The sequence below is a fragment of the Micromonospora sp. NBC_00617 genome (assembly GCF_045161355.1).
Lineage (GTDB): Bacteria > Actinomycetota > Actinomycetes > Mycobacteriales > Micromonosporaceae > Micromonospora.
The window spans coordinates 2,685,986-2,800,498 of the sequence record NZ_CP107751.1 but is presented as its reverse complement, the minus strand read 5'-3'; the positions used below and the strand labels follow the sequence as shown (position 1 = coordinate 2,800,498).

Here is a 114,513-nt window from a genome sequence, read left to right as displayed (position 1 = left end):
GGCAGGTGCAGGGAGAGTTCGGTGACGGAGATGCCGGCGGCGGCGAATCGCGCGACGCTCTCGGTCAGGGCCGTGTCGTCGGTGACCGGCACCGCGAGCACGCCCTTGCGGATCTCGTCGGCCTGCCCGCCGGAGCCGACCTCGGTCAGGATCGCCGCGGTCCGCAAGAGCTGCGCCGGGTCCGCGGGCCGGACTTCGAGGGTCTGTCCGCCGACGACCCGCTTGAGCCCCTCGGGCGTGTCGTGCGCGATGACCCGGCCGTGGTCGATCACCGTGATCGCGTCGGCCAGCGCGTCGGCCTCCTCCAGGTACTGGGTGGTGAGCAGCACCGTCGAGCCGTTGGTCACCAGCGATCGGACCACGTCCCACATGTCCTCGCGCTTGGCCGGGTCCAGCCCGGTCGTCGGCTCGTCCAGGAAGATCACGTCCGGCGAGCCGACGAGGCTGGCGGCCAGGTCCAGCCGCCGCCGCATGCCTCCGGAGTAGGTCTTGGCGGGCCGGTTGGCGGCGTCGGTCAGGTCGAACCAGTCCAGCAGTTCGGTGGCCCGCCGCCGGGCGCCGGCGCGGCCCAGCTCCAGCAGCGTCCCGAACAGCTCCAGGTTCTGTCGCCCGGTCAGGTCCTCGTCGACCGAGGCGTACTGGCCGGTGAGGCCGATGCTCTGGCGGACCCGCTCGGCGTCCCGGACGACGTCGAAGCCGCCGATCCGGGCGCTGCCGGCGTCCGGGGTGAGCAGCGTGGAGAGGATGCGCACGGCGGTGGTCTTGCCAGCGCCGTTGGGGCCGAGGACGCCGAGCACGGTCCCCCGGGGCACGGCGAGGTCCACGCCCTGCAGCGCCCTCGTCTTCCCGAATGTCTTGACGAGGCCCTCGGCCTCGATCACCAGGTCGGTTGTCATGCTCCAGAGCGTGCGCCGGTCGCCTGACACCGCGCCGACACCGCGCCGACACCGCACCGACACCCCCGCCGACACGGGCTGACAGGTCGCGGCTGTCGGGACGGCGACCGGCGGCCGGGTCGCGATATGCTCGCGGTGGCAGAGCGCCTGCCCGCGCCCGATGTGGTGGCCCACGCACGACCACATGCTCGGGGCCAAGAGTCGCCGACTCCGCGCCGTCGTGTCGACCCTCGGTGTGTCAGTCACGCCGCCCGTTCGGTGAAGTGCGTGGGGCTGCACCGGAGGCGCCATGTCCGAACACCACCACTCCCGCCGCACCCCGACCCCGGGGCGTGCCCGCAAGCGCGCCATCCGGGAGCAGGCCGCCCGCGCCGGCGTCACCTACTCGGTGGCCGCCCGGCACCTTGAGTCGCTCGGTCTGCGGCCCGGCGAGACCCTCGCCACGTACGGTCGGACGATCTATCCGACCGGCGGCGACAGCCACCGACAGCTGCTCGTCGAACGCCGTGAGCGGCGCTCGTTCGAGGATCGGGTGGCGGATTCGCGACGGGCCGCGGCCCTGCCGAGCGGTCGGGCCCGTCACCTCGTCGACCGTTTCCCGCCCGGTCGGGGGCGCGCGGGCTCCGGGGTGGGCACGCTCTACCACGGCGAAGGTCGCGAGGAACTGCTCGCGATGCTCTACCTCGTGGTCGCGGCCGAGTCGCCGGGGCTGCTGCCCGACGTCGGCGACCTGGTCTGGATCGCGGAGCTGGGCGAGGACACCGCCCTCGACACGGCCTGCGCCGAGGTCGACCGCGAGGCCCGGCGCCTGCTCGACCGGGAGCCGGTGCTGCTCTGGTCGATCATCGAAAGGGCTGTGGTGACAGCCGAGCGCGGCCCGGACTGGCCGGTCCGCGAGGAGGCGACCCGGCTGGCGGCGTTCCTGCGCGCGACGATGACCCCACGGGTGGGGCCGGGGGGCGAGCCGTACGTGGCCGAGTTGCCGATCAGCGGCGTCCGGCAGATCCTCGACGCGCTGCTCATCGTGGCCGACGACGGACATGCTCCCGGCACCCGCGTACGCCTGCTCCACCCGTCGAACGACACGGGGACGGCCACGATAGTCGGCGCCCACTGGGGTCCGTCCGGTCCGCCGGTGGGCTATCTCGTCTGGGTCGACGGCGCGAAGGCGCCGCTGGCGGCAGGCGCCGACGAACTTGTCGTCCTGGCTGGCCAGGAGTCCGTCCCACGGTGAGCCCGGGCGCCGGCCGCCCACGCGGCGTCGGCGGCGGCCCGGACTCCGCCCCATAACGCGGGGATACGACCCAGCGGGGATGACCCAGAACATCCATGAATCTCAATATGATGATCGCTATCTCGAATCGAGGTGCGCTCACGAGGCGTGCCGTCTGGATGCGGAGGAATGCATGGTTCGCTGGCGTACCCTCACCGGCCTGGTGGCCGCCGCGCTGGCTGCGGCCAGCCTCACCCTCGCGGCGCCCGCTGCCGCGGCCGACACCCCCGTCACGCCGAACGTCGTCGGCGGCACCCCCGCCGCGCAGGGTGAGTTCCCGTTCATGGTGCGGCTCTCGATGGGGTGCGGCGGGGCCCTCTACAGCTCCCGACTGGTGCTCACCGCGGCGCACTGCGTGGGCTCGACCGGCACCAACACCAGCATCACCGCGACGCTCGGGACGGTCGACCTCCAGTCGTCCAGCCGGATCACCGTCCGGTCCAACTACGTCTACCGCGCTCCCGGCTACAACGGCGCCGGGAAGGACTGGGCGCTGATCCGCCTGGCCACCCCGGTGACCGGGTTGAGCACGTTGAAGATCGCCACCACGACCGCGTACGACAGCGGCACCTTCACCATCGCCGGCTGGGGCGCCGCGCGCGAGGGCGGCAGCCAGCAGCGGTACCTGCTCAAGGCCACCGTGCCGTTCGTCAGCGACTCCACCTGCAACTCCAACTACGGCGGCGACCTGATCCCCGCCGAGGAGATCTGCGCCGGCTACGCCAGCGGCGGTACGGACACCTGCCAGGGCGACTCGGGTGGCCCGATGTTCCGCCGTGACGCCACCAACGCGTGGATCCAGGTCGGCATCGTCAGCTGGGGCAACGGCTGCGCCCGACCCAACTACCCGGGCGTCTACACCCAGGTGAGCTACTTCGCCTCGTCGATCGCCTCGGCTGCGGCGAGCCTCGGCGGCTGACGGCCCACTGGCGAACGACCTCGGGCGGCGCGGACGACCACGGTCCGGGCCGCCCGAGGGCGTGGTCCACGGGCGGGGCCGCACGCCCGACGGCGCGGGGGCGGCGCCGGCTCGCGGGTCGGCCGCGGCGCGGTCCGTCCGGCGAGTGCCGGGTGGCCGGAGTGGGCCAGCCGACAGATCCGGCGGGCCGCGCGTTGCGCGTCGTCGGAGGCGGCCATGATGGGTCGGTGCAGATCCTGTCCATCCAGTCGTCGGTCGCCTACGGCCATGTCGGCAACTCGGCCGCCGTCTTTCCCCTCCAGCGACTCGGGCACGAGGTCTGGCCCGTCCTGACGGTCCACTTCTCCAACCACACCGGGTACGGCGCGTGGCGCGGGCCGCTGCTGGCCGCGGCCGACGTGGCCGAGGTGATCGCGGGCATCGCCGACCGGGGGGTCCTCGGTGGCGCCGACGCGGTGCTGTCCGGCTACCAGGGCGATCCGGCGATGGGCACCGTGATCCTGGACGCGGTGGCCCAGGTGAAGGCCGCCAACCCGGCCGCGGTGTACTGCTGTGACCCGGTGATGGGCGACATCGGTCGGGGCATGTTCGTCCGACCCGGTATTCCGGAGTACCTGCGCGACACCGTCGTGCCGCGCGCCGACATCATCACGCCGAACCACTTCGAGTTGGACTTCCTCGCCGGCCGCACGACGTCCACGCTGGCGGAGGTGCTGGAGGCCGTCGACGTCGTCCGTGCCACCGGGCCGAGGCACGTCCTGGTCACCAGCGTGCTGCACGGCGACGTGCCGGCGGGCGCGCTGGAGGTGGTGGCGGTCTCCGACGATGGCGCCTGGGCGGTGACCACGCCGCTGCTGCCGATCAATCCGAACGGCGGGGGCGACGTCACCGCGGCGCTGTACCTGGCTCACCTGTGGACCTCCGGCTCACCCGCGACCGCGTTGGAGCGCACCATCTCCTCCGTCTTCGCCGTCCTTGAGGCGACCCTCGCGGCGGGCACCCGGGAGATCCAGTTGGTCGCGGCACAGGACGCGATCGCCGAGCCGCCGGCGAGGTTCACCGCCCGCAGCCTGCGCTGACAGCATCCGCCGCCGCGAGGCGGCGCTGGCGGTCCGCCCCGCCGCCGAGGCGCGGCCGTCCGCCCCACCGCCGCGCGGGCGGTCCGTTGTGGCGGCTCAGCGCAGCGCGTCGTCGCGCAGCACCGCGTGCGCGCCGACGGTCTGGTTGACGATCTGAGTCACCCGCACGTCGACGACGACGCTGGCCAGCGCCACCGCGTCCGGTCGGCTGAGGCCGTGCAGCCGTTGCAGCAGGGCCAGCATCCCATCGAGGGCCATGAACGTCGCGTCGTCGAGGGAAGCGCCCACGCCCAGCGTGAGCCAGGCGTCGGCGGTACGGGCCACCGGGCCGGTGACCGGGAGGTCGTCGCGGACGTCAAAGGTCAGCGTCACCTCGTCCATCGGGCACTCGATCGCCGTACCGCCGACCTCGCCGTCGCCCTGCGCGGCGTGCCCGTCGCCCACCGAGAACAGCGCCCCGTCGACCGGGATCGGCAGCAGCAGGGTGCTGCCAGCGGTCAGGTCCTTGCAGTCCAGATTGCCGCCGCACGGGCGAGGCGGAATTGTCGAGTGCGTCCCCGGCTCGGCGGGCGGCATGCCGAGCACCCCCATGAACGGGCGCAGCGCCACCGTGTGGCCGTGCTGGTTGCGGCCGGTCAACGCCACCGGGTCCAGCTCCCAGGCGTGCACCACGCCGTCGGCCTCGACGCCGTAGCGCTTGTTGAACCCGCTCGGCCACCCGCCGGCCACAGTCGTTCCCCACGTCGCCGGGATGATCGCGTCGATGCGTACCGCGAGGGTCTGGCCGGCCCGCGAGCCGCGGACCGCGACCGGCCCGGTCAGCGCATGCCCGTGGTCGGGCCGGTGCTGCGGGGCCCGGGGCCGGTCCCGGTTCGGCCCGCCGGGGTACGGGCCGGCCGACCACCAGCAGTCCAGGGTGCGGTAGGTGACGGTGTCGCCGGGGTCGATGGTGAGGGCCGGGGGAAGGTCGGGGGAGAAGTGACCGTGCAGGGTCTCGTCGCCGGGTGCGAGGGTGTGTCGCATCCGCGCAGGCTACGTGCTGGCGCGGCGCGGCGCGACCGCTCCGGGTCGGCCGACCGCGCCCGGCGGCGGCTCGTGAGCCGGTGCGCGGCCGGTCCGAACCGGGCCGGCCGCGCACCTGAGCCGTTGGTCAGTCGACGATCGGCGCTGCCGTCCTGGCCGCCTCGGCCAGCGCCGCGGCGGCACCGGCGTACGGGTTGTAGCTGTAGCTGCGCGCCAGCGGAGCCGGGACCGTGAAGTATTCGGTGGACAGCTTCGCCGGGTCGCTGGCCAGCTCGCCGCGGGCGGGTACGTCGTTGCCGTCGTCCCAGCCCCAGGGGGCGTTCGCGGAGTTCGCCGAGCAGCTCCAGGTGCCCGAGCCGCAGTCGCCGGAGGTGTCGCCGGCGAACGTGCCCAGGCTGGCGAACAGGTTCGCGTTGGTCCGCTGCGCCCACAGACCCCCGGCGGCGAAGATGTCGACGAGCCGGTACCGCACGTCGCGGTCGTCGCCGCTGCTCGGCGTCTCGGCCACTGTGGACGGGTAGTAGACCAGGCCGTCGCCGTTGATGGCGTACTGCGGATATGCCTTCAGGCCGTGCCCCTGCGCCTCCTGCGCGGTCACCGGGTGCGTGAAGGAGTCGTGCGGTGAGGTCTGGAACCGCAGGGTCCCGTCGACGCTCTCCCGGCCGCTGGTCCAGGTGCTGCCGGCCGGCGTGTACGAGTAGAAGTCGCTGTGCGCCACCGTGACCGCGCCGCGCAGGACGCCGTACGGGGAGCCGTCGCGCTCGACCGCGAAGAGAACTCCCTCGCCGTCGTTCTCGTGTTCGGTCTCGAAGAACGGGTGATCGGTCCAGTCCCGAGGGTGAAAGAACAGGTACGTGATGTACCAGTGGGTGCTCGTCTCCACGACGGAGTAGTACACGTGCGCCGCGAGCGAGGTGCCGGACTGGCCGGCACGGTCCCAGTTGTTGCGCCCGTTCAGGTCGCCGTCGAAGTCCACGGCGGTGAGATAGTCGGCCCTGCCGCCCAGGGCGTGGGCGCCGGTGGCGTCGACGTCCTGGTAGTGCACGGGCGCCCAGCGTAGGGCCAGCTCGGCCCGGCTGACGGCGGCGGTGGCGGGTGCCGGCGCGGCGAGCGGGGCGACGGTCAGCGCCGCCGCGGCGGCCGTCGCGGTCAGTGCCCTCGCCACCCGGGTTCGCCGGTTCGTGCTGTTTCTGTCGCGCATGGTGTGCTCCCGCGTCGAATTGACAGGTCACGATGGATGGTCGTCGGCGCAGGGGTCCGGCACGTGTCCCTGCGGCGAGGAGCGGGCAGCCGCTTCTCGACGGGCTCGCGTCCGACGGGCCGCCGCCGCCCACCGGTTGGCGTGCTTGTAGTGACGCTTGTCGAATGCCATGCTGTGGTTCGGTCGCGCTCGGGAGCCAGCGCGCCCGTTCTTCTTTCGGACGCGGGGACGCGCGAGGTGGCCACCCCACCCGCGCCGGGCAGTCCTCGTCAGCGGCCGCATGCCGATCGCCGTCGGGCGGCCGCCGCACGTCCGGCCCCCTACGGTCGGTCGTCCATCCTCGACCGCGACGGCGACGGTCTCCCCGGAGGTACCGATGCTCCGCATCTTCCTGGCAGTCACGACGATGGCGCTGACCGGCTGGGCCGGCACGACCGGCTCCGCCGAGGCCGCGCCGGCGCCGGCCGTCACGCCCACACCCACCCTGTCGCCGTCACCGACCCCGACCTGCCCGCCGGCCCTACCGCTCGGCGTCTCGGTGACCGCGGTGACCACCACGAGCGTGACGTTGTCGTACTCGATCCTGTTCCGCCCGCCCTGCGGTTACGACCCGCCGATGACCGTCAGCCTCTTCGCCAGCCGGGAGGACGCCCAACAATGGCAGGCGCCGGTGGCCCAGGCCGTCACCGGGCCCGAGCGCAACGGGACCGTCACCATCGACCAGCTGACGCCCGACACCGAGTACTGGTACCGGTTCAGCGACGCCGAGGGTCGGCGGGACCCGTACCTGATCGGGCCGGCCCGGACCGCCCCGCTGGTGGCGTGCCGGGCGACGGCCACCATCGACTCGCGCTGGGGCACCGGCTTCGTCGCCACGGTGACGGTGCGCAGCACCGGGACGCAGGCGCTGGACGGGTGGCGCGTCTCCTGGCGGTGGACCGGCGACGAGCGCATCCAGACGGTCTGGCGCGGGGTCGCCGAGACGGCCGGTGCCGACGTCACGGTCCGCAACGCCCCCTACAACGGGACGCTCGCGCCGGGCGGCGCGACGACGTTCGGCCTGCTCGTGACCACCAGCGCGGTCCCCGACGGGCTGACGCTGGCCTGCGGTCGCTGACCGGTGCCCCGGCCGTGGCCCGCGCCCGTCAGGGTTTGCGGGTCACGGCGCGTCCACGACCTCCCGGCCCAGCGGCCAGAACGCGGCCGGGACGAGTTTGAAGTTGGCGATGCCGAAGGGGATTCCGATGATCGTGACGCAGAGCGCGATGCCCGCGAGGATGTGGGACAGAGCGAGCCACCAGCCCGCCAGCACCACCCACAGCACGTTCGCCAGCCCGGAGCCGACGCCCGCGCCCGGCTTGGGCACCAGGGTGCGACCGAAGGGCCACATCGAGTAGACGGCGAGGCGCAACGAGGCGACGCCGAACGGGATGGTGATGACCAGGACGAAGCAGACCAGCGCGGCGAAGCCGTAGCCGACCGCCAGCACGAGGCCACCACCGAAGACGAGCCACAGGACGTTCAGGACGAAGCGAATCACCCCTTCAGCATGAGCGACGCGCGCCACCGGCGGGCCGGCGGGCTGTCAGTCCGGCAGCCCGCCGCAGGCGATCCCGTCGATCGTGCACGCCGTGGGCGTCGCGCCGACCGCCGCGCCGTTGACCCGGAACGTCACACGGACCGAGGCGCTGCCCGGCACCTGCCCGGCGCTCCCGTCCGGCACGAACGTCCACACCGCACCGTCCTGTGTAGCCCGCGCGCCCTGGACCGCGCTGACGTGCAGCGACTCCCGGGGCAGCGTGATGGCCAGCGTCCACTGCGCCACCGGAGCCGGCCCGGGATTGCTGACCGTCACGGCGGCGCCGTAGCTGAGCAGGGCCCTCTCCTCGATGGCGAAGTCGGCGCCGAGAGCGGCCGGGGTGGGCGACGCCGACGAGGGGGTCGCGGCCGGCGCGCTGGTCGGCGGCTCGACGGGCGGCGGGGCCGCGCTGTCCGACGGCGACGCGGACGTGGGCGGGCTGCTGGCCGCCGGCTGCGCCTGCCCCCGGGGCGTACCGGGCTCGGGGCTGCCCAACTGGTCCACCGACGGGGGTGGATCGAGGGTCACCGGCGCCAACTGCTCCGGCGTGCGTACCACGCCGATGATGGAGACCACCGTCGCCACCACCACACCGAGCGCCGCGAGCACGGCGATCCAGGTGGCCCGTGACACATCGCCCCGGCCGGTGCCCACCCGCCGTACGGCTGCGGCGGCGGCCACGATCCGGTCCAGCAGAATGATCGCCACAGTACGCCGTGGCTGCGGCGGTGTTGCCGGCACTGCCTCTCCCCTTCACTTCATCCCCGGACGCCAACCCGCAACCCCTGGGTCGCGGTGGCACCCGACCCGTCACAGGGCGCGCAACCCGACAAGTATCGACTCGAGCAGCTCCTGCGACGGCAGCTCCGACAGCGTCGGTGGTTCGTGCGTCTCGACCAGACCCGCTCCGAGCAGGTCACCGAGGAGGACCCGGACGGTGCCCAGGGGCAGATCCAGCTCGGCGCTGACCTCGGCCACCGACACTGGATGGTGACACAGCTCGACGATTCGCGCCTGTTCGGGAAAGAGTGCCGTGGCCGGTGTGGCCGACCGCCGCGCGACGACCAGCGAGATCAGGTCGAAGCGGCCCCGCTCGGGCGCGGTGCGCCCACCGGTCATCGTGTACGGACGGGCCACCGGGCCGGCGTCGTCGTCGTACCACGCCTCGTCAGTGGAGCCGGCGCTGCGCACCAGAGTCCCCGCTTCTCGCCGCGGAGGCGGGGCCCAGGGTGATCGGCAGATGCCGTTCGGCCTGCCCCACGAAGAGCGCGACCTCGTACGCCATGTCACCCACCTCGGTCTCGTCGCCGGCGATCCGGACGGTGAGGATCGTCCCGTTTCCGATGGTGGCGACGAACAGGAACGCCCGCGACATCTGCACGACGATCTGGCGCAGCCCGCCCGCGTCGCAGGTCCGGGTGGCGGCCAGCCCCAACGCCAGCAGGCCGGCGACCACGCCGGAGATCTGTTCGGCCAGCTTCGCCTCCACCCGTCGGGAACCGCCCAGCGGGAGCCCGTCCGGGGAGAGCACCACGGCGAACTCCGCCCCGCGTACCCGGTCGACCAGGCGGTCCAGCGCGCCGGTCAGGCTGTCCGCGGTGACCACTGCATGCGTCATCGATCTCTCCTCGTTGCTCTCATGACCGGCAGCTCGACGGTGTCGGGGCCGGCGCTGCCGGGTTCGGGCCCGATCGGCCCGGATGCGGGCCCGGCGGCCCGGGACTGGCGGATCCGCATCGGCAACTGGCCGGCACCGCCCGCCCTGCCCGCGTCGTCCGCCCTGCCCGCGTCGTCCGCCCTGCCCGCGTCGGGCGCGTCCGGCCCGCTGCGACCCGGCCGGTGCGCGGGCCCGGGGACCGCCACGGCAGGTCCGCCGGTCACCGTGACCAGTTCCGCCGGCAGGAGCACGATCGCGGCCGTCCCGCCGCGCCGACTGGGCCGCAACGTGACGCGGGCACCGCAGCGGGCGGCCAGCAGGGCGACGGTGTGCAACCCCGTGGCGTCGGCGGGCGGGTGGGTCGGCGGGTTCGTGAGCAGGTGGTTGGCCTCGCTCAGCGCGGTCTCGTCGAGGCCGGGACCGTCGTCGACCACCACCACCGCGCAGCCGTGCGGTCGGTGCTCACCAGCGATCCGGACGGTGGTGTCCGTGCCCGAGTAGGTCAGGGCGTTCTCGATCAGCTCGGCCAGCAGGTGCACGACGTCCGTGACGGCGGGCCCGGCGAGCGACCACGGCCAGTGCGGCGCGACCAGGACGCGATGGTATTCCGGCACCTCGGCGACCGCGCCGCGCGTGACGTCGAGCAGGGGGACCGGGCGTCGCCAGCGGCGGGCCGGGGTCGCGCCGGCGAGGATGATCACCTTCTCGACGTTGCGGCGGATCCGGGTGGTGAGGTGGTCGAGCTGGAACAGCTCGTCGGCCTCCTCGACGCTGCGCTCCCGCCGCTGCATCGCGTCCAGCAGGTCGAGCTGATCGCGCAACAGGACCTGGTTGCGCTGGGTGACCCGCAACAACAGCTCCCCGGCGCGACGGTCCTCGACCGGCCCGCCGCCGGCCTGACCGCTGCCGGTCTGGCCGGCGGGCGGCTGGTCGTCGGCGGGTGGTGCCGGCACTGGCTCGGGCCAGCTCGGGCCAATGCCCCAGCGGGCCCGCTCGTCGGTCAGCCGGCGCACGGTGGCGGCCCAGCCGAGCAGCACCGCCAGCACGGCGATCAGCCCGAGCCCCACCACCGCGCCGGTCCGCCCGACGATCGCCGCGGCGCCCGGCGTGGCCCGTTCGACGCTCCCGCGGGCGGTGGTCGTCACCAGCTCGTGCAGAGCGCCGAGCGCGGCGTCCGCCGTGGCCCGCCAGTCCGCCGCGCTGATTCCGCGCAACGCGTCGGCCCGGTCCGTCCGCAGCAGCGCGTCCTCCACCGCGAGCAGGCCCGCGAACTCCGGGGCCGCCGCGAGACGTTGGTGCGCGCCCCGGCCGCCGGCCGGCAGGCCGGCCGCCGCCTCGGCGCGGGCGTACCGCTGGGTGGTCACCAGCTCGACCAGCCGGCGCCGCTCCTCGGCGCTGATCCGACCGCTCAGGACGGCGGCGCTGACCAGGGTGTCCTCCCGGGCGAGCAGCTCGCGGGCGCGGGCCAGCGCGATCACCGCGCGGGTCTCGACCGCCAATCTGCTCTCGTACGCGCCCCACTCCGGTCCGTACACGTCGAAGGCGGCGTCGACGAGCTGGTCGTACCCGTCGATCGCCCCGGTGCGGTCCAGGTACCCGACGTCCACCTGGGACCGGACGGCGCCCAGCCCGTTCAACCGCCGCACGAGCGCCTCGGCCCGGTCGCGCACCGCTGCGGCGCTGAGCAGGCGCAGATCACGGCCGGCCGGAAACGCCCGGACGTCCGCCGCCGCCCGGTCGGTCACCTCGCGGGCCCCGGCCAGCGCGGTCCGCGCCGGCGCCGACCCGGCCAGCGACTCGGCGGTCACCCGGCGTTCGGTCTGCAGGCTGAGGATCAGTCGGTCGATGGGCTGGCCCAGGGTGTCGGCCAAGGTCCGTACCCGCAGCAGGTCGACCGCGTCCTGACCGGTCAGGTAGGCCGCGTACGACCAGAGCGTGAGCAGCACCGCCGCCGCGGCGACGAACCGGACCCGCAGTCGCCGATAGTGGGTGTGCGTCACGTCGCGCTCCGCTCGGTTCGCGGTGACCCGTGGCGCGTCCGGCTCATCGCGCCGACCGCTGCGGCCAGGGCTGCCCGGCGGCGTCGCTGGCCCGGTCGGCGACGACGGTCCGCAGCAGGGCCAGCAGTTCGGCACGGTTCGCGCAGTTCAGCCGGTTGCGCATGCGGGCCACGTGGTGCTCCACGGTCTTCGCCGAGATGAAGAGCCGATCACCGATCTCCCGGTAGGTCAGCCCCGCCAGCACCAGCTCGGCCACCTCGTACTCCCGGTCGCTGAGCCCCTGCTGGGTGGGGGCGGCGATGGCGCCGGCCGCCGGGGTGGCACTCTCGCCGGCGGTCGGTCGCGGCCCGCCGGTGGCGGCGGTCGGCCGGCCCTGGAGCACGCGGGCGCATTCCAGCAGGCTGGTCATCGCCCGCCGGTCGGAGGTGCGGATCGCGGCCTGCCCGGCGAGGCGCGCGCCGTCCCAGCACAGTCCGCTGTCGTGCAGGCCACGGGCTGCGGCCTCCACCCGCACCGGGTCGACCACGCCCCGCAGCACCTCGACCCAGCTCTCGGCGGCCGCGGCGACCACGGCGGCGTAGCGGCTGTGGTCGGCGGCGGCCAGCAGGGCGGTGACGTGGTCGTCGGCGGCCGTCGGCTCGCCGCTCAGGATCGCCGCGTGCAACCCGCTCCAGTGCAGCGGGACGCTCCACAGTGCCGGGGCGCCGAGCCGGTCGAGCAGCGCGCGACCCTCCCGCAGGTACGGCGCCAACCGGGCCGCGTCGCCCAACCGTGCGCCCGCGATGGCCAGCTCACCCAGCGGCAGCAGCGTGAACAGGTCGACGGGATGGCGGACCACCGCCTCCAGGGACTGGCCCCACCCCCGCTTGAGCGCCCCGAGGTCGCTGGTGCGCCGGCCGATGCCCATCCGCAGCGCGGCGGCGAAGAGCAGGTCACGGGACTCCAACGGCCGTTCGTCGGCGGTCACCGTGGCGAGGCGTTCGGCGGCGGCGAGCGTCTGACCCCGGACCATCAGGATCCAGGCCTGCAACAGCCGGTGTCGGCGGGCCATCAGCGGACCGCCGACTCCGGCGGCCTGCGCCCGGTGCAGCACCTGCTCGGCGATGTCCAGCTCGCCGGAGTGCACGGCGGTCAGGGCGGCCAGCGCCGCGGGACTGTCCGGCAGGAGCGCCGCCCGGCCGTCCGGCTCCAGCAGCGCGGCGGCCTGTACGAGCGCGGAGAGCGCGGCGCTCGGCGTGCCGGTGACGCTCTCGCGTACGCCCTGGGCCATCAGCCGGGCGGCGCTGGCGTGCAGTGTGGGCGGTTCGCCGGCCGACTCGTTCACCGGCGGCCCGGCCGCGGTCAGGTCGCCGGTGGCGAGCCCGCCGACGGCAGCGTACGCCAGCGACGAAGCGGTGCCCGACCACCGGTACAGCTCGACGCTGCGGCCGGTGTGGCCGCGGTGCGCCAGAGCGGTGGCGGCCACCACGGCCGCCTCGGCGCGGTCCGTCGGATCGGTCGCGGCCAGCAGCCGGTCCGCCAGGCGCAGCGCGTCGTCGAGGTTGCCGGCGAGCGCGGCGGCGAGAGCCTGCCGGGCGCTCGTCGGGTGCCCGGCCGCGGTGGCGGCGGCGAACAGGTCGGCGGCGAAGGCCGGCTCGTCGGCCAGCGCCTCCTGCGCCGCAGCGGCCAGCGTCGGGGCCGGGCAGTCGCCGAGCACGCCCACCGCGAGCAGCGAGCGCACCAGCGGCAGCACCGGGCCGCCCCGGGCGAGCTGCAACTCGGTGAGGCGACGCCAGACCGCGCTGCGTTCGGTGGCCGGGCTGAGTGTGGTGACGGCCCGCCGGACGATCGGCGTGAGCCGGCCGTCGGCGCCGATCAGCCCGGCGGCCCGGGTCGTGGCGATCAGCTCGTCGACCGCCTCCGGCTCCTGGTCGAGCAGCGGGCCGAGCATGGTCACCGGCAGCGGTACGCCGGCAGCGACCGCGAGCAGCAACCGTCGTACGGCGGTGGGCTGGATCTCCAGCTCCGGGGCGAATTCGAGGACGACGGACCGAGGCGGTTCGGCCGGGGCGCTGATCAGGCCCGGGACCGCGCGCAGGCCACGGGTCAGCCGCTCGACGTCGCGGGGGACACCACCGGTCTGCGTGTGCACGTGGTCGACCAGGTCGCCGCGGTGGGCCAGCTCGGGTGCCGCGGCGGCGAGGTGGGCCGCGGTCTGCTCCCGTCCGTACGGGCCGAGCAGCACGGCCTGGCCTTCGCGGCGCAGCGCGTCGGTCAGCTCGGAGAGGGACGCCGACCGGGGCCAGGGCCGGTGGGCGACGACCAGTCGGTGCCGACGGGTGGCGACCAGGCCCAGCAGTACGCCGATCCGCTCGTCGTCGAGCAGGTGCGCGTCGTCGACCAGCAGCAGCAGCTCGGCCGGGTCGACGGGATCGCCCGGCTCCGGCACGCCCGTCCGTACGGTGACTTCGGCCCGTTGCCCGATGCGCGTCAGTTCGGCGAGCAGCGTGGTCTTGCCGTGGCCGGCGGGGCCGGTCAGGCCGACCAGGAACGGGCCGGTCGGATCGTCGGCGACCCGGTCCAGCAGAGCCTTGGGTGCTCTGCCGAGCACCAGTCGGGACTCGACGACGTCATTCATGATCATTGTGGTCATCCTTCGCGTCCCCGGCTGAGCGTCAGTGCCAGGCGGGACGCCTTCGGCAGGTCGAGGGGGAGGATCCGGACCGGAGGGCGGGGTGGCGGCTCGCCCGGATCGGTGGCGTGGTCCCGGGGCCGGCGCAGGGCCGGCATGGTGGCCCGGTCGGCGCTGGCGACCGGTGCCGGATCGCGGACCGGAGTGGGGTGCCGGGGGCGGGGTGACACCACCTGGCAGGCCGCGCTCGCCGCCCCGGTGGCGGCAGTGAGCTGCGCGTCCGGCTGCACCTCGACCGGAACCGGAAGCGCCGCCGTGATCAGCTCGGTGACCAGCGGGATGCGGGCCGAGCCGCCGGCCAGCAGGACGCCGTCGAGCTGCATCGGCGTCAGGCCGGCGCCCTGCACGGTGCGCAGCAGGAGGTCCACGGTGGCCTGCACGGTCGGGCGGATCATGGCCTCGAACTGCGCGCGGGTCACCGGTATCCGCGCCGGGCCGGTCGGCAGGCTCAACACCACGTCGGCGGCCAGCTCGACGGTCAGCGCTCGCTTGACCCGGTCGCACTCGGCCGGCAGCCCGCGCAGGGCGGCCTGGTGGTCCCGACGGCCGGTGGCGGCCAGCTCCCGCGACAGCACGGTGCGTACGTGGCTGGACAGCAGCTCGTCGAAGTCGGCGCCGCCGATCGGGTCGAGACCCTGCGGGGTGCCGAAGCTCTCGTAGGTGCCGCGCGGGGTGCGCCGCACCAGGGCCGCCTCGAAACTGGCGCCGCCCAACGCGTAGACGGCGGCCGTGCTGCCGTCGAACCCGGGGACCGCGTGGCTCTCGGCGACCGTGACCGTGCGGGGCAGCAGCGTGACGGCGCGCAGCCCGAGGTCGGTGAGCGCCCGGTGCAGCAGCTCCCGCCGGTACGGCCGCCAGGCCGCCGGGTGGCTGAGCACGACCGCCTCGGCCGGGCCGCCCTCCGCGGCGTGCACCTGCTCCACCACCCACGCCACCAGTTCCGCGGTGAGCGTCTGCGGCGCGCACGGCTCGCCGCCGAGCAGCAGGGGCACGTCGTCGCCGATGCGGCGGACGAAGTCCCTGGTGGTGCGGCTGCCGTCGTCGGTGGCGGGCCCGCCGATGTGCAGGGCGCCGTCCTCGGCCAGGTGCAGCACCGACGGTACGAGGGGGGAGCCGGCGTTGAGCGGAACAGCCTCCGGGCGCGTCCAGGTCCGGCCGTCGCGCCGTGCGACGGCGGCGGCGGTGTTGGTGCTTCCGATGTCGATCCCCAGGACGTACGGCATCCGTCTCTTCTCTTTCCGCGAGTTGGCCGGCTGGTGCGATGGCGCCGGCGCTGCCCGGCGACCCACCCCCGGCGAAACCCGCGGGCTCCTACGTTCGTACCAGAGATCGCTCCCTGGTCGGGACCCTAATCTGTCCGAGACGGTTTCCCCCAGTCCCCCTAACGGTGGAGCCGATCAAGGCCCTAACGCGGCGGGATCGGATGCGGGCCGAGCCCCGATGTCCGGGACCGGCCCCCGCAATAGCGTCACTGTCGACGAACGACGGTCGCCGACGCCAATCCGAGGAGAACCGGCACATGGACTCGCAACAGACCCTCCACGACTTCGTGCTCGACCTGCTGACCAACCCCGACGCGCGGTCGGCCTTCGACCTGGACCCGGAAGGCGCGCTGCACGCCGCGGGGCTCAGTGACATCACCGCCGCCGACGTGCAGGACGTGGTGCCGCTCGTGGTCGACTACGCGCCGGGGCAGGGCCTCGCGCCGCTGGTTCCGGCCGTCGGGCAGCTCGGGTTCGACCCGCTGGTGACCGACGCCACCGGTGTGGTCGGCCAGTTGCAGAGCGTGGCGCAGCAGATCAGCGTCACCAGCTCGCCCGCCGGCGTGGACGTCAAGGCCGGTGTGCTCGGTGCCATCGCCGTGGACCCGACGACCGTCGCCGCCGGGGTGACCGTGCTTCCGGGTATCGGCCTGGGCATCGGCCCGAGCGGCCTCGACACCGACCTGACCGGCGTGACCGACGTGGCGCACACCCTCGACGCGGACGTGGTGCAGCCGGTCGACGGCATCGCCGACCCGGTGCTCGGTGACGTGACCGGCGCGGTCGGCGACCCGACCGGCCTGCTCGGCGCCGCCGACCCGAATCTGCTCGGCGGCGGCCTGACCGGCGGTGTCCTCTCCGACGCGCACGGTCAGGTCGACGGCATCGTCGGCTCCCTCGGCGTCCACAACACCCTGAATGGCCTGGGCCTTGGGCACGGTGCCGTCGGCGGTGTGGTGCCGCCGGTGGACGTCCCGTCCGTGGTGGGCGGCGTCACGCACCACGTGGACAGTCTCCTCCCCGGTGTCACCGGCACGGTCGGTGACGTGACCGGCGGGGTCACCGACCGTGTGACCGGCGACCTGCACGGCGGGGGGCCCGCCTCGTCGGACCACGGGTTGCTGGGCATCACCGGCGGTCTGCTCTGACGGGAATTCCCGTCGGAAGCGGGAGGCCGGGTCGCCTCGGGCGGCCCGGCTCTCTCCGGTTTCCCTTCCGGTTCCTCTTGATAATTGAGCCGAAATCCGCACACTTGGTGCGGTGATGGCGGGGATCTGGTTGGACGTACTGGACGAGATCGCCCGGACGTGCAACACACACGGTCGCGGCGACCTGCTCCAGACGGTCCGAAACAAGCGTGCCCAACTGCTGGACCCGAAGCTGCGCGTCCTGGTCGTCGGCGAGCCGAACCAGGGCAAGAGTCAGCTCATCAACGCGATCATCAACGCGCCGGCGTGCCCGGTCGGTGACGGTCGTACCACCGTCCTGCCGACCGTGGTGCAGCACGCCGAGGCTGCCTCCGCGGCCGTCGTCCAGGCGCCGCCGGTGTCGGGTCGACCCGCCGGCGGCGCGAGCACCCCGGCCGCGACGCTCGTCGAGCGGACCCCCCTGGCGCTCGACCAGGTCGCGACCGGGGTGTCCGGCACGGTCGGGCGGCGGCCGGGCGGCGGTCCGGCGTACGTCGAGATCGGGTTGCCCCGCGCGTTGCTCGCCGCCGGACTGGTGCTGGTGGACACTCCGGGGACCGACCAGCCGGCGGCGCTCGGTGGGGCCGCGGAGGTCGCCGCCTCCACCCGCGCCGACGCCGTGCTGCTGGTCTCGGACTCGACCCGGGAACTCTCGGTCGCCGAGCTGGACATGCTGCTGCACGTGACGCGCTCGCAGCCGAACGTGGTGGTGGTGCAGAGCAAGACCGATCTCGTGGCGGACTGGCGTGCGGTGGCCGAGCGCAACCGGCAGCACCTCGCCGACGCCGGTGTCGCGGCGCCGCTGATTCCGGTGTCGGCGACCCTGCGGCTGTGCGCGGCGGCGACCGAGGACCGCGACCTCAACGCCGAGTCCGGCTTTCCGGCGCTGATCGCCCGCCTGCAGCGGGACCTGACCGGCAAGGCCGACCACCTGGCGCGGGCGTCGGTGCAGGCGGTGGCCCGGACGGTGGTGGAGCAACTGGCCGCGCCGCTGCGCGCCGAGCTGGCGACGCAGGAGGCCGAGGAGCAGTCCGGGCCGATCTCCCGGCTGCACGCCGCCCAGCGGGAGGTCGACGAGCTGCGCCGCTGCTCCACCCGTTGGCAGAACACTCTCGCCGACGAGATGGCCGACCTGCTCTCCGACATCGAGTACGACCTGCGCGACCGCACCCGCCAGATCCTGCGTGCCGTGGACGAGGCGTTCGACACGGCGGACCCCCTCGTCGCCTGGGACACCTTCGCCGAGTGGCTGGAGCGCAGCCTCGTCGAGGCCGCGGAAGCCAACCACGAGTGGCTGATCCAGCGCTGCGACTGGATCGCCCGTCGGGTGGCCGCCAACTTCAACCGGTACGGCTACGACGTGCTGCCGCCCTGGTCGATGACGATGCCGGCGGATCTCGGCGACCGGCTGCCGGACCTGGAGCGACCGAGGATCGACCGGTTCACCACCGGCCAGAAGTTGTTCACCGGCATGAAGGGCTCGTACGGCGGCATGCTGATGTTCGGCCTCGCGACGACCCTGGCCGGAATGCCGATGATCAACCCGGTCTCGGTCGGCATCGGCGCGCTCTTCGGCGGCAAGAGCATCCGGGACGAGGGCAAGCAGTTGCTGCGCCGCCGGCAGGCGACCGTCAAGACGGCCATCCAGCGGCATGTCGACGAGTTCTTCGTCCGGATGGTCCGGGACTGCCGGGACGCCACCCGCCAGGTGCAGCGGATGCTGCGCGATCACTTCACGGGGCTGACCGAGGAGTTGCAGGAGGCCATCGTGCAGTCGTTTCGCAGCGCCAAGCAGGAGGCCGACACCGATGTCGCCCTGCGCGAGCAGCGGCAGCGGGAGATCCGGCTGAAGATGACCCGCCTGGCCGCGCTCTACGAGCAGTCCCAGCAGCTGACCGGCGCCCGCTCCACCCCGGTGCTGCTGGAGCCCCGGGCATGACGGTCGGGGTGCGGTTGGACGAGGCGGCGTGGGGGCTGCTGCGCCAGGCCATGGACGTCTACCAGCACGACGCGCGGGCCGTCGGGCGGTTGCGGCACCAGGTGGCGCGGTTGGAACAGCCGCTGCGGATCGCGGTGGCCGGCCCCTGGCGTGCCGGCAAGTCGACGGTGCTGAACGCGTTGATGGGGGAGGAGGTCGCGCCGGTCGAGGGCGCGGACGGCGTCTTCACCTGGTACGAGGATGGTCCTTCGCCGCACGCCACCGCCTACCCGGTGGGCCAGCCTCCCCAGGAGTTGACGGTGGTCAAGTCGGCGACCGGGATGCGGGTGGATCTCGGCTGGCGGGTCGGGGAGGTGCGCGACATCGTGGTGCGGTGGCCGACGCGGGCGTTGCGGCAGGTGACGCTGATCGACACCCCGGCGCTCGCGGGGGTCGACGAGCAGGGCCACGCGACCGTGCTGGACCGCGTCCTGGGGGACTCGGACGGGGTGCTGTTCCTGACCCGCGACGGTCGCGACAGTGACCTGCGGGTGTTGGAGTCCGCTCGGGACAGTGTCGTCGGGCAGGCCGCCCCGGTGAACGTGATCATGGTGTTGTCCCGGGCGGACGAGGTGGGCGGCGGCCGGATCGACGGGCTGCTCACCGCCCGTCAGCTGGCCCGACGGCACCACCGGGATCCCCGGGTGGGCGCGCTGGCCGTGAACGTGGTGGCGTGCAGCGGCGCGGTCGGCCTCGCGGGCCGGATGCTGAGCGAGTCCGACTTCGCCGCGCTCGCGACGCTCGCCGGGGCGTCCCGCGCCGAGTTGGAGGCCCACCTGCTCTCCGCCGACCGCTTCGTTCGTGGCGAGCTTCCGGTGCACCTGGACTCCGAGGTGCGCGCCGGTCTGCTGGATCGGTTCGGGCTCTTCGGGATCCGGCTCGCGACGACCCTGGTGCGCGGCGGGTTCGACACCCGGGTGACGTTGTCGGCCGAGCTGATCCGGCGCAGTGGGCTCACCGAGCTGCGGGAGTCGATGACCCGCTGTTTCGTCGATCGTCGCGACACCCTCAAGGCGCGCTCGGCACTGGCCGCGGTGGAGGCCCTGGTGCGGGCCGAGCCGGTGCGTGGGGCCGACGAGCTGGTCGCCGCCATCGAGCAGATCCTGGCGGGCGCGCACGAGTTCCGGGAACTGCGCCTGCTGGTGGCGCTGCGCAACGCCCGCCTCGGTTTCGACGCGGAGCTGGCGGCCGAGGCGCAGCGCCTGGTGGGCGGGGACGGGGTCGGTCTGGCCGCGCGGCTCGGTGTCGAGCACGAGGCGACCGTGCAGCGGCTCTGGGAGGTCGCCGCCGACGCCCAGTGGCGGTGGCGGGACCGGGCCGAGGATCCTCTGCTCCCGCTGGCCCAGCGCCGGGGCGCGGAGGTCGTCGTTCGCAGCTGCGAGGGGATGCTGGCCGAGCTGGCCGCGGGCGGTCGCTGAGCGCCGCGCGGGGTGCTGTCCAGCCCGGACGCCCCGGTCGGCAGGTTGCGTGCGGTCAACCCATTGACAGCGCCGTGGTCGCCCGGAAGCATCTGCCCAACATCGCGGCCGGGGAGGACGTGTCGCCCGTGAGGCACATACCTCAGAGTCATGTTTATACCTCTGTGGTATGTCGCTTACCGGTCTATCCGCCTGCCGGCCGCCCCGACCCCACCGCCGCCCGGCACAGACGCCCCGTCGCTGTTCGCTGCACGTCACTGACCTCCCGTCGCTGTTCGCTGCACGCCAATGCCGCCGCCCGCCGCCGACTGCCCCGCCGCCCGCCGCCCCGCCGCGACCCCGCCGCCCGCCGCCGGCCGGCGAGGATGCGCGCCGCCGTCGCCCGCGATCCGCAGGCGAGGCCGGTGCTGACGGACAATGCCAGTGCCGGGCAGAGACCACCGATCCGATCCCGGCCGGGCACGGGTCCGTCCATGCCGCCCCATATCTGGGGCAGCTCCACAGGGGCCGTGGTCGACAGTCGTCACCGGCTCGCGGGCGCCGGGGGCGCGCTCAGCCGGAGCTGCCACCGTCGGCCGTGGTCGGTGAGCCGGACGATCGCCAACGGCTCGACATCCAACTGCCGGTACGTCACCAGCGGTAGTCCCAGGGCGTGCACGACCGCGACCCGGATCACGAGCGGGTGGGTGACGGCCGTGACCCGTCGGCCGAGGCCGCGCTGTCCGTCCAGCCACCGGCCGACGCGCTCGCGCAGGGCAGTGACGGATTCGCCCCCGTGCGGCGCGGCTTCCGGGGTGGACAGCCACTCGCGCAGCGCTTCGGGCTGCGCGCCGGCGACCTCCTGCAGCGACCGGCCGGTCCAGTCGCCGTAGTCGCAGTCGGCCAGCGTCGTCTCCACAGCGGGCACGAGGCCGAGAGCATACGCGGTCTGGACGGCCGCCGTCGCTGGGCTGGACAGGCAGGCGCCGGTGTCGCCCGCCGGTGCCCGCCGGCCCAGCAGGCTGGGGGACAGGGCGAGGGCGGCGCTGCGACCACCCTCGTCCAGTGCGTCGTCCCCGCCGAACCGGGCCCGCCGCAGGGCGGCGGTGTGACCGTGGGCGACCAGCCGCAGGCGGGTGGCGTTCACCTGGCCAGTCGTACGTCGGTGACCGCGCGCCGCCGATGCATCAGTGCGGCGAAGAGCAGGCCGATCCCGGTCCACAGCACCACCTGGGTGCCGAGGGAGGCGAGCCGGAAGCTCCACAGCAGCGTGGCGGGGAAGTCACCCGGGACCTCCTGGAACGACGGCAGCACCACGTAGGCCACGCCGGTGACCAGCAGGAAACCGCCGACCGCCGCGGCGGCGCGCAGCCACACCGGCGCCTGCTCGCCGACCGACCGGTAGCCCAGCGAACCGGACCAGACCGCCACCAGGCCGAGGACCACCAGCAGCAGGTAGGTGACCGTGCGCTGGTTGATGGTGGCCGGGTTGCCGACCGCCGGTGGGTTCGGCGGGTACTTGAGGAACGGCACGATCACCGCGCCGAGCAGCGCGCCGCCGGCCAGCAGCAGCCCGGACCACCCGTCGTCCACCGTGCGTCGCCGCCGGCTCAGCAGGACGTACGCGGTGGCCAGCAGGCCGCCCATCGCGGCGCCGAACAGGGCGGTGGCCAGGAACAGCCCCCCGCGCTGGCCGTTTCTGCTGACCAGAGCGTCCTCGTCGTGCTGGTGCCCACCGGTGGTGGGTTCAGCGTGTGCGGCCGCCTCCTCGATGGCGATGGCCGCCTCGACGTGAGGTTCGCCGACGACGTAGGCGAACGTTCCGGCGAGCAGGCCGGCCACCAGGCCGGCGAGCAGCCCGCGCAGGAGAACCGTGACGAACGTGGGTGCGGTGCCGGCGCCGGTCAGTGGCACGGGACACCGAGCAGGTGCCGGCCGTCGTGCATCAGCTCGTGCAGGTACATCCCGCTGCGCGAGACTGCGCCCTGGTCGAAGGCGACGAGATAGGCCAGCAGGGTGAGCACGGCGACGGTGGCCAGGACCGTCCACAGGAGACGGGTCGGGGCAGCGGGGTGCACCAGCGGCTGGCTGGACGTGGAACTGGACATGCGTGCACGAACCTCCTCGGGGATGACGCGTCCCCATCGCAAGGCTGCGGACGACCGAGCGTCCTGGCTCGCGGCCCCCGGGGTCGGGGACCGCTCACAGTGGCGCGACCGCGCCGGATTCTCACCGGCTTCCCTCGCGTCGCCGCAGATAGTGGGTCGACCGTATCGGTGCCGGTTCTCCTCGGTCAAGCCGGCGGCGAGGTCCGATCACGACGCCGCCGATGCTCCCTCGCCAGCGCGCGCTGGCGGATCGACGACGGCCATCACGGATGAGCGCGACACGCCCGGCCCCGACATGTGGGGTGTGACAAACGTGGTCGCCCCTATATATGGTGTCGACCGCAGCTGGTTCGGTCGCTCAACCCAGGGTGGCCGAGGCAAGAGGGAACCCGGTGGAAGTCCGGGACTGCCCCGCAGCGGTGAGTGGGAACGACAGCCGTCATCAGCACTGGGCCGCCATCTGGCCTGGGAAGCGACGGCCGGTAGGTGACCGGGAGACCCCGGTCGTGCCCGTGAGTCCGAAGACCTGCCAGCGCGCCGCGTACCCGCATCCGGGTGGGCGGTGGTCCGAGGCCGCGTGGGACGGCCGACGCCTTCCGGATCCGCGCCCCGTCGGCGTGGCGTCCGCCGGTGTCTGCCTCCTCGCGCCGAGGGCCTTCAGGTCCTCAAGCTCGCGAGGAGTGAGTGGTGACAGTTACCGAGGTGACCCCGGCCGGCGGCGACACGGCCCTCCGGCGTACGCCGCCGCAGGTCCAAACCCGCGACGGCGGCAGCGAACGGGCGGACGTGCGCATGCTCGTCGCCACTGTCGAGCGCTGGGCCGACGACCTGCCCGACGTCGACCCGCTGCGGGTGGCGACCCGCACGATCAGCGGGCTGTACGACGGCGCGACGACTGCCGAACTGGACCGGCTGACCATCCAGACCGCGGCCGAGATGATCGGTACGGAGCCGCAGTACTCGCGCCTCGCCGCCCGGCTGCTGGCCAGCCACATCGAGCGGGAGGTACGCCGGCAGGGCGCCATCTCGTTCAGCGCGGCGATCCGGGCCGGCCACGCCGAGGGCCTGATCGGTGACGACACCGCCGCGTTCGTCGCCGCGCACGCCGCGACCCTCGACCACGCCATCGACCCGGACGGCGACCGCCGATTCGAGTACTTCGGCCTGCGCACGGTCTACGACCGGTACCTGCTGCGCCACCCCACCAGCCGGTTGGTGCTGGAGACCCCGCAGTACTGGCTGCTGCGGGTGGCCTGCGGTCTGTCCCGTACGCCGGATGAGGCTGTGGACTTCTACCGGCTCATGTCCAGCCTGGCCTACCTGCCCAGCTCACCGACGCTGTTCAACTCCGGCACCCGGCACACCCAGATGTCCTCGTGCTACCTCGTCGACTCGCCGCGCGACGAGCTGGACTCGATCTACCAGCGCTACGCCCAGGTCGCCAACCTGTCCAAGTTCGCCGGCGGCATCGGCATCGCGTACTCCCGGGTCCGCTCCCGGGGCGCGCTGATCCGCGGCACGAACGGGCAGTCCAACGGGATCGTGCCGTGGCTGCGCACCCTGGACGCCAGCGTCGCCGCGGTCAACCAGGGCGGCCGGCGCAAGGGCGCCGCCTGCGTCTACCTGGAGCCGTGGCATCCGGACATCGAGGAGTTCCTGCAACTGCGGGACAACACCGGCGAGGACGCCCGGCGTACGCACAACCTGAACCTGGCCAACTGGATCCCGGACGAGTTCATGCGCCGGGTCGAGGCCGACGAGGTGTGGTCGCTGTTCGACCCGAACGAGGTGCCCGAGCTGCCCGACCTGTGGGGTGAGCGGTTCGACGCCGCGTACCGGGCGGCCGAGGCGCAGGGCCGCTACGTGCGGCAACTGCCGGCGCGGGAGCTGTACGGCAAGATGATGCGCACCCTGGCCCAGACCGGCAACGGCTGGATGACGTTCAAGGACGCGGCCAACCGGCTGTGCAACCAGACGGCCGAGCCGGGCAACGTGGTGCACCTGTCCAACCTGTGCACCGAGATCATCGAGGTGTCCAGCGACGCCGAGACCGCCGTGTGCAACCTCGGCTCGGTGAACGTCGCCGCCCACGTCACCGACGGCGGCATCGACTGGGAGCGCCTACGCGCCACCGTCCGGACGGCTGTAACGTTCCTCGACCGGGTCATCGACATCAACTACTACCCGACACCGCAGGCGGCGGCGAGCAACCCCCGTTGGCGGCCGGTCGGTCTCGGGCTGATGGGCCTGCAGGACGTGTTCTTCGCGCTGCGGCTGCCGTTCGACTCGCCGGCCGCGCGGGAGCTGTCCACCCGGATCAGCGAGGAGCTGTACCTGACCGCGCTGGAGACCTCCGCCGACCTGGCGCGCGACTTCGGCGCGCATCCGGCGTACGCGCAGACCCGGGCCGCGCGGGGCCAGCTCCAGCCCGACCTGTGGGGTGTCGACGGTACGCAGACCGCACGCTGGGCCGCGCTGCGCCAGCGGGTCGGGGCGTACGGGCTGCGCAACTCCCTGCTGGTGGCGGTCGCGCCGACCGCGACCATCGCCTCGATCGCCGGCTGTTACGAGTGCGTCGAGCCGCAGGTGTCCAACCTGTTCAAGCGCGAGACCCTGTCCGGGGAGTTCCTGCAGGTCAACACGGCCCTGGTCCGCGAGCTGAAGGCACGTGGCCTGTGGACCGAGCAGATCCGCTCGGCGATCCGGCGCGCGGAGGGGTCGGTGCAGGACGTCACGGAGCTGCCGGCCGACGTGCGGGAGCTGTTCCGCACCGCGTGGGAGCTGCCGCAGCGGGCGCTCATCGACCTGGCGGCCGCCCGCGCGCCGTTCATCGACCAGTCCCAGTCGCTGAACCTGTTCCTTGCCTCGCCCACCATCGGCAAGCTCTCCTCGATGTACCTGTACGCCTGGAAGACCGGGCTGAAGACCACCTACTACCTACGCTCGCGCCCGGCCACCCGCATCCAGCAGGCCACCGTCAGCGCCGTCGCACCGATCGCCGTCGCACCCCTCGCCGTCGCCGTCGACGCCGAGGCGCTCGCCTGCTCGCTGGAGAACCCCGAGTCGTGCGAGGCGTGCCAGTGACCGCTCCCGACACCACCACCGACACGAGGACCACGCACATGCTGCTCGACCCCGGGATGGACCTCACTCTCCGCCCGATGCGCTACCCGCACTTCTTCGACCGGTTCCGGGCCGCGATCCGCAACACCTGGACGGTCGAGGAGGTCGACCTGCACGCCGACCTCGCCGACCTGGACAAGCTGTCGCCGGCCGAGCGGCACCTGGTCAGCCGCTTGGTGGCGTTCTTCGCCACCGGCGACACGATCGTCGCCAACAACCTGGTGCTCAACCTCTACCAGCACGTCAACAGCCCCGAGGGCCGCCTCTACCTGTCCCGGCAGCTGTTCGAGGAGGCCGTGCACGTCCAGTTCTACCTCAACCTGCTCGACACGTACGTGCCCGACGAGACCGAGCGGTTCGCCGCCTTCGCCGCCATCGAGAACATCCCCTCGATCCGCCGCAAGGCCGAGTTCTGCTTCCGCTGGATCGACTCGTTGGGGGAGCTGCGGGAGCTGCGGACCTCCGACGACAGGCGCGCGTTCCTGCTCAACCTCATCTGCTTCGCCGCCTGCATCGAGGGATTGTTCTTCTACGGCGCGTTCGCGTACGTCTACTTCCTGCGCTCCCGTGGCCTGCTGCACGGCCTGGCCTCCGGCACCAACTGGGTCTTTCGCGACGAGTCCATGCACATGGCGTTCGCGTTCGACGTGGTGGACACCGTACGCGCCGAGGAGCCAGACCTGTTCGACGACGATCTCGCCGACCAGGTTCGCCAGATGCTCACCGAGGCCGTCGAGTGCGAGGTCCAGTTCGCCGAGGACCTGGTGGGCCAGGGCGTGCCCGGTCTCACCCTCGCGGACATGCGGGAGTATCTCCAGCATGTCGCCGACCGCCGTCTCACCCAGCTCGGGATCGCCCCGCACTACGGGTCCGCCAATCCGTTCGCCTTCATGGAGTTGCAGGACGTGCAGGAGCTGTCCAACTTCTTCGAGCGGCGGGTGTCGGCGTACCAGGTGGGAGTGACCGGGGCGGTGGCCTTCGACGACGACTTCTAGGAGGACCCCCACCCCACCCCCTCCCCACCCCGTCGACCAGGAGGTTGTTGCTCCCCTATCGGCGTATCAGGGGCACCAACTTCATGATCAACGTCGGCGGCGGGCGAGGTGGGGCGGGGTGGGGGTGTTCTTGGGGGTGGGGTGACCCTTAGGCGGGCGAGCAGGTCGGGGTGATGGTCGGAGGACTGGTGGTGGCGCTCGTGCTGAGGTAGCCCGCGGTGGTGGACGTTGCCGGCGCGAGCTGCCCGTTGTAGGCGGCGTTCGCGACGGTCACCAGGTTGCCCGTCTGGGTGAGGGTGCCGTTCCAGACCTGTGACACTGTCTGTCCACTGGGGAGGGTGAAGGTGACCCGCCACCCGTTGAGCGGCGAGGCCCCGGAGTTGGTGACCGTCAGCCGTCCTTCGAATCCGCCCTGCCACGTGTTGACAACGGTGTTGGTCACCGCGCAGGACTGCCCAGCCGGGACCGTCGGTGTCGGGGTGAGGGTCGGAGTGGGCGTCGGGGTGGGGGTCGCAGTGGGCGTCGGCGTCGGGGTGGGCGTCGGCGTCGCGGTGGGGGTCGGGGTGGGCGTCATGGTGCCGCCGGCCTGGAACTGCCACCAGTTGAGGTTGAACAGGTTGCCGCTGCCGCCGGTGAAGCGCAGGTACAGGTCCTGGGTTCCGGTGGCGCCGCTGACCGGGCAGGAGACGGTCTGCCAGGTCTGCCACCCGCCGGTGCCCGGCACCGCGCAGCTGCCCACCCGGGTGCCGGTGGGGCTACCGAGGCGCAGTTCGATCGTGCCACCGGACGTGGCCGAGGCGGCCCGGGCGGAGAAGGACGTCGCGCCCGTACCGAAGCCCACGCCCTTGACCTTGATGTAGTCCCCGTTCTCGATCCACCCGACGTTCATCCCGCCCTCGCTGGCCGGCTCGGTCTCGATGCCGGAGCCCCAGGCGATGGTCTCGGCCTCCTGCCGCACGTACGGGTTGAGGGTGCCGATCTGGGGCGCGCCCGTCGTGGTCATGTTGATCGTCGGGATGGTGCCGTTGGTGTTGTAGGTGAACTTCTCCACGGCCACCGAGCGGGTGTAGCCGCTGCCGCCGGGCAACGCTCCGTTGTGGTAGAAGAAGTACGAGCCGCCGTTGAAGTCGATGACGCCGGGGTGGTTGGTGAAGCTCGCGCCCTGGCGGGGCATGACCGTCCCGCGGTAGGTCCAGGGGCCGGTCGGGCCGGTAGCGGTCGAGTAACCGATGAACTCGGAGCAGCACTCCGCCGCGAACACGTTGTAGTAGATGCCGTTGCGCTTGTAAACCCACGGGCCCTCTTCGTAGAGGGTCGGCCGGCTCGTGTTCCCCGTCCGGGTGCCGAACCCGGCGGTGGTGAGCGGGATCTTGGTGGCGCTGCCGCTGTAGGAGATCATGTCCGCGTTCAGCCGGACGTACCACAGGTTCGGGTTGCCCCAGTACAGGTAGGCCTGGCCGTCGTCGTCGATGAAGACGGTGGGGTCGATCTCGCCGTTGCCCACCAGCGGACGGCCGATGGCGTCCCGGAACGGCCCGGTGGGGCTGTCGGAGACCGCGACGCCGATGGCCATTGAATTGGTCGCCCGGGCGGTCACCGGCACGTACCAGTAGAACTTGCCGTTGCGGGCGACGACCTGGCCGGCCCACGCGTTGGCGCTCGCCCAGCTGAAGGTGCTCAGGCTCAGGGGCGAGCCGTGGTCGGTCCAGTTGACCATGTCGGCCGACGACCACACCCGCCAGTCCTTCATGGTGAAGTACGTGGAGCCGTCCTCGTCGTGCCCGGTGTAGAGGTAGACCCGCCCGTCGTGCACCAGGGGAGCAGGGTCGGCGGTGTAGATGTGCTGGACGATGGGGTTGTCCGCGTGGGCGGCCGTGGCCGGCGCCAGCGTCGAGATGAGCAGCAGGCTCACGAGCAATGCGACGCTGCGCCGGAGCCGGTTCTTCGTCAGTGGTGGCGGTGCGGGGTGCATCGGTACCTCCAGGGTGGGTCACGACGGGCGGGGCACGGTTCGCCGCTCTCGCTGGCGGGTCCCGCGTGTCGTCGCGGGTCGCTTCGGGGCCTCGGTGGTGGCCGTGCCGCGAGAGCGGCAGGAGGGATCGGGTGTCCACCATGGCTCCCGCGCGCGGCGGCCCGCCGTTGTCGACGGCGGTGGTCAACGTCCCTGAGGGAGGCCCGGACACCCACCAGCGGGCGTTGGTCATGCGCGACTCCATCGACCTCGGCGGATCGAATGGAGCGGTGAAGCGTGCCCTTCGCCTCTGCGGCCCGAGGGTAGTCTGTTATCGCTAACATTCTCAAGCGATGGACGAATCTGGATTTCCGCGCCGCCGTCGCGGGCCGGTCGGACCGGGGTCGCTAACGCCCGGCGACCGGGTCGTCAGCGCCGCGGCGCCGGGCCGTCAGCGCTGTAGCCGCGTCGGGCTGCCCGGCCCCCTGCGCCGGACGAGCCACGCCTCGGTGATGTGCGTGAACATCGCCTGCGCGGCGCCCTCGGGGTCGTGGGCGGCGATGCGCTCGTAGATGCGCCGGTGCCCCTGGTTCGATGCCACGCACATGGCCCGCTCCGGCTGGCCCATGTAGCGCGCGGTGTTGACGACCTGGCTCTCCAGGGACCGGACGACGCCCCGGGCGATGCGGTTGCCCGACGCCTGCATGACCGTGTCGTGAAAGGCGCGGTCGTGCTCCTGGTAGGTGACGTGGTCGTCCACCAGCTCGTCCATCCGGTTCACCAGGGCTCGCAGCCGGTCGACGGTCTCCTCGCCGGCGAGTCGGGCGGCCACGTTGGCCATGTCGGACTCCAGCACCCGCCGGGTGACCACCAGGTCGTCGAGGATCGCCAGGGTGTCGTCCTCGGCGATGGTCGCCGCGAGGACGAGCTCGTCGAGCATGTCCCACGCCGAGGGCGGGGTGACCAGCGTTCCGCTGCCCTGACGGACCTGCACGAGGCCCTTCTCCTGCAGGATCTTCACCGCTTCCCGGATGACCGTCCGGCTCACGGAGAAGGTCTCGCAGAGCACCGGCTCGGGGGGCAGCGGCGTGCCCGAGGGGTGGACTTCCTGAACGATCCGGGTCACCAGCTCGGCGGTGATCGCCTGAGCCAGATTGGTCGGGCGACGGGCCCAGGTCGGTGCCGCCGCCCCGTTGACGGTCGACTGGTTCGATGTCGTCACGTTCACCTCCGCGTAGCCGCGGGAGCGGGCCCACGAGTCCGCCCCAGTGTACGGGCAACCGTTGACGTCAGACGTCATACGAGTTACGTTCTCGTCAATCTTGCATCGACGGCCGGTCCCTCGGCCACTCCCCATATGAAGGTGAGCAACGATGAAGCAACGAGCAGTGTGGTCCGCGGTCCTCGTTGCAGGGCTGGCCCTGACTGGCTGTGGAAGCGCGACAGGTTCGGGTTCATCGTCCGGAGGCTCGGACAAGAAGTTGGTCGTCTGGGACTGGAAGTCCGGCGAGGCCAGCTCCGCCCAGTACGTGGAGAAGGCCAAGGCCGACTTCGCCAAGAAGCACAAGGACGTCGAGGTCGAGTTCGTCGCCCAGCCGTTCGACGAGTACTACACCCTGCTGGGCGCGGCCATCCAGTCGGGCAAGGGCCCGGACGTCATCCTGTTCAACGGTGGCGGCCAGATCCGCGACCGGGTGGACTCGCTCCAGCCGATCGACGAGTACGTGAGCGAGGACCGGCAGCGGCTGGCCGGCTGGGAGGCGTTCGCCAAGGGTGGCAAGACCTACGCCGCTCCGGTGACGCTGCAGGGCCACCCGATCTACTACAACAAGGCGCTCTACGAGAAGGCCGGCCTCGACCCGGCGAAGCCGGCCACGACGTGGCCGGAGTTCATCGCCAACTGCGGCGTCATCACCAAGCAGACCGGTGCCAAGTGCTTTGCCCAGGGCAACAAGGAGGGCTACGGCATCCAGTTCTTCCTGTCGGCCATGGCGTCGGGCGTCCTGACCCCGCAGGAGTACGACAACTGGATCGCCGGCAAGCGCGACTGGAACTCGCCGAACGTGAAGCGGATCTTCGAGCTGTGGAAGGAGACCGGCACCGCGAAGCTGAACAACGACGGGGCCAACTCCACCGCGATGTTCAACGACGCCTTCGCCGTCTTCCAGTCGGCCAAGGCCGCCCACATCATCGGTCTGATGTCGGACATCGGGCACTGGAAGGACTTCAACGAGTTCGTCACGCCGGAGAAACTCGGCGTGATGATGGCCCCGACGGTGACCAGCGGCGCCACCCCGAGCCTGCCGTACGACGGTGGTATCGGTTACGCGGTCGCCAAGTGGACCAAGGACCCGAAGGTGGCCGCCGACCTGGTGCGCTCGCTGACCTCCACCGACGCCCTGAAGGCGTTCTACGCCAACGCCGGCGCGATCACGGCCGACACGACAATCGACGTGTCGCAGTCCGGGCCGGCCGTCACCACGATCGTCGGCGCGCTCAAGACCGGCAAGCCGGCGGTGCACGTGGCGCTCTCCTCGAAGTCGCTCGACCTGATGGGCCGCCTCTCGCAGCAGTTGCTCAGCGGCTCGATCAGCGTGGACGAGGTCGTGAAGCAGATGGCCGCCTCGGACACGGCGGGCTGACCTCGTGACGATCGGCAAGTCGCTCCCGTCGGTCCGCTCGGCTTCGGCCGGGCGGACCGACGGGGTCCCGCCCTCCGCACCGCCGCCTCGCAACCGCGCCGTTCCTCGACGCGCCGCCGGCGGCCGCCGTGCCGAACAACTGGCGCCCTTCGTGCTGGTTGCCCCGGCCGTCCTGATCCTCGTCCTGCTGCGGCTGTGGCCGCTGGCGCTCGGCGTCAACTTCTCCTTCACCGGCGACGGCGACCGCGACGGGGCGATGGTCGGTTTCGCCAACTATGTCGACCTGCTCCACGATCCGCTGTTCCGGCAGGCGCTGCGCAACGTGGGGCTGCTGGTGCTGCTCCTGCCGGTGGCGGTGGCTATCCCGGGTCTGCTCGCCACGTTCATCTACCTGCGCGTGCCGGGACACCGGTTCTACCGCAGCGTCTACTTCTTCCCGGCCGTGCTGTCCCCGGTCATCGTCGGCGCGATCTTCAATTTGCTGCTCTCGTTTGACGGTCCTGTCAACGTTGTCCTGTCCTCGGTGGGCATCGGGCCGGTGGACTGGCTCGGTGATCCGGATGTCGCCATGTTCGCGGTCGTCGGCGTGCACGTGTGGGCGACCTTCGGAATGGCCCTGGTCGTGTTCCTCGCGGGCTTCGCGACCCTGGACGCCGCGCTGCTGGACGCGGCACGGGTGGACGGCGCGTCACTGGCCCAGGTCATCTGGCACGTGATCATTCCCAGCCTCTCCCGCACCATCCAGTTCGTCTTCGTGACCACGATGATCGGGATGCTGACGTCCATGTTCGGCCTGCTCTACGTCATGACCAGTGGCGGCCCGGAGGGCTCGACGTACCTGCCCGAGTACTACATCTGGATCCAGCAGGGGCGGATGAACCGCCCGGCGCTCGCGTCGGCGGCGTCCACCGTCCTGTTCGTCATCATGCTCGTCGTCGGGCTGGTGCAGCTCAAGCTGCTCCGACGCGCGGGAAGGGAGGACTGATGTCCCGCGTCCGACTGGGCAGATGGTTGCTCGTGATCCCGATGGGGCTCCTCGCGGTCGCGACGATCTACCCGCTGCTGTTCACGGCGAACGTCGCCATGAAGACCCGCCGGGAGTACATTCTCGACCGGTTCTCGCTGGCGGACTCGCTGCGCTTCGAGAACATCACCACGGCGTGGACCAGCGTTGGCATGGGCCGGTACACCGCCAACTCGATCCTGGTGGTGGGCTGCTCGGTGTTCCTGCTGCTGCTGTTCGGGTCGATGGCCGGCTTCGCGCTGAGCCAACTGCGCTTCCGGGGCTCGACGGCGCTGTTCATCGGCTGCCTCGCGGCGCTCTTCATCCCCTTCCAGGTGATCATGGTGCCGTTGGCCCGGGTCATGGCGGACAGCGGCCTGGTCGACACGTACCCCGGTCTGATCCTCGCGTACGTCGCGCAGTTCCTGCCCTTCACGGTTTTCCTGATGACCAGCTACTACCGGACCATCCCGGCGGAGATCATCGACGCGGCCCGGATCGACGGCAACACCGTGTACGGCGTCTACCGGCGGATCATGCTGCCGCTGGGCGCTCCGGCGCTGTTGTCCGTGGGCATCCTCAACACGCTGTTCTGCTGGAACGACGTGCTCATCTCGCTGCTGCTGATGCCGTCGGCCGACCACCGGACCCTCATGGTCGGGGTGACCTCGCTGCGGGGGCAGTACTCCGAGGACATTCCCACCTTCGCCTCCGGGGTGCTCATCGCGGCGATCCCCGTCCTGGCGGTCTACCTGTTCCTTCAGCGCCAGATCGCCGACGGCGTCGCCGCTGGTTCCACGAAAGGCTGACATGCGCATCACCGGGTATCGAACCCTGACGACGGTCCAGGAGTGGGGCCGACCCGTCGGCGACGCCAACGGCGTGTTCCCCGACGGCGTCACCACGGTGCCGATCACCATCGTCGAGACCGACGCGGGGATCAGCGGCGTCGGCCTGGGCCCCCACGTGGAGATCGAGAAGATCTTTCCGGCCATCGAGGGGGAGGATCCCCGCGCGGTGACCAGTCTGTACGACCGGATGCTCCGGCACACCTTCAAGGCCGGTCACGGCGGGCTGGTGTTCGGGACGATCGGCGCGCTGGACACGGCCCTGTGGGACATCAAGGCGCAGCTCGCCGGTGAGCCGCTCTGGCGGCTGCTCGGCGGGCGGGACCGACGCGTCCCGGCCTACGCCTCCGGCATCGACATCGGTCTGACCGACGACGAGCTCGTCGCGGAGTACGAGGTCTACGCCGGGTACGGTCTGCGTGCCGCGAAGCTCAAGGGCGGCCTCGACATCGAGCGGGACCGGCACCGGCTCACGCTGGTGCGGGAGGTGCTGACCGAGGCGGGCCACGGCCGGCGGCCCGGTCTGATGCTCGACGTCAACGAGGCGTGGTCGCGTAAGCAGGCCGTCCGGCACGTGGCCGAGCTGGAACGCACCCTCGATCTGATCTGGATCGAGGAGCCGGTCCGCCGTTGGGACGCCGAGGGTCTGGCCGCCGTCGGCCGGGGCGTCCGGGCGTCGATCGCCACCGGCGAGAACCTCACCGGGCTGGAGCAGTACCGCCCGCTGATCGGGGCGGGCGCGGTCGACATCGTCCAGACGGCCGCCGTCTGGGGTGTCACCCACTTCCTGCGGGTGGCGGCCCTGGCCCATGCCCACGACCTGCCGGTCAGCCCGATCGGCAACATCCCGGTCGGGCTGCTGCACGCCGCCACCTCGGTGCCGAACCACCTGGTCAGCGAACTACAGGATCTGCGGCCGCCCGCGGGCATCGGCCTCGACCTGCACGTCGAGGACGGCGCGTTCCTTCTCGGCGACACACCGGGCCTGGGCATCCGGGTCGACGAGGCGGCGATCGCGGCGGCCGGACACCGGGCCGGCAGCCCGACCCCCGACAGCCCGAACGTCCGACCGGAGCGGGCGGGCAAGCGTCTGCTGGCGACGGCCGAGCACATGCCCTCCGTCCCGGCGGTCCGGGTCGAGGCCCTGCTCGCCGATGCCGCCCCGTCCCAGAACGACGTGGCGCCCCTGCGGCACTGAGACCGCCCGACCCGCGTCCACGAGCGAAGGGAGGCAGAGTGTCACGCCGTCGTTCCGGGTGCCCCTCGTAGGCGGCGACGACTGGACCAAAATTGGTCGGATGATTACGGTGTCCGTGTCGCCGATACAAGGGAGGCAGGTCTGGCCGTCCTGGCACACGCCCCCGCACGTGGGCCGCCACGTTCAGCTTCAGCTTCCTCAGGTGAGCCAGCGACCGCGGACCTCGGGCACGCCGCGCGGCGGTGCGCCCAGGGTCGTGGGCACCGTACGAACCAACGACGTTGAGACGGAGCAGCAGTGAAGGCAGTTGTCTACCGGGGCGCGCGTGATCTCGGGATCGAGGACCGTGCCCCAGAACCGCCGGGCCCCGGCCAGGTGCGGATCGCGGTGGCGTACACCGGGATCTGCGGCACGGATCTGCACATCTTCCACGGCGACATGGACGCCCGGGTGGGCGCGTCGGCGGTGATCGGACACGAGATGTCGGGTCGGGTCGCCGCGCTGGGCGACGGCGTCACCGGGCTGGCCGTCGGGCAGCCCGTCACCGTGATGCCGACCCGCGCCTGCGGGCGGTGCGCGGCGTGCCGTCGCGGCAATTCGCACATCTGCCACGCGATGGACTTCCTCGGCATCGACTCGCCCGGCGCGATGCAGTCGTCGTGGACGGTTCCGGCCGAGTTGGTGCTTCCGCTCCCCGACGATCTGCCGCTGGACCATGCGGCGCTCGTCGAGCCGGTCGCGGTGGCGGTGCACGACGTCGGACGGGCGAAGGTGACGTCCGGAGAGCACGTGGTCGTCGTCGGCGGCGGTCCGGTGGGCGTGCTCATCGCGTCCGTCGCCCGGGCGCGCGGGGCCGAGGTCCTGCTCGTGGAACCGGACGACTTCCGGCGCGCAGTCGCGTCGGGGATCGGGATCGAGGCCGTGGACCCGGGGCCGACCGATGTGGTGGCGCTCGTCAACGAGCGGACCGGAAGCGCGGGCGCGGACGTCGCGTTCGAGGTGTCCGGTTCCGCCGCCGGGGTCGGCACGGCCGTGGATGTGCTGACCACCCGGGGTCGGCTGGTGATGGTGGCGATCCACCCGCAGCCGCGCCCGGTCAACCTGCACCGGTTCTTCTGGCGCGAGCTGGAACTGCTGGGCGCGCGGCTGTACCAGCGCGAGGACGTGGTGGAGGCGATCCGGCTGGTCGCGGCGGGCGTCATCCCGGCCCGGGAACTGATCTCCCGGGTGCTGCCCGTGGCCGGTGTCACGGACGCGTTCACGGCTCTGGAGGGTGGCGGCGGCGTCATGAAGGTGCTGCTCGACTGGCGGGAGGAGGCCCGATGAGCGCCCTGTTCGACCTGACCGGACGTACCGCGCTGGTGACCGGCGCACGGCGGGGGATCGGCCTGGCGATGGCGGAGGCCCTGGCGGTGGCCGGCGCGGACATCATCGGGGTGTCGGCGCAGTTGGAGCCCGAGGGCAGTGAGGTACAGCGGCGGGTCGAGGCGGCCGGTCGCCGATTCACCGGCATCCGCACGGACCTGGGTGACCGGGCCGCGGTGTACCGGTTGGCCGAGGAGGCCGCGACGGTGGCGCCGGTGGACATCCTCGTGAACAACGGCGGCACGATCGCCCGGGCGCCGGCCGCCGAGCACCCCGACGAGATGTGGGACCGGGTGGTGCAGGTCAACCTGTCCAGCCAGTTCGTGTTGAGCCGGGAGATCGGTCGGCGGATGGTCGACCGTGGCCGCGGAAAGATCATTTTTACCGCCTCGCTGCTGAGCTTCCAGGGCGGCATCAACGTCGCGAGCTACACCGCGGCGAAGTCCGGCCTCGCCGGGCTGACCAAAGCCCTGTCCAACGAGTGGGCCGGCCGAGGGGTGAACGTCAACGCGATCGCGCCCGGGTACATCGCCACCGACAACACCCAGGCGCTCCGCGACGACCCCGCGCGCAACGACGCGATCGTGGGCCGGATCCCGGCCGGCCGGTGGGGACGCGCCGACGACCTGGCCGGCGCCACCGTGTTCCTGGCTTCCGCGGCCTCGGACTACGTGCACGGCACGGTCCTGCCCGTCGACGGCGGCTGGTTGGGCCGATGACGCAGCCCTCACCGGCCGGGCGCCCCGGCATCGTCGACGCGCACCACCACCTCTGGGTTCGTGCGCGTCACCCGCAACCCTGGATCGACCCGGACACGATGGCGGCGATCGACAACGACTTCACCCCGGCGGATCTCGCCCCGGCGGCACGCGCCGCGGGCGTCACCGAGACCGTCGTCGTGCAGTCCATCGCCTCCGTGGCGGAGACGGAGCACCTGCTGGGCATCGCGGCCGACGATCCGCTCATCAGCGGGGTCGTCGGCTGGGTGAACCTCACCGCCGACGACATCGACGAGCGCCTCGACCGGCTCCGCGCGACACGCGGCGGGGAGCGGTTGGTCGGCATCCGGCACCTGGTCCAGTCCGAACCCGACCCGGCTTACCTCGACCGACGCGACGTCCGGCGGGGCATCGCGGCGGTCGGCGCGGCCGGCCTCGCCTACGATCTGCTGGTCCGCGACCACCAACTGCCGGCGGCCACCCGGCTCGTCCGCGACCTGCCCGAGGTGTCGTTCGTCCTGGACCACCTCGCCAAACCGGCGCTCGGCGCGGGGGGCCTCGGCAACTGGCCGGCCAACCTACGGGCGCTCGCCGCCGAACCGAACGTCACCGCGAAGCTCTCCGGTCTGGTAACTGAGGTGGACGGATCGTCCTGGACGGCCGACGATCTGCGGCCCGCCGTCGACCACGCGCTCGACGTGTTCGGACCGCAGCGGCTCATGTTCGGCTCGGACTGGCCGGTGTGCCTGCTCGCCAGCTCCTACACCCGCTGGGTCGCCGTGCTCGCCGACCTGGTGGCACCACTGGGTGACGAGGAGCAGGCGGCGATCTGGCGGAAAACCGCGAACCGTGCGTACCGGCTGGAGGCGTCATGACGGCCCGAGCGCTGCCCCGCCGCCCGGCGGTCCGCCTCACCGCGCTCGGCTTCGGCGCGGCGCAGGGCGGCAGCCTGTACCGGGCGACGTCCGACGACGAGTTCGCCGGGGCCGTCGACGCCGCCTGGGCCGCCGGCATCCGGTACTTCGACACGGCGCCGCACTACGGCCTCGGCCTGTCCGAACGGCGCCTCGGCGCCGCGCTGCGGTCCCGGCCCCGCGACGAGTACGTGGTGTCGACGAAGGTCGGGCGCCTGCTCGTACCCTCGCCGGAGACCGCGGGGGAGCGTGATTCGCAGGGCTTCGACGTGCCGGCCGACCTGCGGCGGGTCTGGGACTTCAGCCGCGACGGCGTACGCCGGTCGTTGGAGGCCAGCCTGGAGCGCACCGGCCTGGACCGGGTGGACGTGGTGTACCTGCACGACCCGGACGAGCACTGGGAGCAGGCGGCCACCGAGGCGGTACCCGCGCTGATGGAGCTGCGCGACCAGGGCGTCATCGGCGCGATCGGGGCCGGCATGAACCAGTCGGCGATGCTGGCCCGGTTCGTCGCGGAGACCGACATCGACGTGGTCATGTGCGCCGGCCGCTACACCCTTCTCGAACAGGGAGCGCTCGACGACCTGCTGCCCGTCGCGCAGGCCCGAGGGGTCGGCGTGGTGATCGCCGGGGTCTACAACTCGGGGCTGTTGGCCCGCGACCAGCCGCCGGCCGACGCGGCCTACAACTATCAGCAGGCGCCGCCGGAGCTGATCGAGCGGGCGCGGCGGATCGCGGCGGTCTGTCAGGCGTACGGCGTCACCCTCCCGCAGGCGGCGTTGGCGTTCGTCCGCCGGCATCCGGCCGTGGTCTCGACCGTGGTCGGCGTGCGCGACGCGGCCCAGGTGACCGAGACCCTGCGCCGGTCGGACGCGGACGTGCCGGAGCAGCTCTGGTCGGCGCTGCGCGACGCCGGGCTGCTCGGCTGACCGACACAGCCGTGAACGCGGTGCGCCGGCCGCCCGATCCTCGGATCGGGCGGCCGGCGCCCTGTCGGAGCTACCGTCCGGTCGTTAGACGGCGCTGAACCGCCACTGTTGGTTGGTGGCGCTGTGGCAGCCCCACTGCAGCAGCCGGGCCCCGTCGGCAGTCGAGGCGCCGTTGACGTCCAGGCAGAGCCCGCTCAGCGCGCTCTTGACCGTGTAGATCCCGGCGGTGCCGGTCGCCGTCACGGTGAACTTCTGCTGGTTGGCGTTGGTACAGGTGCTGTGTTGCAGGAAGGCGCCCTGTGCGGTGGACCCGCCGGTGACGTCGAGGCACTTGCCGCTGTGTACCGCCTTGAGGTAGACGGCGCCGCCGCCGGCGTCCACCGCCTGCCACTTCTGGTTGTTGCCGCCGGTGGCCGCCCACTGCACGACCTGGGCGCCGTCGGCGGTGGAGTTGCCGCTGACGTCCATCAGCTTGCCGCTGTGCTGGGCCGTCAGGGTATAGGTCTTTCCGGCCACGCCGCCGGTACCGGGGTCGCTGCCGGGAACCCCCACGCCGTTACCGCCGAAGGTGAACGCGTCGAGGTCGAACCAGTTGGACGAGCTGCCCTTGAACACCATGTAGAGGGTGTGCGTCCCGGACAGGGCCGCGACGCTCACCGCCGGCGTGGACTGGTAGTTGTCCCAGCCGCCGGTGCTGGGCACCGTCGTGGTGGCCAGCAGCGTGCCGGTCGGCGAGTCGGCCCGCAGCTCGATCGTGCCACCACCGCTCGGTGACGACAGCCGGTAGCTGACGGTGCTGATGCCCGACAGGCTCATCGGGTTGAACGCCACCCAGTCGTTGTTGGAGATGTCCCCGACGCGCTTGCCGCTCTCTGCTGCGGCCTGGTCGACGATCCGGACGCCGGACTGGCTGCTGAAGTACTCGGCCTGCTTGTGCTTGGGCTGGAGGATGGCCTGCGCGTACCCGGTCAGCGGGGCAGCTCCGCCGCTGCCGCCGTTGTCGGTGTAACGGGCGTTGAGCACGTAGTACAGGTTCGCGCCCTCGGGGTGCCCGCCGAGCAGGTCGGTGGAGATGGTGCCCGAGCAGCCGGGGTAATCGGTGGTCTCGTGCGCGTGGTCGTCGTGACCAAGAGCCGGGTTGACGAACACCTTGTTGCAGTCGATGGCCGCGCCGCCGGGGTCGGAGACACTGACCGTGTACGAGACCTTGTCACCGAAGTTCAGCATGCCGCCGTTGGCCGGCACCGTGATGGTGACGACCGGGGCGGTGTTGCCGACGGTGATCTGCACATTGGCGAAGCCGGTCTTGCCGGTGTTGTCGGTGACCTTCAGCTGCGCGGTGTAGTTGCCGTTGGTGGTGTAGGTGTGTGCCGGGTTGGCTGCCGTGGACGTGCCGCCGTCACCGAAGGTCCACTGGTAGCTCAGGGTGTTGCCGGCGTCCGGGTCCATCGTGCCGGCGCTGCTGAACTGCACGGTCAGCGGGGCGCTGCCGCTGGTGGGCGTGCCGACGGCCTTCGCGATCGGTGAGCGTCCACCCTGGATGTAGTCGATGCGGTAGAGCCCGGAGTCGTTGTTGCCGCCGCCGAAGTTGGAACCCCACTCCAGCAGGTACAGCGAGCCGTCCGGGCCGAACTCCATGTCCATCGGCTTGTTGAAGTTGCCGCCGGGCATGAACGGGTTGGTCCGGGTGACCGCCGTCGACGAGTCGAAGTGCGTTTCCTTGATGTAGTTGCGCGACCACTCGTAGAAGAAGTGCACGCCGTCGTAGTAGGCCGGGAACTTCGTCGCCGAGGGGTTCGCCGCGTTGTAGCGGTAGACCGGCCCACCCATCGGCGCCGACCCGCCGGAGCCCAGCTCCGGGAAGGTCGTCGACGCGGGGTAGCCGTACCAGATGTTGGGCGCGACGATCGGCTTGAGGTTGACCAGGCCGGTGTTGTTGGGCGAGTTGTTGACCGGGGCGTTGCAGTTGAACTTCGCCCCGACGACGCCGGTGTCCGGGTTGAACGGCGCGTACGGCTGGTTGTTGCCGTGGCAGAACGGCCAGCCGTAGTTGCCGGGGGCCTTGATCACGTTGAGCTCGACGAGCCCCTCGGGGCCCCGGTTGGTGGTCGGCGGGTTGCGGTCGGGGCCGTAGTCCGCCAGGTAGACCCAACCGGTAACGGGGTCGATCGAGAAGCGGAACGGGTTGCGGAAGCCCATGGCGTACACCTCGGGCTTGGTCTGCGCCGTGCCCTGGGGGTAGAGGTTGCCCGTCGGGATGGTGTACCCGCCGCTGGCCGAGGGCTTGATGCGCAGCAGCTTGCCGCGCAGGTCGTTGGTGTTGCCGGCGGAGCGGGCGGCGTCCAGGTTGGACTTGCCGGACCGCCAGTCCAGCGGGGCGTACCCCTGCCAGTTGGGGTCGAGGTTGGGCGGCGTGTCGTCGCCGGTGCCGATGTAGAGGTTGCCGTCCGGGCCGAACTCGATGTAGCCGCCGGTGTGCCCGGGCTCGGGGAAGGTTCGGTCCCGGTACGCGGGAATGTCGATGATCCGGGCCTCGGTGGACAGGTTGAGCGTGTCACCGGTGAGCGTGTAGCGGGAGACCCGGTTGACGTCGGTCGTGCTGCTCGCTGGCGAGTGGTAGACGTACACGTACCCGTTGCTGGCGAACGCCGGGTCGATCGCGACGCCGGTGAGGCCGTCCTCACCGCCGGTGTAGACGCTCAGCGTGGCGGCGGTGACGGTGCTGTTGGTGCTCGGCTTGAAGATCTTGATCTGGCCGCCCCGCTGGACGTACAGCACGCGGCCGTCCGGCAGCACGGCCAGCGCCATCGGGTCGGCGGTGTTGTCGTCCAGGGTGCGCTTCTCGAAGTTGCTCCAGACGGTGCCGCCGCAGTCCCCGGGCTGGTTGCCGGCGGCCCACTTGACGCCACCGAGGACGTGGTTGCGGAAGTTCGTCTCGCTGTACGACTCGATGGCGTGGCCCATCGCGGTGGCCCACACCCGGCCGCCGCCGGCGTTACGGCACCACGAGATCGGGTGGTCCGGGCCCATGGCCCGGGCGCCCGGGTTGTACGTGCGCTCGTCGGCGGTCACCAGGACGTGCACGTTGCCACGCGGGTTGGAGTCGAAGTTGTACCACTCCTCGCTGCGGTTCCAGCGGTCCGGCAGGCCGGCCGTCGACGGGTGCTGCTTGTCGGCGACGATGGCGGTGCCGGGCAGCACGCCGGGGGAGTGCTCGGGCATGTGGGCGCCGCCGTTGAGGGTCTGGTCCCACCAGGGGTACTCACCCTCGATGCCCATGTCCAGGGCGTTGTGGATGCCGACGATGCCCTTGCCGCTGGCGAGGTAGCCCTCCACGGCCTGGCGTTGCGCGGCCGAGGTCCAGACCATGCCGGAGGTCTGGAACATGATGATGACGTCGAAGGTCGCGAGGTTGGCGGGCGTGAAGACGCTCGCGTCCTCGGTCGCCACCAGCTCGAAGTTGTTCGCGGCAGCCTGCTGCTGGAACATCGAGATTCCGGCGGGGATCGAGTCGTGCCGGTAGCCGGTGGTCTTGGTGAACAACAGGGCGCGGAAGGCCGGGGCGGCCGACGCCGGTGGAGCCAGGCCGAGGGCCAGTAACAGGCCGACGATCATTCCTATGATCATTGTGGGGCGACGCATGCCGTCTCCTAGGTCTGGGCGGGCAACTCCGATTGCGAGCACGGGTCCGGCACGCGCCAGGTTGTGCCTGGGCGCGCGTCGGCCACGGGTGTGCTGGTCGCGGTCGTCGTGCCGTCCGCCGAAACGGCAGTCAGCCCCGCAGGACGTCACACAGCGTGACGTGGGCTGTGATCTCGTCCATGGTCTGCGAGGTCAGGATGGGCTATCCATCGATGGGTGTCAATGTAGCGTTGGGCGTCGGATGTTACCCCTGAGTAGGGGCGGTCGGGCCAGACGTGCCGGAGCCGACACTCGCGCCGATCGAGTGCCGGGCCTGGCGGTTGCCGCAGATCGAGGATTGCGGACCCGCATCCAAACATCTATCTTCATACGTGTGATGTTTCCTCGATGTCAAGGAAATGTTTGCACCATAAAAACGCAAGTTCCGCTGAGACCTGCGAAAGTGCGTCGCTCAGCGCACCGAACGGCCTACCGGCCGGTGTATGGATCTCGTCGATGACTACTATCTGTAAGGGCTATCGGGATGGCAGATCCACAACCGGCACCGCTGCTGGCCCTGCGGGGCATCGGCAAGTCCTTTCTCGGTGTGCGCGTCCTCGACGGTGTCGACCTCGACGTGGCGCCGGGTGAGGTGCACGCGGTGGTCGGTGAGAACGGTGCCGGAAAGTCGACGCTCATGAAGATCGTCTCGGGTGGGTACGCCCCGGACGGGGGCACCGTCGAGTTCGCCGGTCAACCGCGCGTGTTCCACGGCCCCCGCGACGCGCAGCGGGCCGGGGTCGGCATCATCCACCAGGAGTTCAACCTGCTGCCCGAGCGCACCGTCGCGGAAAACGTCTATCTGGGCCACGAGCCGGTCCGGCGGGGGCTGGTCGACCGCCGCGAGATGCTCGACCGGACCCGGCGCCTGCTCGCCTCGATCGGGGAGACCGCGCTGCCAGCCGACTCCCGGGTGGGGCAGCTCGGCGTCGCTCAGCAGCAGGTCGTCGAGATCGCCAAGGCGCTCGCCCTGGACGCGCGGCTGCTCATCATGGACGAGCCGACCGCGGCGCTGGCAGACCAGGAGGTCGAGCTGCTCTACGGGCTGGTCCGCCGGCTCCAGGAACGCGGCATCGGCCTGCTCTACGTCTCGCACCGGCTCACCGAGGTCTTCGACCTGTCCAGCCGGATCACGGTTCTCAAGGACGGCCGCCGGGTGACGACCGTGGACACCGCGCGGACCAACACGGACGAGCTGGTGCGGCACATGGTCGGCCGCGAGCTGTCCAACTACTACCCGCAGCGGGCCGACCCCGGCGAGCGTGGGCCGGTGCGACTCACCGTCCGTGGCGGGGGCAACCGGAAGCTGCGGGGGGTGGACCTCGAGTTGCGCGCCGGCGAGGTGCTCGGCGTCGGTGGCCTGCAGGGTTCCGGACGATCGGCGCTGGCCCGTGCGCTCTTCGGGGTGGCCCCGTTCACGACCGGTGATGTCGAGCTCGACGGCGAGCCGGTGCGGCTGCGTTCGCCGCGTGCCGCGATGCGGGCGGGCATCGCGTACGTCACCGAGGACCGCAAGGGTGAGGGCATCGTGGCCCGGCAGTCGGTGCTGGACAACGCGCTGCTCGCCAGCCGGGCCGTGTTCGCGGCGCAGTCCGGTCGCGCCGCCCGCACCGCACGGGTGCGTGAGCTGCTCGACGCCGTGGAGGTCCGTGCCGCTGGCGACGACCAGGAGATCCGCTTCCTCTCCGGCGGCAACCAGCAGAAGGTCGTCCTGGCCCGATGGCTCGCGCTGACACCACGGATCCTGCTCTTCGACGAGCCGACCCGGGGCATCGACGTGGGCGCGAAGTCGGCCATCCACGATCTTGTCCGCCGCCTCGCGACTGACGGCGCGGCCATTCTGATGATCTCGTCGGAGCTACCGGAGCTGCTCGGCATGAGCGACCGGATCGTCGTCCTGCGCGACGGCCGGATCGCGGGCGAGCTGCCGGCCGGCGCGACCGAGGAGGACGTCGTCGCCCTCGCGGTCGGCGCCGTCCGGGAGGCCGCCGCGTGAGCGCGAGGAGTGAGCCGATCTTGCGAGCCCCGCGATCGCGAATGGAGACGGCCCGATGAGCGCGAGGAGTGAGCCGGTCTTGCGAGCCCCGCAGTCGCGAATGGAGACGGCTCTGTGACCGCCCTGTCGCTTCGTCCGGCCCGGCGGGCCGTGCCGGGCGTGTTCGTGGCTCTGGCCCTCACCCTGGTCATCGGCTGGCTGGTCGTCATGCTCGACGGCGGCCAGCTCTTCAACCAGTCGACGACGGTGAGCCTGCTGCACGTCGCCGCCGGCCTCGGGCTCGTCGCCGTCGGGCAGACCCTGGTCATCCTCGGCGGTTCGCTCGACCTCTCCGTGGCGTTCGTGATCAGCCTGAGCACTCTCGTTGCGGCCGAGGCGATGAACGGCAGCGACGGCGCGCTGCTTCCGGCGATCGGGCTGGCGCTCGCGGTCAGCGCCGCGATCGGGCTGCTCAACGGTGTGCTCGTCACCAAGCTGCGGATCAACGCGTTCATCGCGACCCTCGGCGTCGGGTTGCTGCTCAAGGGCTACCTCGACAACGGCTACGACGGCCCGGCCGGCGAGAGCGCCCCGGTTCTCGTGCGGACTCTCGGGTACCAGCGGATCGGGCCGGTCCCGGTGTCCTTCCTGCTGCTGCTCGCCGTGACGGCGGCGGCCTGGTTCGCCCTTTCGCGTACCCGCTTCGGCCACCACCTGGTCGCCGTCGGCGGCGATCCGGAGGTCGCCCGGCTCTCCGGCGTCCGCAACGACCGGGTCCTCATCACCGCCCACGTGCTCTGCTCCCTCTGCGCCGGACTGGCCGGCGTCTATCTGGCCAGCCGACTCGGTTCCGGCGCCCCACGGGTGGGCACCGAGGGGCTCTACGACCTGGAGTCGATCGCCGCGGTGGTCCTCGGCGGCACCGCCCTCGCGGGCGGGCGTGGGGGAGTGCTCGGCACGGTCGGGGGCGTGCTGCTGCTCGCCAGCATCGACGCGGTGTTCAACCAGCTTGAGGTCGACGCGTTCTTCAAGCAGGTGATCCGCGGCGTGATCATCATCGCCGCGGTCGCCGTCTACGCCCGACGGGCCATGCGAAAGGCGGGGTCCTGATCATGCGGGTCGTCGAACGTCGTCCGCTGCCGCTGCGGATTCGCACCGACGGGATCGCGCCGATCGTCGCGCTCCTGGCGGTTCTGCTGATCCTCGTGGCGTTCGTCCAGCCCGACTTCCTCGCGCCGTCGTCGCTGATGTCGTTCCTCGGGCGCTCCGCGCCGATCATCCTGCTCGCCGCCGGTCAGTACTTCGTGATCGTCTGCGGGGAGTTCGACCTCTCCGTCGGCTCCCTGGTCACGGCGCAGGTCGTCGTCGCCGCCCGGCTCATCGACAGCGATCCGTCGCGCACCTGGCCGGTGGTCGTGCTGCTGCTCGTCGGCGGCGCGCTCGTCGGGCTGGTCAACGGTCTGGTCACGACGGTGCTGCGGGTGCCGTCCTTCATCACCACCCTCGGCATGTTCCTGATCCTCGTCGGCGCTGTGTACCTGTGGTCCGACGGCGCTCCGAAGGGCGGGCTCTCCGAGGAGTTCCGCCGCTTCGGCCGACGGGCCATCGAGGACGTGCCGCTGCTGGGCCGGATTCCGTACGCGCTGCTCGTCCTGGTGGTCGTCGCGGCGATCGCCGTCGTGCTGACGCGCTCCGACTTCGGGCGCACGCTGATCGCTGTCGGGGACAATCCGCGCACCGCCGAGCTGAGCGGGGTGCGGGTCGCGCGCACCAAGACGATCGCGTTCATGCTCAGCGGCCTCGCCGCGGCGGTCGCGGCGATCCTCCTGGGCGGGTACAGCGGTGTGTCGTTCCAGGCCGGCGTGGGGCTGGAGTTCGGGGCGATCACCGCTGTCGTGCTCGGCGGGGTCGCCCTCGGCGGCGGCCGCGGCTCGGTCGTCGGGGCGATGCTCGGTGCCCTGACCCTCGAGACGCTCTTCGCGCTGATGAACTTCACCGGCGTCTCCGGTGCCCTCAGATCGACCGTCCAGGGCGTGATCATCCTGCTCGCCGTGGCGGTCTCGTCCCTGCGTTCCTCCTCCAGATAAAGGTGATTCGATGAGACGATCCATGACCGCCCTGGCCGCGGCGAGTGTCCTGGTGCTCGCGGGATGCGCCACCGACGAGCCGACGGCGTCACCGTCGGGCACCGCCTCCGCGGCGGCCGGTTCGGGCACCGGGGAGCAGTCCAAGTTCTTCGTGCAGGCCGACTACGACAACGAGCTGGCCCTGCTCGACGCCGCCCCGACGGGCCCGGCCGACAAGCCGTGGGAGCAGGTGCTCAACCCGAAGATGGTGGACACCGCGAAGTTCAAGAAGCCCGGCAAGCACAAGATCTGCTTCTCCAACGCGGCGCTGAACAACCCGTGGCGGCAGGTCGGGTTCAAGACCATGCAGGCCGAGGTCGAGGCGCAGCGGAGCCGGATCAGCGAGTTCGTGCACGTCGACGCCGAGGGCAAGGACCAGAAGCAGATCGCCGACATCAACGATCTGCTCGGTAAGAAGTGCGACGCCCTCATCGTCTCGCCGAACACCACCGCCACGCTCACCCCGGCCGTCGAGGCCGCCTGCAAGGCCGGTCTGCCGGTGGTCGTCTTCGACCGGGGGGTCAACACCACCTGCCCGGTGACCTTCATCAACCCGGTGGGCGGCTACGGCTTCGGCCACGTGGGCGCGGAGTTCGTCAGCCAGAAGATGAAGCCCGGCGGGAAGCTGCTGGCCCTGCGCATCCTGCCCGGCGTCGACGTGCTGGAGACCCGCTGGTCCGCCGCGAAGATCGCGCTGGACAAGGCGAAGGTCGACGTCGTCGGCGTGGAGTTCACCGACGGCGATCCGGCCAAGACCAAGAAGATCGTGAACGACTACATCCAGCGGTACGGCACGATCGACGGAGTCTGGATGGACGCCGGAGCGGTCGCCGTGGCGGCGGTCGAGGCGTTCCAGGACGCCGGCAAGCCCGTACCGCCGATGAACGGCGAGGACCAGCTCGACTTCCTGAAGCTGTGGAAGGACAAGAAGCTCACCGCCATCGCGCCGACCTACCCGACGTATCAGTGGCGGACGCCGATCATCGCCGCGCTGAACATCCTCGACGGAACCCAGGTCTCCAACCCGTGGAAGCTGCCGCAGCCCACGGTCACCCAGGACAACCTGGACCAGTACCTCGACGCGAGCATGCCGCCGCTGCACTACGCGATGTGCGGCTGCCGTGACCTGCCCGGCTACCCGCAGCGCTGGAAGTAGGTTCGCGGTGTACGCCATTGGCGTCAACCCCTGGGTGTGGGCCTCGCCGGTCGACGACGAGGCCCTCGCCCGGTTGATCCCGCGGATCGCCTCCTTCGGGTTCGACGCGGTCGAACTGCCGATCGAGCAGCCCGGCGACTGGGATCCGGTCCGCACACGGGACCTGCTGGCCGCGCACGGCCTCGTCGCGGCCGGGGTCTGCGCGGTGACCCCGCCCGGGCGGGACCTGGTGGATACCACGCCGGCCGTCGTCGAGTCGACCGTCGCGTACCTCATGGGGTGTGTGGCGAGCGCGGCGGCCGTCGGTGCGCCGTGTGTCGGCGGCCCGGTGTACGCGGCGGTCGGCCGTACCTGGCGGATGTCGGCGGCGGCCCGGGCGGCCTGCTACGCCGACTTCCGGCGGGCCCTCGCGCCGGTCGCCGACCGGGCCGGCGAGTGCGGCGTGACCATCGGCGTCGAGGCGCTGAACCGCTACGAGACGAGCGTGGTCAACACCGTCGAGCAGACGATCGACCTGATCGACGGCCTGCCCCCGAGCGTCGGCATCATGATCGACACGTATCACATGAACATCGAGGAGGCCGACCCCTACGCGGCCCTCGCGCTGGCCGGCCCGCACATCAAGCACGTCCAGGTCAGCGGCACCGACCGGGGCGCGCCCGGCGCGGACCACTTCGACTGGCCCCGCTTCTTCTCGGTCCTGCGGGGCACCGGTTACCAGGGCGCGGTCTGCATCGAGTCGTTCACGGCCGACAACGCGACAATCGCCACCGCGGCGTCGATCTGGCGGCCCCTGGCCCCCTCACAGGACCGCCTCGCCGTCGACGGCCTGCGTCACCTACGGAAGGTCGTCGCCTGACCCGGCGTCGGCACGCCCACGTTGTTAACGCTAACGACCACCCACCCTCCGAACCCGCCTCGTGAAGACGTCCCCCACCCCCACCACCTCAGGAGACCGTCCCGTGTCCGTCTCATCCATCTCCGTGGCGCGCAGGCTCTTCGCCGGCGCCGCCACGGCGGCACTGACCGCTCTGGTCGCCGTTACCGCCTCGGCCACACCGGCCTCCGCGGCGACCACCACCCTCTACGCGTCCCCGTCCGGCAGCGGCAGCACCTGCTCCGCCAGCCAGCCGTGCTCGCTGGCCGGCGCGCAGGCCGCCGTACGAACGCTCAACAGCTCCATGTCCGGCGACATCGTCGTGGAACTGGCCGACGGTGTGTACCGGCTCACCTCGCCGATGCGGCTGACCGCCGCCGACTCCGGCACCAACGGCTACCAGGTGATCTGGCGGGCGGCCGCCTCGGCCCGCCCGACGATCAGCGGCGCCCGGGCGGTCACCGGGTGGTCGCTCGTCGACTCCGGAAAGAACATCTGGCGGGCCAGCGTCCCGGCCGGGCTCGACAGCCGCCAGCTCTACGTCAACGGCGCCGTCGCCACCCGGGCGCGGACGGCAGTGAACCGCGCCGACTTCACCTTCACCACGAGCGGCATGCGGTTCAGCAACAGCGCGCTGAGCTACCTCAACAACCTCGGCAACCAGAACCGGGTCGAGGTGGAGAGCGTCGGCTCGTTCACCGACCGGTACTCGCCGGTGCAGAGCATCAGCGGCAATTTCCTGACCATGCAGCAGCCGGCCTGGAACAACAACACGTTCGGCTTCGACACCCTGTCCCGTCCGCACCGGGCCGGCCCGTTCTACCTGGCCAACGCGTACGAATTCCTCGACTCACCGGGCGAGTGGTATCTCAACCCCGGCAGTGGCCAGCTCAACTACATCCCGCTGGCCGGGCAGAGCATGAGCTCCGTCAGCGTGGAGCTGCCACAGCTGCAGTCCCTGGTCAACGTCGGCGGCACCTACGACGCGCCCGCGCACCACCTCTCGTTCAGCGGGATCACCTTCACCGGCACCAGCTGGCTCGGCCCGAGCAGCAGCAACGGTTTCGCCGACCAGCAGACCGGCGCGCACATCGTCGGCACCTGGGCCCGCCCGTCCGACGCGTTGACGTCCTGCCAGGAGGGTTGCCCGCTGTTCGAGGCCACCCGCCCGAGCTGGGCCCAGATGCCGGCCGCCGTGCAGGTCTCGGCCGCCAACACCATCGCCTTCAGCGACTCCCAGTTCGTCAACCTGGGGCAGACGGCCATCGGTATCGGCAACGACGCCAACGCCCACGCCAGCGGCGTCGGCCTGGGCGCCAGCAACATCACGGTCACGCGCTCGGAGATCGCCCGCAACTCGGCCGGCGGCATCGTGGTCGGCGGCGTGCGCGCCGACGCCCACCACCCCAGCGACCAGCGGATGGTCAACCGGAACATCACGATCAGCAACAACCGGGTGCACGACCTCGGCCTGGAGTACCGCGGTGTGGTCTCGATCCTGACCACCTACGTGAACACCGCGCTGGTCTCGCACAACGAGGTCTACAACATGCCGTACACCGGCCTCTCGGTCGGGTACGGCTGGGGCGCCAACGACGCCGGCGGCAGCAACCACTACGCCAACCGGGGTCTCTACAACTACCAGCCCCGCTATTCGACGGCGACCACCGCCGCCAACAACCAGGTCATCGGCAATTACATCCACGACGTGATGCAGCAGATGACCGACGGCGGGTGCATCTACACGCTGTCGGCGAACCAGGGCGGGACCATCAACGAGAACTACTGCCTGCGGACCAACGGCTGGTTCGGGCTCTATTTCGACGAGGGCTCGCGCTACTACACCGCCCGCAACAACGTGTTCTCCTCTACCGGCACCTGGGCCACCGCCAACTACTACTACGCCGAGAACATGGGCAACTTCACGGTCACCAACAACTGGTCGACCAACGGCAGCACGAACGTGACCAACGGCGACCGCGGCAACGTCGTCAACGGCAACGTCACGGTCTCGAACGGCAGTTGGCCGTCCGGCGCGCAGACGGTGATCAACGCTGCCGGCGTGCAGAGCGGCGGCACCACCAACCCGCAGAATGTCCAGCTCGTCGGCGTCCAGTCGGGTCGCTGCGCCGAGATCGGCAACTCCAGCACCACCAACGGGACGCAGGCTCAGCTCTGGGACTGCATCAGCGGCGCCGCCAACCAGCGGTGGAACCACACCGCGAGCCGGCAGCTCATGGTGTACGGCACCAAGTGCCTGGACGCCTCGGGTCAGGGCACCACCAACGGCACCGCCGTGGTGATCTGGGACTGCAACGGCCAGGCCAACCAGCAGTGGAACGTCAACGCCAACGGCACGATCACCGGCGTCCAGTCGGGTCTGTGCCTGGACGCCAACGGCGCCGCGACGGCGAACGGCACGAAGCTCATCCTCTGGGCGTGCAACGGCGGCACCAACCAGCAGTGGCAGGTGCGTAGCTGACATCCGGTTCGCCCCGGCCGAGGTGCGGCCGGCCGGGGCGAACCGGCGGCTGGCCGCCGCGGATCGGGGCCCGCCATTGCCACCGGTCATCGGCCAGCAGAAGTGTTAACGCTAACCCGAAACAGGTCACGCTCGCCCGCCCTCAGGGGCGTACGCCAGCATGGGAGTGAATTGATGGAAACCAACGGTGCGCTTCGTCGCGCCGCCCCACCGAAGCGTCGCAGGCGGTCGGGGCTGGCCGCCGTGGCGGCGACCCTGCTCGCCGCCGGCACCCTCGTCGGGGTGAACGCGGCGCCCGCGGCGGCGGCGACGGTGGACACCAACGCCTGGTACGTCCTGGTCAACCGCAGCAGCGGCAAGGCGTTGGACGTGTACGGCCAGGCCACCAACGACGGCGCGCGGATCACCCAGTGGACGCGCAACAACGGCAGCAACCAGCAGTGGCAGTTCGTGGACTCCGGCGGCGGCTTCTACCGGTTGAAGTCGCGGCTCTCGGGCAAGGTCCTCGACGTCAGCGGCGCGTCGACCGCCGACGGGGCGGCAATCGTGCAGTGGACCGACAACAACGCGGCCAACCAACAGTTCCGGCTGGCCGACTCCGACGCCCAGAACGTGCGGCTGATCGGTCGGCAGAGCGGCAAGGCCGTGGAGGTCCAGGGCGCCTCGACCGCCGATGGCGCCAACGTGGTCCAGTACGCCGACCTCAACGGCGCCAACCAGCAGTGGCAGCTGGCCAAGGTGTCGGGTGACACCGGGACCGGTGGAGGCTGCGGCAAGAGTCCCACGCTGGCCAACGGCACCCACACGATCCAGAGCAACGGCAAGAGCCGCACCTTCATCCTGCGGATTCCCGCCAACTACACCAACAGCACCCGCTACCGGTTGATCTTCGCGTTCCACTGGCGGGGCGGCACCGCGGCCGAGGTCAACTCGGGCGGTACGAGTGGGACGCCGTGGTCCTACTACGGGCAGCAGGAGCAGTCGAACAACACCGCGATCCTCGTCGCGCCGCAGGGCCTCGGCAACGGCTGGGCCAACTCCGGCGGCGAGGACATCACCTTCGTCGACGACATGATCCGGTTGATCGAGGGCGACCTCTGCGTCAACACGGCGCAGCGTTTCGCGCTCGGCTTCAGCTACGGCGGTGGCATGAGCTACGCGCTGGCCTGTGCGCGGGCAAATGTGTTCCGGGCGGTGGCGGTGTTCAGCGGCGCCCAGCTCAGCGGGTGCAGCGGCGGCACTCAGCCCATCGCGTACTTCGGTCTGCACGGCATCACCGACTCGGTGCTCAACATCTCCTCGGGGCGGTCGTTGCGGGACACGTTCGTGCGTACCAACGGCTGTACGGCGCAGAGCCCGCGGGAGCCGGCCTCGGGCAGCCGCACGCACATCACCACCGCCTACTCCGGGTGCCGGGCCGGATATCCGGTGCAGTGGGCGGCGTTCGACAACGGCCACATGCCGGGGCCGGTGGACGGCACGTACGCCGAGAGTGGCATCACGACCTGGACCAAGGGTGAGGTGTGGCGGTTCTTCGCGCAGTTCTAGCGAGCCCGCTCGGCGACCGCGACACCGTCGCGTCGACGCTGGGGCGTCGGCGCGCGGTGGCCGGTTGACGGCCTCGCCGAAGGGGCGGTGTCCGGTCACGCGACCGGGGGCCGCCCCGGTGTGCGTGCGGGGGCAGTACTTCGAAACATGGAAGTAGTTGAATTCGACGAAACGGCTCCGTAATATGACCGGCGTCTGCTGTTAACGCTAACAGTGGGCTCGTAGACATCATGATGCCCGCCTCATCCGGGCGGCTGTCCCTGGTGGACGGCATCACGAAAGGATGCTCCCGCATGAAGCGAATCGTCCGAGCCCGGCACTGGGGGCGGGCAGCGGCGGCCGGGCTACTCGTGGCCGCCGCCCTCGTCGGCCTACGTGCCCCGGGGGCCCAGGCGTTGGAGAACGGCGTCGCCCGGACACCCCCGATGGGGTGGAACAGCTGGAACTCGTTCGGCTGCAACATCAACGAGGGGCTGATCCGGCAGACGGCCGATGCGATGGTCAGCAACGGCATGCGCGATCTGGGTTACCAGTACGTCGTGGTCGACGACTGCTGGTTCAACCCGAACCGCGACAGCTCCGGCAACCTCCAGGGCGACCCGACCCGCTTCCCCAGTGGGATGAAGGCGCTCGGCGACTACCTGCACGCCCGAGGGCTGAAGTTCGGCCTCTACCAGGTGCCGGTCGACAAGACCTGCGCCCAGTACTTCAACAGCTACCCGGGCGCGACCGGCAGCCAGGGCCACGAGGCACAGGACGCCCGGCAGTTCGCCGCCTGGGGGGTCGACTACCTCAAGTACGACTGGTGCTCCCCGAACGGCAGCATCAACGAGCAGGTCACCACCTTCGCGAAGATGCGTGACGCGCTGGCCGCGACCGGCCGGCCGATTCTCTACAGCATCAACCCCAACAGCATCCACGCCAAGACCGGTCCGCAGCGCAACTGGGGCGACGTGGCGAACATCTGGCGGACCACCGAGGACATCACCAACGCGTGGGACACCGGGCAGACCAACGGCTACCCGATGGGCATCCAGAACATCATCAACGTCAACGTCCCCCTGGCGCCCTACGCGCGACCGGGCTCGTTCACCGACCCGGACATGATGGAGGTCGGCCGGGGCGGCATGAACGACACCGAGATGCGCAGCCACTTCGCGATGTGGGCCGTCATGGCGTCGCCGCTGATCGCCGGCAACGACGTGCGCAACATGAACTCCGCGACGCAGACCATCCTCAAGAACGGCAACCTGATCGCCATCAACCAGGACTCCCTCGGGTTGCAGGCCAGCCAGGTCTCGTTCGACGGCACCCGCCGCGTGCTCGCCAAGCGGCTCGCCAACGGTGACGTCGCCGTCGCCCTGCTCAACCAGGGCGGCTCGACGACGACGATCTCCATCACCGCCGCCGCCGTCGGCAAGTCCGGCAGCTCGTTCACCCTGGTGGAGGCCTGGAGCAACGCCACCACGACCAGCACGGGCAGCATCTCGGCCAGCGTCCCGGCGCACGGCACGGTGGTGTACCGGGTCAGCGGCGGCGACACCAGCACCCCGCCTCCCGCCACCACCCCGCCCCCGAGCACGTCCTTCGCGCTGGCGAGCGTGGCCTCGAACCGCTGCCTGGACGTCCCGCAGAGCAACACCACCAACGGCACCCAGCCGGTGATCTGGGACTGCAACGGCGCCGCCAACCAGCGCTGGACGGCCAACGGGCAGACCCTCCAGGCGCTCGGCAAGTGCCTGGATTCGCCCACCAATGCCACGGCGGGCAGCAAGGTCCAGATCTGGGACTGCAACGGCGGGGCCAACCAGCGGTGGACCCTCAACTCGAACGGCACGATCAGCGGGGCGCAGTCCGGCCTGTGCCTCGACGTCAACAACAACGGGACCGCCAACGGCACCACGGTGCTTCTCTGGTCCTGCACCGGGGCCGCCAACCAACGCTGGACCCAGCGCTGACGGTAGTACCGACAGGTCCGGGCCGGGGCGGCGTCGCCTCGACCCGGACCTGCGCCGTCGCGGTCCTGCGGTCGGTCGCTGACCCGTCCGTCGGCGACCGGGTCAGGTCGCGGCCGGGTGGCCCCGCGGGTCAGGTCGCGGCGGCCGTCCTCGCCGGCTGGATCGTCAGCTCGGTCGACGCGTCGTAGCGCACCGGAATGGGGTCGGTGAGTTCACCGACGAACGACCCGTCGACGTGGTCGAGGAAGCCGATGAGCGACCAGTCGCCGGCCGGTCCGGGGACCAGCCGGGGCGCGTACAGGTGCGGGTGGGCGACCGGCCGGGCGGCCGCGATGTCCCACGGGCCGCGCACGCTCTGTCCGGTCGCCACCCAGATCCGGTGGTCGTCGCGCCGGGCGCTGGCTGTCGCGTCGGTGGAGAACAGCAGCAGGGGCTGCCCGTCCACGACCGCGACCTGGGGCACCTCCAGGTGACCGAACCCCGCCGGCGTCGACAACGGCGGTCGGACGGTCCAGGTGAGCAGGTCGGGGGAGGTGGCGTGGCCGACGACGCCCCGCGTGTTCGCCGCCCCCGTGTTGGCGCGTGCCGTGATGAGCATGTGCCAGCCGTCGCCGTCCGGGTCGGGAAACACCCAGGGATCGCGCCACGCCTGCTCGTACCACAGGTCGGTGTCGAGCAGTTCGTACCACGTCGGGTCGGCCTGCACGATCGGCTCGGAACCGTGTCGATGCCAGGTGGTCAGGTCGTCGGAGACGGCCAGACCGATCCGTTGGACGAGACCGTCCTCGGCGCGGGAGACCCCGGTGTAGTACAGGTACCACCGCCCGTCCGGGCCGCGGACCGTGCACCCGGTCCAGGTCGCGAGGTCGTCCCAGGCCGGCGCGTCGGCGGGGACCACGGCGTCGGCGACCAGACGCCACGTGTGCAGGTCCGTCGAGACGGCGTGGCCGATCGAGGCGCGGCGGTGGCGGCGGTGCGGGTCGTGCAGGGCGCGGGACGCGCGCAGGAAGAACACATGCCATAGGCCGTTGTCGTCCTGCGCGTACCAGCTGTCCCACACCCAGTGGTCGGCTAGACGAAGCATGGCCGGAAACGTAGCACTAAACCGGTTTAGCTGACGAGGACGTCGACCCCGCCCATCTCTAGCCCAGGTCCGCCGGCGGGGGGCGCGAGGGACTGGCGTCGGCGCAGCGGCATCGCGACGAGTGACGGCTCGGCGGCGCCGCCGTCGAGGAGCAGCTCAACCGCGCGCCGCCCCATCTGCTCGTGGGGCAGCGCCGTGGTGGCCAGGCTGGGGCGCAGCCAGGCGGCGATCGGGTCGTCGTCGAACGAGATCACCGAGATGTCGTCCGGGACGCTCAGGCCCACTTCGCCGAGCGCCTGGTAGGCGCCGAAGGCCAGCCGGTCGTTCATGCAGATGAGCGCGCTGGGTCGCGTCGGCCTGCTCAGGAGCCCGCGCATGGCGGCGTAGCCGTGCTCGGGCAACCACTCGGTGCAGAAGCACTCCGCGAGGAGGCTGACGCGCGCCTCGCCCAGCGCCTGCCGGATGCCGCGCAGGCGGGCCCGGGCGGCGAGGGAGACCTCCGGGTCGCCCTCCTTGAGCCGGTTGCGGCCGATCAGCGCGATCGCGTCGCGGTGGCCGTGCTCCAACAGGGCGGTGGCGACGGAACGGCCGGCCCGGTCGTCGTCGGGAAGGACGCAGGGCAGGCCGTCGGCGCTGGTGGCGTTGAGCAGCACCACCGGGCCGCCGAGAATGGCCGGGGGCACCGTCAGTCGCCGGGTGGCCATGGCGGCGTAGATCACGCCGTCGACCTGTCGGTCGAGCATGGCCTCGATGGCGTACTGCTCGAACGTGGCGTCACCCTGCGTCTCGGTGATGAGCAGCACGTGGTCACGCTCGCGGGCCGCGTCGAGCGCGCCGCGGATGAGGCCGCCGGCGAAGCGGGTGGTGGCGACGATGTCGGAGACGAACGCGATGGTTCCGGTCTTGCGGGTACGCAGGCTGCGCGCCGCGAGGTTGGGCCGGTAGCCCAGCTCCTCGGCGGCGGCGAACACGCGCTGGTGTGCCTCGGCCGAGAGCCGCGTGCCCTCCCTGCCGTTGAGCACCATCGACGCGGCGGTCTTGGACAGCCCGGCTCGCCGCGCGACGTCGGCCAGGGTTGCTCTGTTGCGGCCCATCAGTCCTCCGAATCAGGCGCGGTGCCACGGGCCCCGCTCCTGCCCATCATGATGCGTCAGCGCGCGGAGTCTGGCCCCGGTCGGGTCGGGCGTCGTGTGACGTCGATGTTTCCGGACCGTTGTCAGGTTGTCCTTGACAGCCTCCCCTGTCACGCGCATGCTCTGCTAAATCAGTTTAGCGGCTACCTTTGGCGTGTCTGGTGACGTCGTCGGCCGCCGTGCTGAGAACCAAAGGTGGCCGAACGTCTGCCGCGGCCGGGCGATCCGCCACGACGTACCTGTCAGGGCGGATCGCCCGGCCGCGGTGGTCCGGTGGAGCCGTCGCGCGGCCCTGGGTCGCGGGACGCGCGGAAAAAACTAGGAGTCATAAAATGGCAGAATTGCTGGCGAAAATCCCACGACGCAGAGCGGTCGTCCTCGCGCCGCTGCTGGTGATCGGGCTCGCCGCGACGGCGTGCAGCGCTCCGGGAACCGACCGGTCGTCGACCGCCGGGCCCGACGCCGCCGTCAAGACCGACCTGGGCACCGCGCCGATCAAGCTGGAGATGTACGCGGAGACCGGCTTCCCGCTGGCCAAGGCGCTCGCCGACGAGTTCACCAAGCAGCACCCGAACGTCACGTTCGCCATCCGCGAGGACCAGTTCACGGTGATCGTGGAGAACGCGCCGCGCGTCATGGCCTCGGACAACGCGCCCGACATCATCCGGCTCCCCACCATGGTCGACCTGGTGAAGGACGACCTGCTCAAGAACCTCGACCCGTACGTCAGCGCGTACGGCTGGGACAAGTTCCCGGCCTCGCAGCTCATGCAGCTGCGCGTCAGCGACAACACCCGGGGCACCGGCTCGCTCTACGGCATGGGGCTCGGCTACAGCGTCACCGGCGTCTTCTACAACAAGAAGCTGGCCAGCCAGGTCGGCATGACCCAGCCGCCGGCCACCGTCGCCGAGTTCGAACAGCTGCTGGCGAAGGCGAAGACCAGCGGCGTCCAGCCGATCATGCAGTTCAACAAGAACACCGCGGGCATCAACTTCCCGCACCAGGCGCTGCAGAACCAGTTCGGCGACCCGGCCCAGGTCGCCGACTGGATCTTCCAGAAGCCGGGGGCCACCTTTGACACCCCGGCCGCGTTGAAGGCCACCCAGAGCATCCAGAAGTGGGCCCAGGCCGGCTACTTCCCGAAGGACGCCAACGCCCTGGACTACGCGAGCATGGTGGGGCAGTTCCAGAAGGGCAACGGCCTGTTCATGTTCAACGGCGACTGGGAATCGGCCAACCTCGACAAGGCGATGCCCGGCAATGTGGGCTTCTTCCTGTTCCCCGCCGAGACCGCCGGTGGCAAGCACGTCGCGATGTCCGCCCCCAACACCTTCGGCGTCTCCGCGAAGGCCAAGAACCCGGACGCCGCCGCGTACTTCCTGAACTGGGTCCACACCAACGCCAAGGCGCGGGAGATCGCCGTGACGGTCGGCGGTTCCAGCCCGGGCGGCCCGAGCGACCTCCCGGTGCCGACCGCCGCCCCGAACACGGTGCTGGCCGAGACCCTCAAGGCGGCGCAGCAGCTCGGGGCCGAGAACGGCGCGGTGGACTTCACCGCCAACGCGACCGGCGGCATCTTCGCCGCCGCGATCACGCCGGAGATGCAGAAGCTGGTCGCCGGCCAGCAGACGCCCGAGGGATACGTGAAGGCGGTCCAGGCCGAGTACGCGAAGGAACTGTCCCGATGACGTCTGCCCTCGGCAGCGCACCAACCGGGCGGGACGACCAGGTGTCGTCCGCGGGTCGTCCCGCCCGTTCCACGTCCACGCGGGCCCACCGACGCCGGTGGGCCCGCGCGGCCGGGACCGGCTGGTTGTACGTCCTGCCCGCCCTGCTGATGTATGCGGTCTTCGTCCTGCGCCCTCTCGCCCTGACCGTCCAGTACTCGTTCTACGACTGGAACGGGATCGGCGTCGCCCGCTGGGCGGGCCTGGACAACTACGTCACGGTGTTCACCGACAGCGACCTGCTGAAGATCATCTCCAACGCGATCATCCTGATCGTCTTCTTCAGCCTCATCCCGGTCGCGCTCGGGCTGCTGGTGGCGAGCATGGTCCGCCGGATCACCACCGGCGCGTTCGGGACCGTCGTCCGGACGATCCTGTTCCTGCCACAGGTCATCCCACTCGTCGCGGCCGGCATCGCGTGGAGTTGGCTGCTCTCGACCAACGGGCTGGTCAATCAGGTGTTGCGCGCGCTCGGACTGGGTGGCCTCGCCCGCGCGTGGCTCGGCGACTTCGACACGGCGCTGCCCGCCGTCGGGGTGATCGGCGCCTGGGTCCTGCTCGGTCTCTGCACCATCCTGCTGGTCACCGGCATGAGCAAGATTGATCCGGCGCTCTACGAGGCCGCCCGGCTGGACGGCGCGGGCCCGGTCCGTGAGTTCCTCGCGGTGACCCTGCCCAGCCTGCGCCAGGAGATCGGGGTCTGCCTCACCGTCACGATCATCGCCGCTCTGGCGAGCTTCGACATCGTCTACATCTCCACCAGCGGAGGCCCGGGTCTGCAGACCACCGTTCCCGGTCTGGAGATCTACCGCCTCGCCTTCTCGCAGCGTCAGGTCGGACTGGCCTCGGCGCTCGCCGTCGTGCTCATGCTGCTGGTGCTGGCGTGCGTGCTGCCGATCCAGCGCCTGACCCGCAAGGAGAAGCCGTGAACCTGAGCCGACGTGAGCAGGTGACCGGGCGGGTCTTCCTGATCGCCCTGATCCTCGTCACCCTGCTGCCGTTCGTGAGCATGCTCTCGGCCGCCCTGCAACCGCGCGGCACCGTGCCCGACGGGCTGGCCTGGCCGTCCGACCCGCAGTGGGGAAACTTCGCCGACGCGTTCACCGCCGCCAACATGGGCGCGCTGCTGCGCTCCAGCCTGCTCATCGTGGCCGGCGTCGTACCGGTGTCGGTGCTCATCGCCACCATGGCCGGCTTCGGGCTGGGCCAACTGCGGGTGCCCGGCGGTCGGTTCGTCTTCGGCCTGCTGCTGCTCGGCCTCACCCTGCCGTTCGAGGCAGTGGTCACCCCGCTCTACTACCAGATGCAGGACCTCGGGCTGCTCAACACCCGGTGGGCCATCATCCTGCCGCTGATCGGCCTCTACATGCCGTTCGCGGTGTTCTGGATGCGTGCCCACTTCACCAACGTGCCGGTCGAGCTGTCCGAGGCCGCCCGGGTGGACGGCAGCAGCACCTGGCAGCTGTTCTGGCGGGTCCAGGTGCCGCTGGCCCGCCCGGCCATCGCGTCGCTGACGATCCTGATGTTCCTGTGGACGTGGAACCAGTTCCTGCTCGCGATCGTCCTCGTCGACGACGCCACCAAACGCACGATGGCCGGGGCGCTCGGCGCGTTCCAGGGCCAGTGGGGCACCGACCTGGTGCTGCTGTGCGCTGGTTCGCTGCTGATCCTCACCCCTACCCTCATCGTCTTCCTGATCTTCCAGCGACAGTTCATCAAGGCCCTGATCCAGGGCTCACTGAAGGGATAGGCAGTGGCCACGCAGCCGCAGATCCACGGCGATGTCGACGAACGCTACGGGCGCGTCGCCGACACGTTCCGCGACAACTTCACCTCCCGGGGCGAGGTCGGCGCCGCGGTCACCCTCTACGTGCGGGGCCGCAAGGTCGTCGACCTGTACGGCGGACTGGCCGACGCCCGCACCGGACGGGCCTGGACGGCGCACACGCCGGCCGTCGTCTTCTCCTGCACCAAGGGGATCCTGGCGATCTGCGCGTACCTGCTGGTGCAGCAGGGGCGGCTGGACCTCGACGCGCCCGTGACGCGCTACTGGCCGGAGTTCGGCCAGCACGGCAAGGCGGACATCCCCGTACGATCGCTGCTCACGCACCAGGCCGGTCTGCCGGCCCTGGACCGACCCCTGACCCTCGACGAGGTGCTCGCCTGGGATCCGGTCATCGCGGCGATCGAGGCGCAGACGCCGCTGTGGCAGCCGGGCACCGCGCACAGCTACCACTCGATGACCTACGGGTGGCTCGTCGGCGAGGTCATCCACCGGGTCACCGGTCAGCTGCCGGGCGTGTACTTCCAGGACACCCTCGCCCGGCCGCTGGGACTGCGGACCTGGCTCGGCCTCCCCGCCAGCGAGCGCGACACCGTCGCCTGGGATCTGGCGCCACCGCCGGACGCCGATCCCTTCGTCGACCCGGTGGCCGAACAGGGCATCACCATGGGTGGCGCGTTCGCCTTCCCCGCCGACGCTGACGGCTTGGTCAGCTTCAACGACCCCGCCATCCAGGCCACCGGCGTCCCGGGCGCGGGCGCGGTGAGCACCGCGGACGGCCTGGCGCGGCTCTACGCGGCCTGCGTGTCCGACCTCGGGGGTGGCCCCCTGCTCACCGGGGCGTCGGTGGACGACGCGGTGGTCGTCCGCTCCCAGGGTCAGCAGCGACACGGCCCGCCCGACACCGGCCAGCGCTGGGGCAGCGGCTTCCTGCTGCACTCTCCGCCGGCGCGGCCGCTGCTGGGGGAGCGCAGCTTCGGCCACGACGGCGCCGGCGGAAACCTCGCCTTCGCCGACGCGCACCACGAGGTGGGCTTCGGCTACGTGGTCAACCAGATGTACGGCGCGGGCGACGAGCGCGCCAACCGGCTCACCGCTGCCGTCCGCTCCTGCCTCGACGTCTGAGCCGGCAGGCCGCGGTGTGAGTCGGCGCCGCAGGGGGTAGGCAGGACGTCGATGGCAGCCACGTCGCCAGGGTGGTCCAGCGGGCTCGGGTGTGAGCGTGGGGCGCTGCGGTCGCCGCCGCCCGGACGGCGGCGGCGAGGCTCCGCAGCCGTTCGGCGGGTAGGTGGTGGCGCAGTTGGGGGACTCGCAGCGTGCTCCCCGGCGGCGGGTCGCCGGCCGGGGAGCACGCACTCCGTGCGCCGCGGCTATCAGCCGCCCGCCGTGGCCGGCTTGCTCTGGCCGAGCAGCCAGCGCAGGATGCCGCTGTCGGAGTAGGTCGGACCGAACGCCGCGTGGTAGTCCGGCAACGAGAACGCCGCGTCGGCGTACTCGGTGTAGCGCACCAGCGCTTCCGCCTGCTCCGGGCTCTTGCCCCGGGCCACGTACGCCTGTCGCAGCAGCGCCGAGGAGTTCCGCGCGCCCGTGACGTTGAGCAGGTGGTCGTGCTCGCCGTGAGTGACCCACAGCGGCACCTCGGCTGTGGCGATGGCGGTCGCCTGCGGGGCGCTGACCGGGAACCCGCCGGTCACCAGACCGCCGGCGAACAGGTCCGGCCGCTTGGCGAACGCCTCCCACAGCAGTTGGGAGCCGTACGACACCGTGGTCGCGTACACCCGGCGGGTGTCCACGGCGAAGTCGCGGACGAACGTGTCGAGCAGCTTGACCAGCAGGTCGGCCTCGGCGGCCCCACCCACCCGCTGGTGCTGGGGCGCCAGGACGATCACGTCCTCGGTGCTGCCCGTCCAGCTTGGTTGCAGCCACGCGGTCGCCGGGATGTCGGCGGCGAGCTGGACGCCGAGGTTGTCGCCGTCCCAGCCCATGCCGTGACCGGGCAGGACGACCATCAGCGGGTACCGGCGGCCGGGCTGGTAGTTCCTCGGCAGGTGGTAGTGGTACGGCAGCACCATTCCGCCGCTGAGGAAGGAGCCGTAGGTGAACTCGTCGACCAGTTGGTTGACCGGCTTCTCGGTGACCGGACGGGATTCGCGCGGCGTCGCCGGGGCGAGCACCGGCCCCTTGCCGGCCCCGCGACCGGGCTGGCCGTGCACGTCACGGCGCTGCACCACCCGGGTCGGCAGCTCGGGGTTGACCTTCACGGTGCACAGGAACGTCGGGCACTTGGAGACGATGACCGTCCAACCGCCCGGGTCGTCCGGGTCCAGCTCGACGATGACGTACCTGCCGGGGGCCGACCGGTGGTCGTCCCGGGTGGACGGCACGCCGTTGGTGTAGGTGTGCGTGACGGTCCGGTCGGCGAGCTTCGGCAGGTCCTCGATGGGGTTGAAGCGGAAGTTGTAGATCGTGTCGGCGACCGTGAAGGTGGAGTTGTCGAGGGTGCGGGGGTTGACCGTCGCGCCGTACTCGATCGCCACCGCGGAGACCTTCTGGCCGTACGTCTGGACGGTCGTGATCGGGGTGATGCTGCGGATGGCGTCCCCGCCACCCGGACCGCCGCTCGGGCTTCCGTACGCCGTGCCCGAGGCGGCGGTCAGGACGAGGGTGGCGAAGACCGGTAACAGCCCTCTGCGCAGTCTCATGTGACTCCTTCCCGGCGGCGCACCCGTCCGCAGGCGCCGTGCCGTCGACAGGAAAGACCGGAGCGGGCCGCCGCTAAACTGATTTAGCGGAGCATGGTGCCGTCCTGGACGGGTGTCAATACCGGCTGGACGACGACGTCGACATGATCGACGGCCGAAACGGACGGCACCCCCGGGGCGCGCGGCACGTCCGCGACGCCCCGGGGGTGCCGGGGTGGTGAGCTACAGAGGGGACGGATCAGCTCGCGGTGCAGGTGGGGGTGCCGGACGGGCTGGCACCGGTGCCCTGGAAACCGAACTCGGTGCTGGCGCCCGCGCCGACCTGGCCGTTGTAGTCGACGTTGCGGAAGTCCACCGCGCCCGACGAGCCGCTGGCCTGCGCGCTCCAGGTGTTGGTGACGGCGGTGCCCGAGGGCAGCGTGATCCGGACCGTCCAACCCCGCAGCGCCGTCGAACCGGCGGTGACCTTGACGGTGGCGACGAAGCCGCCGTTCCAGGAGTTCAGCGACACCGAGGCCGAGCATCCGTCACCGGTCGGCGGCGGCGTCGTGGGCGGCGGGGTCGTGGGCGGCGGAGTGGTCGGCGGCGGGGTGGTCGGGGTGGGGGTTCCGCCGGAGTTCAGAGCGTTGAGGACGGAGGTGTACGCCGCCTTCTTGTTGCCCGAGCGGTCGAACAGCAGCGGATTGTCGTTGCCGCGCCAGGAGTCGCTGTCCCGGACACCCCACACGGTGATGCCCGTGCAGCGGGGGATGGCCAGGCATGCCCGCGTCACCTGGGCGTAGGCGTTGGCCTGGTTGGAGCCCTGGGTGATGTCCAGCTCGGTGATCTGCACGTCGACGCCGAGGTCGGCGAAGCGCTGGAGGTTGGCCTGGTAGTCACCGGGCACCGAGGTGCCCAGGTGGGACTGGAAGCCGACGCAGTCGATCGGCACGCCGCGGGACTTGAAGTCGCGCACCATGTTGTAGATGCCGGTGGACTTCGCGTTGATGCCGTCGGTGTTGTAGTCGTTGTAGCAGAGCTTGGCGCCCGGGTCGGCGGCGCGGGCGGCGCGGAAGGCCGCCTCGATCCAGTCGTTGCCGGTGCGCTGCAGGTTCGAGTCCCGTCGCCCGCCGCTGCCGCCGTCGGCGAAGGCCTCGTTCACCACGTCCCAGGCGTAGATCTTGCCCCGGTAGTGGGTGGCGACCTGGGTGACGTGGTTGATCGCGGCGTTGCGCAGCGCGGTGCCGGACATGCCCTGCGCCCAACCCGGCTGCTGCTGGTACCACAGCAGCGTGTGGCCGCGGACGATCATGCCGTGCGACTGGGCGTGGGCGACGATCTGGTCCCCGCCGCCGTAGCTGAACCGACCCTGCTGCGGCTCGGTGGCGTCCCACTTCATCTCGTTCTCGGGAGTGAGCTGGTTGAACTCCCGGTTCACGATGGTGGCGAACTGGCTGTCGGACAGCTTGAAGGCGGGTACCGCCGCGCCGAAGTAACGGCCCTTCTCGGCCGCCGAAGCGCCCAGAGTGGTGCCGGCGTTGGCGGCGGAGGTCACCGCCACCGTCGCGGCGACCGCCGCGAGGGTGGCCGCGAGTGGCATCAGCACCCGACGGCCCCGGAACCGGGGTCGCGGTGCGCGTTCGTCGGGGATCTTGTCCATGGTCCTGCCTTTCGAGGTGGTGGCGGCCGGAGTCGAGGGTCGCTGCCAGACCGGCGGCGGGCTGCCCGTGGGAACCGCTCGGAGCGGAGGTGGACGGGCCCGGGGACGGTGCGACAGGTCGCCAACGGCGATGCCTGCGGGCGGACGTCATGACGGAGCGACCGAGTGCGGACGCGGGAACACGGCGTACGCCGGACAGGTGGGGCTCGGACAGGTCACCGACCGTCGACCGGGTCGCGGGACCCGATGCCCTTCGAGGTGTCGGTACTTCCGAGCGGGAGGGACGTGCCCTCGACTCCTTGGCGGAACATAGCATGTTATCGATAACATGCTCAAGGTGAGCGGTGGCCGGGCAGCGAGCCTCTGCGGCGATGACGCCCGCGCGGCGGGCGCCGGACGTTACCGCTAACAGCGGCCTGATGAGACGGCGGGTCGATGGTGGACGAAAGGCGTTCGCCGCAGCCCTTTGCGGGCAACGCTTTTTTGGTCGGACGTATGGTGCGCGAAGCATGCATAACGATGCCACAACATGGCTGTAAGACCTTGGCAACATGAGAGTGACCATGGCAAGGTAACGCCTGATCGCAGGAAACATCCGATCTATCGCGCAGGCGCTACGGGGAGTGGCCCGTGTGTGACGTCCTGGGGAGGTCCGGTTGCTGAGGAATGCGTCGATCACCGGCGGGGACGCGTGTCGAGCCGGCGACACAGTGGACGAGAGCCGGGGCCGGCGATGAGTGCGGCCGAGGCGACCGCGGAGCCCCAGGGCGGCGCGCTCAACGACTGGTTGCGGGAGCGCGTCTCCCACGCGCTCTCCGAGTTCACGGCGGCCACCGCGCTCGTCGTCCTGTTCATCGCGTTGAGTTTCGCCAGTCCCTACTTCCTGACGGCCGACAACCTGTTCAACATCGGCGCGCAGACCGCGGTGATCGCCATCATCGCCACCGCCCAGACGATGGTCATCATCACCCGGGGCATCGACCTGTCGGTCGGCTCGGTCGCCGCGCTCGCCGGCGTGGCGGGAGCGATGGTCGTCCGTGACCTGGGTTTCCCGCTCCTGGCGGCGACGGCGGTCGCGATCGGCGTTGGTGCCCTGGCCGGGCTGCTCAACGGGCTCCTGGTGACCGTCGCCCGGATACCCCCGTTCATCGCGACGCTGGGGACGATGTCGGTCGGCCGGGGCCTGGTCTTCATCATGACCGGCGCGGTCGGCGTCTACGGTCTGCCCCGGTCGTTCCAGCTGCTCGGCAACGGCGAGATCATCGGTATCCCGTTCGCCGTGGTGATCACCGCGGTGGTCGCCGTCGGGGTCGCGTTTCTGCTCTCGCAGACCCGTTTCGGGCAGTACACCTACGCCATGGGGTCCAACCTGGAAGCCGCTCGTCGCTCGGGTATCGGGGTGGGCCGCCACCTGACGTACGTGTACGTCCTGGCGGGTGTGTTGGTCGGTCTGGGCGGCATGATCGCCGCCTCCCGGGTCAACTCCGGCCAGCCGAACTACGGCATCTCGTTGGAACTCGACGTCATCGCGGCCGCGGTCATCGGCGGCGCCAGCCTGTTCGGGGGGCAGGGCCGGATCGTCGGCACCATCATCGGCGCCTTCCTCATCGCCCTGGTCCGCAACGGCGCCGTCCTGCTCGACATCAGCATCCACTACCAGCAGGTGATCGTCGGCCTGATCATCTGGGCCGCCGTCTACTTCGACCAGTACCGCCGTCGGCGGCTGGAGTCACGGGGCTGACATGCCGTTCCCGGAGTTCGACAGAGGAAGGACGCACACCATGTCACACACCACCACCAGCCGACGGCCACGAGGGCGTCTCCTGCGCGCACAGGTCATCGTCGCCGTCGCCGCGGCGACCGCCCTGCTCAGCGCCTGCGGCGGAGTCGAGGTCCGCGACGGAGGTGACGGCGCGACCAAGGACGCGGCCGGGCCGCTGAAGCTCGCCGTCGTGCCGAAGGCGGTCGGGGCCGACTACTGGAACACGGTGAAGGCGGGCGCCGAGTGCGCCGCGCAGCGCGCCGGTGACGTCACGGTCCAGTGGGACGGGGTGACGACCGAGACGGACGTCGAGGGTCAGGTCAACCTGATCCAGAACTTCGTCACCAAGAAGGTCGACGGCATCGTCTACGCGGCCACCGACTCCCGCGCGTTGGCGCCGGCCACCGACCAGGCACTCGGCGCCGACATCCCGGTCGCGATGATCGACTCGGGGACCAGTCCGCAGCCGTCGAGCGTGCCGCTCTTCGCCACCGACAACAAGGCGTCGGCCGTCGAGGCGGCCAAGCTGCTCGCCACCGAACTGGGCCCCGGCAACCACGACGTGGCGCTGGTGGAGTTCCAACCCGGCTCGCAGACCAACACCGAGCGGGTCGACGGCTTCAAGGCCGGCCTCGCGCAGTTCCCCAACCTCAAGCTGGTCGGGCAGCAGCCCAGCCGCAGTGACGTCAACGAGGCGCGGCGGGTGACCGAGAACATCCTCACCGCGAACCCCAACCTCGCCGGCATCTTCGCGGCCAACGAGCCGAGCGTGCTCGGCGCCGCGCAGGCCATCAAGGCGGCCGGCAAGTCCGGCAAGGTGGTCATCATCGGTTGGGACGCCGCCCCCGACGAGATCGCCGGACTGCGCAGCGGCCAGATCTCGGCGCTGGTCGTGCAGAACCCGTTCAAGATGGGCTACTTCGGCGTCGACAAGATGGTCAAGCACCTTCGGGACAAGGCGCCGCTGGCGTCCGCGGACACCGGCGTCACGTTCGTCACCAAGAAGAACATCGACTCGGCGGAGATCAAGGCGGTGCTCGAGCCCAGCTGCGCCAACCCTCCGGTGCAGTGATGGACGCGGCCCCAACGACAAGCGTCGAGACCGACCAGCCGGCCGCCGACGAACCGCCGGTCCTCGAAGCCCGTGGCATCGTCAAGCGGTTCGGTCACGTCGAGGCGCTGCGCGGCGCGGACTTCACCGTCCACAAGGGCGAGGTCGTCGCCCTCATCGGCGACAACGGCGCCGGAAAGAGCACGTTGATCAAGACGCTGTCCGGTGTGCACCCTCCCGACGAGGGTGAGATCCGGGTGGGTGGCCGTCCCGTGCACTTCGCGACGCCGGTGGACGCCCGGCGCGCGGGGGTGGAGACCGTCTACCAGGATCTCGCGGTCGCCGACGATCTCAGCGTCGCGGCCAACCTCTACCTCGGGCGGGAGATCCTGCGCTCCGGGCCGCTCGGCCGGCTGGGGCTGCTCGACAAGCGCGCCATGCGGCAGGGGGCCGCCGCGGCCCTCGCCGAGCTGGGCGTGCGGATACCCCGGGTCACCACGCCGATCGCGATGTTGTCCGGTGGGCAGCGGCAGTGCGTGGCGGTGGCGCGGGCGATCATCTGGGCGACGAACGTGGTCATCCTCGACGAGCCGACCGCGGCGCTGGGCGTCGTGCAGACCGGGCGGGTGCTCGACGTCGTCCGCCGGGCCCGTGACGCTGGCATGTCCGTGGTGCTGGTCAGCCACAACATGCCGCAGGTGCTCGAGATCGCCGACCGGGTGGAGGTGCTGCGCCTGGGCCGACGGGCGGCCCGGCTGCGTGCCGACGAGGTCACCACCGACGACCTGGTCGCGGCGATGACCGGCAGCACCGGCGCGGAGCGGGACGAGCGGTGACGGCCCTCGCCCGCCCGTGACCGAGCGCGGGGGACCGGCCTCGGTCCCGTTGGCGCGCGGAGCGGGCGGGCGATCACTGCGCCTGCGCGTCGACGCCCGTCTCGCTCTCGTCGGGCAACCCCTGTAGCGACTCCTCCACACCGATCAGGTGGTTGGCCATCCGGGTGCGGGCCCGCTCCGGGTCGCGCGCCCGCAGGGCCTTCAGGATCGCCACGTGCTCATCGTGGGTACGCCGGTCCGCGCCCTCCTCGTGCAGGCTCCGCCAGAGCCGCCCGCGCAGGGTGCGCCCGGCGAACGCCTCGATCAGGCCGATGAGCACGGGGTTGTCGGCGTGCGCGGCGATGATCCGGTGGAAAGCGATGTCGATTTCCATGATCCGCTCGTGGTCCTGCGGCGACCGACCGGCGATCCGGGCCGCCTCGTCGAGCAGTTCCCCGGCCTGGGCGAGGGCCTCGTCGGTGATCCTGGTCGCCGCCAACCGGGCGGCCTCGCACTCCAGCAGGCGGCGGACGGTGTGGATGTGCCGCCCGTCGCCCTGGCCCTGGAAGTCGACGACGAAGCCCATCGGGGCGAGCAGCTGCGGCGCGTCGAGGTTGGTGACGTACGTGCCGTCGCCCTGGCGGATGTTGACGATGCCGAGGATCGACAGCGCCGACATCCCCTCGCGCAGCGATCCCCGTGAGACGCCGAGGGACTCGGCGAGATCCTTCTCGATGGGCAGTCGATCCCCGGGCTTGAACGTCCCTTCGAGGATCATCCGCTTGATGCCGTTCACCACTTCGTCGGTGCGGGACATGACACCTCCTAGCGGCCGGCGGGGGTGGCCGTCCCACCCGCGATCACGTACGGCTCCGGAGATGACACCGTAGCCGGGTCTGCCGTGGCCCAGTAGAGGCCGTCCGGGAACCGGTACCGCGCGATCGACTCTGGGTGCATCCGGGTGGAGTAGCCGGGTGTGTTGGGCAGCACGTAACCGCTGCCCCAGCCGGTGTCCCGGACGACGCACGGGTCGGTGAAGTGCTCGTGCAGGTGGTCGACGAACTCGGTCACACGGCCGGTGAGATCCCCCGAGATCGCGACGTAGTCGAGCACCGACACGTGTTGCACCATCTCACAGAGCCCGACACCGCCGGCGTGCGGGCACACCGGGACGTCGAACTTCGCGGCGAGCAGCAGCACGGCGACGATCTCGTTGACGCTGGCCAGCCGGCCGGTGTCCAGCTGGCAGAAGTCGATGGCCTCGGCCTGGAACAGCTGCTTGAACATCACCCGGTTGTGGCAGTGCTCGCCGGTGGCGACGCCGACGGGAGCGACGGCACGGCGTACGGCCGCGTGGCCCAGGATGTCGTCCGGGCTGGTCGGTTCCTCGATCCACAGTGGTGAGAACTGGGCGAGGGCCTTGACCCACTCGATGGCCTGGTCGACGTCCCACACCTGGTTGGCGTCGATCATCAGGTTGCGGTCCGGGCCGAGGATTTCCCGGGCGATTTGGCACCGCCGGATGTCGTCCTCAAGGTCGGCGCCGACCTTGAGCTTGACGTAGCCGTAGCCGGAGTCGACGGCCTCCTGGCACAGCCGGCGCAGCTTGTCGTCGCCGTAGCCGAGCCAGCCCGCCGAGGTGGTGTAGGCCGGGTAGCCGGTGCGCCCCAGCTCGGCCAGACGGTCGGCCTTCGTGCTCTGCTTGCCGCGCAGGATGGCCAGCGCCTCGTCGCGGGTCAGCGCGTCGGACAGGTAGCGCAGGTCCGCGATGTCGACGAGTTGCTCGGGGGACATGTCGGTGAGCAGCCGCCACAGCGGCTTGTCCGCGAGTCGCGCGGCAAGATCCCAGGCCGCGTTCAGCACGGCCGCCAACGACAGGTGGATGACGCCCTTCTCCGGCCCGAGCCAGCGCAGCTGGGAGTCGGAGGTGAGCAGGCGGTAGACGGCCCCCATGTCGGCGGCCATCGTCGTCACGTCCATGCCCACCAGGCGGTGGGCCTGGTGCACCGCCGCCGCGACGACGATGTCGTTGCCCCGGCCGATGGTGAAGGTGAGGCCGTGACCGGCCAGCGGCACGCCGGCGCTGTCGACGCCGTCGGTGTGCAGGATGACGTAGGCCGCCGAGTAGTCGCCGTCCTTGTTCATGGCGTCGGACCCGTCAGCGGTCAGCGAGGTGGGGAAGCGGACGTCCTCGACGGTGACGCCAGTGATCTGCGGCATGCGCTCCTCGCCCGACTAAGCTAAAGATCTGATGATCATTTGGAGTATACGGAGGCTCGATCGGGTGCGTCAACGACATCGATCGACCTGTGCCAATATAGATCCAATGTTTTATGCTCGTGGGTGGCCTTCGGTGACCGCGTCCGTTGCTCGCCCGCCGGGGCGTCCGCCCGGCCCGTCGGACGAACCGACGCGTCGAAGCCGCGACGGGTGTCGGGTGACACCGGCGCTGCTTGCCGACCCTCCCGCAGGGCGATCGACCTGCTCCACCGGGCTGCGGACCGGTTCGGCCGGCACCGTCCCGGCCGAAGCCGGGTGGTGCCGCGAACATCGGCGGGGCGCGATGAAGATTAGATGTTCACCGCGATGGCCGACGTCGGCTGTCCGAGGCCGCACCGGTGCGGTTGAGGCGATACATCACATCTATGTGAGACGCCGTGGCCAGGCCGGCGGCTGCTGCGCCAGCTGACGTCCCCGTGGCGGCGGCGTCCGCCGGCCCCCGGGCCCGCGGACGCCGTCACCGTCACCGTCGGCTGGCGCAGGCCACGCAGGTACGCGCCGACGGGCGGACGGCGAGCCGCTCGGCGGGAATCGGGCGCAGGCATCGTTCGCAGATGCCGTAGCTGCCGTCGTCGACGCGGTTCACCGCCTCGTCCAGCTCGGCCAGGCGTCGACGTGTCGCGTCCAGGACCGCGCTGAGCTGTGCCCGTTCGAACGCGATCGTGCTGCCCTCGGGGTCGTGCTCGTCGTCGGCGTTCGACGACCGGGACGCCTCGAACAGACTCCGCAGGTCGCCCTCCAGCGCGGCGGCCTCCGCGGCGGTCTCGTCGCGTCGCCGCAGGAGATCCGCCCGAAGAGCGCGGGATTCGGTGTCCATGGCGGTTCCACGCTACGCCTGGTGCCGTGCGCCGGGGTCTACATGAAGTTACGGGTGTGCAGGGCGGAGAGCGCGGCCGCCTCGTCCGGCCGGAAACCCAGCCGGACGAGGCGGCGCTGGCGGCCCTGGTCCATCGCCTGTTGCAGAGCACGCACGTGGTCGAAGCCGGCGGCCACGTCATCGGGGTCCCACCCGCCCGCCGCGAGCACCACCAGCGCGTCGAAGACGTCCGCGTTCAGGCCCGCGGTGTCGGCCAACGCGTCGTGACGACGGTGGATCGCGGCACGGAGGCGGTCCCGCAGCAGCGGGTCGACCGTCGCCTGGTGCTCCAGATGGGCCATGCCGAACACCACGTGCCGGCGCTCGTCCTGCATCGCCAACCAGCAGATCCGGCGGGTCACCGGATCGGGAGCGTGCCGCACCAGGAACCCCAGCAGGTCGACGAAGCTGCCCTCGCCGAGCACGGAGAGCAGGAACGACGCCAGAGCGAAATCAGACTCGGCGACGAGCGTGAAGAGCGACTGCCGGCCACCCGCCGAGGACGTGCCCAACTCCACCCCGCGCAGCAGCGCCCGCCGGCTGAAGACCTCCATGTGCCGGGCCTCGTCGGCCACCTGCACCGCGAGGAGCTGCATCACCTCCCGAAAGTGCGGGTGGATGCGACCGATGAACCGGGCCGGTACGACGAGAGCCGCCTGCTCGTTCTCGACCAGGTAGGTCATGATCTGCACCACCGCGGCCTCGACATCCGCCGGCAGCGCGAACGTGTCGTCCCACGGCACCGCCGTCTGCGGGTCCCACTGCCGTGCGGCGGCCTGCGCGTACAGCGCGGGGGCGATGTCAGCCCACACCAGATCGCGGTCGTCCAGGTCGAAGCGGGCCTCGGGCCCGCCGGCCTCCAGCAGCGCGCCACGGGCACCGAGGCCCCAGCGTGGCGGTGGACGACTGCTCAGCGCCGACGGCAGGGCAGGCCCGGCCCGCTCCGCGCCGAACCACCGGTCGTCGTCGGCGGCACCCCGGACGACGACCGCCACCAGGCGACTCCGGTCCGCCGGATCGGGCCATTCGACCCGGTGACCCCGGCTTCGGCACCACGCCGGCAGGTGCACGCCCAACGCCGCATCGGTGCCGGAGACCGCCACCCGGGCGCCGGGCGGCAACCCGGCCAGGGCGCGCTGCACCAACAGGTGCGCGCCACGGCCGAAGCCGAGGCCGCCGAGATCGATCTCGACGTCGGCGGTCACGGCCGATAGTCCGCGGCGGTCACCCGCCCGTCGGCGGCGTAGAACCCGCTGGCGTCGACCGCCTCGGCGAGGGCGTCATACCCCGTCGTACGGCCGTCCTGCCAGGCCGTCAGGCCCTCCAGGTCGAGCAGCGGGCGGACCTGCGGATCGGCGTACGACATGCCGCGCAGCAGGGTGCCGAAGAGCCGGACCCCGTCGGACGCCGGCTCGCGCACCGTCATGTTGCAGTGGTCGTACCGCCCGGTCTGCGCGACGATCCGGGTGCCCTCGGGTGGCAGCGTGCCCTCCTGCACGAACATCAGGTGGTTGGCGTCGATCATGCAGGCGGCGTCGACCTGCCCGGCCGCCAGGGCGCGGGCGGCGTCACGTTCGCCTCCGACGTGGTCACCGTGCAGCCCGACGCCGACGTCGAACCGGCGCACGTCGACCCGGACTCCGGCCGCGGCGAGATGGCCGAGCGGGATCAGCGTGGCCTGCGGACTGTCCACCGCGCCGGTGGCCACCACCCTCCCGGCGAGATCCTCGACCCGGTGCACCGGCGAGTCGGCGCGCACCACCACGACCGAGGTGAGGTCCCGGTCGGTGTCGCGCATCGTGAGCGCGCGCACGGAGCCGCCCTTGGCCGTCGCCAACCGGTCGGCCCGCAGCCACGCGAGCGGGGAGTTCCAGGCGGCGTCGATGCGGCCGGCGACAAGGTCCTCGACCTGTCGCTCGTAGTGCGAGTAGAGGACGAAGTCGAAATCCAAGCCGCGACCGCGCAACCAGCCGCGAAAGCCCTCCCAGATGGTGACGACCTTGGGGTCGTACGCGACCGCGCCCATCAGGACCGATGGCGCCGGCATCAGCGGTTGACCTCGTCGAGCAGTGGCAGGCCGGTGGCGACGCGGCCCACGAAGTCGTGCAGAGCGTCAGTGGTCGGTGCCATCACCCGGGCGGCCCGCGAGTCGCGGAATCGGCGCTCCAGGCCCAACTCCTTGCGAAAGGCGCTGCCACCGCAGAGTCGCATCGCGCCGTCAGTGACGTCCGCGACCGTCTCGCCCGCCAGGGCCTTGACCTGCAACACGCGCAGCGTCGCGTCGTCGCGGCCGGTCTCCACCGCGGTGAGGGTGTCACCGAGGAAGGCGCGCAGGGCGTCGGTGCGGATCTTCAACTGGGCGAAGTCGCGTCGGGCGACGGGCGCGTCGCGAAGCGCCGCGCCGGTGTGCGTGAGCGTGGTGCCGGTGAGGTGCCGGGCCGCCTCGGCGACCGCGCTGTCGGCGAGGCCGAGACAGAACGCCGAGTTGAGCACCAGGAACCAGGGGAGGACGGCGCCGAGCGCAGTGTCCAGGCCGGTGCCGTCGGTGCCCAGCATCGCGTCGGCGGGAACCACCACGCCTTCGGCCGTCATCGGCCGGGAGCCGTTGCCGCGAAGGCCCAGCCCGTCGAAGTCACCGGCGACGCGGAGCCCGGCGCTGTCGGCCGGAACAAGCCACAGCGTCATCGGCCCGGCCCCCGACGCCAGCGCGAGACTCGACCAGACGTAGCTGTCGGCCTCGTCCGCCGAGGTGACCCAACTCTTGCGGGCGTCGAGTCGCACCGCGTCGTCGCCGGACGCCGTCGCCGAGCCGGTGGGCGACCAGAAGTGGCTGCGGGAACCGAACTCGGAGAACGCCAACGTGGTCAGGTGACGGCCGGCGGCAATGGCCGTGCGAACCTCGTGCGGGCCGTGCGCCTCGATGACGGCGGTCGCCGCGTAGTGCATCAGAACCACCATCGCCGTGGACCCGCACTCGGCGGCCAGCCGTTCGATGACGTCGGCGACCGCGCGCATGCCCTGGCCGCCGCCACCGACCTCGGGCGAGGAGGCCAGGCCGAGCAGGCCCGCCGTGGCGAGGGCGTCGACGCCCTCGCGGGGAAAGATGCCGTCCCGGTCGACGGCCTCCGCCCGCGGGCGGACCACATCGTCGATCACGGTGCCGAGAGTGGTCAGGACGTCGGTGCGGGACTGGACATTGTCGACGCTGGCCGTCATGGAGATGCCCCTTCAGTCGGACCCTGGGCCGGGCATCGAGACTAGCCGATCATGGTGTCACTGAGTGCCGACGTCGGATCACCGATTGGAGCGGATGTCCTCCCGGTGCGGTCGGCCGTGCGCGTCGTCCCGGTCGATCCGCAACTCCCGTTCCAACTCGGCGATGACCGCCCGCAGGTCGTCCAGCCGCTGGGTGAGCGCGATGCGGTCCACCTCGTCGGGTACGCCGTCGCCGTCCTCGTCGTAGCCGGGGGCCAACCGCTCGGTCATCTCCAGACGGCGAGCCTCCTCCATCGAGTTGACGATGACCGCGATGAGGATGTTGAGCAGCAGGTTGACGGTGATCACCACATAGCTGACGTAGTACAGCAGCGTCCACGGCGAGATGGCCAGGCCCTGCTCGATGAGGTCCGGCAGTGTCTCCAACGAGAGCAGCACGAACAGTGTCAGCAGCGAGCGGCCGATGTCGCCGTACTCGTCCGGGTACCTGTCGCCGAAGATCAGCCAGCCGGCCATCCCGTACACGTAGAGCGTCACCACGGCCAGGGCGAGGAACCCGCCGACGCCGGGCAGGCTGCGCCACAGCGCGGACACGATGGTCCGCAGGCCCGGCGAGAACCGCACCAGCCGGACCATCCGGGCGACCCGCACCACGCGCAGCAGCGCCGAGTCGCCGTGCAGGCCCGGAACGAAGATGGCCGCGATCACGACCAGGTCGAAGACGTTCCAGCCGTACCGGAAGAAGTCCTGCGGACGTCGACCGTAGGCCGCCAGCCGGATGCCGATCTCGACGAAGAAGACCGCGCGGAAGAGCGCCTCCAGCCCGTGCATCGCCCGCGTCGCGGGGACCAGACCGTCGTACGTCTCCAGCCCGAGGACGATCCCGTTGGCGAGGATGACGACGACGATGCCGATCTCGAAGGGGCGGGACCGGGCGAGCCGTGCGCAGGCGTCGACCAGCGCGGGCCGGCTACGCCCGGGTGTGGACGGTGCGCGTCGCTGCGCGGGCGCGGGCGATCCGCTCATTCGGCGGCCGATCCGTTGGCGCGCGCAGGGTCCGGCGCGCGGGCCCACCTCCGGTCGTCGTGGCGGCGGCGCGGAGGCATGCCACCACCCTAGCCAAGACCAAGGATGGCAGGGCGTTCCCGAGGGGGCCTCGACTGGTCCCGTTTCGCCGGCCGTGCGGGCGGGCGACGGGGTGTACACCCGCCACCCGCCCGATCGACGGACCGGGACCCTCAGGCCCGCGCGGCCCGGATGGCGTCGCGCAGCGGGGTGCTCGGCCGCCCGATCAGCCGGCTGAGGTCGTCGCTGTCGGTGGCCAGCTCGCCGATGGCGATCGAGTGGTCGAGGGCGGTGACGAAGCCGGCGGTGCCGGCGTCCAGCCCGACGTTCTCCAGCGCCGAGGCCAGTTCCGCGGCCGACAGGTCGCGGTGGACGACCGTGGTGCCGGTCACCTCGGTGACGGCGTCGGCCAGCTCGTCGAAGGTGAACGCGGCGCCGCCCAACTCGTAGACGGCGTCGCCCTCCTCGTCCCCGGTCAGCGCCGCCGCGGCGGCGGCCGCGTAGTCGGTCCGGGGCGCGGCGGAGATCGTGCTGCCGCCGGTGGCGCCGGGGATGGTGCCGCTCTGCAGGTACTGCGGCAGCTGATCGGTGTAGTTCTCGGTGTACCAGCCGTTGCGCAGCACCGTGTACGGCAGGCCCGACGCGGCCAGGACCTCCTCGGTGGCCTTGTGCTCCGGTGCGAGCGGGTTCGTGGTCGTGTCGGCCTTCAGGATGCTGCAGACTCTCGAATGCGACGGCATGCTCACCCGCGAGGTGCTCACCGCGATCCCGCAGCGGGTCGAATACTCGCTGACCCCGCTCGGCGCCGGGTCGCCGATCAGTTGCGCGGCCTCGCGGACCTGCTGGAGGCGTCGGTGCCCGAGGTGCGGACCGCCCGCGAGCGCGAGCACGGCTAGGGCCTGCCCAGCCGCGCCCGTCGCGCGGCGAGCGCCGGTCGCCTGGTGCGCTGGATCAACACGACGCACACCAGCACCACCACCGCCGCCGCGACCGAGGCGGGTGTGACGCTCTCGCCGAGCAGTAGTGCCGACCACCCCAGGGTGAGCACCGGCTGTGCGAGCTGGACCTGGCCGACCTGCGCGATGCCGCCCCGGGCCAGGCCCGCGTACCAGGCGAAGAAGCCCAGGAGCATCGAGACGACGGTGAGGTAGCCGAACGCCGACCAGCCGAGGGCGTCGGCGTGCGGCCGGTCGGCGACGGCGGCGACGAGGGTGACCGGCACGGTGACGGGCAGCGCGAGCAGCAACGCCCAGCAGATCGTCCGTGCGCCGCCCAGCTCGCGGGCGAGCGCGCCGCCCTCGGCGTAGCCCAGGCCGCAGAGCACGACCGCGGTGAGCAGGAACAGGTCGGGCAGGGTGAGCGTGCCGGGTACCGCGCCACCGACGCCGAGGAAGGCGAGCACCGCCAGCAGGCCGCCGGTGCTGGCGACCCAGAACAGCGGCGGCGGGCGTTCACCGGCGCGCAGCACCGCGAACACGGCCGTCATCGCGGGCAGTACGGCGATGACGACCGCGCCGTGCGCGGAGGTCTGGGTGCGAAGCGCCAGCGAGGTGAACAACGGAAAGCCCACGACGACGCCGAGGGCGACGATCGCCAGCCGCCGCCACTGACCGCCCGAGGGCCGGGGTGCGCGGGTGAGGCGCAGGTACGCCCAGGCCAGCAGCCCCGCGCCGACCGCTCGGCCGAATGCGACGAACCAGGGGTCGAGGTGCTGCTGAACGGCGACGCGGGTCGCGGGCAGCGAGAGGCTGAACCCGAGCACGCCCAGCGCGCCGAGGGTGAGGCCGCCGGCTCGACCCGCTGTTACCGCGCTGGCGGGAGTAGCGCTATTCTTATCCTTCATGGAAGAAGGTAACGCAGCCCACCGCGTTATCCAAGATCTGCGCGGGCTCGCGGCTGCCGCCGGCCCCGGTGCCCGCCTGCCCTCCGTACGTGAGCTGACCGCCCGACACCAGGCCTCTCCGGTCACCGTCGCCGAGGCGATCCGGCGGTTGGTGGCCGAGGGGCTGATCGACGCGCGGCCTGGCAGGGGCACCTTCGTGGCCGCGCCGCCGGACGAGCGACGCGTGCCCGACCTGTCCTGGCAGACAGTCGCGCTCGGCCCTCGCCCGTCCGGTGAGGACGAGATGCAGGCGCTGCTGGTGCTACCGCGCGCCGGGGCGATTCCGTTGTCCGGCGGCTATCTGGACCCGGAGCTGCAACCCGCCGCCGCGTTGGGCGCCGCTCTCACCCGCGCCGCCCGCCAGCCCGCGACCTGGCAGCGCGGGCCGGTCGAGGGGCGCGAGGACCTGCGCGCCTGGTTCGCCCGCGAGGCCGGGTCCGGGCTGCGGGCCGAGGACATGGTGATCTGCCCCGGTGGGCAGGCCGCGCTGTCCTCGGCGTTGCGGGCGCTCGCCGCCCCCGGCGACGCCCTGCTCGTCGAGTCCCCGACCTACCTGGGCGCGCTGGCCGTGGCCCGGGCCGCCGGACTCCGAGTGGTGCCCGTGCCGGCGGACGCCGACGGGGTCCGTCCCGACCACCTCGCCGCCGCGTTCGCCCGCACCGGCGCGCGGCTCTTCTACTGCCAGCCGCTGCACGCCAACCCGCACGGCGCGACACTGGCGGGTCACCGCCGGCCGCAGGTCGCCGACGCGGTACGCGACGCCGGGGCGTTCCTGATCGAGGACGATTACGCCCGCGACCTCACCATCGACGGTCCGGCCCAGCCGCCGCTGGCCGCCGACGACCCGGACGGGCACGTCATCTATCTGCGCTCGTTGACCAAGTCGACAGCGCCCGGGCTGCGCGTCGCGGCGATCGGGGCACGCGGACCAGCCGGCGCCCGACTGCGCGCGGCCCGGCTGCTCGACGACTTCTACGTCGCCGGCCCCCTGCAACAGGCGGCGCTGGAGTTCCTCACCTCCCCGGCGTGGCCGCGGCACCGACGGGCTCTGGCCACGGCGCTGCGGACCCGGCGTGCGGCGTTGGTGGCCGCGCTGCGACGGCACCTTCCCGACCTCTGCCCGCAGCCGATCCCGCGCGGTGGCCTGCACCTGTGGGTCCGCCTGCCCGGCGGCACCGACGACGTGGCGCTGGCCGCCGCAGCTGCCGCCGAGGGCGTCATCGTCTTTCCAGGTCGCCCCTGGTACGCCGCCGAACCCTCGGCGCCGCACCTGCGCCTCACCTACGCCGCCGCGGCGCCCGAGCTGATGGACGAGGCGGTCCGCCGCCTCGCCCGTGCTCTGCGCTGAACGAGGCGCCGGCCTAGTCGGTGTCCTGCGGGGCAGCATCACGGGGCGCGCACCGGGGAGCGTGGCTCAGGCGCGGAGCGTCTCGCGGGGCGGCACGCCGTAGCTGGCGTGGTACCGGGCGGTGAACCGGCTGTGATTGGCGAACCCCCAGCGACTCGCGATGGTTGAGACGGTCTCCTGCCGGGGGTCGGCCCGGACCAGGTCGTGGTGGGCCCGGTCGAGGCGGGTCCTGCGCAGGTACGCCATCGGGGTGGTGCCGAGACGGCGGCGGCGCTGGCGATGTCGGCGGCGCTGCTGGCGTCGCGGCGGTCCTCGGTGGTCTCGTCGGTGAACGCCGTGTTGGGGAAGATCGCGAGCGCCGCCGCGGCGAGCATCCGCGCGGCGTTGCCGATCACCAACGGCTGGGCGCTGGCGCTCGGGATGCTCGCCACGACGTCCCTGACGTAACTGGTGGTTCGGTGCCACTGCCGGGCGAGCGGCGCGTTGATTCCGCCGAGGTTGGTGAAGCGGATCTGGCCGGGCCTTCGAGCCGTGGCGGCGGTCGCCACCTGCGTCAACACACCGAGGTCCAGGACGCAGAGTTCCACCTCGCCGGGTTCCCACCGCAGGTGGACCGGCTGACCGGGACGGGTGACGAGAAAGGCGTCGCCGGGGCCGAACCGGTGGGCCGAACCCTCGTCGGCGCGGCTGACCATCGCGGTACGGGTGCGGCAGACGACCAGCCCGTCCATGTCGCCCACCTGGATGTCGAGATGAGCGGTCTGCCGGGTCGTGGCGAGGGCGAACGGCCCGGTGTCGACGCGCTGGTGGACGAGGTGGTATCCGGCCTCGCCGGGGCGGATCCGCAGGTCCGGGGTGTACGTGCTGGCCAGGAATCGGTGGATGGCCACCGGGTCGCGGCTGTCGAACTTTCGGGTCTGCACTGGTGACGTCATCCGCTGTCTCCGTCCGGGAGGAAACCGCCGGGTGGGGACCAGGGCCGGCGGTGTGGTCAGGACGTGTCTGGTCGCACCGGCCGATGATCGGCGCGTTGCTGACCGTGGTTCGGCGGTGGCGGCGGTCTCCTCGGGGTCGCCGACGATCGGGCGACCAGAGGAGGATCCCAGTGGACATCGGGTGTCGAAGGGAGGGACGGGTGGCGACCGGTCGAGCGTTGTCGAGGTGGACCGAGCGTTAAGGATTCCCAACAATTCGGATATCCATTGATGGGAATCCCGCCATACGGCAATCGACAATGTACTGCTGGTGATCCGACGTTTTGGCGGGTCGGCTTCGTTTTTCGGCTATCGCGTGCGGCGATCCTGCGCCTGCTGTCCTAGTCGCTCCGGCGGCGGCAGCGAGATCTTGTTCACGATCTCCGGACGTCGCGGCGTCCGGACCACTGCCGGAGATCCGGCCAGCAGGCGGAGGTGAGGCGTTGGACAGTACCGATCCGGACCGCGTCGTTCGGCTGGCGGTGGCCGAGGCCCTGGCGCGGGTGGCCGACGAGGACAGCCTGGGCCTGGGCGAGGGTGACGCGCTGGCGAGCCTCGGCGTCGCGCTGCGGACGGTCCTGCGCCGTGCGCTCGACGACCGCGTGCCGCTGACCACGCCCGAGTTCGTCGACAGGTGCCGCGACCTGCGGCTCAATCGGGACTCCTTCGACCTGTTGGGGCACTACCTGCTCACGGCGCTGCTGGCCCATCAGGTGGGGCCGGACGCCCTGGTCCGCGTCGGGGCGCTCCTGGGCACCGTCCGGCGCTACCTGCCCGCCCCCCGCCCACCCGCGTACCGCAACGGGGGCCCCGAGCCCCGGCGACGTGACGTGCGTGCGGACAACAGCGTCGTGGGCCGGTACCGGCGGACCAAGCTGCCCGAACACCTGCCCAGTCCGCCGAGCTGGACCTGCACCGGATGTGGCCGCGAATGGCCCTGCGCCACGAAGCAGAGTCAGCTGCTCGCCGAGTTCGGCGGGGCGCGTGCCGCGCTCGCCGTCTATCTCGGGTCGTGCCTGGTGGCCGCCGCCCAGGATCTGCCGACGCTGCCCCTGCCCCGAGCACGACTCCGCTTCCTGGGCTGGCTGCCACGCGCCCGGATCTGACGACGAGGCGCCCCGCTGGGCACCAGGCTGACCCCGACCGTCCGGCGGCACGCCCCGCTGTCGGCGCGTGACCCACCGCCGCGCCTCGCCGCGCCCTTCAGCGGGCTCTGCCAGGGTGTTCATCGTGCACCTGCCCGTCGTACGGCGGGCGTTCACCAACCTCTTCGAGGCTTCTTGATCGAAAGAGCATTCGCTTGATCGAGGAGAGGCTCTCACGTGAGAGACAAGCAAGCCGAAGAGGTCGAGCGCGCGCAGTTGTCGCGGCGCAAGCTGGTCAAGTACGCCGGTGTCGGCGCGACGCTGGCCGCCGCCAGCCCGCTGGTGGGCGCGGGCGCGGCGTGGGCCGACGAGGAGCGTCGACCAGGCGACGACGCGAGCGACCGGGGCAACGCCAAGAACCGGTCCTGGCGCGCTGGTGATCACCACGTGCACTCCGAGTACAGCGGCGAGTTCGACACCACGAAGAGCCCGATCGTCTTCCACAAGGGCGCGGACGCGGTCTACCCGATCGTCACCAACGCGATCATGGCCAAGAACTTTGGTCTGACCTGGGCGATGTGCACCGACCACGGTGGACCGACGCACTCGAAGGTGAACATCGAGCAGGCCTACCCGGACCTGTTGCGCTCGCGCAAGCTGGTCCCCGAGGTGCTCCAGTTCTGGGGCATGGAGTTCGACACGCCCTCGCTGGACCACCACACGCTGATGATCCCGCGCCACGACGACGAGGCGAAGCAGCTCTTCGAGCTGGAGAGCCGGTTCGCCAAGTACGACGCGTTCCCCACCGACCCGGCCCGCGACACCGAGGCCAAGATGGTGGAGTTCCTCAAGGTCGCCCGGGGCATGCCGCACAAGCCGCTGGTGATCGCCCACCACGCCTCCCGTTCGGCGCCCGGCCTCGGCGTCTACGGTCAGGACACCCCGCGGGAGTTCCGCAACGGCAACAACGCCGCGCCGGACGTCTACATCGGCTTCGAGGGCGCGCCCGGCCACCAGGCCGGCCCGCTCAACGGCGGCAAGCGCGGCGGGTACGGCAACCACCCCACCTACGGTGGCTTCGACCAGATGACCGCGCGGGTCGGCGGGCTCTGGGACTCGTTGCTCGGTGAGGGCCGGCGCTGGTGGATCACCGCTACGTCGGACTCGCACGTGCACTGGACGCGCGGCGGCTCGGACTTCTGGCCGGGCGAGTACAGCAAGACCTACGTGTACGCCCGCCAGGACTACGGCGACATCATGGACGGCCTGCGTAACGGCCGGATCTGGGTGACCACCGGCGACCTGATCCGCAGTCTCGACGTGACCGCCAAATCCCAGCGGCAGACGGCCGAGGTCGGCGAGACCATCACGGTCAGTCGCCGCAGCCGCACCGACGTCGAGATCGAGATCAAGTTCCGTCCGCTGGACGGTGTGAACGGCAACGGGGACCGTCCCGAGGTCCGTCGGGTGGACCTGATCGTCGGCCAGATCACCGGGCCGAGCGCCAACCCGGACGCCGACACCAATCCCACCACCAAGGTGGTGGCCCGGTTCGGCCCGCGCGACTGGCGTCGCCAGGGTGCGGACTACGTCATCCGGCACACCCTGCGCAACGTCGAGGCCGACACCTACGCGCGGGTGCGCGGCACCAGCACCGACGAGGCCGAGCCGCTCGCCGACGGGCTGGAGAGCCCGTGGGACGACCTGTGGTTCTACTCGAACCCGGTGTTCGTGCACGTGCGCTGACCCGTCGCCGCGGCGACGCCGCCGCCACACGGTGGGCCCGCCGGCACTCCTTGACACACGATGGTCGGGGAGGACCGGCGGGCCCGCGCCGCTGCGGCCGGCGCGAGATCACTGCCGGGCTTCGCACGCAGGAGCGGCCCGGCCCGAGACCGCCCCGGGAGCGCTGCGGGGACGAGAAAGCCCGCCCGGCCGGCGCACGCACGAGCCCCGCTCGCCGCTCGGCCGCCCGATCAGCCGTCGCCGCGCCCGCGCGCGCGGGCGGCGCGCGGCCGACCGCGCTCGGACGGTGCGCCCGGCCGGCTCGGCGGGGCGGGCTCGGGCCGCACCTCGGCCACCGCCTGGCAGAGATCGCGTAGTGGGTCGATCGCCTGGGTCGAGCAGGCGACCCGCTGCAGCAGTGCGCGCAGGGTCGCCGACTCGGTCGGCGTGAGCGCCCCCAGCAGGTGCGCCTCGACCTGCCGCAGCGCCTCGCGCCGCTGCTCCCACGCCGCCCGCCCGGCGTCGGTGACGTCCACCAGCCGGCTGCGCCGGTCGGCCGGGTCCGCCCGTCGGGCGACGAACCCGGGGCGTTCGAGGTCGTCGATCAGGTACGTGAGCACCGTCCGGTCGATGCCCAGCTCCTCGGCGATCGCGCCCTGGTTGCGGGTCGGCCCGGTGGCCGCCGCGGTGAGCACCTGATAACCGCGCGGGCCGCCGGGAAAATCGGTCAGGGTGTGCTCGGCCGCCCGGATGTAGCCCCGGAACACGATTCCCAGCATCCAGCCCAGATCGTCGTCGAGGGGATCGGGCCGGTCCGGCCGGTCGCTGGCACCCGTCATGCCCCCGACAATAGCGCAGGACCACCAACCTTGTTGGCAGCAGATGTTCTGTCTGGCATAAGGTCGCGGCCACGACGCATCGTCCGACGCGTCGCGGACGACGGGAGGCTCGCACGATGAGCGACTACGGCCACGACCTGGTCTTCGGCTCGTTCACCACGCCCGGCAACGAGGATCCGGACCGCACGGTCGGGCTCGCGGTCCTGGCCGAGCAGGTCGGGCTGGATCTGGTCACCTTCCAGGACCATCCGTACCAGCCGCGATTTCTGGACACCTGGACGCTGCTGAGCTTCGTCGCGGCGCGGACGGACCGGGTGCACCTGTCGGCGAACGTCACCAACCTGCCGCTGCGCCCGCCCGCCGTGCTCGCCCGCAGCGTCGCGAGCCTCGACCTGCTCAGCGGCGGTCGGGTCGCGCTGGGGCTCGGCGCGGGGGCGTTCTGGGACGCCATCGAGGCGATGGGCGGCCGGCGGCTGACCCCCGGGCAGGGCGTGCGGGCGCTGGAGGAGGGCATCGACGTCATCCGGCAGATGTGGGACGCTCAGGCGCGCGGTGGCGTGCGGGTCGACGGCGAGTTCCACCGGGTGGTCGGCGCCAAGCGCGGCCCGGCCCCCGCCCACCCGGTGCCGATCTGGCTCGGGGCGTACAAGCCGCGCATGCTCGCGCTCACCGGTCGCCGGGCCGACGGCTGGCTGCCGTCACTGGATTACCTCCAGCCCGGTGACCTGGCCAGGGGCAACAAGATCATCGACGATGCCGCGCAGGAGGCGGGCCGCTCGCCCCGCGACGTCCGCCGGCTGCTGAACATCTCCGGCACCTTCTCGTCGGCCGGGGGCGGCCCGCTGCACGGGCCCGCCGAGCAGTGGGTGCGGGAGTTGGTCGAGGTGGCGCTGAACGACGGCGTCGGCACGTTCATCCTCGCCAGCGACGACCCCGACGACCTGCGCCGGTTCGCTGGCGAGGTGGCCCCCGCCGTGCGCGAACTGGTCGCGGCCGAACGCGACAGTGGCGCCACGTCGACGCGTACTCCCGCCGAACCGGTGGTGGCCGCGGCGCCGGCGGCGCTCGTCGCGCCCTCCGCGCGGCCGACCCGCGCGAGGGTGACCGCCGGGGCCTTCGCGGTGGTGCCGACCCCGGACGACGGCCGGCGGCTCAGCGACCGGCAGGTCTGGGACGAATCCGCCCGTCCCACCGGGCCCGCGCCCGACCCGACGCGCACCTACACCGCCCACGAGCAGGCCACCGGCCAGCACCTGGTGCAGGTGCACGACGGGCTGCGCGGCGAGCTGGCCCAGATCCACGACCTGATCGAGCAGGTCGCGGCGGGCGAGATCGACGCCGGTGCGGCGCGCTCGCAGATCAACACGATGACCATGCGGCAGAACCGGTGGACGCTGGGCGCGTACTGCGAGTCCTACTGCCGCATCGTCACCACCCACCACACCATCGAGGACCAGGCCCTCTTTCCGCGGCTGCGGCAGGCCGACCCGCGGCTGCGCCCCGTCGTCGACCGGCTGGAGCAGGAGCACCACGTCATCCACGAGGTGCTGGAGGGCGTCGACAAGGCGCTGGTCGCGTACGTCGGTGCGCCGGACGGGCTGGCCGAGCTGCGCGCCGCGGTGAACCTGCTGACCGACGCCCTGCTGTCGCACCTGAGCTACGAGGAGCGGGAGCTGGTCGAGCCGCTGGCCCGGCTGGGGTGAGCTGAGCGGCGGCACCGTCAGTCGGTGTCGCCGAAGCACTCTCGTCCCGGCTGGTCGCCGGCGGGGTAGTAGCAGGCGCGCAGGCTCGACGGGTCGGGCGCCGCGATCATCGCCGTGGCGGTCAGGCGACCCTCGGCGTCTCCAGGGGTTGCTCCGCTGGATCTGAGAGACTACTTTCGAAACATGTCTCTCAAGAATCCGTACGGGGATTTCGAGATCACCGAGCCGCAGGCGCTGCGGGCGCTGGCGCACCCCGTCCGGTTGGCCATCCTCGACCGGCTCCAGCGTCACGGCCCGGCCACGGCCACCGGACTGTCGCCGCACGTCGGCGCCACGCCCTCGGTGGTCAGCTGGCACCTGCGCCACCTCGCGACGTTCGGCCTGGTCACCGACGCCGACGGCAGTACCAGCAAGCGGGAGCGCTGGTGGCAGGCGGCCGCCCGAGGGTTCCGCTTCACGCTGCCCGACGACGCCGAGGGGCAGGCCGCAGCCCGGCAGCTGAGCGGCGAGATGTTCGCCCGCTATGCCGACGCGCCCCAGCGGTGGCTGCTACACGACGAGCCGCGGCTGAACACCGAGTGGCGCGGGCTGGCCGGGGTGGCCGACACCCGCTTCGTCGCCACACCGGACGAGCTGCGGCACCTGGAAGAGGCGATCGAGGAGCTGCTCGCCCCGTACGTGCGGCGCAAGGACGACGAGACGACGCCGGACGGCGCCCAGCTCGTCCGGATGCTGCGCTACCTGCTGCCCGAGACCAACGACGATTCGTCCACGTCATGACGGCCGTCGACGCCCCGCCCGCACCGGCACTGGCCCGCGACCGGCGGTTCCGCACCTTCTGGGTCGGCCAGGCGATCTCGGCGTTCGGCGACCGGATCAGCGAGCTGGCCCTGCCACTGATCGCCGTCTCCCTGCTCGCCGCGACGCCCGTGCAGGTCAGCGTCCTCACCGCGCTGATCTGGCTGCCCAACCTGCTGGGCCTGTTCCTCGGCGCGTGGGTGGACCAGCGCACCCACAAGCGTCGACTCCTGATCATCGCGGACCTGCTCCGCGCGGCCGTCCTGCTCAGCCTGCCCGCGGCCTACCTGTTCGGGGCGATCACCCTCACCCAGCTCTACCTGGTGGCGCTGCTCACCGGCGCCGGGGCGGTGCTGTTCGCCCTGGGACAGCAGGCGTTCTTCGTCGCCCTCGTGCCGCGATCGGCGTACGTGGACGCGAACAGCAAACTCAGCGTGAGCCGGTCCCTCTCGTTCATCGCCGGCCCGGCCGTCGGCGGTGGACTCGTCCAGGCGCTCAGCGCGCCGGTGGCGATCCTCGTTGACGCGGTGTCCTTCCTGGCCTCCGCGCTGCTGCTGCAGCGCATTCCGGTCGCCGAGTCGCCTCCGCCGCCACGGCGGACGTCCACACTCGGCCTGGTCCGCGAGGGCTTCGCGCTGGTGCTGCGCCACCCGGTGCTGCGCGCCGCGCTCGGCTGCACCAGCACCGTCAACTTCTTCACCTTCATCGCCACCGCGCTGCTGGTGCTCTACGCCAACCGTGAACTCGGCCTGTCGGCCGGCGCGATCGGCGTCGCATTCGGCATCGGCGCGCTCGGCGGACTCGCCGGCGCGGCCCTGGCACCCCGCGTCTCGCGGGCCATCGGGCTGGGCCGCACCGCGATGATCGGCGCGGTGGTCTTCCCCGCGCCGCTGGCGCTGACGGCGCTGGTCGCCGGCCCCACCTGGGCGAAGGTGGCCATGCTGGCGGCCATCGAGCTGGTGTCCAGCGTCGGCGTGATGCTGATGGACGTCAACCTCAACGCCCTGCTCACCGCCGTCACACCCGACGACGCGCGCGGTCGTCGGGCCGGCGCGTACAGCGCCGTCAACTACGGCATCCGGCCGCTCGGCGCGCTGGTCGGCGGCGCGTTGGGCACCACCATCGGGCTGCGGCCGACCCTGGTCGTCGCCGGAGTGGGCGGCATGCTCGCCGTCCTGTGGCTGCTCGCGTCCCCGGTACGCCACATCAGGACCCTCGACGACCCCGTGACCTGATCTGCCGGGCCGGCTCGCCCGACCGTCGTCGCCCGGGCCGGTCAGCCGATCTCCTCCACCAGCAACCGGGCCAGCTCGTCGGGCTGGGAGAACATCGGCCAGTGGCCCGTCGTCATCGTGACCAGCCGCCAGTGCTCGCTGGTCAGCAGCGCGGACACGGTGTCGTTGGGCTCCGGCCCGTCGAGCAGACACTTGACGTACGTCGTCGGCAGCTCGCCCAACGGACGGGCCAGCACGGCCGGCTCGGCCAGCGTGGCCCCCGGGTGCGGGGTGTAGCCCTTGACCAGCCGTGCGACCTGCTCGTCGGTGAGCCCCTGGCCGTCGAACCCGGCCGCGTCGAGCGGCGCCCAGTCGCCATCGTTGTCGGCGAGCTCCGACTCGAACGCCGCCTGGCCCTGCCACCAGCCGGACGCGAACGACCCGCCGTCGACCGGCACCTCCGCGTCGACGTAGACCACCCGGGTCAACCGGTCGCCGATCCGCCCGGCGGCCTGACCCACCGGAATGCCCGCGTAGCTGTGCCCGACCAGCACCACGTCGCGCAGCTCGCGCCGCTCGATCTCGCCGACGATGTCCTGCACATGGGTCTGCTGCCCGGCGGGCACGCCCCGCCTCTCGGCGAGACCGGAGAGGGTCAGCGGCCACGCCCGGTGGCCGGCCGCCCGTAGGCCCGGCAGCACCTCGTCCCACGCCCACGACCCCAGCCACGCGCCCGCCACCAACACCACATCAGCCATGGCCGGAACCCTAGCGCCGCCCTCTGACAGCCCGGCGGGTTACGACCAGGTCCGGGACTGGGCCTCGAACACCTCGGGTGGGCTCTCGACCGGCAGCACACAGAGCAGGTGCCCGCCGGGCGCCCGCAGAATCCGACACTCCAACCACTGCGTCACCTCGGTGGCGCCCAGACCGACAAGCCGAGCGGTCTCGGCCGCCACGTCGTCGGTCTCGATGTCGAGGTGGTAGCGCGGCGCGTCGTCGACGGCCTGAACGGCGGTGACCAGGCCCGGCAACGCCTCGTGCAGACCGACGAACTGCGGCTCGGCCGGATGGGTCCGGGTGTCGACGCCGAGCGCCGCCGACCAGAACTCCGCCGCCCGCGCGGCCTCCGCCTCGGGCGCGTCGATCAGCAACGCGTACACACGGCTTCGATGCATGCGAGGCAGGATATCGAGGACTTCTGCCCACCGCCGGTCGCGCCGAGGCGAGCGGCACTCTGGACCGGTAGCGGGTAGGGACTCTCGACCGGCAGCACCGCACCGCCACCATCTGCGTGGTATCCCGTGTCGGACCCCACGAAACGCCGGCACGGCGGCGGGTCGCCGTCCTGGTGCGCGTCCTGTCGAGCTGCCCCACGGATGGGGCAGGCAGGCAGGCAGGCAGGCAGGCCACGGGTCGCGGCCACGGCAGGTAGCCGGTGCGCAGGTTCGTCCAAGCCAGCAGCGGCCCGAGCGTCGGCTGTGGGCCGCTGCGATCGTCGTGGGTCGTGGGTCGTGGGTCGTGGGTCGCGGGCGGTGGTTCGTGGGTCGTGGGCGGTGGTTCGTGGGCGGTAGGTGGGTGGTGGCCCCGTGGGCGGTGGACCGTGGGCGGTGCCGCGACGGGCGTCAGAGCGCTGCCGGTCAAACGTCGGCACGGCAGGCGCCGGGGTGCTGCCGGCCAGTCACCGGGTGGCGGGCGCCGGTGCGCTCAGCCGGGCCGGTCGACCAGTGCGGCGAGCCGTTTGGGCGCCTGCACGCAGTAGCTCTCGGTGAGCAGCTCGCCCACCTCGTCCCAGTCGGTGTCCGCGTCCAGGACCATGCCCAGCACGTTCGGGCTCCAGTCCGGCTTGTAGAAGGGGTGCCCGACGCTCAGGAGACCGGCGATCTCGTCGAGCGGTGATCGGAAGACCAGCAGGCAGGCCGACCGGTCGAGCGCGGCGGCGCGTGCGTGCGCCGCCTGACGGTCGGGGTCGACGGTGAGCACGTGGGCGAAGGTGCGCCGGCGGATCCGCCAACGCGTGCCCACCCAGGCCGGCTCCTCGTAGGTCTCCGGCAACGCGCGGCAGATCGGGCGCAGCCGGTCGAGAACCTCGGGGTCGACGTCTCCAGGTGCGGTCACGGGCAGGGACTCTAGTCGGCGGCTACGACAATGACGCCCGCCGACGGGCGGCGGTGGTGTGCTCCCGGTGGATCGGTCAGGATGGGTCGGGGGCGACGCCGGGCCGCCGCCCCCGACCCGACACACCCGAGCCCGCCGAGGAGTTCCGTGCCGTCCACCCTGCTCTCCCGCCGAGACCTGGACTTCCTGCTGCACGACTGGTTGCGGGTGTCGCAGCTCGTCGAGCGCCCTCGCTACGCCGAGCACTCCCGGGAGACCTTCGACGACGCGCTGGACCTCGCCGAGCGGGTGGCCACCGAGCAGTTTGCCCCGCACAACCGGGCCGCCGACCTTGCCGAACCGACGTTCGACGGGCAGCGGGTGCGGCTGATCCCGCAGGTGCGCGCGGCGTTGGACAGCTTCGCCGAGACGGGTCTGCTGACCGCCGGGCTGGACGCCTCGGTCGGCGGTCTGCAACTGCCGCAGGCCGTCGCCGCCGCCTGCTTCGCCTGGTTCCAGGCGGCCAACGTGGCCACCTCGGCGTACCCGATGCTGACCCTCGGCAACGCGAAGCTGTTGTTGGCGCACGGCAGCGCCGAGCAGGTCGACACGTACGTCCGACCCATGCTGGAGGGTCGGTTCTTCGGCACCATGTGCCTGTCCGAGCCGCACGCGGGCAGCTCGCTGGCCGACATCACCACGCGCGCCGAACCGCAGCCGGACGGGACGTACCGGCTCTTCGGCACCAAGATGTGGATCTCCGGCGGTGATCACGAGCTGGCCGAGAACATCGTCCACCTGGTGCTGGCGCGGATTCCCGGCGGGCCGTCCGGGGTGAAGGGCATCTCGCTGTTCATCGTGCCCAAGGTGCTCGTCGAGCCGGACGGCTCGCTCGGCGACCGCAACGATGTGGTGCTCGTCGGGCTCAACCACAAGATGGGCTTTCGGGGGACCACCAACACCCTGCTCAGCTTCGGCGACGGCGGCCACACCCCGGCCGGTCGCCCCGGCGCCGTCGGTCACCTGGTCGGCATGCCGCACCAGGGGCTCGCCCAGATGTTCCACATGATGAACGGGGCCCGGATCGGTGTCGGCGCCGGGGCCATGGCGCTGGGCTACACCGGCTATCTCAAGAGCCTGGCGTACGCCCGCGAGCGGCCGCAGGGCCGGCCGGTCGACGCGAAGGACCCGGCGGCCCCGCAGGTGCCGATCATCGACCACCCGGACGTACGGCGGATGCTGCTGGCGCAGAAGAGCTACGTGGAGGGTGCCCTGGCCCTGGTGCTCTACTGCGCCCGGCTGCTCGACGAGGAGCAGACCGCCCCGGAGCAGACCGACCGCGAGCGATCGCACCTGCTGCTGGACGTGCTCACCCCGATCACCAAGAGCTGGCCGTCGCAGTGGTGCCTGGCCGCCAACGACCTGGCGATCCAGGTGCTCGGCGGCGCCGGCTACACGCGCGATCACGACATCGAGCAGCACTACCGGGACAACCGGCTCAACCCGATCCACGAGGGCACCCACGGCATCCAGGCGCTGGACCTGCTGGGGCGCAAGATGACCATGCGCGACGGCGCGGGTCTGCTCCTGCTGACCGAGAGGATGGGCGACACCGTCAGCCGGGGCCGCCGGGCCGGGGGTGAGGCGGCCGAGCTGGCCGACCGGCTGGCCGGCGCGGTGGATCGGATCGTCGCGGTCACCCGGCGGCTCTGGTCCGGCGGTGACCCGGTGCTGGCCCTGGCCAACGCCAGCGTCTACCTGGAGGCGGTCGGGCACGTGGTGATCGCCTGGATGTGGCTGGAGCAGGTGCTGGCGCTGCCGCCCCAGGAGGGCGGCGACGCCTTCCACGCCGGCAAGCGGCAGGCCGCCCGCCACTTCTTCACGGCCGAGCTGCCCCGGACGGGCCCGCAGTTCGACCTGCTGGACAGCCTCGACCGGACCACGCTCGACATGCGCGCCGAGTGGTTCTGAACGGCCCCGGCGTCACCGTCGGCGGGTCTGGTGGTGCATGGCCTGCCGTCCCTTGACCACACCCAGGATGATCACGATCACCAGCGCGATCAGGCCGATGATGATCAGCCAGCGGACCGCCTCAAGGAGCAGCCCGAGAAGAATCAGCACGCCGGCGACCACACCGACGACCCAGAGCAGGGCACGCATCGCGACCTCCCGTAACCCGGCCGCGGCGCGAGATGCGGCGACCCCGGGGCCCACCTTCCCGATTCCGCCCACCTGAAACGCCATCCGGGCTGACCGGTGAGCGGCGGGCGGGATTCAGCGGTGGGCGACGTAGACCGTGTTGGCGGACCGGCCGCCGGTCAGCGGGTTGGCGAACGGCACGACATGCGCCCGCACGGTCGCGAACACGTCCGTGAGCGCCGCGATGAACTCGTCGTCCGGCGGGTCGTCCGACCACAGCGCGAAGACGCCCTCCGGGCGCAGCAGCGCGGCGAGTCGGCGCAGCCCGTCCGGCGCGTAGAAGGGGGCGTGGCTCGGGTGCAGGACGTTGCGCGGCGAGTGGTCGACGTCGAGCAGAACGGCGTCGAACTGACGCCCGGGCGCCTCGGCGTCGAACCCGTCGTCGCCGGCCACGGCGGCGAAGAAGTCGGCTCGCGCGAACCGGGTCCGGGGGTCCTCGGCGAGCCCGGCCGCGAACGGCAGCAGTCCCCGCCGGTGCCAGTCGATGACGTCCTCGATGGCCTCCACCACGAGCAGTGCACGCACCCGTGGGTCGGCCAGCGCGGTGCACGCGGTGTAGCCCAGCCCGAGGCCGCCGACCACCACGTCGAGGGCGTCGCCGGTCAGTTCGGCCAGGCCCAGCCGGGCCAGCTCGATCTCGGCGACGGGGAAGAGGCTGGACATCAGGTACTCGTCGTCGAGCTTGACCTCGTACACCTCGACCTGTAGCGCCGGGTCGCGGCGTCGCCGCAGGCTGATCGCGCCGATCGGGGTCTCCCGCCAGGCCAGCTCCTCGAAACGCGCGCCCACGGGTGCCCTCTCGCCGCCGGATTCGTCCCCGGATGGTACCGGTCGGGGGCGGGCCGGCCACGCAGGGTCCACGGGACATCGACGCAGCGCATATCCTGTGGCCCGGTCGAACCAGCGGAAGGGACCTCATGCCGTCGCGGCAGGATCAGCTGCACTCCTACCAGTTCAGCGTCCAGCGGGCGGTCGCCGCACTGGTGATGCGGGAGACCGACCCCGCCCAGTCACCGTTTCGGCGGCTGGCGGGCGCGGGCCTGGCCAGCGTCCTCGTCGCGGCGATCGGGCTCGGAGGTTCGGCGCTCTACGGCCTGTTCGCCGGTGGTGGCAAGGGGTGGCGCGACCCCGGCGCGGTGATCGTGGAGAAGGAGTCCGGCGCCCGGTTCGTCTACCGGGAGCAGAAGCTGCACCCGGTGCTCAACTACGCGTCGGCGTTGCTGATCGTCGGCGCGGACCGGTCGAAGACCGTGCTGGTCTCCCGACGTTCGATCGACGACGTGCCGCGCGGCCTGCCCCTGGGTATCGCCGACGCTCCGGACTCGCTGCCCGCCCCGGGCCGGCTGGCGACATCGGCCTGGACGGTCTGCTCGACGGCCGGCGGCGAGGACTCCCGCTCCGCGCTGCTGATCGGCACCGACCCCGACGGCGGTCGGCCGCTGGGCGACGACGCGCTGCTGCTGCGCCATCCGGACGGCGGCCTGCACCTCGTGTGGCACCAGCGCCGGTATCTGGTCCGCGATCCCAACCGGGTGCTGGCCGCGCTGGCGACCACCCGGACGCGCGCGGTGCCGGTCGCGCCCGCCCTGCTCAACGCGCTTCCCGCTGGCGTCGATCTCGCCCCGCTGGTGCTGCCCGGCGAGGGCCGACCCGCCACCCGCGTGCCCGGTGCCACGATCGGTCAGGTCTACCTGGTGCGCAACTCCGGCGGCGGCCGGCAGTACGCGGTGGCGCTCGACGACGGGCTGGCCGGGATCACCGAGTTGCAGGCCGGGCTGCTGCTGGCCCGCACCGGGCAGGGGGAGTCGGAACCGATGACGCTGGGCCGGTTCGCCGCCCTGCCCACGCTGCCCGATCTCGCGCCGAGCGGCCCGACGGCGCCGCCGCCCGTGCCGCCCCGGCTCGCCAGCTCCGACGACGCGGCGATCTGCGCCCGGGTCGGTGACGACGGCGGTACGGGCGAGGTGCTGCGGGGCGTACGGCTGCCGGACCTGGCGGCCGTCCCACGGACCGCGCCGAGCGGCGGCGCGGCGCTGGCCGACCACGTGGTGGTGCAGCCGGGTGGTGGGGCGGTGGTCGAGGCCGCCGCGGCGCCCGGCGCGTCCGGCGGCGCGGTGTCCGTGGTCACCGACCTGGGCCGGCGGTACGTGCTGGCCGACCGGGAGGTGCTGGCGATGCTCGGCTACCGCGACGTGCGACCGGTGCGGCTGCCCGCCGGTCTGGTCAGCCTCGTGCCGGCCGGCGCCACCCTGGACCCGGCCGCGGCCCGGGCCGTCGCCGCCCCGTCCTGATGCCGGTCGTTCTGTCGCTCCGGCGGTGGTCGGCCCGCCGGGCGGCGCTCGGCGGCCCGCCGGTCGGGTGTCGGTCTGCCGGCGGCCCGCCGGTCGGCTGTCGGGCCCCGAGATGCCCGCCGGTCGGGCGTCAGGTGGCCGGGCGGCGCAGGATGCTGACCGCGAACGGCGCGTCGTCGCGCCACGGCCGCAGGTCCCAGGTGGCGAAGCGGTGCTCCAGGCGCAGCCCGGCGGCGACGGCGTCGGCGTCGAACGCGGTCAGCGGGTAGCCGCGGTCGGTGCCGAAGCCCACCGCCAGCACGCCGTCGGGGCGCAGGTGCCCGGCGAGTCGGCGCAGCACCTCCGGCTCGGTGCCGGCGGCGACGAAGGCGAGGACGTTGCCGGCGAGGACCGCCGCGTCGAACGGCTCCGCCTCGCCGAGCGCCGGCAGGTCCAGTTCGGCGAGGTCGGCGACCAGCCAGCGGGGGCCGGGGTGGTCGGCTCGGGCGGCCTCCACCAGCGCGGGGTCGGCGTCGACTCCGACCACGGCGTGCCCACGCTGGGCCAGGGCCGCGCCGACCCGGCCGGTGCCGCTGCCGGCGTCGAGGATCCGCGAGGCGGGCGCGACGAGCGTGTCGACCAGCCGGGCCTCGCCGGCCAGGTCCGCTCCCTCGGCGGCGAGCTTGCGGAACCGGTCGATGTACCACTGTGAGTGCTCCGGACCGGTGTCGGTCGCCCAGCGGGTCGGGTTGGCCATACGGCCACCGTAACCGGGCCGGTCGGGGCGCGATGGGCCGGTCCGGCAGGCGCACCGATCGGTGGCGGCTCAGCGGCGACGGGGTCGACGTGTCGGGCCGCTGGGCTGCCACCGATCAGGGAAACGGTCACCCCTTCTCCGCGCCGCTGGTGAGGCCCTCGGTGAGCAGCCGCTCGCTGGCGAAGAAGAGGATCACGATGGGCAGGGTGAGGACGACCGACCCGGCCATCAGCACCGTCTTGGGCACCTCCACGCCGTCGGCGAGCAGGGACAACCCCAGCGACACCGTCCACCGGTCCGGCTTGTCGACCAGGAACAGCAGGGCGAAGAGGAACTCGTTCCAGGCGATCATGAAGTCGTAGAGCGCGACCGCCATGATCGATGGCGCGGCCAGCGGCAGGCTGACCCGGCGGATGATGCCGAGCCGGCCGGCGCCGTCGATGGCCGCTGACTCCTCCAGACTGACCGGGATGGTCTCGAAGTAGTTCTTCAACATGTAGACCGACCGACACCGGCAGGGTCTGCGAGATGTAGACCAGCACCAGGCCGAACAGCGAGCCGCGCAGCCCGGCGAGGCTGAAGACCACGAACAGCGGGATCGCGATGACGATCGACGGGAACAGGTAGACGGCCAGGAACAGGAAGTCGACCTGCCGCCGGCCGAAGAACCGGAGCCGGGCCACCGCGTACGCGCCGGGAATCGCGACGAGCAGCGTGAGCACGGTCGCCGCGACCGCGACGAGGCCGCTGTTGCGGATGAAGGTGAGGAATCCCTGACCGCCGTCGTCGGTGGCCTTGAGCACCTCGGCGTACGTGGCAACGGTCAGCTCGCCGAAGCCGACGACCAGCGAGCCCGGGTCGAGCAGCAGCCGCTCGATGGGGCGCACCGAGAGCACGAGCATGTAGTAGAAGGGGAAGACGGTGACGACCAGGAACGCGACGATCACCAGGCGGCGCAGCCAGCGCAGGCTCACCGTCTCGACCATGTCCCGGTCCATCAGCCGACCCTCCGTCCGAAGAAGCGCAGATAGATCAGCACGAACACGATGAGCACCACGGCCAGCACGACCGCCTGCGCGGCGGCGGCGCCGATGTCGGTACGGGCGGTGAGGAACTCGTACACCCGGACGCTGACCACCTCGGTGCCGGCGGCCCCGCCGGTGAGCAGGTAGACGTCGTCGAACTTGTTGAACGTCATGATGAAGCGCAGCACCCCCAGCAGGGCGATCACCGGCAGCAGCTGCGGCAGCAGGATGTGCCGGAACCGCTGGGTGGGGGTGGCGCCGTCGACGCGGGCGGCCTCTTCCAGCTCACCGGGCACCGCCTGGAGCCGGGCCAGCAGGAACAGGAACGCGAACGGGAAGTAGCGCCACGCCTCGAACACGATGACCGTGGCCAGCGCGGTCGACTCCTGGGTGAGGAACGGCACGGGCGCGTCCCAGCCCAGCAGGCGCTGACCCCAGTGGTTGACGATGCCGAGCTGCGGGTCGAGCATCACCTGCCAGACGAAGGTGACCGCGACCACCGGCGCCACGTACGGCAGCAGCATGGAGGCCCGCACCAGCGTGCGGCCCCGGAACGGCCGGCGCACCACCAGCGCGGCGACCAGGCCGAGCGCGATCGACCCGGCGGTGCCGCCGATGCTGTAGAGCAGCGTGACCCACAGCGTGTCGGCGAAGCCGGGGGTGTGCAGCACCCGGTCGATGTTGTCCATGGTGAACTCGCCGAACAGCCCGGTCTTGCGCAGGGTGGCGAGCCGGACCCGCTGGAAGGCGAGCACGACGGTCCAGATGATCGGGATGCCGATGACCGCGATGGTGACGAGCAGGGTCGGCGCGACCAGCGCCATCCCGGCACGGGACTCGCGGCGGCGCAGCGTCAGTGGTCGGCGGCGTTGCCGCTCCGGCCGCTCCTTCGTGGGGGAGCGGCCGGTGTCGGGGGCGGTGGTGGTCAATTGACGCCCGCCTTGATCGCCTCGACGTCCTTCTTGGCCCGGCCGGCGGCGGCCGCCGCGTCGGTCTTGCCGGAGGTGAGGTCGCCCAGCACCTTGGGCACCGGCAGCTCGCCGAGCATGGCGCCGACCAGCTTGCCCTGCCCCTGGCTGAGCCCCCACCGGCCGAAGGTGTCCGGGCTGCTGCGCAGGGTGGCCAGCACCTCGTCGCCGTACACGTCGGCGAGGGGCTTCTTGGCGTCCACGCCGGCCTGACTGGTGTTCCAGGCGGTGAGGAACGCCTCCGGCTCGGCCGGGGTGCCCTTGCGCACCGGGAATCGACCCTCGGGGGACATGCCGAACCAACGCGGGTAGCCGTCTCCGAGCAGGTACTCCACGAAGGATTTCGCCGGGTCGGTCACCGCGCCGTCGAGCACGGCCCACGAGCTGATCTCGCCGTACTGCGCGGGTTCGGTGCCGTTGGGCCCCTTGATCGCGGTGACGAACCCGCTGTTCTTGGCCAGGAACGTCGGATCGGCCTGGCACTGCGGGCAGGTCGGCTTGGCGTCGTTACGCAGCCCGGCCAGCTCGTCGAGGATGAACGGCGACCAGATCACCATGGCCGCCTTGCCCGCGAAGTAGGTGGCCCGCGTGGTGTCCACGTCCTGCGCGCCCTTCACCGAGCTGGTGCGGATCAGGTCGCCGTAGAAGCGGAACGCCTCGACGCACTGCGGCGAATCGAGCGTCACCGCGCCGGAGTCGTCGGTGAGCTGGCAGCCGTTGGCCAGGGCCAGGTGCTCGAAGGTCTGCTGGGTGAACACGTCGCTGGGCGAGGTCGCCGCGGTGATGCCGGCGACGCCGCCGGTGTTCAGCTTCGCCGCGGCGGTGGTGATCCGTTCGTACGTGTCGGGGGCGGGCAGGCCGGCGGCGGCGAACAGGTCCTTGCGGTAGACGAGCAACTGCCCCCAGCCGTCGCTGGGCACGGAGAGCTGTTTGCCGTCGTCGGAGGTCAGCTCCAGCGCTCGGGGGGAGAACGTCTGCCGGCCCAGCTTGTCGACGACCTCCGCGTTCGCCGAGGCGTGCAGCAGCTCGTTGCCGGCGAGCGTACGGATGCCGGCCAGGGAGACCGAGCCGACCACGTCGGGCAGGTCGCCGGCGGCGGCGTTGGCGGCGATCAGGGACGGGAACTGGTCCTCGTTGACGGTCACGAGGTCGACCTGGATCCCGGTCTTCGCGGTGAAGTCCGCGATGATCGCCTTGGTGGCGGTGACGCGGTCGGCGACGTCCTCCAGGCTCCAAACGGTGATCTTTTTGCTGTTGCTGTCGGATCCGTCATTTCCGCAGGCCAGCAGGGTGGACGCGGCCAGTGCCATGATCAGGGTGATGGCGAGTATCCGCCTCGGAGGTGCTGACATCGGTGGCACTCCTCTCGAAGGGTACATACGGGATTCAACACCTTCGATAGATCAATGACAAGACATATAGCGATTTTTTGCTATCCTGGAGCCCAGTGCTACCGGGATGTGAAACATGGGCAACTGGGTGGTCTCTCTCGCCGGGCCTCGACGGATCAGCCTCGAGCCCTGCCCGCCGGATCCGCTCGGCCCGGGCCAGGTCCGCGTCCGCACCTGCTACTCGGGCATTTCCGCCGGCACCGAGCTGACCCTCTACCGGGGCAGCAATCCCCGGCTCAGCAAGGACTGGGACGACGCCGCCCGCATGTTCGTCCCCCGCCAGACTCCCGTGCCGTACCCGCTGATCGGCTTCGGCTACGAGGAGGTCGGCGAGGTCGTCGAGGTGGCGCCCGAGGTCGTCGACAGGCACCCGGGGCAACTCGTGTGGGGCATCTGGGGGCACCGGGCCGAGGCGGTCCTCGCCGCCGAAGCGGTCTGGCCGCTCCCTGCCGACCTGGACCCGCTCGCCGCGGTCTTCGCCCGGCCGGGCGCCATCGCGCTGACCGCCGTGCTCGCCGGTGACCTGCACCTGGGCGACTGGGTCGGCGTCTTCGGGCAGGGCGTCATCGGGCTGCTCGCCACCCGGCTCGCCGCGCTCTCCGGCGCCCGGGTGGTGGCCGTCGACCGGGTGCCCGCCCGGCTGGCCCACGCCACCCGCTACGGCGCCAGGTCCACCGTGGACGTGGCGGCCCAGTCCGCCGCCGCCGTGTTGCGTGACCTCACCGGTGGCCGGGGCGCGGACGTCTGCCTGGAGCTGTCCGGGGCGTACCCGGCGCTGCACGAGGCGATCCGCTCCACCGCACACGCCGGCCGGGTCGTGGCCGCCGGCTTCTACCAGGGCCAGGCCGACGCGCTCGGCCTCGGCGAGGAGTTCCACCACAACCGCATCCAGTTGGTGGCCGCACAGGTCTCCGGGCCCACCCCCGCGCCGGGCATGGCCGGCCGGTGGACCGGAGATCGGGTCGCGCAGACCTTCATGGACCTGGTGGCTGAGCACAGCGTCGACCCGTTGCCGCTGGTCAGCCACATCGTCGACGCCAGCGCGGTCGCCGACGCCCTCGCGCTGCTCGACCGCGGCGCCGGTGACGTCCTCCAAGTGGTGTTGAGGTTCTAGATGACCACCATCGCGCTGGCCTGCCAGGAACAACTCCTGCCGGGCACCAACCTGATCCAGAAGTACGCCCTCGCCACCGCACTCGGCTACCAGGGCATCGAGCTGCGCGGACGCGGTGACCTCGCGTTCGCCGACCGACTGCCCGAGCTGCGCCGGGCCCGCGCCGCCGGGGTGGTGATGCCCACCGTCTGCGTCGAGATGGACCACTTCATCGGGGACTTCGATCCTGCCCGGTCCGCCGACGCCGTGCGCAACCTGCGCTCCCAACTCTCGGTCATCGCCGAGCTGGGCGGCGTCGGGGCGATGACCCCGGCCGCGTGGGGCATGTTCTCCCGGCGCCTGCCGCCGTTCGAACCGCCACGCCCGCCGGCCGGCGACCGCCAGGTGCTCCTCGACGCCCTCGGCGAGCTGGGCGAACACGCCCGCGCCGAGGGGGTCACCCTCTTCCTCGAACCCCTCAACCGGTACGAGGACCACATGGTCAACCGGCTCGACGAGGCGGTCGCCCTCTGCGCCGCGCTCGGACTGCCCTCGGTGCGGGTGGTCGCCGACACCTTCCACATGAACATCGAGGAGGACGACGTGCACCGGGCGCTGCGCGCCGCCGCGCCGTACCTCGGGCATGTGCAGGTCAGCGACTCCAACCGGTACCAGCCGGGCGCCGGGCACCTGGACTGGCCGGCGCTCGTACGGACCCTGCTGGAGCTGGACTACCGCGGCTGGCTGGCTCTGGAGTGCCGGCTGCGCGGCGACCCGGTCCGGGCCCTGCAACAGGCCGCGGCGGTACTGCGGCACGCGCTGCCCCGGCGGGCCGCCGCATGACCGCCGGGGCTGTCCCCACCCGCGCCGGCGGGCCGATCGGCCTGGCCGGGCTGCGTCGGCTCGCCGTCGCCACCCTCGACGCCAACTGGGAGCACGACCACACCGTCCCGTCGCGCACGCTTTACCCGCACCAGTGGAGCTGGGACTCCGCGTTCATCGCGGTCGGGTTGGCCCACGCGCGTCCCGAGCGGGCCTGGCAGGAGCTGACGAGCCTGTTCCGGGCGCAGTGGGCCGACGGGCGGGTGCCGCACATCGTGTTCAACCCGGCGCTGCGCGGCGGCGCGTACTTCCCCGGCCCGGAGCTGTGGCGCTCGTCCGACGTCGAGGGAGCGCCGACGACGGACACCTCCGGCCTGGTCCAGCCGCCGGTGCACGCGCTCGCCGCGCTGCTGGCGTACCGGCGAGCACCCGCTCCGGCCGGGCTGGCCGCGCTGCGCCGGCTCTACCCGGCGCTTGTCGCCCAGCAGCGGTACCTGGCGACGCGGCGGGACGTGGCCGGCGACGGACTGGTGTGCGTCGTCCACCCGTGGGAGTCCGGTCTGGACAACAGCCCCGCCTGGGACGAGCCGATGGCAGCGGTCGACGCCGACGCGGCGGTCATGCGCGCGTACCGTCGGCACGACACCGCGCACGCCGACGCCGCGCACCGCCCCACGGACCTGGACTACGCGCGCTACCTGGCGATCGTCGCGGCCTACCGCGACCACGGCTACGCCGACCGGGACCTGGCCGACGACCATCCGTTCCTGGTGGAGTGCCCGCTGTTCAACGCGGCGTTCGGGGCCGCCGAGCACGCGCTGGCCGAGATCGCCGCGCTGACCGGCGCCGACCCGGCCCCGCACCGGGTCCGCGCGGACCGCGTCACCGAGGCGTTGGTACGCCGGCTGTACGACCCGAGCACCGGCACCTTCCAGCCCCGCGACCTGCGCACCGATCGGCTCGTCGGCGCGCGTACCGTGCTCGGGCTCGCGCCGCTGATCCTGCCCGGCCTGCCCGCCCGGCAGGTCGACGCGCTGGTCGTCGAGGCCCGGTCACCGCGTTTCGGGGTGGCCCGGTGGATGGACCGACCGCTGCCCACCTACGACCGCACCGCGCCCGACTTCGAATCGATGCGCTACTGGCGCGGGCCGAGCTGGCTGAACATCGGCTGGCTGGTGCGGCGCGGCCTGCTGATCCACGGGCACCCGGAGCTGGCGGCCGGCCTGCGCCGCTCGATGATCGACCTGGTCGCCGGGGCGGGCTGCCACGAATACTTTCACCCCGACACGGGCGCCGGGCTGGGCTCACCGGCGTTCGGTTGGACCGCCGCGCTGCTGCTCGACCTGCTGGCCGATTGACTGTCCTGCTGCGCTGACGGCTGCTCGGGCGTGCTGTGCGGCTGTGCTGTCGTGCTGACGGCGCCGTTTGGCGTCGGCGGCCCGGGGTAAGCGCGCGGCGTGACCGACAGCGCGGGCGGCGACGGGTTTCCGCACTTCATCGACGCGGTGTCCCGACGGTCCGGCCTGCCGCCCGAGCAGGCTGCGGCGCTCGCCCGCGCGGTGCTCCAGACGATGGCCGAACGAGTCACCGGCGGCCCGTCGGACGATCTCACCGGACACCTTCCGGACGAGGTCGACGGTTACCTGGACGGCGCGAGGCCCAGCCCGCCCGCGAACCTGTCGAGCCCGCCCACGGATGTGGCGGGTCTGCCGGCGGATCCGGCTGACCCGTCGGCGGACCTGGCTGGCTCCTCCTCGGTCCTGGAACCCGGTTCGGTTTCCGGCCCGACCGACGGCGTGGACGCCCTCGACACTGGTGTGGCCCTCGATGTCGGCGGGCCTGTCCCGACGCCGCCACCGATGGACGCCGGCCCCGCGGAGTTCCTGCGTCAAGTGGGCCAGCGCGCCGGGGTGGACCCGGCCACGGCACGGGCCGGTACCGGGGCGGTCTTCGCGACCCTGCGGGAGGCGGTGACCGTACGGGAGTTCCGGGAGATGGTCGCGCGGCTGCCCCGTGACGACGATGGCGGGACCGCAACCGGTCCGCCCATCTTGCCCGACCCGTCCACCCGCTGACCCCCGCATACGCCGCCGTCTGCGCCTTGCACCGCTCGATCAAGCCAGCGACGGGTATCAGGCATCGGCGTCCGGCAGGTCCTCCGGCTCGGTGACCCACGCGGAGAAGACCGGCACCCCGTGCCACGGCCCGGTGGTGCCGTCGGCCCTGGTGTCGGTGGCGACGGCCACCACGGCGTACGGGTGGCCGAAGCGCAGCTCGGCGGTCCGGGCGACGCCCTCCGGTGGCAGACTGACCGTCCCGAACATCCCGGTGACCGCCGCCGCCTCGAAGCCGTACCGGCCGTACCGGGCCATCGCCACCTGCCGCGCCTCGAAGCCCTGCACCGGCTGGGCGAGTGCCCCGGCCAGCGCCGCCGTGGCCGCCGGGAAGCCCAGGGCCTCGGCGGTCAGGTCATGCTCGCTGCGGGCCGACCAGCAGGGGAGCAGCGCCTGGTGCCGCTCCTCGCGGCCGTCGCGGGCGCGGGTCCGGACCCGCTCCTCGCGCAGCGTCCACAGCGCGGTGTCGCCGAGCGGCAGGTCGAACAGCGAGCGCCGGCCGGGCGGTTGCGCGCCGTCGGCCGCGCCGGCACTGAGGTCGTACGCGGCGCCGAGCACATCGGTCGGCGGCACGTGCGGTGCGGCGGCCACCGAGAGCACCACCAGCCCCGCGCCGTCGGTCGCCTGGGCCCGGGCGGCGTGCACGATCACGTCGCCGGCCCGATCGGTCGTGACGATGGCCCCCTGGTGCCCGTGGTCCGGGCTGCGGAGCGCTCGCCGTAGGTCGCGCGCCCAGGCGCTGGCCGGGCCGAGCGCGCGGGCGTCGGCGACCTCGAACGGCTGGGCCCAGGAGATCCGGGTGGCCAGCGCGCTGGCCAGGGCGAAGACGACGTCCGGGTGGACCTTCAGGGGGAACGTCTCGATCAGGCCGTGGGTGTGCTCGCGTGCCCACGCGTCCAACCCGGCCTGGTCGGGCAGCGGGCCGACCTCGGTCGCCGGGGGCAGCGCCGCCCGCCACCCGGCCGGCTCGTCGGTGCGCCGGCCCGGTCGGAGCCAGAGCGCGGTGGCCGACGCGACCAGCGGATGCGGCGCGTCCAGCAGCGCGCGGGCCACCGTGGCCGCGCTGGCCAGGTTGGTGCCCAGCGCCGCCGCCAGCCCCTCGGCGCCCGAGCCGGAGTTGGCCCCCGAGCCGGAGTTGCCCGCCGTTTCGGAGCCGGCGGTCGTCGCCGCGCTGAGGGCGAGCAGCAGCCAGGCCCCGAGCGGGGAGGCGACGTGATGCCGGTCGCCGATCGTGGCGTGCAGCCGCCCGGCGTACGCGGAAAGCGGCGCGTGCAGGTCCGTCGTCATGTCCCCACTCTGCCCGTCGCGTCTGGGTCCGGCATCTTCGCCGGCCCGGCTCACGACCACAGCTCGAACGGTTCGTCGATCTGCTCGCCGGCCAGGAAGGGCGTGATCAGCCGGGGGAGCTGGCCGGGATAGAACCGTTCCCCGCTGGCCACCACCTCCGGCAGCGGCCACCACCGGAAGCCGAAGTAGTCCTCCCGCTCGTAGTCGAGCCGGTCCGCCTCGTCCACGTCCGGGCCGGGCCCGTTCAGCCGTACGGCGACGATCACCTCGTCCTGGACGTGGCGCAGTTGGCGGTGCGGAAAACTCGCGCGTCGCCGCCAGGTCGGTGCGCCCACCTGGTCGGCGCTGATCACGATGCCGGTCTCCTCGCGCAGCTCCCGCACGGCCGTGTCCCGGTACGTCTCACCGGGGTCCACGCCGCCGCCGGGCAGCTCCCACCACGTGCCAAGCCGGGGATGGTCCGGGTCACGGGTGTGAAACAGCAGCACCCGGTCGGTGCCGTCGCGAACGACCACGCGCACCGCGCGCCGCTCAAGGATCGGCAGGTCGTCGGGCAGCTCGTCCATCGGGCCAGTCTGCCGCAGTGCGCCGACGCCGGCCGGCCGCCCCGGGGCCGGTAGGCTGCCCGCCGTGGCTGGTCTCTTGAGGAACGTGGCGCAACGCATCTCCCGGGTGGGCGCGGTCATCCCGTCGCCCCGGCGTACCGGGCCGGCTCCCGCGCGGGTGGCCCGCCCTCGCCAGGTGAGCGCGTTGCAACGTCGAGAGCTGACCTACGCGCCCGAGCGGGACGGTCAGGCTGACCCGGGCGAGATCGTCTGGACCTGGGTGCCGTACGAGGACGACCCCCGCCAGGGCAAGGACCGCCCGGTGCTGGTGGTCGGACGGCACAGCCGGACGCTGTTCGGGCTGATGCTGTCCAGCCAGAGCGAGCGGGACGGTCAGCGGCACTGGTTCGCGCTCGGCCCCGGCGAGTGGGACCGCGACAAGCGGCCGAGCTGGGTCCGGCTGGACCGCGTGCTCACCATGCGCGAGGACAGCATCCGCCGCGAGGGCGCCGTGCTGGACCGGCCCCGGTTCGATCGGGTCGGGCAGGCGCTGCGCGCCGGCTACGGCTGGCGCTGACCAAACCCCGTCGCCGACCTGTCGCAGCGCGCCCTGTCGAGGCCCCTCCGGGTCCTGTCGAGCTGCCCCGCAGGTGGGGCGGTGCGCGGATCCGGAGCGCTCCACGGTTGGGGGCGGTGCGCGGATCCGGAGCGTTGCGCCGTAGGTGGGCGGTGCGTGGATCCGGAGCGTGCCCCACCGGTGGGGCAGCTCGACAGGTGACGTGGACACCCCACGGAGCGGCTCGTTGAGCCCCGGGGCGCCCGGCCAACCACGGCCGCCGGTGCGGGCGGCGCTCGTCGGCGGTGTGAAGCTGTGACGCGCGCGGCGGTCAGGCGGGCTCGCGGCTCGGGCCGACCGCGGCGCCACGCGCGTCCGGCGGCGGGTACGGCTGCTCGGCGAGCAGCCGGGCCAGGTGCGCGCTGTTGAGCGCGAGCGCCTTCGTGGTGCGGCCGGTGGTGTCCGGCTTGGGGCCGGCGTCGCGGTAGTCCACCTTGTGCAGTGCCTCGCCGACCCAGTAGGTCGCGCCGGCCGCCGCGAGGGTGAAGCCGACCTCGCTGAGCGCACCCTGGACTTCGGCGATGGTGTGGTGCGCGCCGTCCTCGTTGCCGACGACCGCGACGCCGGCCACCTTGCCGTAGGTCAGCAGCCGTCCCTCGTCGTCGGTCTCGGACAGTTCGGCGTCCAGGCGTTCGAGGACCATCTTGGTGACGCTGGCGGGCTGGCCCAGCCAGATCGGCGTGGCGATGATGAGTATCTGGGCCGCGAGCAGCTTGGCACGGATCGCGGGCCAGCCGTCGCCGTCGCCCTCGTCGGTCGACACCCCGAAGCGCACGCCGTGGTCGACCACCCGCACGATCTCGCCGTCCACGCCCTGGCGGGCGAGTTCCGCCACCACCTCGCGACCCAACTGGTCGGAGCTGGACGGGGTTGGCGACGGCTTGAGCGTGCAGTTGAGGACGAGGGCGCGAATGCTCACCACGACGGGTTCCTCTCGGCGGGCGGGATGGCCGAGTTCCCCATACCCGGTCTCCGGGGTGCCTCACCAGGGTGCCGCCGCATCATCTCCTGAGCGGGTTGACAGAGAGCGGGTGAGCTGTATATTCAACCCATCGGTTAATCATCTAGGCGGTTGAAAGCGACATGAAAGCAGATCCAGTCAGCGCCGTGTTCGCCGCGCTCGCCGACCCGACCCGCCGCGCCATCCTGGCCCGGCTGGCGGCCGGCGAGGCGACGGTGAACGAACTGGCGGAGCCGTTCCCGATCAGCCTTCAGGCGATCTCCAAGCACCTCACGGTGCTGGAGCGTGCCGGGCTGATCGTGCGGACCCGCGAGGCGCAGTGGCGGCGCTGCCGGCTCGACCCGGCGCCGTTGCGCACGCTCGCCGAGTGGGTCGACCAGTACCGCCGGCTCTGGGACGAGCGCCACGACGCCCTGGACGACTACCTACGCGACCTGAAGGAGACCGGCCGTGACCGAAACCCGTGACCTGACGATCGACATGTCCTCCGACCGGGACATCACGATGACCCGGTCCTTCGACGCTCCGCGCGACCTCGTCTTCGCCGCGCACACCCAGGCCGAACACCTCAGGCACTGGTGGGGCCGGGGCAACCCGCTGGACGTCGAGATCGATTTCCGCGAGGGCGGTCGCTACCGCTTCGTCGAGCACACTCCCGACGGCAAGGAGTACGCCTTCCGGGGCGAGTTCCGGGAAATCGTCGCGCCGGAGCGGATCGTGCAGACGTTCGAGTTCGAGGGCATGCCCGGCCAGGTGGCGGTGGAGACGCTGGTCTTCACCGAGCAGGACGGCCGCACAGTGCTCACCGGCACCACCCGCTTCGCCACCACCGAGCAGCGCGACGGCATGGCCGAGTCCGGGATGGCGCAGGGGGCTGCCGAGTCGTACGCCGCCCTCGAGCGCCACCTGTCCACAATGCGCTGACGGCTGCCGGCGCGCGGGGGCTGGGGAGCGGGGGGAGGGCTGGGGGGAACAGAAATGGCAGGGAAGTTTTGCTCCCTGCCACCTCCAACTTATATCGCACCCCGGGTCTTGCGGCAAGACCCGGGTGGTGCCGCAGAATCTCCACCCGAAGCCCAAAACTGGGAAAATCGGGGGGATCTCGTGATCGATGTGATCATTGCCGGCGGCGGACCGACCGGTCTGATGCTGGCCAGCGAGTTACGACTGCACGGTGTGCACGTTCTCGTGCTGGAGAAGGACGCCGAGCCGACCCGCTACGTCCGTTCGCTGGGTCTGCACGCGCGCAGCATCGAGGTGATGGATCAGCGCGGTCTGCTGGAGCGCTTCCTCGCCCTGGGCACGCGGCATCCGCTCGGTGGCTACTTCGCCGCGATTCCCAAGCCGTCCCCGGGCGGTCTCGACAGTGCCCACGCGTACGTCCTCGGTATTCCGCAGACCACCACCGATCGGCTGCTGGCGGAGCACGCCGTCGAGGTCGGCGTCGAGATCCGACGCGGCTGCGAACTGGTCGGGCTGAGCCAGGACGACGACGGGGTGACGGTGGAGCTGGCCGACGGTACGCCGCTGCGGTCGCGCTACCTCGTCGGCTGCGACGGCGGCCGGAGCACGGTCCGTCCGCTGCTCGGTGTCGGCTTTCCCGGTGAACCCAGCCGGGTCGAGTCGTTGCTCGGCGAGATGGAGGTGGGCCTACCGGCGCAGACGGTGGCCGAGGTGGTGGCCGAGGTCCGCAAGACCCACCTGCGGTTCGGCCTCGGGCCGCTCGGGGACGGCGTGTACCGCGTTCTCGTGCCCGCCGCGGGGGTGGCCGAGGACCGCTCGGTCCCGCCGACGATCGAGGAGTTCCAACAGCAACTGCGGGCGTACGCCGGCACCGACTTCGGCGTGCACTCTCCACGCTGGCTCTCCCGCTTCGGCGACGCCACCCGGTTGGCCGAGCGCTACCGGGTCGGCCGGGTGCTGCTGGCCGGAGACGCGGCGCACATTCACCCCCCGACCGGCGGGCAGGGCCTCAACCTCGGCATCCAGGACGCGGTCAACCTCGGCTGGAAGCTGGCCGGAGCGATCAACGGCTGGGCGCCCGACGGACTGCTGGACAGCTACCACGCCGAGCGGCACCCGGTGGCCGCCGACGTGCTCGTCAACACCCGCGCGCAGATGTTCCTGCTGTCCCCCGAGCCGGGGCCGCAGGCGGTCCGCCACCTGCTGTCGGAACTGATGGACTTCGAGGACGTCAACCGGCACCTGATCGAGAAGGTCACCGGCCTGGGGGTGCGCTACGACTTCGGCGCGGGCCACGAGCTGCTCGGTCGGCACCTGCGGGACGTGCGGCTGAAGCGGGGACGGCTCTACGAGCTGCTGCATGGCGGTCGTGGGCTGCTGCTCGACCAGACCGGCCGGCTCTCGGTCGCCGGTTGGGCCGACCGGGTCGACCACATCGTCGACGTCAGCGCGGAACTGGACGTACCCGCTGTGCTGTTGCGGCCGGACGGCCACGTGGCCTGGGCGGGTGACGATCAGGCCGACCTGGCGGGTCACCTGCCCCGCTGGTTCGGCGGACCCGCCGCCTGAGGCGGACCCGCCGCCTGAGGCGGACCCGCCGCCTGAGGCGGACCCGCCGCCTGAGGCGGACCCGCCGCCTGAGGCGGACCCGCCGCCTGAGGCGGGGCCGTCACCTGAGGCGGACCCGTCACCACTCCGCGAGGCGGACGCTGTCGACGAGCTGGCGGGGCGAGCGCGGGCCGGAGAGGCTCTTCGCCTGGTACATGGCCGCGTCGGCGCGGCTGAGCGCATCGGTGAGCTGGGCCGGACCGGTCACCGGGGCGAGCCCGACCGAGGCGGTGACGCGGACGCTGCACCCGTTGAGCCGGATGGGCGCGGCGACGGTCTCGCTGAGGCGTCGGGTGGCGTGCTCGATCCAGCGCCGGTCGACTGTCGGGCTGGCGAGCAGGCCCGCGAACTCGTCGCCACCGAGGCGGGCGACGAGGTTGTCCCCGGCGAAACCGGCCAGCCGTTCGGCCACGCTGATCAGCACCTGGTCGCCGGCGGCGTGCCCGTACCGGTCGTTGATCTGCTTGAAGTCGTCGAGGTCGAGCACGATGGCGATCAGCGGCTGGCCGTCGGCGTTGGTGAGCAGCGCGGCCGCGAGGCGGTAGAAGGCGCGTCGGTTGGGCAGCCCGGTGAGCGGGTCGTGGCTGGCGGCGTGCCGTTCGGCGGCCAACTCGGCCTGGAGGTGCCCGATCTCGGCCTCGGCCCGCAGGGCCCGTCGGCGCATTTGCCAGGAGGAGAGCAACGCTCCCGCCGCGCAGATGCCGGAGGCGACGCTTATCGGATCCGGCACGAGACCTCCCATCGCCGCGACCGCCTCCAGCCGTCGGTCTGCGCGGCGCGGTGCCGCGTCGGGTCAGTTTTCCCTGGTGGTTGCCCCAGTCGGGGTAACGCAAAGTGAACGGATAAGCACCGATCACGTGCGTTATCATGCTCGCCGTCCGGTGCAGATGCAATAGCAGATGCACGTGCATAACGGTCCACTGTCGATACCGCACCCTCGCCGTCACCGCTCCTCCCACGGCACCGGCGGGCTCGTGAGCAGAAAGACGCCTCTCATGCAACAGCCACCCAATGGCGTTCCGATTACTCAGTTGCCCCCGCTGAGCTGGCAGAAGAGCCGCCGCAGCAACCCCAGCGGCAACTGCGTCGAACTCGCTGAACTGCCCGGGGGAGCCGGCATCGCCGTTCGCAACTCGCGCCATCCGGAGGGGCCCGCGCTGATCTACACAGTGGACGAGATCGCCGCGTTCGTGCTCGGCGCACGCGACGGCGACTTCGATCACCTCATCAACTGACCGGTCGTCGAAGCCCGTCCCGGGGACGGGACCAAATCGCCGGTCCGGAGGAGTTCACCTCACTGTCGGTCCATGGCATGCTTACACGTCGGCCGGGCTGGGTGCCCGACCGCGTGGTCGGTATCCGGAGGTCCGCACGTGACGATGGTTCCCGCCGAGGGCGGCCCGACAACCGGGCCAACCGTGCTGCGCATGCTGCTCGGCGCCCAACTGCGCCGCCTGCGGGAGTCCAGCGGGGTGACCCGGGAGGGCGCCGGGTGGGAGATCCGCTCCTCCGAGTCGAAGATCAGTCGGATGGAGCTGGGGCGGGTCGGCTTCAAGGAGCGCGACGTGTCCGACCTGCTGACCCTCTACGGCGTCAGCGACGAGGGCGAGCGCGAGGCGCTGCTGAAGCTCGCCCGGGACGCCAACAGCCCCGGCTGGTGGCACCGCTACGGCGACGTGCTGCCCAGCTGGTTCCAGTCGTACCTGGGCCTGGAGGCGGCGGCCGCGCTGATCCGCAGCTACGAGGTGCAGTTCGTTCCCGGCCTGTTGCAGACCCGGGAGTACGCTCGCGCGGTCGTGCTGCTCGGGCACGGCACGGCCGGCGCCGCCGAGATCGATCGCCGCGTGGCGTTGCGGATGCAGCGCCAGCAGCTACTCCAGCGGGACAACCCGCCGCAGCTCTGGGCCGTGGTGGACGAGGCGGCGCTGCGCCGTCCGATCGGCGGCGCCGAGGTGATGCGTGAGCAGTTCGTCGCGCTCATCGAGGCGACCAAGTCGCCCACCATCCGGCTCCAGGTCATCCCGTTCGCCGCCGGTGGCCACGCGGCCGCCGGTGGCGCGTTCACCATCCTGCGCTTCGGCGACCAGGAGCTGCCGGACATCGTCTACATCGAACAGCTCACCAGCGCCATCTACCTCGACAAGCGCGACGACCTCGACTATTACGCCGTGGCCATGGAGCGGTTGTGCGTCGAGGCCGAGCCGCCGGAGCGTACGCCGGAGATCCTCGGTCGACTGCTGGAGGAGCTCTACCCGCAGTGAGCGCCCGGCCGGGGCGGCAGTCGCGCCCGGGGTGGCCCTGAGGTTCGCAAGTTCGTATTGACCGCCGCCAACCCGTCGGGTTAATCTCTGTATCGATCCAGTCTGAATCGATACAGAAAGGTGCCGGGTGAAGCCAACACTGCAAGCCGTGGCGGACGCCGTCGGTGTCTCCCGCAGCACCGTGTCCAACGCCTACAGCCGCCCCGACCAGCTCTCCACGGCACTGCGCGAGCGGATCCTCGATGCCGCCCGTCAACTGGGCTACCCCGGGCCCAATCCCACGGCCCGCTCCCTGCGCCGCGGCTTCGTCGGCTCGATCGGTGTCCTGTTCACGTCGCAGCTGTCGTACGCCTTCACCGACCCCTTCGCGATCCGCTTCCTCACCGGGGTGAGCGGCGCCGCCGAGCGACACGGCACCAGCATGCTGCTGGTGCCGCTCCCACCGGCGCAGACCGACGCCCGCCGGGCGGTGGAGAACGCCGCCGTCGACGGCTTCTGCGTCTACTGCGTCGCCGATGAGGAGTGGGCGTTGGACGTGATCCGGGCGCGCGGACTGCCGTACGTCAGCACCGCCCCCCGCGACGACGCCGGCGCAAACGAGCGGTACGTCGGCATCGACGAGCGGGCCGCGGCATGCAGCGTCGCCGCGCACGTGGCCGGCCTCGGTCACCGCCGGGTGGCCCTGCTCGCTGACGCCGTGCTGCCCGACGCGCCCGCCGGCCCCGTCACCCTGTCCGGCGTGCACGAGGCGTGGCACCCGACCACCCGCGGCCGGCTCGCCGGCTTCGCCGACGCGTTCGCCGAGGTCGGCGTCGGCTGGGCGGAGCTGACGCTGGTCAACGCCCTGGGCAACAGCCGCCAGGCCGCGGCCGCCGCCGTCGCCGGCCTGTTCGACCGGCCCGTGCCGCCGACCGCCGTGCTGGCCGGCTCCGACGTCCTCGCCCTCGGTGTGCTCGACGCGCTGGCCCAGCGGCCGGGCGGCACCAACCCGCCGGTCTCGGTAACCGGCTTCGACGACATTCCCGAGGCCGCGTCGGCCGGCCTCACCACCGTCCGGCAACCCGCCGAGGAGAAGGGCCGCATCGCCGCCGAACTGCTGCTCGACCCACCCGCGGACGCCGCAGCCGGTCAGGTGCTGCTGCCCACCGCACTCGTCGTCCGGGCCTCCACCGGACCTGTCCCGAGGAGTTGACCATGGAATACCCGACCGGCTACGTCACCGCTCTCGACGCGATGAACCGACACGTCACCTCGGCCCGACCGGACGCCCCGGTCCAGGCTGAGCGGCCCCGCCGGCCGCTGCTCGCCCCGACCCGACAGGTGACCGCCGTCGCCCTGCGCCGGCTCGCCGACCGGATCCAGCCCCGACCGATGCCCACGGTGACCCGCTGCTCGTGACCCATTTCGGCGCACGCGGGACGAACGGTGCCGGGTCGGGCACGCAGAGTGGTCGAATGGGCGCTCGCCAGGCAGACTGGTGAAGCCATGTCACCCTTCACTCCCACCCTCCGCCTCCACGACCGCTACGTCCTGCACGAGCGGATCGGGCTCGGTGGCATGTCCGAGGTGTGGCGGGCAGACGACGAGGTCCTCGGCCGGCCGGTCGCGATCAAGGTGCTGGCCGGGCAGCTCGCCGCCGACCCGCAACTGCGGGCCACCATCCAGCGCGAGGCCCGTGCGGCCGCCCGGCTGACCCACCCACACGTCACCCAGGTGTACGACTACGCCGAGGCGACCCTGACCGGCGGCGTCGTCGTCCCGTACCTGGTGATGGAGCTGGTCGAGGGCCACAACCTGGGCGACCGGCTGCGCGGCGGCCCGCTGCCCTGGCCGGAGGCGGTCCGCGTGGCCGGGCAGATCGCCGCCGCGCTGGCCGCCGCGCACCGCATCGGCGTGGTGCACCGCGACGTCAAGCCGGGCAACGTCATGCTCACCGACACCGGCGCCAAGGTCCTCGACTTCGGCATCGCCGCGCTCGGCGGGCTCGACAGCCAGTCCGGCGAGCCGCTGATGGGCACACCCGCGTACTTCGCCCCCGAGCGCCTCGCCGCCGGTCCGCCCGACCCGGCCAGCGACGTGTACGCCCTCGGCGCGCTGCTCTACCGCACGCTCACCGGCCAGGCCCCCCTGCCTGTGCAGAGCTGGGAGGACGCCCTCGAGGTGCACCGGCAGGGCACGCCGGTGCCGCCGCTGCGGGTGGACGGCCTGCCCGCCGACATCGCCGACCTGACCCTCGCCTGCCTCGCCGCCGACCCGGCCCGCCGGCCGAGCGCCGCGCAGCTGGCCCGCCGGTTCGGCGCCGGTCAACCGGTCGAGCCCCCCACCGAGCTGCTGCGCACCCTGCCGCCCGCCTCGGCGGCCCACCCACCGACCCTGATCGACCGCTCGGCCGCCCGGCCCGTGCCGGTCCCGGCCGCGCCGGCCCGCCGCCAATCGCGTCGGCCCCTGGCCCTGCTCGTCGCGGCCGGTCTCGCTGTGCTGGTCGGCCTCGGCGCCCTGCTCACCCAGGGCCTTGGCACACCCGACACACCCGACACACCCGGGCCCGCGCAGGTCGCTGCCCCGCCGTCGACCTCCGCCCCGGCGCCCGCGCCCAGTACGCAGTCACCGAAGCCGCCGGCATCGGCGTCTCCGTCTCCGTCGACCGCAAGCGCCGCGCCCTCGACCGCCGGCCAGCAGGTGCCGGTCAGCTTCCGCCAGGTCAGCGACCAGTTCACCGAGGTGCTCGCCGCGGCGGTGGCCCGCGGCGATGTCGACCGGAAGACCGCGGAGGACCTCCGCGACGACCTCGCCGACGTGAACCGACGGTCCAAGGACCGCGAGCGGCGCATCGCCGACCTGCGGGACACCATCGCCGAGTTGGTCGACCGTGGCCGGCTGCCGCGGCAGACGGGCGCCCACCTCGACGCGCTGCTCAGTCAGGCCCGCGGGCTGTCCGCCGGCCGCACCAACGACTGAGGGCATCTGTCGTAGTCTCACCGGCATGACGACGAAGCAGACGCACACCCTCGCCGTGCCCGGCGTCGAGCTGGTCTACGACGTCCGCGGCCCTCTGCCCCCGGGCGGCGGGCGTCCCGCGCTGCTCATGATCGGCCAGCCGATGACAGCGGAGGGCTTCGACGCTCTCGCCGCGCACTTCACCGACCGCACCGTCGTCACCTACGACCCGCGCGGCCTCGGCCGCAGCGTCCGTACCGACGGCCGGTCCGAGCACACGCCGCAGCAGCAGACTGCCGACCTGCACCTGCTCATCGAGGCGCTCGACGCCGGCCCGGTGGACGTGTTCGCCAGCAGCGGCGGTGCGGTGACCGCACTCGAACTCGTCGCGGCGCACCCCGGCGACGTCGTCACGCTGGTGGCCCACGAGCCGCCGATCAACGCGGTGCTTCCGGACGCCGCGGCGGCCGAGCGCGCTCGCGCCGGCTTCTACGAGGCGTACCAGGCGAAGGGATTCGGCGCCGGCATGGCCGCGTTCATCGCGATGACGTCGTGGCAGGGCGAGTTCACCGACGCCTACTTCGCCCAGCCCGCACTCGACCCGGCGATGGTCGGCATGCCGACCGACGACGACGGCAGCCGCGACGATCCGCTGCTGTCGAAGAGCTCGTGGGCGATCACCGACTACCGACCCGACGCGAGCGTACTCACGGCGTCATCTGCCCGGATCGTGATCGCGGTCGGCGAGGAGTCGGCGGGCACGTACACCGCCCGTACGGCCCTCGGCACGGCGGCGCTGCTCGGCCAGGAGGCCGTGGTGTTCCCGAGTCATCACGGCGGCTTCCTCGGAGGCGAGTTCGGCTACGCCGGCAAGCCCGAAGAGTTCGCCGCGCGGCTGCGCGAGGTGCTGGACGCCGGTTGAAGGCGGTCATCTCGTACGGACGGCTGACCCATCCGCGTACGTCGCTGGCATGATGGGCCGATGCGAACACGGTTGATCTTCGTGCGGCACGGCGAGTCGGTCCACCAGGTCGACGGGATCGTGGGCGGCCCGCACGGATGCCGTGGGCTGACGCCGCTCGGCCACGACCAGGCACACCGACTTGCCCAGCGACTCGTCGACGACTACGCCGTCGAGGGGCCGGTGGCGGTTTACTCGTCCGTGCTGCGCCGCGCCGTCGAGACCGCGCAGCCCATCGCCGCGACGTTCGGCGTCCGTCCGCTGGCCGATTGCGGTCTGTGCACGTGGCACACCCCGCCGTACGCCGACGGGCTGCCGGTCACCCGCTTCCGTACCGAACACGCGGTCCCCGGTGGGGGAGTGTTCCGGCCGTTCGAGGATGGCAACGAGAGCTGGGCCGAGCTGGTGGTGCGCGTCAGCCGCGCCATCATGGAGATCGCGCACCGGCACCAGGGCGGCACCGTGGTCCTGGTCGGCCACAGCGAGACCGTCGAGGGCGCCTTCCACGCGCTCGCCGCGCAGCCGATCTTCCGGGCGTTCGACCTGGACGTGCCGCCGGCCTCGATCACCGAGTGTGTCACCGACCACGACACCGGCGGCTGGCCGCCGGCCCGCTGGACCCTGCGCCGCTTCGGCGACACCGCCCCGGTCGGCCAGAGCGTGATCCAGTGACGCCGCGACGGCGCCCTACTCGCTGAGGATCTGCTCGCGCAGGATCTCCGCGTGCCCGCAGTGCTGAGCCAACTCGCGCAGCACGTGCAGGTACACCCAGCGCAGCGGCAGTGGGCCGCGCCGGTTGCCGCGCAGCACGTCGTCGAGGCCCAGGGACGCCGTCGCGCGACGCGACGCCTCGCACGCCTCGCGGTGGGCCTGCTGGACGGTGGCGATCGTGTCGCTGTCGGCCAGGATGAACGACTCGTCCGGCGTCGCCGGGATGCCGATCTCGGCGCGCGGCCGGCACGTGACGGCCTCGTCGAACCAGACCTTCTCGACGAAGGCCGCGTGCTTCACGAGCCCCAGCAGCGTCGTGCGGGACGGCACCAACGAGCGACGCGCCTGCTTTTCGGTCAGCCCGTCCAGGGAACCGTTGAGCGCGCGGCGGTGCTCGTTTATGAACGCCTCGACCTGTGCCTGGGCCGGCTGGTTCACGACATCCTCGGCGAAGGTCGGCGGAAAAGCGGTCATGGACCGAAGCATGTCAAGGCCGCCGTCCACGGGCAACCTCGGCACTCACGAG

Annotated in this window: 102 protein-coding genes, 2 pseudogenes and 2 riboswitches (2 of these 106 only partly in view); of the genes and pseudogenes, 58 read left to right on the top strand and 46 right to left on the bottom strand. The window is 71.9% G+C overall.

The genetic code is table 11. From position 1 onward, the window contains the following. Positions 1-896, bottom strand: partial view of an ATP-binding cassette domain-containing protein gene (locus tag OG505_RS12860; RefSeq protein WP_405433429.1) — the 5' portion only. It extends 85 nt beyond the left edge of the window; only the first 896 of its 981 coding nucleotides appear in the window; it begins with the start codon at positions 894-896; its stop codon lies beyond the left edge, outside the window. A 289-nt stretch (positions 897-1,185) separates the two neighbouring features. On the opposite strand from OG505_RS12860, the gene OG505_RS12855 reads away from it, so the two are divergent. The 3 genes from OG505_RS12855 to pdxY all read left to right on the top strand — a co-directional run bounded on the left by OG505_RS12855 (position 1,186) and on the right by pdxY (position 4,167). Continuing rightward, a complete protein-coding gene (locus OG505_RS12855; protein WP_405433427.1) occupies positions 1,186-2,130 on the top strand; it encodes a hypothetical protein in 945 nt (314 codons plus the stop codon). Positions 2,131-2,302: 172 nt separating this feature from the next. Next, complete coding sequence (locus OG505_RS12850; RefSeq protein ID WP_405433426.1) at positions 2,303-3,088, top strand: S1 family peptidase; 786 nt, start codon at positions 2,303-2,305, stop codon at positions 3,086-3,088. A 227-nt stretch (positions 3,089-3,315) separates the two neighbouring features. Beyond that, positions 3,316-4,167 (top strand): pyridoxal kinase PdxY, encoded by an 852-nt coding sequence (pdxY, locus tag OG505_RS12845; protein WP_405433424.1) that lies wholly within the window; start codon positions 3,316-3,318, stop codon positions 4,165-4,167. A 96-nt stretch (positions 4,168-4,263) separates the two neighbouring features. Here the strand turns inward: pdxY and OG505_RS12840 are convergent, their stop codons facing one another. Further along, on the bottom strand, positions 4,264-5,190 hold the full coding sequence (locus OG505_RS12840) for an acetamidase/formamidase family protein (RefSeq protein WP_405433423.1): 927 nt from the start codon (positions 5,188-5,190) through the stop codon (positions 4,264-4,266). 127 nt (positions 5,191-5,317) lie between these two features. Then, the gene (locus OG505_RS12835; RefSeq protein WP_405433422.1) at positions 5,318-6,391 is read right to left on the bottom strand and encodes a hypothetical protein; all 1,074 of its coding nucleotides are present in this window, start codon (positions 6,389-6,391) and stop codon (positions 5,318-5,320) included. Between the two features lie 376 nt (positions 6,392-6,767). On the opposite strand from OG505_RS12835, the gene OG505_RS12830 reads away from it, so the two are divergent. Continuing rightward, positions 6,768-7,508: a cellulose binding domain-containing protein gene (locus tag OG505_RS12830; protein WP_405433421.1), complete on the top strand. Its 741-nt coding sequence runs from the start codon at positions 6,768-6,770 to the stop codon at positions 7,506-7,508. Between the two features lie 42 nt (positions 7,509-7,550). Here the strand turns inward: OG505_RS12830 and OG505_RS12825 are convergent, their stop codons facing one another. The 7 genes from OG505_RS12825 to OG505_RS12795 all read right to left on the bottom strand — a co-directional run bounded on the left by OG505_RS12825 (position 7,551) and on the right by OG505_RS12795 (position 15,521). After that, entirely contained in the window at positions 7,551-7,931 is a 381-nt protein-coding gene (locus tag OG505_RS12825; RefSeq protein ID WP_405433419.1) for a YccF domain-containing protein, read from the bottom strand. Between the two features lie 45 nt (positions 7,932-7,976). After that, a complete protein-coding gene (locus OG505_RS12820; protein ID WP_405433418.1) occupies positions 7,977-8,678 on the bottom strand; it encodes a cellulose binding domain-containing protein in 702 nt (233 codons plus the stop codon). A 102-nt stretch (positions 8,679-8,780) separates the two neighbouring features. Then, positions 8,781-9,161, bottom strand: a complete 381-nt coding sequence (locus OG505_RS12815; RefSeq protein WP_405433417.1) for a DUF742 domain-containing protein — start codon at positions 9,159-9,161, stop codon at positions 8,781-8,783. Next, on the bottom strand, positions 9,139-9,588 hold the full coding sequence (locus OG505_RS12810; protein WP_405433416.1) for a roadblock/LC7 domain-containing protein: 450 nt from the start codon (positions 9,586-9,588) through the stop codon (positions 9,139-9,141). The genes OG505_RS12815 and OG505_RS12810 overlap by 23 nt, the downstream gene beginning before the upstream one ends. After that, a complete protein-coding gene (locus OG505_RS12805) occupies positions 9,585-11,627 on the bottom strand; it encodes a nitrate- and nitrite sensing domain-containing protein (protein ID WP_405433414.1) in 2,043 nt (680 codons plus the stop codon). The genes OG505_RS12810 and OG505_RS12805 overlap by 4 nt, the downstream gene beginning before the upstream one ends. 43 nt (positions 11,628-11,670) lie before the next feature. After that, on the bottom strand, positions 11,671-14,250 hold the full coding sequence (locus OG505_RS12800; protein WP_405433412.1) for a LuxR C-terminal-related transcriptional regulator: 2,580 nt from the start codon (positions 14,248-14,250) through the stop codon (positions 11,671-11,673). Positions 14,251-14,255: 5 nt separating this feature from the next. Next, positions 14,256-15,521 (bottom strand): Hsp70 family protein, encoded by a 1,266-nt coding sequence (locus OG505_RS12795; RefSeq protein WP_405433410.1) that lies wholly within the window; start codon positions 15,519-15,521, stop codon positions 14,256-14,258. Between the two features lie 296 nt (positions 15,522-15,817). Between OG505_RS12795 and OG505_RS12790 the strand changes: the two genes are divergently transcribed. From OG505_RS12790 to OG505_RS12780, 3 genes are all read left to right on the top strand, one after another. Beyond that, positions 15,818-16,708, top strand: coding sequence for an IniB N-terminal domain-containing protein (locus OG505_RS12790; protein ID WP_405433409.1), 891 nt, complete (start codon positions 15,818-15,820; stop codon positions 16,706-16,708). A 115-nt stretch (positions 16,709-16,823) separates the two neighbouring features. Further along, complete coding sequence (locus OG505_RS12785) at positions 16,824-18,686, top strand: dynamin family protein (protein ID WP_405434484.1); 1,863 nt, start codon at positions 16,824-16,826, stop codon at positions 18,684-18,686. After that, entirely contained in the window at positions 18,683-20,143 is a 1,461-nt protein-coding gene (locus tag OG505_RS12780; RefSeq protein WP_405433407.1) for a GTP-binding protein, read from the top strand. The genes OG505_RS12785 and OG505_RS12780 overlap by 4 nt, the downstream gene beginning before the upstream one ends. 523 nt (positions 20,144-20,666) lie before the next feature. Here the strand turns inward: OG505_RS12780 and OG505_RS12775 are convergent. The 3 genes from OG505_RS12775 to OG505_RS12765 are packed head-to-tail and all read right to left on the bottom strand — an operon-like array spanning position 20,667 to position 22,230. Further along, positions 20,667-21,269, bottom strand: a complete 603-nt coding sequence (locus OG505_RS12775; protein WP_405433405.1) for a histidine phosphatase family protein — start codon at positions 21,267-21,269, stop codon at positions 20,667-20,669. Beyond that, a complete protein-coding gene (locus OG505_RS12770) occupies positions 21,266-22,036 on the bottom strand; it encodes a CbtA family protein (protein WP_405433403.1) in 771 nt (256 codons plus the stop codon). Before OG505_RS12770 ends, OG505_RS12775 begins: the two co-directional genes overlap by 4 nt. Then, a complete protein-coding gene (locus OG505_RS12765) occupies positions 22,027-22,230 on the bottom strand; it encodes a CbtB domain-containing protein (RefSeq protein WP_266241397.1) in 204 nt (67 codons plus the stop codon). The genes OG505_RS12770 and OG505_RS12765 overlap by 10 nt, the downstream gene beginning before the upstream one ends. 58 nt (positions 22,231-22,288) lie before the next feature. Then, positions 22,289-22,363, bottom strand: a riboswitch (cobalamin riboswitch). Between the two features lie 196 nt (positions 22,364-22,559). Next, positions 22,560-22,779, top strand: a riboswitch (cobalamin riboswitch). A 138-nt stretch (positions 22,780-22,917) separates the two neighbouring features. Between OG505_RS12765 and OG505_RS12760 the strand changes: the two genes are divergently transcribed. After that, entirely contained in the window at positions 22,918-25,314 is a 2,397-nt protein-coding gene (locus tag OG505_RS12760) for a ribonucleoside-diphosphate reductase subunit alpha (protein WP_405433402.1), read from the top strand. Positions 25,315-25,352: 38 nt separating this feature from the next. Then, on the top strand, positions 25,353-26,348 hold the full coding sequence (locus OG505_RS12755) for a ribonucleotide-diphosphate reductase subunit beta (protein WP_405434482.1): 996 nt from the start codon (positions 25,353-25,355) through the stop codon (positions 26,346-26,348). Positions 26,349-26,496: 148 nt separating this feature from the next. Here OG505_RS12755 and OG505_RS12750 read toward each other — a convergent pair whose 3' ends face one another. Further along, positions 26,497-28,320, bottom strand: a complete 1,824-nt coding sequence (locus OG505_RS12750) for a family 43 glycosylhydrolase (protein ID WP_405433401.1) — start codon at positions 28,318-28,320, stop codon at positions 26,497-26,499. Between the two features lie 430 nt (positions 28,321-28,750). After that, a complete protein-coding gene (locus OG505_RS12745; protein ID WP_405433400.1) occupies positions 28,751-29,521 on the bottom strand; it encodes a FadR/GntR family transcriptional regulator in 771 nt (256 codons plus the stop codon). Between the two features lie 259 nt (positions 29,522-29,780). Here OG505_RS12745 and OG505_RS12740 point away from each other — a divergent pair, with 259 nt between their 5' ends. The 8 genes from OG505_RS12740 to OG505_RS12705 all read left to right on the top strand — a co-directional run bounded on the left by OG505_RS12740 (position 29,781) and on the right by OG505_RS12705 (position 37,917). Next, positions 29,781-30,941 (top strand): ABC transporter substrate-binding protein, encoded by a 1,161-nt coding sequence (locus OG505_RS12740; protein ID WP_405433399.1) that lies wholly within the window; start codon positions 29,781-29,783, stop codon positions 30,939-30,941. Positions 30,942-30,945: 4 nt separating this feature from the next. Further along, positions 30,946-31,926 carry a carbohydrate ABC transporter permease gene (locus OG505_RS12735; protein WP_405433397.1) on the top strand — a complete coding sequence of 327 codons (981 nt, stop codon included), beginning with the start codon at positions 30,946-30,948 and terminating at the stop codon, positions 31,924-31,926. Further along, complete coding sequence (locus OG505_RS12730; RefSeq protein ID WP_405433396.1) at positions 31,926-32,753, top strand: carbohydrate ABC transporter permease; 828 nt, start codon at positions 31,926-31,928, stop codon at positions 32,751-32,753. Before OG505_RS12735 ends, OG505_RS12730 begins: the two co-directional genes overlap by 1 nt. A gap of 1 nt (position 32,754) precedes the next feature. Further along, positions 32,755-33,990 carry a mandelate racemase/muconate lactonizing enzyme family protein gene (locus tag OG505_RS12725; protein WP_405433395.1) on the top strand — a complete coding sequence of 412 codons (1,236 nt, stop codon included), beginning with the start codon at positions 32,755-32,757 and terminating at the stop codon, positions 33,988-33,990. Positions 33,991-34,287: 297 nt separating this feature from the next. Further along, positions 34,288-35,316, top strand: coding sequence for a zinc-binding dehydrogenase (locus tag OG505_RS12720; protein WP_405433393.1), 1,029 nt, complete (start codon positions 34,288-34,290; stop codon positions 35,314-35,316). After that, positions 35,313-36,074: an SDR family oxidoreductase gene (locus tag OG505_RS12715; protein WP_405433391.1), complete on the top strand. Its 762-nt coding sequence runs from the start codon at positions 35,313-35,315 to the stop codon at positions 36,072-36,074. The genes OG505_RS12720 and OG505_RS12715 overlap by 4 nt, the downstream gene beginning before the upstream one ends. Next, positions 36,071-36,949 carry an amidohydrolase family protein gene (locus OG505_RS12710; protein WP_405433390.1) on the top strand — a complete coding sequence of 293 codons (879 nt, stop codon included), beginning with the start codon at positions 36,071-36,073 and terminating at the stop codon, positions 36,947-36,949. The genes OG505_RS12715 and OG505_RS12710 overlap by 4 nt, the downstream gene beginning before the upstream one ends. Then, the gene (locus tag OG505_RS12705; RefSeq protein WP_405433388.1) at positions 36,946-37,917 is read left to right on the top strand and encodes an aldo/keto reductase; all 972 of its coding nucleotides are present in this window, start codon (positions 36,946-36,948) and stop codon (positions 37,915-37,917) included. Before OG505_RS12710 ends, OG505_RS12705 begins: the two co-directional genes overlap by 4 nt. 84 nt (positions 37,918-38,001) lie before the next feature. Here OG505_RS12705 and OG505_RS12700 read toward each other — a convergent pair whose 3' ends face one another. Next, positions 38,002-41,559: a ThuA domain-containing protein gene (locus OG505_RS12700; RefSeq protein WP_405433387.1), complete on the bottom strand. Its 3,558-nt coding sequence runs from the start codon at positions 41,557-41,559 to the stop codon at positions 38,002-38,004. Between the two features lie 523 nt (positions 41,560-42,082). Here OG505_RS12700 and OG505_RS12695 point away from each other — a divergent pair. From OG505_RS12695 to OG505_RS12660, 8 genes and pseudogenes are all read left to right on the top strand, one after another. After that, positions 42,083-43,594: a sugar ABC transporter ATP-binding protein gene (locus OG505_RS12695; RefSeq protein WP_405433385.1), complete on the top strand. Its 1,512-nt coding sequence runs from the start codon at positions 42,083-42,085 to the stop codon at positions 43,592-43,594. Between the two features lie 114 nt (positions 43,595-43,708). After that, positions 43,709-44,683 carry an ABC transporter permease gene (locus OG505_RS12690; RefSeq protein ID WP_405433384.1) on the top strand — a complete coding sequence of 325 codons (975 nt, stop codon included), beginning with the start codon at positions 43,709-43,711 and terminating at the stop codon, positions 44,681-44,683. 2 nt (positions 44,684-44,685) lie between these two features. Then, on the top strand, positions 44,686-45,660 hold the full coding sequence (locus tag OG505_RS12685; RefSeq protein WP_405433382.1) for an ABC transporter permease: 975 nt from the start codon (positions 44,686-44,688) through the stop codon (positions 45,658-45,660). A 10-nt stretch (positions 45,661-45,670) separates the two neighbouring features. After that, positions 45,671-46,855 carry a substrate-binding domain-containing protein gene (locus tag OG505_RS12680; RefSeq protein ID WP_405433381.1) on the top strand — a complete coding sequence of 395 codons (1,185 nt, stop codon included), beginning with the start codon at positions 45,671-45,673 and terminating at the stop codon, positions 46,853-46,855. Between the two features lie 7 nt (positions 46,856-46,862). After that, complete coding sequence (locus tag OG505_RS12675; RefSeq protein WP_405433380.1) at positions 46,863-47,714, top strand: sugar phosphate isomerase/epimerase family protein; 852 nt, start codon at positions 46,863-46,865, stop codon at positions 47,712-47,714. Between the two features lie 103 nt (positions 47,715-47,817). Next, positions 47,818-50,214 (top strand): RICIN domain-containing protein, encoded by a 2,397-nt coding sequence (locus OG505_RS12670; RefSeq protein WP_405433379.1) that lies wholly within the window; start codon positions 47,818-47,820, stop codon positions 50,212-50,214. A gap of 174 nt (positions 50,215-50,388) precedes the next feature. Further along, positions 50,389-51,759 (top strand): annotated as a pseudogene (locus tag OG505_RS12665) (RICIN domain-containing protein); the annotation flags it as partial. A gap of 296 nt (positions 51,760-52,055) precedes the next feature. Further along, positions 52,056-53,720 carry a glycoside hydrolase family 27 protein gene (locus OG505_RS12660; RefSeq protein ID WP_405433378.1) on the top strand — a complete coding sequence of 555 codons (1,665 nt, stop codon included), beginning with the start codon at positions 52,056-52,058 and terminating at the stop codon, positions 53,718-53,720. 130 nt (positions 53,721-53,850) lie between these two features. Here OG505_RS12660 and OG505_RS12655 read toward each other — a convergent pair. Together OG505_RS12655 and OG505_RS12650 are read right to left on the bottom strand one after the other, a co-directional pair. Further along, positions 53,851-54,813: pseudogene (locus tag OG505_RS12655) on the bottom strand (family 43 glycosylhydrolase); the annotation flags it as partial. A gap of 17 nt (positions 54,814-54,830) precedes the next feature. Then, on the bottom strand, positions 54,831-55,898 hold the full coding sequence (locus OG505_RS12650; protein WP_405433377.1) for a LacI family DNA-binding transcriptional regulator: 1,068 nt from the start codon (positions 55,896-55,898) through the stop codon (positions 54,831-54,833). Positions 55,899-56,269: 371 nt separating this feature from the next. On the opposite strand from OG505_RS12650, the gene OG505_RS12645 reads away from it, so the two are divergent. From OG505_RS12645 to OG505_RS12630, 4 genes are read left to right on the top strand one after another with little or no spacing between them, the layout of a single operon-like run. Continuing rightward, a complete protein-coding gene (locus OG505_RS12645; RefSeq protein ID WP_405433376.1) occupies positions 56,270-57,625 on the top strand; it encodes an ABC transporter substrate-binding protein in 1,356 nt (451 codons plus the stop codon). Beyond that, positions 57,622-58,593, top strand: a complete 972-nt coding sequence (locus OG505_RS12640) for a carbohydrate ABC transporter permease (protein WP_405433375.1) — start codon at positions 57,622-57,624, stop codon at positions 58,591-58,593. The genes OG505_RS12645 and OG505_RS12640 overlap by 4 nt, the downstream gene beginning before the upstream one ends. After that, a complete protein-coding gene (locus OG505_RS12635) occupies positions 58,590-59,414 on the top strand; it encodes a carbohydrate ABC transporter permease (protein ID WP_405433373.1) in 825 nt (274 codons plus the stop codon). The genes OG505_RS12640 and OG505_RS12635 overlap by 4 nt, the downstream gene beginning before the upstream one ends. 3 nt (positions 59,415-59,417) lie before the next feature. Continuing rightward, entirely contained in the window at positions 59,418-60,572 is a 1,155-nt protein-coding gene (locus OG505_RS12630) for a serine hydrolase domain-containing protein (protein WP_405433371.1), read from the top strand. 248 nt (positions 60,573-60,820) lie between these two features. Here the strand turns inward: OG505_RS12630 and OG505_RS12625 are convergent, their stop codons facing one another. Next, the gene (locus OG505_RS12625) at positions 60,821-62,149 is read right to left on the bottom strand and encodes a hypothetical protein (RefSeq protein WP_405433370.1); all 1,329 of its coding nucleotides are present in this window, start codon (positions 62,147-62,149) and stop codon (positions 60,821-60,823) included. 238 nt (positions 62,150-62,387) lie between these two features. After that, positions 62,388-63,788, bottom strand: coding sequence for an endo-1,4-beta-xylanase (locus OG505_RS12620; RefSeq protein WP_405433368.1), 1,401 nt, complete (start codon positions 63,786-63,788; stop codon positions 62,388-62,390). Between the two features lie 733 nt (positions 63,789-64,521). Here OG505_RS12620 and OG505_RS12615 point away from each other — a divergent pair. The 3 genes from OG505_RS12615 to OG505_RS12605 are packed head-to-tail and all read left to right on the top strand — an operon-like array spanning position 64,522 to position 67,437. Further along, positions 64,522-65,529 carry an ABC transporter permease gene (locus tag OG505_RS12615; protein WP_405433367.1) on the top strand — a complete coding sequence of 336 codons (1,008 nt, stop codon included), beginning with the start codon at positions 64,522-64,524 and terminating at the stop codon, positions 65,527-65,529. A 40-nt stretch (positions 65,530-65,569) separates the two neighbouring features. Next, entirely contained in the window at positions 65,570-66,622 is a 1,053-nt protein-coding gene (locus OG505_RS12610; RefSeq protein ID WP_405433366.1) for an ABC transporter substrate-binding protein, read from the top strand. Beyond that, positions 66,622-67,437, top strand: coding sequence for an ATP-binding cassette domain-containing protein (locus OG505_RS12605; protein WP_405433364.1), 816 nt, complete (start codon positions 66,622-66,624; stop codon positions 67,435-67,437). The genes OG505_RS12610 and OG505_RS12605 overlap by 1 nt, the downstream gene beginning before the upstream one ends. A 73-nt stretch (positions 67,438-67,510) precedes the next feature. Here the strand turns inward: OG505_RS12605 and OG505_RS12600 are convergent, their stop codons facing one another. The 8 genes from OG505_RS12600 to OG505_RS12565 all read right to left on the bottom strand — a co-directional run bounded on the left by OG505_RS12600 (position 67,511) and on the right by OG505_RS12565 (position 75,573). Beyond that, positions 67,511-68,233, bottom strand: coding sequence for a FadR/GntR family transcriptional regulator (locus OG505_RS12600; protein ID WP_234583961.1), 723 nt, complete (start codon positions 68,231-68,233; stop codon positions 67,511-67,513). Between the two features lie 8 nt (positions 68,234-68,241). Next, positions 68,242-69,636 (bottom strand): L-fuconate dehydratase, encoded by a 1,395-nt coding sequence (locus tag OG505_RS12595; protein WP_405433363.1) that lies wholly within the window; start codon positions 69,634-69,636, stop codon positions 68,242-68,244. A gap of 523 nt (positions 69,637-70,159) precedes the next feature. Further along, positions 70,160-70,513, bottom strand: coding sequence for a TraR/DksA family transcriptional regulator (locus tag OG505_RS12590; protein ID WP_405433362.1), 354 nt, complete (start codon positions 70,511-70,513; stop codon positions 70,160-70,162). A gap of 38 nt (positions 70,514-70,551) precedes the next feature. Continuing rightward, positions 70,552-71,757 carry a ferritin-like domain-containing protein gene (locus OG505_RS12585; protein ID WP_405433360.1) on the bottom strand — a complete coding sequence of 402 codons (1,206 nt, stop codon included), beginning with the start codon at positions 71,755-71,757 and terminating at the stop codon, positions 70,552-70,554. Further along, a complete protein-coding gene (locus tag OG505_RS12580) occupies positions 71,754-72,599 on the bottom strand; it encodes a phosphate/phosphite/phosphonate ABC transporter substrate-binding protein (protein ID WP_405433359.1) in 846 nt (281 codons plus the stop codon). The genes OG505_RS12585 and OG505_RS12580 overlap by 4 nt, the downstream gene beginning before the upstream one ends. Further along, positions 72,599-73,768 carry an acyl-CoA dehydrogenase family protein gene (locus OG505_RS12575; RefSeq protein ID WP_405433357.1) on the bottom strand — a complete coding sequence of 390 codons (1,170 nt, stop codon included), beginning with the start codon at positions 73,766-73,768 and terminating at the stop codon, positions 72,599-72,601. Before OG505_RS12575 ends, OG505_RS12580 begins: the two co-directional genes overlap by 1 nt. Positions 73,769-73,846: 78 nt before the next feature. Further along, a complete protein-coding gene (locus tag OG505_RS12570) occupies positions 73,847-74,794 on the bottom strand; it encodes an ion transporter (protein WP_405433355.1) in 948 nt (315 codons plus the stop codon). 212 nt (positions 74,795-75,006) lie between these two features. Next, positions 75,007-75,573: a hypothetical protein gene (locus tag OG505_RS12565; RefSeq protein ID WP_405433354.1), complete on the bottom strand. Its 567-nt coding sequence runs from the start codon at positions 75,571-75,573 to the stop codon at positions 75,007-75,009. Between OG505_RS12565 and OG505_RS12560 the strand changes: the two genes are divergently transcribed. After that, positions 75,545-75,838 (top strand): winged helix-turn-helix transcriptional regulator, encoded by a 294-nt coding sequence (locus OG505_RS12560; RefSeq protein ID WP_405433353.1) that lies wholly within the window; start codon positions 75,545-75,547, stop codon positions 75,836-75,838. The two genes, OG505_RS12565 and OG505_RS12560, sit on opposite strands and share 29 nt — an antisense overlap. On the opposite strand, the gene OG505_RS12555 is transcribed toward OG505_RS12560, so the two are convergent. Next, positions 75,726-76,676 carry a DMT family transporter gene (locus OG505_RS12555; protein WP_405433352.1) on the bottom strand — a complete coding sequence of 317 codons (951 nt, stop codon included), beginning with the start codon at positions 76,674-76,676 and terminating at the stop codon, positions 75,726-75,728. The genes OG505_RS12560 and OG505_RS12555 overlap by 113 nt on opposite strands. On the opposite strand from OG505_RS12555, the gene OG505_RS12550 reads away from it, so the two are divergent. Next, complete coding sequence (locus OG505_RS12550; RefSeq protein ID WP_405433350.1) at positions 76,675-78,063, top strand: PLP-dependent aminotransferase family protein; 1,389 nt, start codon at positions 76,675-76,677, stop codon at positions 78,061-78,063. The two genes, OG505_RS12555 and OG505_RS12550, sit on opposite strands and share 2 nt — an antisense overlap. Positions 78,064-78,129: 66 nt before the next feature. Here the strand turns inward: OG505_RS12550 and OG505_RS12545 are convergent, their stop codons facing one another. Next, positions 78,130-78,309: a helix-turn-helix domain-containing protein gene (locus OG505_RS12545; protein WP_405433348.1), complete on the bottom strand. Its 180-nt coding sequence runs from the start codon at positions 78,307-78,309 to the stop codon at positions 78,130-78,132. Between the two features lie 33 nt (positions 78,310-78,342). Here OG505_RS12545 and OG505_RS12540 point away from each other — a divergent pair, with 33 nt between their 5' ends. The 4 genes from OG505_RS12540 (at position 78,343) to OG505_RS12525 (ending at position 81,868) form a co-directional block, all read left to right on the top strand. Next, on the top strand, positions 78,343-78,510 hold the full coding sequence (locus OG505_RS12540; RefSeq protein WP_405433346.1) for a hypothetical protein: 168 nt from the start codon (positions 78,343-78,345) through the stop codon (positions 78,508-78,510). Between the two features lie 11 nt (positions 78,511-78,521). Continuing rightward, a complete protein-coding gene (locus OG505_RS12535; RefSeq protein ID WP_405433344.1) occupies positions 78,522-78,992 on the top strand; it encodes a hypothetical protein in 471 nt (156 codons plus the stop codon). A 488-nt stretch (positions 78,993-79,480) separates the two neighbouring features. Continuing rightward, complete coding sequence (locus OG505_RS12530; protein WP_405433342.1) at positions 79,481-80,143, top strand: hypothetical protein; 663 nt, start codon at positions 79,481-79,483, stop codon at positions 80,141-80,143. A 216-nt stretch (positions 80,144-80,359) separates the two neighbouring features. Next, positions 80,360-81,868: a phosphoesterase gene (locus OG505_RS12525; protein WP_405433341.1), complete on the top strand. Its 1,509-nt coding sequence runs from the start codon at positions 80,360-80,362 to the stop codon at positions 81,866-81,868. 230 nt (positions 81,869-82,098) lie between these two features. Here the strand turns inward: OG505_RS12525 and OG505_RS12520 are convergent, their stop codons facing one another. Next, the gene (locus tag OG505_RS12520; RefSeq protein WP_405433340.1) at positions 82,099-82,686 is read right to left on the bottom strand and encodes a MarR family winged helix-turn-helix transcriptional regulator; all 588 of its coding nucleotides are present in this window, start codon (positions 82,684-82,686) and stop codon (positions 82,099-82,101) included. Positions 82,687-82,802: 116 nt separating this feature from the next. On the opposite strand from OG505_RS12520, the gene OG505_RS12515 reads away from it, so the two are divergent. The 3 genes from OG505_RS12515 to OG505_RS12505 all read left to right on the top strand — a co-directional run bounded on the left by OG505_RS12515 (position 82,803) and on the right by OG505_RS12505 (position 86,422). Beyond that, the gene (locus OG505_RS12515; RefSeq protein ID WP_405433338.1) at positions 82,803-84,389 is read left to right on the top strand and encodes an LLM class flavin-dependent oxidoreductase; all 1,587 of its coding nucleotides are present in this window, start codon (positions 82,803-82,805) and stop codon (positions 84,387-84,389) included. A gap of 183 nt (positions 84,390-84,572) precedes the next feature. After that, on the top strand, positions 84,573-85,169 hold the full coding sequence (locus OG505_RS12510) for an ArsR/SmtB family transcription factor (protein ID WP_405433337.1): 597 nt from the start codon (positions 84,573-84,575) through the stop codon (positions 85,167-85,169). Next, positions 85,166-86,422 carry an MFS transporter gene (locus OG505_RS12505; protein ID WP_405433335.1) on the top strand — a complete coding sequence of 419 codons (1,257 nt, stop codon included), beginning with the start codon at positions 85,166-85,168 and terminating at the stop codon, positions 86,420-86,422. Before OG505_RS12510 ends, OG505_RS12505 begins: the two co-directional genes overlap by 4 nt. Before the next feature lie 41 nt (positions 86,423-86,463). On the opposite strand, the gene OG505_RS12500 is transcribed toward OG505_RS12505, so the two are convergent. The 3 genes from OG505_RS12500 to OG505_RS12490 form a co-directional block, all read right to left on the bottom strand. Then, positions 86,464-87,159, bottom strand: coding sequence for an alpha/beta fold hydrolase (locus OG505_RS12500; RefSeq protein ID WP_405433333.1), 696 nt, complete (start codon positions 87,157-87,159; stop codon positions 86,464-86,466). 39 nt (positions 87,160-87,198) lie between these two features. Beyond that, on the bottom strand, positions 87,199-87,579 hold the full coding sequence (locus OG505_RS12495; protein ID WP_405433332.1) for a VOC family protein: 381 nt from the start codon (positions 87,577-87,579) through the stop codon (positions 87,199-87,201). Positions 87,580-88,108: 529 nt separating this feature from the next. Then, entirely contained in the window at positions 88,109-88,519 is a 411-nt protein-coding gene (locus tag OG505_RS12490) for an MmcQ/YjbR family DNA-binding protein (protein ID WP_405433331.1), read from the bottom strand. Positions 88,520-88,666: 147 nt separating this feature from the next. On the opposite strand from OG505_RS12490, the gene OG505_RS12485 reads away from it, so the two are divergent. Further along, complete coding sequence (locus tag OG505_RS12485; protein WP_405433329.1) at positions 88,667-90,469, top strand: acyl-CoA dehydrogenase; 1,803 nt, start codon at positions 88,667-88,669, stop codon at positions 90,467-90,469. 12 nt (positions 90,470-90,481) lie between these two features. Here OG505_RS12485 and OG505_RS12480 read toward each other — a convergent pair whose 3' ends face one another. Further along, the gene (locus tag OG505_RS12480) at positions 90,482-90,658 is read right to left on the bottom strand and encodes a hypothetical protein (RefSeq protein WP_234583914.1); all 177 of its coding nucleotides are present in this window, start codon (positions 90,656-90,658) and stop codon (positions 90,482-90,484) included. Between the two features lie 114 nt (positions 90,659-90,772). After that, the gene (locus tag OG505_RS12475; RefSeq protein WP_405433328.1) at positions 90,773-91,486 is read right to left on the bottom strand and encodes a spermidine synthase; all 714 of its coding nucleotides are present in this window, start codon (positions 91,484-91,486) and stop codon (positions 90,773-90,775) included. A 128-nt stretch (positions 91,487-91,614) separates the two neighbouring features. Between OG505_RS12475 and eccB the strand changes: the two genes are divergently transcribed. After that, on the top strand, positions 91,615-92,988 hold the full coding sequence (gene eccB / locus OG505_RS12470; protein WP_405433327.1) for a type VII secretion protein EccB: 1,374 nt from the start codon (positions 91,615-91,617) through the stop codon (positions 92,986-92,988). 130 nt (positions 92,989-93,118) lie between these two features. Here the strand turns inward: eccB and OG505_RS12465 are convergent, their stop codons facing one another. From OG505_RS12465 to OG505_RS12450, 4 genes are all read right to left on the bottom strand, one after another. Further along, the gene (locus OG505_RS12465) at positions 93,119-93,724 is read right to left on the bottom strand and encodes a class I SAM-dependent methyltransferase (protein WP_405433326.1); all 606 of its coding nucleotides are present in this window, start codon (positions 93,722-93,724) and stop codon (positions 93,119-93,121) included. 127 nt (positions 93,725-93,851) lie between these two features. Further along, positions 93,852-94,220 (bottom strand): carbohydrate ABC transporter permease, encoded by a 369-nt coding sequence (locus OG505_RS12460; protein ID WP_405433325.1) that lies wholly within the window; start codon positions 94,218-94,220, stop codon positions 93,852-93,854. Positions 94,221-94,721: 501 nt separating this feature from the next. Next, positions 94,722-95,678, bottom strand: coding sequence for a carbohydrate ABC transporter permease (locus tag OG505_RS12455; protein WP_405433324.1), 957 nt, complete (start codon positions 95,676-95,678; stop codon positions 94,722-94,724). Then, positions 95,675-97,069: an ABC transporter substrate-binding protein gene (locus OG505_RS12450; RefSeq protein WP_405433323.1), complete on the bottom strand. Its 1,395-nt coding sequence runs from the start codon at positions 97,067-97,069 to the stop codon at positions 95,675-95,677. Before OG505_RS12450 ends, OG505_RS12455 begins: the two co-directional genes overlap by 4 nt. A 115-nt stretch (positions 97,070-97,184) precedes the next feature. On the opposite strand from OG505_RS12450, the gene OG505_RS12445 reads away from it, so the two are divergent. The 4 genes from OG505_RS12445 (at position 97,185) to OG505_RS12430 (ending at position 101,098) form a co-directional block, all read left to right on the top strand. After that, positions 97,185-98,222, top strand: a complete 1,038-nt coding sequence (locus tag OG505_RS12445; RefSeq protein ID WP_405433322.1) for a zinc-binding alcohol dehydrogenase — start codon at positions 97,185-97,187, stop codon at positions 98,220-98,222. Further along, positions 98,223-99,044 (top strand): TIM barrel protein, encoded by an 822-nt coding sequence (locus OG505_RS12440; protein WP_405433320.1) that lies wholly within the window; start codon positions 98,223-98,225, stop codon positions 99,042-99,044. It begins immediately after the preceding gene. Beyond that, positions 99,041-100,381, top strand: a complete 1,341-nt coding sequence (locus OG505_RS12435; protein ID WP_405433318.1) for an MGH1-like glycoside hydrolase domain-containing protein — start codon at positions 99,041-99,043, stop codon at positions 100,379-100,381. Before OG505_RS12440 ends, OG505_RS12435 begins: the two co-directional genes overlap by 4 nt. Before the next feature lie 99 nt (positions 100,382-100,480). Then, complete coding sequence (locus OG505_RS12430) at positions 100,481-101,098, top strand: DUF2267 domain-containing protein (protein WP_405433317.1); 618 nt, start codon at positions 100,481-100,483, stop codon at positions 101,096-101,098. Positions 101,099-101,155: 57 nt separating this feature from the next. Here the strand turns inward: OG505_RS12430 and OG505_RS12425 are convergent, their stop codons facing one another. Both OG505_RS12425 and OG505_RS12420 read right to left on the bottom strand, forming a co-directional pair. Then, positions 101,156-102,424, bottom strand: a complete 1,269-nt coding sequence (locus tag OG505_RS12425) for a hypothetical protein (protein WP_405433315.1) — start codon at positions 102,422-102,424, stop codon at positions 101,156-101,158. Between the two features lie 50 nt (positions 102,425-102,474). Next, a complete protein-coding gene (locus OG505_RS12420; protein ID WP_405433314.1) occupies positions 102,475-102,990 on the bottom strand; it encodes an NUDIX hydrolase in 516 nt (171 codons plus the stop codon). A gap of 64 nt (positions 102,991-103,054) precedes the next feature. On the opposite strand from OG505_RS12420, the gene OG505_RS12415 reads away from it, so the two are divergent. After that, positions 103,055-103,546, top strand: coding sequence for a type II toxin-antitoxin system PemK/MazF family toxin (locus OG505_RS12415; RefSeq protein ID WP_405433312.1), 492 nt, complete (start codon positions 103,055-103,057; stop codon positions 103,544-103,546). 310 nt (positions 103,547-103,856) lie between these two features. Here OG505_RS12415 and OG505_RS12410 read toward each other — a convergent pair whose 3' ends face one another. Next, positions 103,857-104,507 carry a flavodoxin family protein gene (locus tag OG505_RS12410; protein ID WP_405433310.1) on the bottom strand — a complete coding sequence of 217 codons (651 nt, stop codon included), beginning with the start codon at positions 104,505-104,507 and terminating at the stop codon, positions 103,857-103,859. Positions 104,508-104,668: 161 nt separating this feature from the next. Here OG505_RS12410 and OG505_RS12405 point away from each other — a divergent pair, with 161 nt between their 5' ends. The 3 genes from OG505_RS12405 to rox all read left to right on the top strand — a co-directional run bounded on the left by OG505_RS12405 (position 104,669) and on the right by rox (position 107,078). Beyond that, entirely contained in the window at positions 104,669-105,013 is a 345-nt protein-coding gene (locus tag OG505_RS12405) for an ArsR/SmtB family transcription factor (RefSeq protein ID WP_405433309.1), read from the top strand. After that, the gene (locus OG505_RS12400) at positions 104,997-105,470 is read left to right on the top strand and encodes an SRPBCC family protein (protein WP_405433308.1); all 474 of its coding nucleotides are present in this window, start codon (positions 104,997-104,999) and stop codon (positions 105,468-105,470) included. Before OG505_RS12405 ends, OG505_RS12400 begins: the two co-directional genes overlap by 17 nt. A gap of 180 nt (positions 105,471-105,650) precedes the next feature. Continuing rightward, a complete protein-coding gene (gene rox / locus OG505_RS12395; protein WP_405433306.1) occupies positions 105,651-107,078 on the top strand; it encodes a rifampin monooxygenase in 1,428 nt (475 codons plus the stop codon). Between the two features lie 118 nt (positions 107,079-107,196). On the opposite strand, the gene OG505_RS12390 is transcribed toward rox, so the two are convergent. Further along, positions 107,197-107,847 (bottom strand): GGDEF domain-containing protein, encoded by a 651-nt coding sequence (locus OG505_RS12390; RefSeq protein ID WP_405433305.1) that lies wholly within the window; start codon positions 107,845-107,847, stop codon positions 107,197-107,199. 265 nt (positions 107,848-108,112) lie between these two features. On the opposite strand from OG505_RS12390, the gene OG505_RS12385 reads away from it, so the two are divergent. From OG505_RS12385 to OG505_RS12355, 7 genes are all read left to right on the top strand, one after another. Beyond that, positions 108,113-108,352: a DUF397 domain-containing protein gene (locus OG505_RS12385; protein WP_234588179.1), complete on the top strand. Its 240-nt coding sequence runs from the start codon at positions 108,113-108,115 to the stop codon at positions 108,350-108,352. A 138-nt stretch (positions 108,353-108,490) separates the two neighbouring features. Next, positions 108,491-109,378: a helix-turn-helix domain-containing protein gene (locus OG505_RS12380; protein ID WP_405433304.1), complete on the top strand. Its 888-nt coding sequence runs from the start codon at positions 108,491-108,493 to the stop codon at positions 109,376-109,378. A gap of 127 nt (positions 109,379-109,505) precedes the next feature. Further along, positions 109,506-110,570, top strand: coding sequence for a LacI family DNA-binding transcriptional regulator (locus OG505_RS12375; RefSeq protein WP_405433302.1), 1,065 nt, complete (start codon positions 109,506-109,508; stop codon positions 110,568-110,570). Positions 110,571-110,572: 2 nt separating this feature from the next. Further along, entirely contained in the window at positions 110,573-110,776 is a 204-nt protein-coding gene (locus OG505_RS12370) for a hypothetical protein (protein ID WP_405433301.1), read from the top strand. An 87-nt stretch (positions 110,777-110,863) separates the two neighbouring features. Next, a complete protein-coding gene (locus tag OG505_RS12365) occupies positions 110,864-112,336 on the top strand; it encodes a protein kinase domain-containing protein (RefSeq protein ID WP_405433300.1) in 1,473 nt (490 codons plus the stop codon). A 25-nt stretch (positions 112,337-112,361) separates the two neighbouring features. Beyond that, positions 112,362-113,237 (top strand): alpha/beta fold hydrolase, encoded by an 876-nt coding sequence (locus OG505_RS12360; RefSeq protein ID WP_405433299.1) that lies wholly within the window; start codon positions 112,362-112,364, stop codon positions 113,235-113,237. Positions 113,238-113,297: 60 nt separating this feature from the next. Beyond that, positions 113,298-113,948 (top strand): histidine phosphatase family protein, encoded by a 651-nt coding sequence (locus tag OG505_RS12355; RefSeq protein ID WP_405433297.1) that lies wholly within the window; start codon positions 113,298-113,300, stop codon positions 113,946-113,948. Positions 113,949-113,963: 15 nt separating this feature from the next. Here the strand turns inward: OG505_RS12355 and OG505_RS12350 are convergent, their stop codons facing one another. Further along, positions 113,964-114,461: a DinB family protein gene (locus OG505_RS12350; protein ID WP_405433296.1), complete on the bottom strand. Its 498-nt coding sequence runs from the start codon at positions 114,459-114,461 to the stop codon at positions 113,964-113,966. Positions 114,462-114,506: 45 nt separating this feature from the next. Beyond that, positions 114,507-114,513 carry the final stretch of a VOC family protein gene (locus OG505_RS12345; protein ID WP_405434481.1) on the bottom strand. It continues 437 nt past the right edge of the window, so the window shows 7 of its 444 coding nt (coding positions 438-444); its start codon lies beyond the right edge, outside the window — the gene reads right to left on this strand; the stop codon is at positions 114,507-114,509.

Excerpts from the sequence above, each read along its gene's own strand:
- OG505_RS12420 (WP_405433314.1), bottom strand. The coding sequence starts at position 102,990 with ATGGACGAGCTGCCCGACGACCTGCCGATCCTTGAGCGGCGCGCGGTG.
- OG505_RS12810 (WP_405433416.1), bottom strand. The coding sequence starts at position 9,588 with ATGACGCATGCAGTGGTCACCGCGGACAGCCTGACCGGCGCGCTGGAC.
- OG505_RS12425 (WP_405433315.1), bottom strand. The coding sequence starts at position 102,424 with ATGACGACGGACCTGCACGCGCCGCTTTCCGCGTACGCCGGGCGGCTG.
- OG505_RS12615 (WP_405433367.1), top strand. The coding sequence starts at position 64,522 with ATGAGTGCGGCCGAGGCGACCGCGGAGCCCCAGGGCGGCGCGCTCAAC.
- OG505_RS12780 (WP_405433407.1), top strand. The coding sequence starts at position 18,683 with ATGACGGTCGGGGTGCGGTTGGACGAGGCGGCGTGGGGGCTGCTGCGC.
- OG505_RS12405 (WP_405433309.1), top strand. The coding sequence starts at position 104,669 with ATGAAAGCAGATCCAGTCAGCGCCGTGTTCGCCGCGCTCGCCGACCCG.
- OG505_RS12575 (WP_405433357.1), bottom strand. The coding sequence starts at position 73,768 with ATGACGGCCAGCGTCGACAATGTCCAGTCCCGCACCGACGTCCTGACC.
- OG505_RS12360 (WP_405433299.1), top strand. The coding sequence starts at position 112,362 with ATGACGACGAAGCAGACGCACACCCTCGCCGTGCCCGGCGTCGAGCTG.
- OG505_RS12620 (WP_405433368.1), bottom strand. The coding sequence starts at position 63,788 with ATGGACAAGATCCCCGACGAACGCGCACCGCGACCCCGGTTCCGGGGC.
- OG505_RS12520 (WP_405433340.1), bottom strand. The coding sequence starts at position 82,686 with ATGACGGGTGCCAGCGACCGGCCGGACCGGCCCGATCCCCTCGACGAC.
- OG505_RS12570 (WP_405433355.1), bottom strand. The coding sequence starts at position 74,794 with ATGAGCGGATCGCCCGCGCCCGCGCAGCGACGCGCACCGTCCACACCC.
- OG505_RS12790 (WP_405433409.1), top strand. The coding sequence starts at position 15,818 with ATGGACTCGCAACAGACCCTCCACGACTTCGTGCTCGACCTGCTGACC.
- OG505_RS12600 (WP_234583961.1), bottom strand. The coding sequence starts at position 68,233 with ATGTCCCGCACCGACGAAGTGGTGAACGGCATCAAGCGGATGATCCTC.
- eccB (WP_405433327.1), top strand. The coding sequence starts at position 91,615 with ATGCCGTCGCGGCAGGATCAGCTGCACTCCTACCAGTTCAGCGTCCAG.
- OG505_RS12365 (WP_405433300.1), top strand. The coding sequence starts at position 110,864 with ATGTCACCCTTCACTCCCACCCTCCGCCTCCACGACCGCTACGTCCTG.
- OG505_RS12445 (WP_405433322.1), top strand. The coding sequence starts at position 97,185 with ATGGGCAACTGGGTGGTCTCTCTCGCCGGGCCTCGACGGATCAGCCTC.
- OG505_RS12855 (WP_405433427.1), top strand. The coding sequence starts at position 1,186 with ATGTCCGAACACCACCACTCCCGCCGCACCCCGACCCCGGGGCGTGCC.
- OG505_RS12350 (WP_405433296.1), bottom strand. The coding sequence starts at position 114,461 with ATGACCGCTTTTCCGCCGACCTTCGCCGAGGATGTCGTGAACCAGCCG.
- OG505_RS12500 (WP_405433333.1), bottom strand. The coding sequence starts at position 87,159 with ATGGCTGATGTGGTGTTGGTGGCGGGCGCGTGGCTGGGGTCGTGGGCG.
- OG505_RS12590 (WP_405433362.1), bottom strand. The coding sequence starts at position 70,513 with ATGGACACCGAATCCCGCGCTCTTCGGGCGGATCTCCTGCGGCGACGC.
- OG505_RS12460 (WP_405433325.1), bottom strand. The coding sequence starts at position 94,220 with ATGTTGAAGAACTACTTCGAGACCATCCCGGTCAGTCTGGAGGAGTCA.
- OG505_RS12700 (WP_405433387.1), bottom strand. The coding sequence starts at position 41,559 with ATGCGTCGCCCCACAATGATCATAGGAATGATCGTCGGCCTGTTACTG.
- OG505_RS12565 (WP_405433354.1), bottom strand. The coding sequence starts at position 75,573 with ATGCCGTCGCATTCGAGAGTCTGCAGCATCCTGAAGGCCGACACGACC.
- OG505_RS12495 (WP_405433332.1), bottom strand. The coding sequence starts at position 87,579 with ATGCATCGAAGCCGTGTGTACGCGTTGCTGATCGACGCGCCCGAGGCG.
- OG505_RS12695 (WP_405433385.1), top strand. The coding sequence starts at position 42,083 with ATGGCAGATCCACAACCGGCACCGCTGCTGGCCCTGCGGGGCATCGGC.
- OG505_RS12765 (WP_266241397.1), bottom strand. The coding sequence starts at position 22,230 with ATGTCCAGTTCCACGTCCAGCCAGCCGCTGGTGCACCCCGCTGCCCCG.
- OG505_RS12595 (WP_405433363.1), bottom strand. The coding sequence starts at position 69,636 with ATGCCGCAGATCACTGGCGTCACCGTCGAGGACGTCCGCTTCCCCACC.
- OG505_RS12795 (WP_405433410.1), bottom strand. The coding sequence starts at position 15,521 with ATGCCGTACGTCCTGGGGATCGACATCGGAAGCACCAACACCGCCGCC.
- OG505_RS12385 (WP_234588179.1), top strand. The coding sequence starts at position 108,113 with ATGCAACAGCCACCCAATGGCGTTCCGATTACTCAGTTGCCCCCGCTG.
- OG505_RS12555 (WP_405433352.1), bottom strand. The coding sequence starts at position 76,676 with ATGAAGGATAAGAATAGCGCTACTCCCGCCAGCGCGGTAACAGCGGGT.
- OG505_RS12505 (WP_405433335.1), top strand. The coding sequence starts at position 85,166 with ATGACGGCCGTCGACGCCCCGCCCGCACCGGCACTGGCCCGCGACCGG.
- OG505_RS12850 (WP_405433426.1), top strand. The coding sequence starts at position 2,303 with ATGGTTCGCTGGCGTACCCTCACCGGCCTGGTGGCCGCCGCGCTGGCT.
- OG505_RS12510 (WP_405433337.1), top strand. The coding sequence starts at position 84,573 with ATGTCTCTCAAGAATCCGTACGGGGATTTCGAGATCACCGAGCCGCAG.
- OG505_RS12725 (WP_405433395.1), top strand. The coding sequence starts at position 32,755 with ATGCGCATCACCGGGTATCGAACCCTGACGACGGTCCAGGAGTGGGGC.
- OG505_RS12705 (WP_405433388.1), top strand. The coding sequence starts at position 36,946 with ATGACGGCCCGAGCGCTGCCCCGCCGCCCGGCGGTCCGCCTCACCGCG.
- OG505_RS12625 (WP_405433370.1), bottom strand. The coding sequence starts at position 62,149 with ATGAGACTGCGCAGAGGGCTGTTACCGGTCTTCGCCACCCTCGTCCTG.
- OG505_RS12540 (WP_405433346.1), top strand. The coding sequence starts at position 78,343 with ATGTCGGCGGCGCTGCTGGCGTCGCGGCGGTCCTCGGTGGTCTCGTCG.
- OG505_RS12750 (WP_405433401.1), bottom strand. The coding sequence starts at position 28,320 with ATGCACCCCGCACCGCCACCACTGACGAAGAACCGGCTCCGGCGCAGC.
- OG505_RS12640 (WP_405433375.1), top strand. The coding sequence starts at position 57,622 with ATGACGTCTGCCCTCGGCAGCGCACCAACCGGGCGGGACGACCAGGTG.
- OG505_RS12800 (WP_405433412.1), bottom strand. The coding sequence starts at position 14,250 with ATGATCATGAATGACGTCGTCGAGTCCCGACTGGTGCTCGGCAGAGCA.
- OG505_RS12710 (WP_405433390.1), top strand. The coding sequence starts at position 36,071 with ATGACGCAGCCCTCACCGGCCGGGCGCCCCGGCATCGTCGACGCGCAC.
- OG505_RS12440 (WP_405433320.1), top strand. The coding sequence starts at position 98,223 with ATGACCACCATCGCGCTGGCCTGCCAGGAACAACTCCTGCCGGGCACC.
- OG505_RS12840 (WP_405433423.1), bottom strand. The coding sequence starts at position 5,190 with ATGCGACACACCCTCGCACCCGGCGACGAGACCCTGCACGGTCACTTC.
- OG505_RS12835 (WP_405433422.1), bottom strand. The coding sequence starts at position 6,391 with ATGCGCGACAGAAACAGCACGAACCGGCGAACCCGGGTGGCGAGGGCA.
- OG505_RS12435 (WP_405433318.1), top strand. The coding sequence starts at position 99,041 with ATGACCGCCGGGGCTGTCCCCACCCGCGCCGGCGGGCCGATCGGCCTG.
- OG505_RS12370 (WP_405433301.1), top strand. The coding sequence starts at position 110,573 with ATGGAATACCCGACCGGCTACGTCACCGCTCTCGACGCGATGAACCGA.
- OG505_RS12465 (WP_405433326.1), bottom strand. The coding sequence starts at position 93,724 with ATGGCCAACCCGACCCGCTGGGCGACCGACACCGGTCCGGAGCACTCA.
- OG505_RS12680 (WP_405433381.1), top strand. The coding sequence starts at position 45,671 with ATGAGACGATCCATGACCGCCCTGGCCGCGGCGAGTGTCCTGGTGCTC.
- OG505_RS12610 (WP_405433366.1), top strand. The coding sequence starts at position 65,570 with ATGTCACACACCACCACCAGCCGACGGCCACGAGGGCGTCTCCTGCGC.
- OG505_RS12450 (WP_405433323.1), bottom strand. The coding sequence starts at position 97,069 with ATGTCAGCACCTCCGAGGCGGATACTCGCCATCACCCTGATCATGGCA.
- OG505_RS12605 (WP_405433364.1), top strand. The coding sequence starts at position 66,622 with ATGGACGCGGCCCCAACGACAAGCGTCGAGACCGACCAGCCGGCCGCC.
- OG505_RS12580 (WP_405433359.1), bottom strand. The coding sequence starts at position 72,599 with ATGCCGGCGCCATCGGTCCTGATGGGCGCGGTCGCGTACGACCCCAAG.
- OG505_RS12660 (WP_405433378.1), top strand. The coding sequence starts at position 52,056 with ATGAAGCGAATCGTCCGAGCCCGGCACTGGGGGCGGGCAGCGGCGGCC.
- OG505_RS12685 (WP_405433382.1), top strand. The coding sequence starts at position 44,686 with ATGCGGGTCGTCGAACGTCGTCCGCTGCCGCTGCGGATTCGCACCGAC.
- OG505_RS12830 (WP_405433421.1), top strand. The coding sequence starts at position 6,768 with ATGCTCCGCATCTTCCTGGCAGTCACGACGATGGCGCTGACCGGCTGG.
- OG505_RS12545 (WP_405433348.1), bottom strand. The coding sequence starts at position 78,309 with ATGGCGTACCTGCGCAGGACCCGCCTCGACCGGGCCCACCACGACCTG.
- OG505_RS12355 (WP_405433297.1), top strand. The coding sequence starts at position 113,298 with ATGCGAACACGGTTGATCTTCGTGCGGCACGGCGAGTCGGTCCACCAG.
- OG505_RS12550 (WP_405433350.1), top strand. The coding sequence starts at position 76,675 with ATGGAAGAAGGTAACGCAGCCCACCGCGTTATCCAAGATCTGCGCGGG.
- OG505_RS12715 (WP_405433391.1), top strand. The coding sequence starts at position 35,313 with ATGAGCGCCCTGTTCGACCTGACCGGACGTACCGCGCTGGTGACCGGC.
- OG505_RS12755 (WP_405434482.1), top strand. The coding sequence starts at position 25,353 with ATGCTGCTCGACCCCGGGATGGACCTCACTCTCCGCCCGATGCGCTAC.
- OG505_RS12645 (WP_405433376.1), top strand. The coding sequence starts at position 56,270 with ATGGCAGAATTGCTGGCGAAAATCCCACGACGCAGAGCGGTCGTCCTC.
- OG505_RS12560 (WP_405433353.1), top strand. The coding sequence starts at position 75,545 with ATGCTGCAGACTCTCGAATGCGACGGCATGCTCACCCGCGAGGTGCTC.
- OG505_RS12480 (WP_234583914.1), bottom strand. The coding sequence starts at position 90,658 with ATGCGTGCCCTGCTCTGGGTCGTCGGTGTGGTCGCCGGCGTGCTGATT.
- OG505_RS12730 (WP_405433396.1), top strand. The coding sequence starts at position 31,926 with ATGTCCCGCGTCCGACTGGGCAGATGGTTGCTCGTGATCCCGATGGGG.
- OG505_RS12515 (WP_405433338.1), top strand. The coding sequence starts at position 82,803 with ATGAGCGACTACGGCCACGACCTGGTCTTCGGCTCGTTCACCACGCCC.
- OG505_RS12785 (WP_405434484.1), top strand. The coding sequence starts at position 16,824 with ATGGCGGGGATCTGGTTGGACGTACTGGACGAGATCGCCCGGACGTGC.
- OG505_RS12650 (WP_405433377.1), bottom strand. The coding sequence starts at position 55,898 with ATGGGCCGCAACAGAGCAACCCTGGCCGACGTCGCGCGGCGAGCCGGG.